A 115,343-nucleotide genomic window follows, 5' to 3' on the forward strand; every position below is an offset into this window, starting at 1 on the left:
GGCCCCTAGTCCAAACAGTGCTCTACCTCCATCATTCTCAATTCCGAGGCTAGCCCTAAAGCTATTTCGGAGAGAACCAGCTATCTCCAAGTTCGTTTGGAATTTCTCCGCTACCCACACCTCATCCCCGCACTTTTCAACGTACGTGGGTTCGGTCCTCCAGTGCGTTTTACCGCACCTTCAACCTGGACATGGGTAGATCACATGGTTTCGGGTCTACGACTACATACTCAAACGCCCTATTCAGACTCGCTTTCGCTGCGGCTCCGTCTCTTCAACTTAACCTCGCATGCAATCGTAACTCGCCGGTTCATTCTACAAAAGGCACGCCATCACCCATTAACGGGCTTTGACTTGTTGTAGGCACACGGTTTCAGGTTCTATTTCACTCCCCTTCCGGGGTGCTTTTCACCTTTCCCTCACGGTACTGGTTCACTATCGGTCACTAGGGAGTATTTAGCCTTGGGAGATGGTCCTCCCGGATTCCGACGGAATTCCTCGTGTTCCGCCGTACTCAGGATCCTCCTAGGTGCCTTCCAAATTTCATCTACGGGGCTTTCACCCTCTCTGACTGACTTTTCCAAGTCATTCGACTATCTGAAAGAACTACCATATCGGAGTCCTACAACCCCAATGAGCAAGCTCATTGGTTTGGGCTTTTCCCGTTTCGCTCGCCGCTACTCAGGGAATCGAATTTTCTTTCTCTTCCTGCAGGTACTTAGATGTTTCAGTTCTCTGCGTCTACCTCGTATACGCTATGTATTCACGTATACGTAACATCCTATAAAAGATGCTGGGTTTCCCCATTCGGAAATCTCTGGATCATAGCTTACGTACAGCTCCCCAAAGCATATCGGTGTTAGTCCCGTCCTTCATCGGCTCCTAGTGCCAAGGCATCCACCGTGCGCCCTTATTCACTTAACCTTATCAACCTTGCGGTTGGGTTTTGATCTTTCTTCTAGCGATAGAAGTCCAATCAAGAAAAATAAGCAATTGAACTTATTAAAAAACTCATTCAACGCGGTGTTCTCGGTTTGTATTACTTACATTTTTACTTCAATATCCAGTTTTCAATGAACAAAATTTTGAGAGTAGACCTCTCAAAACTGAACAAAGTATCGACAAACGTGTGTAGTCTCCGTAATATTCCTTAGAAAGGAGGTGATCCAGCCGCACCTTCCGATACGGCTACCTTGTTACGACTTCACCCCAATCATCTATCCCACCTTAGGCGGCTGGCTCCAAAAAGGTTACCTCACCGACTTCGGGTGTTACAAACTCTCGTGGTGTGACGGGCGGTGTGTACAAGGCCCGGGAACGTATTCACCGCGGCGTGCTGATCCGCGATTACTAGCGATTCCGGCTTCATGTAGGCGAGTTGCAGCCTACAATCCGAACTGAGAGAAGCTTTAAGAGATTAGCTTAGCCTCGCGACTTCGCGACTCGTTGTACTTCCCATTGTAGCACGTGTGTAGCCCAGGTCATAAGGGGCATGATGATTTGACGTCATCCCCACCTTCCTCCGGTTTGTCACCGGCAGTCTTGCTAGAGTGCCCAACTAAATGATGGCAACTAACAATAAGGGTTGCGCTCGTTGCGGGACTTAACCCAACATCTCACGACACGAGCTGACGACAACCATGCACCACCTGTCACTTTGCCCCCGAAGGGGAAGCTCTATCTCTAGAGTGGTCAAAGGATGTCAAGACCTGGTAAGGTTCTTCGCGTTGCTTCGAATTAAACCACATGCTCCACCGCTTGTGCGGGCCCCCGTCAATTCCTTTGAGTTTCAACCTTGCGGTCGTACTCCCCAGGCGGAGTGCTTAATGCGTTAGCTGCAGCACTGAAGGGCGGAAACCCTCCAACACTTAGCACTCATCGTTTACGGCGTGGACTACCAGGGTATCTAATCCTGTTTGCTCCCCACGCTTTCGAGCCTCAGCGTCAGTTACAGACCAGAGAGCCGCCTTCGCCACTGGTGTTCCTCCATATATCTACGCATTTCACCGCTACACATGGAATTCCACTCTCCTCTTCTGCACTCAAGTCTCCCAGTTTCCAATGACCCTCCCCGGTTGAGCCGGGGGCTTTCACATCAGACTTAAGAAACCGCCTGCGCTCGCTTTACGCCCAATAAATCCGGACAACGCTTGCCACCTACGTATTACCGCGGCTGCTGGCACGTAGTTAGCCGTGGCTTTCTGGTTAGATACCGTCAAGGGGTGAACAGTTACTCTCACCCTTGTTCTTCTCTAACAACAGAGTTTTACGATCCGAAAACCTTCTTCACTCACGCGGCGTTGCTCGGTCAGACTTTCGTCCATTGCCGAAGATTCCCTACTGCTGCCTCCCGTAGGAGTTTGGGCCGTGTCTCAGTCCCAATGTGGCCGATCACCCTCTCAGGTCGGCTATGCATCGTGGCCTTGGTGAGCCGTTACCTCACCAACTAGCTAATGCACCGCGGGTCCATCCATCAGCGGCACCGTAAAGCGCCTTTCAAAACGAAACCATGCGGTTTCGATTGTTATACGGTATTAGCACCTGTTTCCAAGTGTTATCCCCTTCTGATGGGCAGGTTACCCACGTGTTACTCACCCGTTCGCCACTCCTCTTTTCCCGGTGGAGCAAGCTCCGGTGGGAAAAGAAGCGTTCGACTTGCATGTATTAGGCACGCCGCCAGCGTTCGTCCTGAGCCAGGATCAAACTCTCATAATAAAAGTTAGAACAATCTTTCGATTGTTAAGCTCAATTGTTTGCTAGCATATTGCTTGCTTGTTAAAAATGTTTGTTGTCTTGAATTGAATCAAGACGCCCTACACATTTGGTTTGTCTTACTTTGTTCAGTTTTCAAAGGTCTACGTGATAAATGAAACACAACTGTCTCAACTTATCGTTTGTGATTGCCGTAGCAACTTTCATATCTTAGCAAACTCTCGAATGATTGTCAACTATTTTTTAAAAGTTTTTTTGAACTCTTTTTTCATGAGGTCGTTTTAGCAACTCACTTATCATAACTTATCGTTTGTTATTTGTCAACAGTTAATTTTGTTTTTTTCTTTGCGAAATCAACGTTTATCTGTTGTCGTTCACAAGTGACTTGGTTATCTTATCATGTGTTGTCCCACACGTCAAGAACTTTTTTATGATCATTCAGAAGTTATGAAACTTAACTTTTGAACAAATAATAATATACCAACTAAAATCTTATTGGTCAACGAATTTTTTTGTGTTTTTTCAAGTTTTTTAGTTATACGATTAATATACTAAAAAACGATTTAAACGTTCGCGTTTCGCATGGCATAAAGATGTTGAAAACCTTTATCTACATAAATCATTCGCCATTGCAATTACGCTGAAACTTCTATAAAGTAGACTCATTTCTAATGGTTCCGTTTTCTTTTTTTATATCTATCTTATCCCTTTCCATAACTTTCTCTGAAATGGTTCATTGATACGCATTTACTTAAAAATTAGTTTCAATAAAGTCTTAAATATAGAACAAGATTTCAAGCAAAGTTATCTCATTTTTTCTCTAAAAAATAAACCGACAGCAGCTAGAAATAAAAAACATTTCTGGCTATTGTCGGTTTGGTTCCCTGAACTGGTTGTTTCTATTTATGTCTCAGATTTAACGCATGGTTGGGAATAGTAATACGTCACGGATCGATTGAGCATCGGTCAATAGCATGACTAGACGGTCGATTCCGATACCTAGTCCGCCAGTTGGTGGCATACCATATTCTAATGCTTCTAAGAAGTCTTCGTCTAAACCATGTGCTTCATCGTTTCCAAGCTCGCGTTCTTTTTCTTGCGCTTCAAAACGTTCTCTTTGATCGATTGGATCATTCAGCTCAGTAAAGGCATTCGCAAATTCTTTACCTGTGATGAACAATTCGAAACGGTCAGTAAAACGTGGGTCTTCAGGATTTTTCTTCGCCAATGGAGAAACTTCTACTGGATGTCCATAGACAAATGTTGGTTGTACTAATGTTTCTTCCACGAATGCTTCAAAGAATTCATTGATGACGTGACCAACACCCATCGCTTCTGTCACTTCAACTTGGTGTTCTTTTGCAATTGCTAGTGCTTCTTCTAAGGTCATTTCTTTCCAGAAATCAACACCAGTGTGCTCTTTGATTGCGTCAACCATGTGTACACGTTTGAAATCACTTTCTAAGTCTACTGCTTGTCCTGCATAAGTGATTTTAGCTGTTCCTAATACTTTTTCAGCTGCATTACGGATGATACCTTCTGTCAAGTTCATCACATCTTGGAAATCAGTGTATGCAGTGTATGCTTCAAGCATCGTGAACTCAGGGTTGTGGGTCGTATCGATTCCTTCGTTACGGAATACACGGCCGATCTCATAAACTTTTTCCATACCACCAACGATCAAACGTTTCAAATGAAGTTCTAACGCGATACGTAGATATAGATCCATATCTAACGCATTGTGATGTGTGATAAACGGACGTGCTGCTGCCCCACCGGCTTCATTATGCAAGACTGGTGTTTCAACTTCGATATAGCCGTTCCCATCTAAATAGCGACGGATCTCACTAATGATTTGACTGCGTTTCATGAAGCGGTCAAAACTATCTCTATTACTTACTAAATCAAGGTAACGCTGTCTGTATCGTTGTTCGATATTCGTTAATCCATGATATTTATCTGGTAATGGACGAAGTGCTTTTGATAAGATGACGATTTCAGAGGCTTTGATCGATACCTCACCTGTATCAGTTTTCATGATTTCTCCAGTTACACCAAAGAAATCTCCTAAGTCAGCATGTTTGAATACTTCATAAGCTTCTTCACCTACTCGGTCTTTGCGTACGTAGATTTGGATTTGGCCTTCTCTGTCTTGCAGATGGGCAAATCCAGCTTTTCCTTTTCCACGGCGTGTCATCATACGGCCAGCAACACTCGCTGTCAATGCCATCTCCGCCAATTCTTCTTTTGTACGTGGATCAAATAATTCGTGCAATTCTTGGGAATTATGTGTACGCTCAAATCGCTTACCAAATGGATCGATCCCATTTTCTCTCAATTGCTCCATTTTTTCACGACGAACAATCATTTGATCGTTTAAATCTTCTAATTGATTTTGTTGTTCCTCAGTCACAAAAGTTCCTCCATTCTCATCTTATTCTCTTCCTTATAATGCCAATGAAACGCAAAAAAAGCAAGCCGAACTTAGTGTTTCGGCTTGAATTTCGCAAAAAACTTAGAATAACTTCCTAAGATTGAAGTGATAATTTTTCATTTTTTTCAACCAATTGGTCAAGCAGTTCATTGATTTCATGCTGTTTCTCAGTCTTATTGATTGCTAATTTGATCTTGGCTGCACGTGAGATACCTTTTAGATAGTAGGAAGCGTGTGTCCGAAACTCACGACAGGCGATGGTTTCTCCTTTTAAATCAACTAAACGTTCTAGATGTAATTTTGCAGTAGCGATTTTTTCGCGTGCGGTTGGTTCCGGAATCAGCTCTCCAGTTTCTAAATAATGTTGTGTCCGATGGATTATCCAAGGATTCCCTAAAGCAGCGCGGCCGATCATGACGCCATCGGCACCCACGTATTCCAACATGCGTTTTGCATCTTCTGGCGTTTTGACGTCCCCGTTCCCCATAAAAGGGATCGTTAGATGTTTTTTGACTTCCTTTAACACTTCCCAATTGGCTTTTCCTTCATACATTTGCACACGTGTTCGTCCGTGCATGGCTACTGCACCGGCTCCAGCTGCTTGAGCTGCTAATGCGTTTTCGACAGCAAAAACATGTTCTTCGTCCCAACCAATACGCATTTTCACAGTAACTGGCACATCAACTGCCGATGCAACTGCATGAACCATTTCATAGACTTTATCAGGATCTAATAACCATTTTGCACCTGCTTCAGCTTTGATGATTTTATTGACTGGGCATCCCATATTGATATCAATGATATCTGCTGTAGTATGTTTCTCAACAAACTGTGCTGCTTCTACTAGTGTGTCTTTGTTCCCACCAAATATTTGCAAGCTTAATGGATGCTCCGTTTCGTCGATATGCAGCATTTCCAATGTTTTTTTGTTGCGGAAATGAATACCTTGGTCACTGATCATCTCGCAAACGACCATTCCTGCACCAAATTCTTTGACGGTTACACGAAATGCGGCGTTCGTGATCCCTGCCATTGGTGCTACAACAACGCGATTCGGTATTTCAACGTTCCCGATTTTCCATGTGTGATCCACTTATAATCCTCCCAAGGCTTCTGTCTTCAATGCTGCTAGGTCATCTTCTGTGTAGGTATACTTACTATTGCAAAATGAGCAAACTGCTTCTGCGCCATGGTCTTCATCGATCATTGCTTGGATTTCTGCTGCGCCTAAAGCAATGATTGCTTCGCCAAACTTTTCTTTCGAACAATCACATTTAAACTGCACAGGCATTTTTTCTAGTACTTGCAATTCGTCTGTTCCTAACAATCCTTGCAAGATTTCTTCAGGTGTCAACCCTTCATCTAAGAGTGTAGAAATACGTGGTGTTGTTTTCAGTTGCTCTTCGATTTTCGCAATCGTTTCTTCGTCTGCCCCTGGCATGATCTGGATCATAAAACCACCCGCTGTTTTGATGGTATCATCCGTATTGACTAAGACGCTTAGCCCTACAGCTGAAGGGATTTGTTCTGAAATCGCTAAATAGTACGTGAAATCTTCAGCTAGTTCACCAGATACAATCGGTGTTTGTCCTGAAAAAGGTTCTTTTAACCCTAGATCTTTTGTCACACTGAACATCCCTTGTGTCCCTACTGCTCCACGTACATCGATTTTTCCTTCTGCGTTCAGCGGTAAACTCAGGTGTGGATTTTTGATGTACCCTTTGACATTACCTTTACCATTCGCATCAACAACGATCCCACCTGCAGGGCCATCGCCTTGGATGCGTACTGTTAATTTATCTTCCCCTTTAACTGTCGCACCTAGCAGCAGACTGCCAACTAATGCACGGCCTAATGCTGCTGATGATGTATGCCAAGTATCATGGCGTTGCTGCGCTTCTGCAACAGTATTGGTTGCACGAACAGCATATGCTCGAACAAACCCGTCATTGGCTAATGCCTTCACTAAATAATCTTCCATTTGTATGTACCTCATTTCCCGATTTTAAAACTCATAGTGAATCATACTAGTAACTTCCAAATTTTTCAACTTTTGAATTTGTAAATTCTACGTTTCTTTTTTAATTGTCAGACACAAAAAAAGAGCTGCGACTTTCGTCACAGCTGCTTTCTTTATCTATTTTGATCATCTGAATGATTTTGTTCATCCGTTGAAGTCGATTGATTGTCATCATTCAACTCTTTTTTCGCTTCATCAAACTCATGTTTTTCTTCTGCTTGTTTTTCCGCATCTTTTTCTTCTAGTGCACGTTTTGCTTCTTCAAACGTTTGCGCTTCTTTTTCACTAGGGAAGTCTGCCGATTCTGCTCCTTCAGGCATTACACCTTTTTCAAAGAGAGATTTGATTGCTTTGGCATCCAATGTTTCAAATTCAAGCAGTTTTTCTGCGATCAGTTTGTGTTGCGCACGGTGTGCTTCGATGATTTCATGTGCTTTTTGATGTGCTTCCATCAAGATCTTGCGTACTTCTTGGTCGATTTCAAAAGCAACTTGTTCTGAGTATGCTTTCGTTTGACCATAGTCACGGCCTACGAATACTTGGTGGTTTCCTTCATATTGGACAGGACCTAAGCGATCACTCATCCCATACTCTGTAACCATACTTCTTGCTAGTGCTGTTGCTTGTTCAAAGTCATTTGATGCACCAGTAGATTGAACGTTGAAGATGATTTCTTCTGCGGTACGTCCACCTAGTAATCCAACGATTTGTTCAAACATATCTTCTTTTGTCATTAAGAATTGATCTTCTTTTGGTAAAGCGATCATATATCCACCAGCACGTCCACGTGGGATGATCGTTACTTTGTGAACGACACGGGCACGACTCAAGACAAGCCCAACGATCGTATGACCTGCTTCATGGTAAGCGACCATTTCGCGTTCGCGTTTGCTGATGACACGGTCTTTCTTCGCTGGTCCAGCAATCACGCGGTCTTCTGCTTCATCGATATCAGAAGCATCGATTTTTTTCTTGTTTCGACGAGCAGCTACTAACGCTGCTTCGTTTAAGACATTTTCTAAATCCGCACCAGCAAAACCTGGTGTTTGTTGTGCCACGACTTTTAAATCAACATCGTCAGCAATTGGTTTGTTTCTTGCGTGAACTCGTAAAATCGCTTCACGGCCTTTGACATCTGGACGACCAACTAAAATTTGACGGTCAAAACGTCCTGGACGAAGTAAGGCTGGATCTAATACGTCTGAACGGTTTGTCGCTGCAATCACGATCACGCCTTCGTTGCCATCAAATCCATCCATTTCAACAAGCAATTGGTTCAGTGTTTGTTCACGTTCATCGTGTCCACCACCCATACCAGCGCCACGTTGACGACCGACAGCATCGATTTCATCAATAAAGATGATTGCTGGAGCATTCTTTTTCGCAGTTTCAAATAAGTCACGAACTCGGCTTGCACCGACCCCAACAAACATTTCAACAAAGTCTGAACCCGAAATAGAGTAGAATGGTACGCCAGCTTCACCAGCAACTGCTTTGGCAAGCAACGTTTTACCTGTTCCTGGAGGTCCTTCTAGGAGAACTCCGGCTGGGATACGTGCGCCTAATTCAATGAAGCGTCTTGGATCTTTTAGGAACTCAACGACTTCGACAAGTTCTTGTTTTTCTTCTTCCGCACCCGCTACATCAGAGAAACGAACGCGATTTGCTTTTTTGTCGGCTTCTTTTGCTTTGGATTTCCCAAAGTTCATCACACGGCCTCCGCCGCCTCCGCCGCCTCCTTGTTGTCCCATCATCATATAGAAGAAGAAGACGATGATCACGATTGGCAAGAAGCTTAATAGGAGTGATACCCATACGCCGCTACTTGATTCTTCTCTGATCGTAGTTGCTACGTTGTTGTCTTTTGCCAACTCTGTGACTTGGCTCAATGTTGTATCGTTTGGCAAAATAATCGTAGTGAAGTGCGTAGTTGATGTCTCGGTAGTACCTAGAATCGATAGACCGCCACTATTTGCAACTGTCTGTTGTTCTTTGTATTCACCTGAGATCTTATACACACCATTAGCAGGTTGCACCTCAAAGTTTTTGATTTTGCCTTCTTGTAATTGTTCAGTGAATTTTGAGTACTCGATATCTGACGACCGTTGGCCATTGTTACCAAAAATAAAGTAGACGACCATTACCATCGCTAAGATTACGAGGACATAATACAAGGCATTTTTCATCATGCCATTGTTTTTTTTGTTCATAGTTGTCCTCCCTATGCGTTATTTTTACTTGATAAATCTTTTATCAATCCTGACCATACTATTGTAACATAATTTATAAGAGATAGATGATTAATTTGATTGATAAACGCTCGGTTTTAGTACACCGATGTATGGAAGATTTCGATAGGCTTCTGCATAATCTAATCCATAACCTACCACAAACTCGTTTGGCACATTGAAACCAATGTAATCCGCTTCGATATCTACGACTCTGCCTTCGGGCTTATCAAGGAGTGTCACGATTTTGACTGAGTTTGCTTTACGGTATTTGAATAGATCGACTAAATAAGCAAGTGTTCTTCCGCTATCAATGATGTCTTCGACGATCAATAAATCACGGCCTTCCACATTCGTATCCAAGTCTTTTACGATTTTTACTTCACCTGATGAAACAGTTGCGTTACCGTAACTTGAAACATCCATAAAATCCAATTCTAGGTAAGCATCGATCGAACGGATAATGTCTGCCATGAATGGGACAGCACCTTTCAATACACCAACAACCAACGGATTTTTATCTTGATAATTTTCAGTTAACTCTTTTCCTAGTTCTTTACAACGAACTTGTATCTCTTCTTGCGTGATCAATACTCTCTCGATATCTTTTTCTAACATCAGGTTCTCCTTCCAATTGCTTCTTTTTGATATTTGTAAAGAAGTATGTAGTGTATTTTATCAGTTTCTACACCAATACTCAAATAAGAATGGACAAAAGGGACTAGACTCCATAGATTTCTCCCTTCATCTATAATAACCCATGAATTTTTTCGTTGTGCAACAGATATTTTTTTATCGATAAAATATCTTGACACTCTTTTGTTCAACGTCTCCGTCAATTGGATACGATCTCCCGGTTTTCGCCGATCGACCCAAAGCGATTGTTCGGCGGATAACCAGAGATCATGAGTGAAGATTTCACCTGTTTCATCCAATTTCCAATCTGGAAGTTGGTCGGGTGTGTAGATCCCTAACCATTCCGACTCTCCTAACTGAATGGCTTGATTCGGTATGATTTTTAACGGAGTATTTTGGTGGTTGGTTGATCGTTCCTTTTTTCTTTCATAAAGATAAAGTACTTCATAGGAACGTTCAATCACCCAGCGTTTGCCCAGATCAATCTGCCATTGTCCTGCGGCTTGTTCACATTGTTGTAACAACGTGTCAATCTGTTTTTCTTTGATCGTCACTTTCGTAACTGGAAAAACGTAATCAAAGAACGTGTAAAAGAAGAAGTAACGTTCAAAAGATTCCAAACTTTCGATCACCTTCCACGGAATAGATAAGCGCTCTTCTCCATACGTAAGATGTTCCGTGATCATCTGATGAGTATTTTTTCGGATGAATTGTTCTGCCCATTGGATTTGTTGTGAGAATTTTTGGAAATGAGCCATCGCTTGGGTATTTTCTTTTTTCAATTGTGGTACGACTAAATGACGAAGTCGATTACGTTGGACAGTTAGTTCCTGATTGGTATGGTCCTCAAAAAAAGGTAAATCTTCTGCTTCCGCATACGCATACAATTGTTCTTTACTAAATGACAACAACGGTCGAATCAGTCGCCCACCAGCAAAAGGTTGCGTTTCCTTGATTCCCGCATAGGTACCTAGCTGCCCACCACGAATGATTTTCATCAAAATCGTTTCCATTTGATCATCCCCATGATGCGCTGTCATCAATGTATCATAATGATCATGTCGTACGATCTCATCAAATTTCTCATACCGAAAAGCTCGAGCAGCCGTTTCAATTCCTTGTTCCGCTGGATTCTCCCATACTTTCAAGTGGAAAGTAAGATTGTTTTTATCGCAAAAGTCAGCAAGATAGGCTGCTTCATCCGCAGAAACGCTCCGTAAGCGATGATCGATATGGACAACCCCTAACCGAAAGCCAATTTGTTTTTGGGCGGTCATTAAGCAATCGAGTAAAACCATCGAGTCTACACCACCGGAAACAGCAACTAGTATTTTCGCATGTTCAGACAGATAGCCACGGCGTAAGCCTCTTTTTATAAATGCTTGTTTAAAATGACTTGCTCTTCTATCCATTGGTGTCACATCCTTTTACAAAATAAAAAGAGCGGACAAAAGTCTGTGACAATTGCCTGCCCTTCAATTTCGCTTAGCTTAGCTACGGCGACCGCCACGGCCTCCGCGTTTTCCTTCTGTGTTGCGTTTTAAGGAAGTCAATCGATCATCGCTATCTTTTAAAAATGAGCTCATCAATGAATCGAAGTCTTCTTTTGTATTGGAAGGTTGGCTGCGAGAAAAAGATTTTTTCTGCGGTGCGCGTCCTCGATTATCTCGAGTTTCTTTTTGTGGATATCTCTTTTGACGATTTTCATCATTAGTTTCTACTGGTTGCTCTTGTGCTTTGCGGATAGATAAACCGATTTTCCCATCATCATTGACTGTAATGACTTTGACTGTTACCTCATCACCAACGCTCAATACATCATGAATATCCTTGATATAACCGTTTGATACTTCACTGATATGAACTAACCCTGTTTTGCCAGCTCCTAAATCAATAAACGCGCCAAAATTTGTGATTCCTGAAACTTTTCCTTGCAGTTTTGCTCCTACCTCGATTGACATAAAAAAAATGTTCCTCCTAATTATTTCCCTTTTTTTATATTACTGCTTATTGGGCAGTTGTTGAACTCGTTGTTTGTTCATCGGTGTCTGCTGAATTATCTGTCGTAGATTCAAGTATCGGGTAGACTTGCTCCCCTTCTTTTGAATAGAAAAATTTGCTTCTAGCAAGTTTTGCTACATAATCTTCATCTTTAAGCAATTTCACGTCTTCTGTGAGTTGGTCTACATCTTTATTGATTTGTTGTAACTCTGTATCTGCTTCGACTTTTAATTCATTTAAATGATTCATTCGTTGCATATCATTAAAAATTTGGAAACCTATTACAGCGAAAATGACCAAAGCACCTAAAAAGATGGCTGCTAACCTGCGTCTACGAAAAATCAATTGGCGTTGTTGTTGTTGAAATTCGACATATTTTTTCTTTGCATACTCTGTGTCTAGTGCAGCGATTTTATTGCTTTTGTTTGCCACCTGTATTCGCTCCAATCTTTTTTGATTGTCATTCTTTATTATACCAACATCCTGAATGCTTGTCTAATCTATTTCGCTTGTGTTTTGTACTCGTGTTTCTGACAAGACTTCATACATTTTTTGTGCATCTTCTTTTTTTGTTGACTCATGCAACTCTGCTACCTTGATTTCCATCGTCTTGTTGCCAAATTGGATGTCCAATTGGTCTCCAACCTTGACATCACTGGAAGATTTCGCGAGTTTGCCATTGATTTTGATTCGTCCTTTATCCGCCACTTCTTTAGCGACAGATCGGCGCTTGATGATTCGCGAGATTTTTAAAAATTTATCTAATCGCATCTCATGTCCTCACTTTTCTTTTTTTATTTTTTTCAAACGTAAGATTTTCTTACCAAATGGCAGTAACAGCCATTCACGGATCGTAAATAATTTTGTCCAGATCACTGCATATACAAATGTGACTACGCCTATAATGACACCGCCTAGGCTGGCAAAAAGAGCAGTCGAGCGATGGCTCACTGGACCAAACAATAAGTTTAAGAAGCCATAATACACAAACAACGCTAAGACCATACAACCTAAACATTGGATTAATTTCTTACCAAATTTTCGTTCGTGCCAAAAACTATTGATTGCTGGAGTTTCAGTACGGACAAAATACCATAAAGTCACTGATAGTCCAAGTAATGTCGATAAACTAGCACCGACTGTTCCTAAATAACTCGTGAGAAGGGGGGTAGCTAAAGCTTTAGCAAGCAAGCCCCAACCAGCACCCTTTAATGAGGGGCGAAAAGAGTTTTTACTTTGAGCAATGCTTTGGTACGCTTGAATAATTGCAGTTAGTCCAATGGAAAAAACAAACAGAACTAGTGTCATATTCCCAGCATAATCTTTAAACAATGCGTAATTGATATAAGGCAACAATACAGCTAATCCTACTGAAGCTGCCAACGCCAATGCAGTCGTCAGACGCAAGTAAATTTTTGCTGTGGAATAAAATTGTCCTTTGACTGCACTCGTTAGGTAGCGTGTCAACGCGGGTAAGAACGTAGCACTTAAAGCTGTAGCAATAACTAATCCTAATTGAACTAACGGTTGCCCACGATCATATACTCCTTTAGCTATTTTAGATGCTTGCTCGGATAAACCATAGATTTGTAACGCATTCTTAACAAAAAAAGAATCAATCAATTGGAAGAAGATCAATAGACCACTATAAATGGAGACTAATCCCCCTTCAATCAAGAAACGGCGCACGAGTGATTTCGCTGGCCTTCTTAAAATCGGAAAGTGGCGGAAGCTCAATGCACCACCATGGATTTTTTGTTCATAATAGTACAGTACACCATATGCACATACGCCACCAAATACTGCGCCACTCATTGCCGCTGTGCCTGTTTGATAGACTGTCCAGCCTAATCGCTTAAAGGCAATCGCGCTAAAAACAATGATTGCTACACGAACAATTTGTTCCACGACTTGCGAAACCGCTGTGGGTTCCATTAAAAATCGTCCTTGAAAATTCCCACGATAATAAGATAGTCCTGGCATCAACAAAAACGTGAAGGAGACGATCCGAATCAACGGCATCAGTTGTTGATCACCCATCATTAGAGCGATCCAGTGACTAAATGAAAATACGAAGAGCCAGAGTAAAAAGCCTGACCAAAAAACAAGGGGATAAAGATTTTTCAATGCTTGTCTTTGTTCGAAAGGGTCTTTTTTTTCTGCTACATATTTAGAGATAAACTGGGGTAGCCCCGACAAAGCGAGTGTCATCGCAATACCATAAATAGGATAAACTTGTTGATAAACATAAAAACCTTCATCGCCCACTAAGTTTTGCAATGGAATCCGATAGAGTGCGCTGAGGACTTTTGCTATAAAGGAGGCAAGCGTCAACACAAAGGCACCATGCATCACTTGACGCATTTCTTTATGATCCAAAGGTTCAGCCCCTTCCTATGCAGTCGCATATTTCTGTTCGCGCAATGCTTTGACAAATTGTTGGATTTCTTGCAACCAAACAGCAGTCGTTGTTTGAGGTGGCAAGGTCAAACGAATCATCATTTGTTCTTTTTCCACACCAAGTCCTGCTTTTAATTTTGTGGCAGTCAGCGCTTCAAATAATTGTTCAACCGTGTAGCGTTTTGTTCCCACTTTGCTCAACTTGAACACGATGGTTTGTTGTTGCTTACGAATCATCTCTAGCAATGCACGATCGCCATCCATTTTGATTTGTCCAATCGTCAACAAATGCGCGACTTCTTCAGGATATTCACCAAAACGATCCAGTAGATCTGCTTCTAATTCTTCCAACATCTCTTGTGAATCCAATTCGCGAATCCGTTTATAGATTTCGATTTTTTGGCGTTGATCTGACACATAACTTTCTGGTAGATAGGCATCGACGCCTAGATCGATCTCCACAGAAGTTTTTTCTGTTTGCTGATTTTTACCTTGTTTACGAGCGACTGCCTCACTCAACATTTGAGAGTACATATCAAAACCAACAGCATCGATAAATCCATGTTGTTGCGCCCCTAGCAAGTTACCAGCACCACGGATCGATAAATCTCGCATCGCGATTTTAAATCCTGAACCCAATTCCGTAAAGTCTTTGATTGCTTGAAGACGCTTTTCGCTGACTTCATTAAGGATTTTTTGCTGTTCGTACATAAAATAAGCATAAGCGACACGATTGCTTCGTCCAACACGTCCTCGTAATTGGTAAAGCGTAGAGAGTCCCATATAATCGGCATTTTCTACGAAGAGTGTGTTTGCATTTGGAATATCCACACCAGTTTCGATGATCGTCGTCGTCACTAAGACATCATACTGTCCCTCGATAAAGTCGAATAATGTGTTTTCTAGTTGGACTTCCGTCATCTGTCCATGCGCATAGGCGATTCTCGCTTCGGGAACTAATGCTTGGATTTCTTCTACTTTACGTTCAATCGTTTCTACACGATTATATAAGTAGAAAACTTGTCCGCCTCGTCCCATTTCCCGTTGGATCGCTTCACGAATCGCCCCGGGATTTTTCTCCATCACATATGTTTGGATCGGATACCGATTCGCCGGTGGCGTTTCAATCACCGATAGATCCCGTACGCCTAGCATCGACATATGCAGCGTTCGCGGAATAGGTGTCGCTGTCAAAGTCAGCACATCCACTTGCGCACGCAATTGTTTCAAACGTTCTTTGTGTTTTACACCGAAACGTTGTTCTTCATCAACGATCAATAGTCCTAAATCACTAAATTCAATATCTTTTGACAATACACGATGAGTACCCACAACAATATCTAGTTGTCCTGTGCGTAATTCTTCGATCGTTTCTTTTTGTTGTTTCTTTGTTCGGAAACGACTCAGCAAACCAACATTCACTGGGAATCCCTCAAAACGTTCCAACATCGTTTCGTAATGTTGTTGCGCCAAGATTGTTGTCGGCACAAGAAATGCCACTTGTTTACTTTCTTTGACTGCTTTAAAAGCGGCACGTAGCGCAACTTCGGTTTTCCCATAGCCGACGTCCCCCACAAGTAAACGATCCATTGGTTTTTCTTTTTCCATATCTCGTTTGATTTCCGCCGCACTTCGGAGTTGGTCATCTGTTTCCGAATATGGAAAAGCATTCTCAAATTCTTTTTGATAAGAGTCATCCGGACCAAATGCGTATCCTTTTTCTGCTTCTCTGACCGCATACAATTGGATCAAGTCATCCGCAATATCTTCGATTTTTGAGGAGATCTTACGTTTCGTTTTCGTCCATTCACTACCACCGAGTTTGTTGATTCGTGGTGTTTTGGATTCCGAAGCTACATATTTTTGGATCAAATTCAACTGCGTGACAGGAATAAATAGCTTATCATCATTTTGATAAATGATCGTCATATAATCTTGGTGGACACCGTCGACCTCTAAGGTTTCCATACCGATATATTTCCCGATCCCATGATTCGCATGGACAACGTAATCTCCAGCTTTTAATTCGTTGTAGCTTTTTAGTCGTTCTGCATTCGTTACCGTTTGACGACGTGTCTGTTTTTTTGTTGTCTTTTGAAAAATCTCTTTTTCCGTGATCGTTACGATTTTTTCTTGCGGCAACTCAAAACCTGTCATCAATGCGCCTTCGACTAATTGGACTTGTCCTTTGATCAGTTGGTCTGCTTCTGTTTCTACCACTAATATGTCTTCGTCACGCAACATTTGTTCCGCCTTACGGATACGTTCTTTCGTTGGAATGAAGATGACGACTGTCTGCTCTTGTTTGCGCCAACGATCCATTTCCGTTTTCAGCAATGGCATTTGTCCAAAGAACTGTTGCATCGTGCGATACTGGAACTGGTAAAGTGCTTGGAACCTGAGATTTCCCATTCCTTTTTGGAATAAAGAGAAAAAAGTGGTCGCAAATTTTTCTTTTTGGATGATCCCATGTACATCTGCCACAAATTGTTGTTCAGAGAATACGCGTAACTCACTAATTTTTTGTGTATGCCATTCCGCTGCTTCTCTCTCCATTTCGCGATTCGTTTCCATGATTCGTTGGTAATCGTCCACGATCAGCAAGCTATCTTGGGGGAAATAATCCAAAATCGATAAATGTTCAGGATACAAAAGATCCGCATAGAACTTCGCTTGGTCTGTCGGGATATTACGTTGCCATTCCGAGATCAACTGACCGAAATAGTCATGCAAAAATTGTCGTTCAGTAGGTTCTGCGGTCGTTGCTAATTTCTTTTCTAAGAGGTTTTCTATTTTGTTGATACCGTCAAGTAGATTCTCTTGAGAATAAATTTGTTCACTTGTTGGTGGTAACCACACTTCTTCGATCTTTTCAATCGATCGTTGCGTATCAGCTTCGAAGTATCTCATGGAATCAATTTCGACATCAAATAATTCCACACGAACAGGGTATTCAAATGTCAACGGATAGATATCGACAATACTCCCTCGCATACTAAATTCTCCAGGTTTTGCGACCATCTCTGTCCGCTCATAGCCCATCAAGACGAGTTGTTGCGGTAATGAGTCCACGGCGATCTCGTCGCCAATCTGCCAATGTAATTGGGCATTGCTCCATGTTTCTTTATCAGGAAGACGTTTGTGCAATGCTGCCACTGGAAGAAGATAGATTCCTGGCTCATCTTGTTGCAAACGATTCAACGTCGCTACACGTTCCGCCCGAGCTTCAGGAGAAGAAAAAGCCATTTCTGCGGAAAGCACTTCATCTACTGGAAATAAGTGGATACTTTCAGCCGGCAGAACGTGTTGCAGATCCTCTGCCAATTGGTTGACGTAATATAAATTCGGCATCAGGATAATCAGATTTTTATCCAGTTTTTTAAACGCATGTGCAAACAACAACGTCTTAGCAGATCCAGCTAAACCTGTAATCAACTGTCTAGACATCCGTTGTTCAAGATTCATGGACCATTCAGCCACTTGAGCATCTTTGCCAATCAATTGGATCATATCCATCGTTTCATTCTCCTTTCTTAATTAAATTGATTCATTGTATCTATAAAGGAATGGCCATCCAATAGAAATTCAACAGCAGCGACAGATTGATCGATGCTTTGTTCGATCAAGGGTTGCGTCTCTTTACTAAAGGGACTGAGAACATGTTGGACGACTGTTTTTTTACCTTCTGGTCGACCAATACCAACTTTTATTCGATCAAAGATCGTACTATCCAAATGAGAGATAATACTCTTGATCCCATTATGTCCGCCTGCACTTCCTTTTTGTCGTAAACGGATTTTACCGATTGCTAAATCTAGGTCATCATAAACAACTACCAACTCTTCTGGATAAATCCCAAAGTAAGTCATCAATGGACCAACCGCTCGGCCAGATTCATTCATAAATGTTTGGGGTTTGACTAATAAAATTTTCTCACCTTTGTGGAAAAATTCAGCTACTTCTGCTTCAAATGTGTTTTTCTTAAAGGTCGCTTGGTGTTTTTCAGCCAAACGATCCACCACCATAAATCCAACGTTATGCTTTGTATGTTCATATTTCGTTCCTGGGTTTCCAAGCCCTACGATCATTTTCATTTCTGCGCTCATCCAATCTTATAAACAGCACAAAAGGCTGGACTGCTCATAGGCGGTCCAGTCTTTGACTCGATTTTTTTATTATTTTAGCTCCTATTAGTATAACACACAATCCTTTGTTACAGCTAAAAAGAGAAACTTAATAAATGAAAAAATGATTAAAATTATAATTCAAAACTAATGAAATCATTGGTTTTGCTAAATAGTGAAATAACGCACATGTAAGCTTTTACATATGGTACAACCTTGTTATCTGTTATATTTTGTAACCAAATAGCGTGACAGCAAGCTTTTTCCATGTTAGCATAGGCATGGGAAAAACAAATCAATGGAAGGATTGATATAAATGACTGCAAACGCAGAAAAAAAAGATCATCAAAAAGTAATACTTGTTGGAGACGGTGCTGTAGGTTCTAGCTATGCCTTCGCTTTAGTTACACAAAATATCGCTCAAGAAGTTGGTATCATCGATATCAATACAGCAAAAACTGAAGGAGATGCGATCGACTTATCACACGCTCTAGCATTTACTTCACCTAAAAAAATCTACTCAGCTTCTTATGCAGATGCACATGATGCAGACTTAGTCGTTATCACAGCTGGCGCACCACAAAAACCAGGTGAAACACGTTTAGATCTAGTAAATAAAAACTTAAAAATCAACCGCGAAGTTGTTACACAAATCGTTGACTCAGGTTTCAATGGTATTTTCTTAGTTGCTGCTAACCCAGTTGATATTTTAACTTACTCTACTTGGAAATTCTCAGGTTTCCCTAAAGAGCGCGTAATCGGTTCAGGAACTTCACTTGACTCTGCTCGTTTCCGTCAAGCACTTGCTGAATTAGTTGACGTTGATGCACGTAACGTCCATGCGTATATTTTAGGTGAACATGGAGATTCTGAGTTCCCAGTTTGGTCACATGCCAATGTTGCTGGTTTACAAATCTATGAATGGGTCAAAAATAATCCAGACGTGGATGAAGAAGCAATGGTTAACTTATTCTTCGGTGTACGTGATGCTGCTTATACGATCATCGAGAAAAAAGGCGCAACATTCTACGGTATCGCTGTAGCTTTAGCACGTATCACTCGCGCGATCTTAGACGATGAAAATGCAGTTCTTCCATTATCTGTTTATATGAATGGTGAATATGGACTAAACGATATCTATATCGGTGCACCTGCTGTCATCAACCGTCAAGGTATCCAAAAAGTCATTGAAATTCCATTAAGCGACAGCGAACAAGATCGTATGGCCGCTTCAGCAAAACAATTAAAAGATATCTTAGATGAAGCTTTTGCTAAATTGGATGCTGAATAATTAATTACTTGAGACGCTATCGTTCTCACTAAAAAAGAATACACGTTGTTCCAGAAGTAATGTCTTCGAAAACAACCTCATCTTCACAGGAAATCCTGAAAATCGACCTTCCATTTTCTAGGATTTCCTGTTTTTTTATACACTTCTGCATATAAAAATATTGTCTAACTATCGTTATTTTTCTATGCAGTATGTTAATTTTTATATAAAGAGGAACATCATTTCGTCTTTTACTGTAAATTATGCTATGATAGAGTCGTTACACCCTATAACTATTATTATTAAGGAGTTGCAGATATGACAAGATCTTCTCATCGAAAAAAATCAATGCGTATTGGTTTGCTTTCTGTTCTCGGTGTGATTCTAGTATTAATCGGCTTTTACACCTACCGTAGTACATATTACACGAATCGTTTTCTTCCTAAAACGGAAGTCAATTCGATCAATGTAAGTAACCTGACTATCGACCAAGCAAATGACAAGCTAAAAGAAGCTTATTCCAATAAGACGATTTCAATCAAAGAAAACGGAACGGTTTGGAAAGAGATTGCAAAGTCCGATCTTGGTTATAAAAAGGATTTTTCAACTGATCTAGCTTCCATCTTGAAAAACCAAAATGCTTGGACTTGGGGAATGAACTATGTAGCTGCGGCCGAAAAACAAGAAATCGATCCATTAAGTGCGGAACGGGAACAACTGGATCAAACGATCGAGACATTGTCTACGGAATTGACTGAATTGAATAAAGATCGTACACCTACTGCCGATGCAACGATTGAAAAGTCTGGTGACTCATTTAAAATCAAGCCTGAAGTGAAAGGGAACACGGTCGATGTCGAGGCCGTTACGAAGGAATTGACGACTGTCGTAAATGATGGAAAAGATACGATTGATCTGACTGAGTTCCAAAAAGAACCTGCCGTCACATCTACAGATAAAAAGTTGACTGAGCAGTTAACGACAATGAATAATATCGCTAAAGTAAAAGGAACTTACAGTATCAATGGTGAAACAGTGACGATCCCTTCTTCACTCATCGTTGAATGGTTAACCTATGAAGATGGAAAACCAGCACTTGATTCAGAAAAAGTTCGTCAATATGTTAGTGAACTTGGCGAAAAATACAATACAAGTACGAATGATACTAAATTCAAAAGTACCAAACGTGGCGAAGTAACTGTTCCTGCTGGCACGTTCAGTTGGACGATCCAAACAGATAGCGAAGTAACAGCTTTAACAGAAGCAATTTTAGCAGGACAAGATTTCACACGTTCACCCATTGTTCAAGGTAGTACAACTGCCGACCACCCATTGATTGAGGATACGTATATCGAAGTCGATTTAGAGAATCAACATATGTGGTTCTACAAAGATGGGAAAGTAGCACTTGAAACAGATATCGTTTCAGGAAAACCTTCTACCCCTACTCCTCCTGGTGTCTTTTATGTCTGGAATAAAGAAGAAAATGCTGTATTAAGAGGAACGAACGATGATGGTACACCATATGAAAGTCCAGTGAACTATTGGATGCCAGTCGATTGGACAGGTATCGGTATCCACGATTCGGATTGGCAACCAGAATATGGCGGCGACTTATGGCGAACTCGTGGTTCTCATGGTTGTGTCAATACGCCACCAGGTGTCATGAAAGAATTATTTGGAATGGTTGAAAAAGGTACGCCTGTTTTGATTTTTTAATCGTAACTACTAGAGCACAGTTGCAGACACGCAACTGTGCTCTCTTTTTTACTTTCTCTTCTTTATAAAAGTAAATAAAATACATATAATAACTGCAGTCAATGCCCCCATCGAATCAAGCATGACATCTTGGAACATTGGTGAACGATCACCTGTCAACATTTGATGGAACTCATCTAGACCGGCGTATCCTGTCGCAGATAACCAAGCAAGAACCCCCGTTAACCACCAGATTTTCATTTTCGGGAATACACCTAGATACAGACTACCTCCTAATAGAAAATAGGTGCCAAAATGGGCGCCTTTTCTTAAAAAGAATTCAATGAATTTGCTGTATCCAGAATGGTCGATACTGATAACACTTTCTCCATAAGTAAACTGGATACCTGATAATGCTTCTTTAAAGGGTTGGTTTGGGAACCAGGCATCAATTCTTGAAAGTTGCGATTGTTGTCCATAGGTTTGCGAGGAGCTATAAAATAAAATAGCCATGATCATTAATGCAAACACTAAATAGAAATTTCCATTTTTTCTTTGTTTTTTTAAAAACTCCATAAGTCACCTCTTCTTTCTATGATAGCTTTTTTTTCATAAAACGACAATAATTTCTCCAAGACTTATTCCTTCTTTAAATGCTATACTAGAGATAGTACCATAAATATGAGAGGGGTTTTTTGATGACTTATTCGCTTAACTGGGATTTAGATTCTATCTTTCCTGGAGGAAGTGCTTCAACTGAATTAAATGAACGTTTGGCTCAATTAGAACGACAAATAGAAACATATTACGAACAAATCAATCAATGGTCATTTTCATCCGAAGATATCGATTCTCTTGTGACGATTTTGGCACTTCAAGAAAAAGTAACCAATGGCTTCAGCCAATGTAATAGTTATATTACTGCTTTATTATCTGCTAATGTCAAAGATTCCGATGCAAAGATTTTGTCTGGTAAACTCTATGCTTCGTTACCACGTTGGCAAGCAGCAGATACGATCTTATCGAAAAAATTTGCAGAAATATCTGACAATGAATGGACAAACTTGATTGCCCAAGATCAATTAGCTCCGATTGCTTTTCGTATGAACGAAATTCGTCGCGATGGCGCACGCTTGTTATCTGAAAACGAGGAGCACATTATCAATACATTATCTTTGGATGGTTTGAATGCCTGGAGTAGTCATTATGATACGATTGTCGCTAGCGTGACTGTACCATTTGAACAAGAGGGAGAAATCATTGAATTATCTGCTGGTCAAGCATTCAATAAAATGATGGGTGATCCTGATCCAGAAGTCCGCAAACAATTATTTACAGCTTGGGAAACTGCTTGGCAAGAAAAAGCACCTTTATTTACAGACACCTTGAATCATTTAGATGGGTTCCGTCTATCTACCTATAAACTACACGGTACAACAGATTTCTTACAAAAGCCTTTAGAATATAATCGCTTGAAAAAAGAAACATTAGATGTAATGTGGGAGACGATCCAAAAAAATAAACAACCCCTTGTCGATTACTTAACAAGAAAAGCCAATCTTTTTGGTAAAGAAAAAATGGAATGGCAAGATCAAGATGCACCGATCATTCTAGGTGATATGAAAGAAAAAACCTTTACCTTTGATGAAGCAGCAGCATTTATCATTGAGAATTTCAATAAATTCAGTCCTAAAATGGCTGAATTTGCTCAAGACGCTTTTAACAAAAGTTGGATTGAAGCAGAGGATCGTCCTGGCAAACGACCTGGTGGTTACTGCACGGAATTGCCTGAAACACAAGAATCCAGAATCTTCATGACTTATAGCAATTCAGTCAACGAAGTCGCTACTTTAGCCCATGAGTTAGGTCATGCTTTCCATAGTAGTACGATGTGGGATCTTCCAGCGTTGAATCGTGAATACGCAATGAATGTTGCTGAAACAGCAAGTACCTTTGCAGAATTGATCGTAGCTGATGCAACACTTAAAGCGGCATCAACAAAAGAAGAAAAAATCAATTTATTGGATACGAAATTACAAAATGCTCTGGCTATGTTCATGAATATCCACTCCCGTTTTATCTTCGAAAATCAATTCTATACTGCTCGTCAAAAAGGACTAGTGGCAGAACAAGAGATCACTGATATGATGATCGAAGCGCAAAAAGAAGGATATGCAAATGCATTATCTACTTATCATCCTTATTTCTGGGCAGCAAAACTACATTTCTTTATTGATGATGTACCGTTTTATAATTTCCCTTATACTTTTGGTTACTTGTTCAGTTTAGGTATTTACGCCTATGCTAACGAGCAAGGTTCAAGTTTTGAACAAGAGTATATCGACTTACTACGCGATACTGCTTCAATGACAACGGAAGAATTGGCTCAAAAACACTTAGGTGTAGACTTAACGAAACCAGATTTTTGGCAAGCAGGCATCAACATGGTCTTAGAAGATATCCAAAACTTCATGGAATTGACGGAAGAATTTATTTGATCATGCTTTCTAAGCAAGAAAATTTTAAAGGATCGAACAGACAGTTATCAAAACTGTTTGTTCGATCCTTTTTAGTTTCGTAAAAAAAGAACTAACTCACTTAAGAGTTAGTTCTTCATAAATTACATACTTACAGCGAAGTCAGGTGCATACCATTGAACTGAGCCAATTTTAACACTTTCGCCCGGTTGTGGTGCATGGATGTATTGTCCGCCACCTAAAGAAATTGCTACGTGGTAAGTGCCACCAGCTGCTCCCCAGAATAATAAGTCTCCAGCTTTTGCTTGAGAAACTGAGATTCTAGCTCCTGCTGATTCTTGAGGTACAGTCCAACCACCGATGTCACGGCCAGTTACTTGTAGGTACACATAGCGTGTAAATCCAGAACAGTCAAATCCACTTGGATCTTTTCCACCCCATACATAAGGAGTCCCAATGTATTTCATCGCTTCAGCTACAATCGCTGCTCCATTAGTAGATGGAGTCGTTGGCGCTGGAATTGATGGTGCCGGCGTTGATGGTTCAGGTGTTGGAGCTGGTGTTGCAGGTGTTGATGGCTCCGGTGTTGATGGTGTTGTTGGCTCCGGCGTTGATGGTGTTGTTGTTTCTGGAACAGATGGTGTAGTAGTAGATTCTTCTGTTGAAGATTCTGGTACACTACTTTCAGTTGTTGAATCTTCTGTTGATGTAGATGATTCAGGAACTGAAGATTGTTCTGTTGAAGATTCAGCACTTGATGATGATTCTGAAGTAGCTGATTCAGAAACTTCTGTTGATTCTTGTACTGATGAAGAAGCTTGTTCTTGTTCTTGCTCTTGTGCTGCTGCAGCGGCAACTGCTGCTGCTTGTTCACGTGCTTCTCTTTCAGCTTGTTCTTGTGCTGCTTGTTGACGCGCTTGCTCTGCTAAACGAGCTTGTTCACGAATACGTGCTTGCTCTGCTTCAGCTTCTGCTTTTTGGCGGTTCAAGTCTTCTTTTTTATCTTCTGCTGTTGCTTGTTCAGCCGCTAAAGTAGTTTTTAGAACATTTAAATCAGCTTGTTTTGATAGTAAGTCGCCTTTTTGTGATTCTAAAGCCGCTTGATTTTCTGCTAACTCTTTTAGCTTCGCTTCATTTTCAGCTTTTTTATCTTCAACTGCCTGTTTGTCTTCTTTTTGTTGTTTCACTAAGTCTTGGTTCGCACGTACAATCGATGACATTGCTTGAACGCGTCCGATTGCATCTGAGAATGACTCAGCATTCAATACTGCATCGATGTAGTTAGAGCTTTTGCTGCTAACTTGTGTTTCACGTGCTTGCTCTTGGATTGTTGCTTCACGTTTTTCGATACGTTCTTGTAGATCTGCAATTTCTTGTGTCAATTGAGAAGACTCTTGACGTAATGTTGCTTGATTAGCTAATAAAGTTTCAGCTTTTGTATTGATGTCAGCGACTTGACCTTCTAATGCCTCGATTTGAGATTGGGCACTTGCTTGTTGGTTTTGTAATTCCGCAATTTTTTGATCTTGTTGTTGTATTTGAGAATCAAAATCTTCCGCCGCGGCTGCGATCGGTGATGCTACGGCAGTCAAGGCCATTGAACTTACCATTACTGCTGATATTAAACTCTTTTTCACTCTTCATTCCTCCGACTGGCTTAATTTAATAAATATCTAAAAATATTTAAGTCTTTCTTAACGATAACAAAATTGTACCATAGCTGTATGTCAATGAGATAATAGTTATGTTACAAAAACATTTCAAAACAACTGATTATAATGACAGAAATGTAAGATGACATGGTTATTTTCATAATACATTTTTCAATAATTAAATAATGCCCGTTTTAAATTAAATAAAAAAAGGCTGAAACATTCGTCCTTTCGCACCATCTAAAACCGAATAAACGGTGGGAACAGAAGTAATCTCTTCGGAAAATAAGGCGCCATCCACAAAAATGGCTCTATAATTTATGGGACTGATGAATCAAAATTGATTCTTTAGTCTCATTTTCATTTTAGGTATTAAAAAACATATCGTTCTCTAGTATGATTAAATCACCACAAAATAAACAACTGAGAGGACGATATGCTATATGAATGATTCTATCAAAAAAATGCTGAGATTAATAGATAAAGATTTGATGATTACTAAGATCTCTTACGAGATCTTTCATAAGGAAAAGACATTGGTCATTAATGCCATTCTCTCACCTACTCCTCGTGCCTGTAGAAGTTGTGGTTCTACTGTGGTAGATGGAAACGGGAAAGCAACTGTGGTGAAAAATGGGAAGAAGGAAATCATTGTCCGCTTTGAACAATACAATCATATGCCAATGGTTATGCGCTTAAAAAAGCAACGCTATACCTGTAAAAACTGTCGATCCCATTGGACTGCTCAAAGCTATTTTGTCCGCCCAAGACATTCAATTGCGGATCATGTCAGATATAAAATTGCTTCTTTACTGACTGAAAAAGTCTCTTTATCTTTTATTGCGAAAAGCTGTCAGGTATCTTTGACCACTGTTATTCGTACATTGAAAGAGTTTAAAAGCTATTTACCAAAGCCCACTAAGAGGATTCTCCCCAAAGTATTGATGGTTGATGAATTTCGTTCGCACACTTCCATAGAAGATAAAATGAGCTTTATTTGCGCAGATGGAGAAACAGGTAATTTAATTGATATCTTACCTACGCGTAAATTACCTCGATTAACAAACTATTTCTTGGGCTGCATCAATCCAGAAGAAGTAAAATTCTTAGTCACAGACATGAACGCCGCCTACTTCCAGCTTACCAAACGCGTTCTGCCAAATGCGAAAGTAGTGATTGATCGGTTTCATATTGTCAAACACATGAATCAAGCTTTCAATGAGTTGCGTATCCGTGAAATGAATGAACTGCGTAAAGCAGGACAGAAAAGCCATGCAGAAAAACTGAAAAAGAACTGGCGCTTTCTGCTAAAAAATCGTGCAAACATTAACCACTATGAGTATAAAACATGGAAAAGTTTCCGAGCACCTAAATACCCATTTCTTACTGAAGCAATGATGATTGATCGATTGCTTAGCTTTTCTACGCCCCTAAAGGAGGCGTATCCCTTTTTCCATGAATTAGTTGAAGCTTTTCGAGACAAAGACCCTGACTTGTTTTTCTCCTTATTGGCAGAACTTCCCGAAACGTTAGATGACGGCTTTCGTGAGAAACTTCAAAACCTTCTGACCTACGAAGAAGGCATCGCCAATGCGATGATTTATCCTTACTCCAATGGAAAAATAGAAGCAAAGAATACCCACATAAAAACGATGAAACGAGTATCCTACGGTTTTAGATCATTTGAGAACATGAAAATTAGAATCTTTTTGACCAATCAATTAATCAATGTTAGATAACAAAAAATCTGAGCCAGAATGAGGTTCATTCTGACCCAGATTTAATTTTTCGCAACTCATCAGTCCTTATTGACAAAGAGCCACAAAAATTTGAAAAACAATTTTCGTGGATGGCGCCTTATTCTGCGAGGCTAGACACTTCTGTCCCGACCTTCTTTAAATAGCTTCTTTAATGGGAATACAAGTAGAGCGAACAATACCATATTCAATAATAATGTTGGACCTAAATATTTAGTGATAAAGTACGTACTATCTACACTCGCAAGTTTGAATACCATTTGTACGATCAATGTAAACAACTCATAGCCTGTGATGAAAATGATGAGGCTAAAAAACTCAGTAAAAATATTTACATGGATGACCGATTTCATCCCATACATGATAAATACTAATAAAGGTAAAGCAACTGCATAAATGCCAATCACACCAATATAGTAAGAATCAAAGATAATACCTAAAACTAATGTCGTGATCAGTAAGTAGCGTTTGGAGAAACTCAAACTGCAAAATAGTAAAACCAATATCAAAAGATGCGCACTTGCCATGTAGTCACCGCTCGACCACCTGATCATCATTCGGGTAAAGTGCCCATCGATCAACATGAGTAAGAACAAGAGGATCGGCAAATAAATGGTCATTTTCTCTTTTTTCAGCATGGACTACTCCTCCACAAGACGTTTGATGATCGTTACTACTGGGAGATCATACATATCCGCATAAGGTTTGACATAGACTTCGCGATCTAGCCCATAACTATCTGGTTTTGTTTTGATGACTGTACCGATTTGCAGATCTGCTGGCGAGTTGCCTCCAAGACCTGATGTTTGTACTACGTCGCCCTCTTTGATTTCACTGTCACCTGTTAGCTGTGTCACAACTAGCGCTTGTAACTTTTCGTCATAATTCTTGAGTAAACCGAAAGATTCTCCGTTTCCAGAAGATACGCGGACAGGGAAATGGTTGGAACTTACGTTTGACGAAGTCAGCAATTCTACTTTAGAAGAAGTGGCATTGACTTCAATGACACGTCCGACTAAACCTTTTTGCGCCATGACTGCCATATTGACTTCGATTCCATCATTTGATCCTTTGTCGACGACTAATAGATCTTGCCATGAGTCAGGTGAACGAGTGATCACATTTGCTGTGACTCTTTCATAACTCGTCAACGTTTGGCTTAAATCGAGTTCGCTTTTTAGTGCATCGATTTCTTTTTGCATGTTCTTGTTTTTTTGAGCTATCTCATCATAGCTGTCGATTTTTTCTTTTAACCGTTCATTTTCTGAATAGGTGGTGAAAAGATGATGTACTGAATCCACGCCATTTTGGACCCATTTGACCGGAGCAGAAATCGTCCGATCGACAAAAGAGACACTGTCGTTCACAATAGATTGGAAGAAATTGGGCTTTCCTTCATTCGCTCGCTGGGCAGCTGTCACACTTAGGACCGTTACTACAATAATAACGATGACTAAGGTAATAATGATATTTTTATTAGGATTGAACTTCTTCACAAAGACACCTCGAATTAAATTAGACTCTTACCTGTAATTTTATCATTAAATAAGGGGAAACAAAAGGCTCGACCCTTCTTTTAAGCTTTTTTTAGCAAATAATTTAAACTGTCATTTTTCCGCTTCATTTCTTTTGCTACTTTGTCCTGAACCGATCCATCAATCTTTACTTTGGATGACTGAAATGATTCCTTCAGAGAAGCTGAAGGATGCTTTGTCAGTGACAAATTCATTGCTTGCATAAGAAGTTGGACGAGATACTTCCTCGTTTGATAGTTGATATTTGCTGTCAGATAATGTCAATTGACTAACAGGTGTCAAACAACAGTAAGCTAAATACTTCATTTCAGGAATTTTTTTTATCTCGTAAGCTCCTGGTAGATAGTAAGTGATTACGTTTTGTTTGTCTTGTATTTGGATCTGTCGTATAAAAGGTTGAAACCGTGGTTCTAATGCTAACCATAGATTAGCTAATAAATGATCTAATCTTCCACCAGTTGCACCGATCAGTGTCACGCTTGCTTCTGGAAAGTGTTCGAATGTCTTTGCTAAACCTAGCTGAGTGTCCGTATCGTCTTTCTCTGCTGGCGCTTGGTGTACTTCGACAGCTTTATCGGATACTCGTTGATATTCTGAGGAAGACAATGAATCAAAATCACCGATTGCTAGATCTAACGAATAGCCTTTTTCAAGCAAATAGAGTGCCCCACGGTCGATGCCCACGTATCGATCAAATGATTGCTGTGACAAGTCTGGCCAATTTTCTGGTGATCCGCCTGCAACAAGTAATACTTCCATTAGCCTAATGCCTTTTTCAATTGATCGATTTGAGCTGCTGGATCTTCTGCACTATAGACAAAGGAGCCTGCCACAAATACGTCTGCACCTGCTTCATGACAAATTTTTGCAGTTTCTGGAACGATTCCACCATCCACTTCGATTTGATAGGTCCAATCGTTCACCTTGCGTAATTCCGCTAACTCTGCGATTTTATCCACTGTTTCTGTAATAAAGCTTTGTCCGCCAAAGCCTGGATTGACTGTCATCACTAACACTTGATCAACTAAAGGCAAAACATGCTTGATCATTTCGATCGGTGTACCAGGATTGATAACGACCCCTGCTTTGACATCTAAATCTTTGATCATCTGGATCGCACGATGGATATGTGGTGTCGATTCCACATGGACCGTAATGATATCTGAACCTGCTTTTGCAAAATCAGCAATATAATTTTCAGGATTGATGATCATCAAATGAACGTCTAACGGTAGTTTTGTGACCGGACGAATTGCTTGCACTACATTCGATCCGAATGTAATGTTGGGAACGAATTGGCCGTCCATTACGTCCACATGGATATAGTCTGCTCCACCTTTTTCTACTCGTTCAATGTCTGTTTGGAGATTGGCGAAATCTGCGCTTAAAATCGATGGTGCTATTTTCATAAAAATACCCTCCTACTTTCTTCTAGTTTCTTTTTTGTTGTACATCGGTTTACGGTTTTCAACTTCTTGCAAAAATTGCAAGTAATTGTCATAGCGAGTCTGTGCAATTTCTTTTGCCGCTACTCTTCGTTTGACTTCACAATCTGGCTCTTTTACGTGCATACACTCTCTAAAGCGACAGTCTACAGAAGCATCGACAAATTCAGGGAATTGTTTGGATAACTCGACAGGTTCGATGACTAAGAAATCAATAGAACTGAAACCTGGTGTATCGGCAACCAATCCATCATAAAGTGGTAATAACTCGACATGTCTTGTCGTGTGACGTCCCCGTCCCAAAGAATCAGATATTTCACCTGTTTCTAACTCAAGCTCTGGTGAGATTTGGTTGAGCAACGTCGATTTACCTGCACCTGACTGTCCCATGAAAACAGTCAGTCTTTCTGGAAAATAGCGAACTAATTCATCCGTATCACCCTGTGTGCGAGGGACGATCACTGGATAGCCAATTTTTTCGTAAGTCTCTTTAATTTCTTTTATTTGTGTAGAATCGACAGCTAAATCCGTTTTCGTCAAATAGATCACTGGCTCGATCGATTCATATTCCAACATGACTAAAAAACGGTCGAGTAGATTATAAGAGAATGTTGGTTCGATCAAACTCGTCACAACAACTCCTAAATCAACATTTGCTACTGGTGGTCGTACTAATTGATTTTTACGTGGTAAAACTTCTAGTAGATAGCCATCGGTCTTGTTTTCACTTTCAAATATGACTTGATCGCCAACAAGGGGCGTGATCTTTCGATTACGAAAATTCCCTCGACCTCGTGTCTGATAGGTCTCTCCATCTTTATATACGTAATAAAATCCACTTATTGCTTTTCTGATTTGCCCTTTAATGAAACCCACCTCCATTTTTAGTATATTTTACCATAGGACAGCAGAAGTTAGGAGAAATCACCAAAAAATAGACCTAAGAATTTCCTCAAATGCCGACGACATTTTGAATTCTCAGATCTATTTTTTATCATTGTCGTTTTAGTTCGTTTAATTCTGTCTACTAGTCACTATCCGTCGAGGACGTTGTAGTGGTACTACTACTAGTTGTTTCGGAACTTGAACTACTGCTTGAACTGCTAGAAGAACTGCTGGAAGAATCTTTTTCAGAACTTGATGATGCTTTCGCTGGGTCTGGTCCTTTTGAGTAAATCACATTGACGATCGTTCCTGATGTGATCGATGCACCTACTCCTGGATCTGTACGGATCACTTTGTCTTTTTCTACTGTATCTGAAAACTCATACGTTTCATGACCAATGTAGTCGGCACCGATACCAGATAAGTAACTTTGCGCATCACTTTTCGTATAACCAGAAATGTCATTCAGTGTCTTCGCATCTGGTCCTTTACTCACCACGAAACTAATAAATGTCGCATCCGTCAATGGTTCCCCAAAACTTGGTGACTGACTGATGATTGCACCGGCTGGGACCGTATCACTATAATCATTCGTTGCACTGATATTCGTATAGCCATTCGTTCTCAAAATACTAAGAACTGTTTCATAGTTTTGTCCGGTGTAATCGCTCATCGTCGGCTGACTTCCTTTACTAACAGTAAAAGTAATCGTATCTGATGTGGGATCGACTTCTGTTCCTTCATCTTCTGATTGTGAGATGATATTTCCACTAGTGACCTCATCACTAAATTCTTCTTCTTTTTTGATTCTACTTGAAGAGAAACCTAAATCCAGTAGCTGCTTGCGCGCTTCATCGTAAGACATACCCGTAAAATCATCGAGTTGGATTTTCTTCTTACCTGTACTGATATAAAGCGTGACTTCACGATTTTGTTTCACTGTTGTTCCTGAGGCTGGATCTGTTTTGACCACATTTCCTTTCTCAATCGTATCGTCAGCAATTTCTTCAGTGTTCGTTGCTACCTTTAATTTTGCTTGTGTCAAAGCTTCTCTTGCTGAAGCTTCGGATTGACCCGAAACATCGGGAACCGTTACTTCTCCTCGTCCACCTGAAGCAAATAAAATCGCTGTCCCAATTCCTAACAAAGCAAGCAAGACCAGCAAAATGATCCACCATTTTTTTCTTTTTTTAGTCTTTACATCTGGCATTGTTTCTTCGGGATCTGGTAATTCTTCCGCTGGTTTCTCTTCGGGAAGAGGCATTGACTTAAAGGAATCTGGCATCGGTGTTTCTGCCGTCAGTGGTGTCAATACTCTTGTTTCGTTGTCCATCGCCTGGGGTTGCCATTTTTCTTCGTTTGCTCGTTCTAACGACAACACCGTTACTAGGTCATCTGCCATTTCTTCTGCCGTTTTATACCGGTCGACAGGTTCTTTGGCTGTTGCTTTCAAGACCACATTCTCCAATGACTGAGGTGCCCCTGGATCTAACTCTTTGATTGAAGGCAAGTCATCCTGAAAATGTTTCAGTGCAATGGTGACAGCTGATTCCCCATCAAAAGGAACGCTCCCTGTCAGCATTTCATATAAAATGATCCCTAACGCATAGATATCTGATTGTTTTGTCGCCATACTACCTCTTGCTTGTTCTGGTGAAAGGTAGTGAACCGAACCAAGCATCGTATTCGTTTGGGTGATCGATGTTTCCGATAAAGCAATCGCAATACCAAAATCGGTGATTTTCACAACACCTTCATTATCGATCAAGACATTTTGTGGTTTTAGATCTCGGTGGATGATTTGATGGCTATGTGCTAAAGAAATCGCAGACAAGATTTGTTGCATGATGTTTACTGCTGTTTCATAAGGAATCGGATAGTGCGTTTGGATATACCGTTTTAAATCCATTCCTTTTACATATTCCATAACTAAGTACTGCATGTTATCTTCTTCACCGACATCATAAACACTGACGATATTTGGATGAACTAGTTCGGTTGCCGCTAATGCTTCTCGTTGAAAACGACGGATCGCCGTTTGGTCATTTTGGAAATCAAAGCGTAGGACTTTGATTGCAACATCTCGATCTAAAATCAAGTCATGGGCTAAAAAGACATTTGCCATACCGCCACTACCGATGTTACCGGTAATTTGGTAACGACCATTTAATTTTCTTCCTGGCTCAATCATGCAACATCCTCCTTGTATTCAATAAGAAGAACGCTGATATTATCTGCTCCGCCGGCTTCATTTGCTTGATCCACTAATTGCGTTACTTTTTCTGATAATGATCCTTCTTGATTGATGATCGTACCGATCGTTTCTTCTGACAGCATATTCGTCAAACCATCCGAACATAGAAGTAAACGATCTTGGAGTTGCCAAAGATACGTTGCAACATCGACTTCTAATGATCCTGGCATGCCGACAGATCGAGTCAAGATGTTCTTACGTGGATGATTGACGGCCATTTCTTCGCTGATTTCACCAGATTTGACTAATTCATTTACTAAAGAATGGTCTTCCGTCAAGCGAATGATCCGATTGTCGCGAAGCAAATACGCACGACTATCCCCAACATTGGCAATCGTGAAACGTTCCTCTGATAGGGCAGCTGCTACGATCGTTGTTCCCATTCCGTTATATTCAAGCTGTTCTTGTCCTAATTGATGAATCGCGCGGTTTTCTTCTTGGATCGCTTGGATAAACCACTGCGCGATTTTTTCGTCATCAAGTAACGCTTGCTCTTCCCAGGCTTTCCCTAAGTTTGTGACGGCCATTTGACTAGCAATATCGCCTGCGCGGTGCCCACCCATGCCATCTGCTAAAACCGCCAGCGTGAGACCGACTTGGTTTTCAAATACACTGACATAATCTTGATTCGTATTACGTCTTCTTCCTACATCTGATTGATATTCAATCTGCATACTTTCACCTCATTACTTTTTGCGCAAACAACAAATGAAAAAGCCATCTGTATAAGATTGATGTGGATACAACGTCAACATCTTCTCCTTGATTGATGATTGTAGCACAGGATCAACTAAAACATCAATCTTCTCAAAATCAGGATGTCGTTGTAAAAACGCTGAAACAACTTCTTGATTCTCTTCTTTCAAAATCGTACAAGTACTGTAGGTCAATATTCCTGAAGGTTTAAGAGCCGTAGCTACACTTTCCAAAATAGCTAGTTGGATAGCCGGTAAATTGGCTAATTCTTTTTCATTATTTTTATAACGAATATCTGGTTTTCGGCGTAACAAGCCAAAACCGGAACATGGAGCATCTACTAAAATACGGTCAAATTGTTCTGCTTCAAACTGTTCTTTGACTTCACGTGCATCCATTTTTTGTGCGAACACTGCGTTGGCAACTCCTAAACGGCGAGCGTTCTCTTCCACTAGTTTTACTTTGTGGTCATGGACATCTAGAGCCACGACTTCTCCTCCACAAGTTGGATCAAGGAACGTGGCGATATGGGCCGTTTTGCCACCAGGGGCAGCGCAGGCATCTAGTACATGATGTTCTGGCTCAATCTGCATCGCTGGTGCAACAAGCATCGAGCTTTCATCTTGGATCGTCATCAAGCCATCGTGAAAAAGTGTCGTAGAGGCGAGTCTGCCCTTTTCAGCAATCACACCATATGGGCTTATTGGACTTGCTTTTACATCTAGTCCTTCTTCTTTCAATTGATCCAGTGCTTGTTCACGCGAAAGTTTACGGGTATCAATACGGCCACTCACATGACTTGGTTGATACAATGAAAGACCTAACTTTTCTGTTTCCTCGTAGCCGATTTGGTTAATCAAGCGCTGTGTCAGCCAATTCGGCAGACTTAATTTAACGGCTAAACGTTCGACTTCATCTGTGATAGTTTCCAGATCAGGTTTTCCTTGACGTAAATAATTTCTTAATACGCCATTCACAAATTTCCCTGTGCCGGGGTTGCCTTTGATTTTTGCAATTTCTACTGCTTCATTCAAAATTGCATGATCAGGTACTTTATCTAAAAATTCGAGTTGATAGACAGACAAATACAGCAAAGTTTTGACCCAGTCATCCACTTTTTTTGCATTTGCAATCAATGGCGCAACATAAAATGCAATCAAACGATGGCGACTGATCGTTCCATACACTAGTTCTGTAAACAGACCGATATCTTTTTGGTTAAGGTCGCCTTGGTTGATCATCTCATTCAATAATAGATTGGAGTATGCTCCACCTTTGTTGACACGCTCTAATGTCATCAACGCCATAAAGCGAACCGAACGTTTCATTTTTTTGGGTATTTTCGCCATTATTTCACCTGCTGTCCTACAGCGACTTGTTGTCCACTGCCATTTAGGAATTCTTGTATTAGTTGTTTTGCTTTACCGGCAGGTTGTAGTTCTTTGATCGATAATACCGTCTGTTCCCCACAAGCTACCCATAATTGTTTTTTATCTTTATGGATGATAGTTCCTGGTGTTTCAGATGTCGTCTCATCTGCCAACACATCTACTGCCCAAAGCTTCCAGCGTGTTCCTTCATAGGTTGTAAAAGCAATGGGCCATGGACGCATGCCACGAACTTGGCAGTCGATTTCTTCTGCTGTTTTTTCCCAATTGATTGCTTCTTGTTCACGTGTGATATTCGGTGAAAACGTTGCTTGGTCCTCATTTTGAGGCGTAGGCGTCAATTCGCCAGAAATGATTTTCGGTAGTGTTTCTAGCAATAACTCTTTGCCTAATAGACTAAGTTTTTCAAACATCGTACCGACATCATCTTGTTTAGTGATTGGTAGGCTTGCTTGTGAGAAAATACCACCCGCATCCATTTTTTTGATCATCTCCATGATCGTTACACCTGTCTCTTTTTCCCCGTTGATAATGGAATAATGGACTGGTGCACCACCACGATATTTTGGCAACAAAGAGGCATGAACATTGATTGCTCCATGTGTTGGAACTTGCAATAGTTTCTCCGGCAAGAATTGACCAAACGCAGCTGTTACCAGCACATCTGGTTGCAAATCAATGATTGTTTGCATTTCTGGAGAACCCGTGATTTTTTCTGGCTGTAGCACAAGAAGATCGTGCTTCAAAGCCGCCACTTTCACAGGTGTTGGGGTAATGATTTTTTTTCTTCCCACTGGTCGATCAGGTTGTGTCACGACAGCGACGATCTCATACCCTTGGTCGATCAGCCCTTCTAGTACAGGAACTGAAAATGCTGGGGTTCCCATAAATACGATTTTAGTCATCTAAATGTTCCTCCATGTATTCTTCGAGTTTTTCTTCGGGGATTTGTTCGATCATTTTATCGATAAATAAAATCCCATCTAAGTGATCGATCTCATGTTGAAAGGCGCGTGCAAGATAACCAAACGCAGTGACTTCGATTTCCTCTCCGTCACGATCATAATATCGAACCGTTACTTCATCTGCACGTTTGACTGTACCGTAGACATGCGGAATACTTAAGCAACCTTCCACATCGATACTTTCTCCTTTTGCCTCGATAATCTCAGGATTGATGAGTTCAAACTTATCCCCTTCATCGACTTCAACAATAGCGATCCGCTGATTTTTGCCGACTTGCGGCGCGGCGATGCCGACTCCGTCATTTGCCACCATTGTTTCATACAAGTTATCTAACAAGACGATTGTCTCATCAGTGATCATATCGATTGGTTGGGCTTTTCGATTCAATTTTTTATTTGGGTGGATCATTATTGGATAACTCATAGTGTTTCCTTTCTTAAATAAAATGTAGCGGCTCATTGTCGATCGCAACAAATAGATTTTGTCGCTGTTCTTTTTGACTTTGATCCAAAATTTCTTTCAGGACGTTAGGCAGTTCTGGTTCATGTTTATATTTGATGATCAGCTGATAGTAATAGCGATTTTTCACACGTAAAACGGTGCTAGGTACCGGACCTAACAGAAGGCTGTTCGTTCCTAATACTTGCTTTAATTGACTGGCGATCTGAAAGATTTTTTTGGCTGCGACTTGTTCTTCTGGATGACTCGTCGTGATTTTCACAGTGAAGTAATAAGGCGGATAGCCTCCACGATGGCGTACATTCATTTCTTGTTGATAAAAGCGTTCATAATTTTGTTCCTTTGCTAAAGTTACCGCATAGTGATTCGGATTAAATGTTTGGATCACAACTTCCCCAGCTTTTTCGGCTCTTCCTGCCCTTCCGGAGACTTGTGTCAATAGTTGGAAGGTATGTTCACTAGAACGAAAATCTGGCAGGTTCAACGATGTGTCTGCATTCAGAACGCCGACTAAGGTCACATCAGGAAAATCTAACCCTTTTGCGATCATCTGCGTTCCTAATAGAATATCCGCTTGTTTGTCCCCAAATTTTTGTAAGATTCGTTCATGCGCGCCTTTTTTTCTTGTGGTATCCACATCCATCCGCAAGATTCTTGCTTGAGGATAAAGTACTTTTAGCTCTTCTTCCACTTTTTGTGTTCCCGTTCCATAATACCGGATTTTGTTTTCTCCACAATTTGGACAACGATGCGGGATCGCTTCTTCATGCCCACAATAATGGCAACGCATCGAGCGAGAATCCATATGGAGAGTCAAAGAGATATCGCAATTTGGGCAAGGCAAGACAAAGCCGCAATCTCGGCACATCACAAAGGAAGAATACCCTCGTCGATTCAATAGAAGAACTGTTTGTTCTTTTTTTTCTAATCGATCTTGGATTTTTTCTTGTAATAATTGAGAGAACGTCGATGCTTGATTCTTTTCGAATTCTTCACGCATATCGACGACTTCGATCTCAGGTAATTGCGCACTCATTTTCGCACGCTGACTCAAGTGCAACATGCGATAGACCCCTTTTTGTGCACGGGCTCTTGATTCGAGGGAAGGTGTCGCACTCCCCAAAACGATCGGGCAATGATGGTAATTCCCACGCCATATAGCTAAATCTCTGGCATGGTAACGCGGGGTTTCATCTTGCTTATAGCTTGATTCATGCTCTTCATCAATGATGATCAAACCAATGTTGTCTAGTGGGGCAAAGATCGCTGAACGTGCACCGACGACGACTTGCGCTTCATTGCGCTCGATTTTACGCCATTCATCATATTTCTCACCTTGAGACAAGCCACTATGTAAAACTGCGACGGATTCTCCAAAGCGCCCTTTAAATCGTTCGACCATCTGAGGGGTCAATGCAATTTCAGGGACCAACATGATCGCTGTCTTCTTCTCTGCCAAGACATCCGCAATGGCTTGAAGGTAGACTTCCGTTTTCCCACTACCAGTAATTCCTTCAAGTAAAAAGGTGTCATTCTTTTCCTGATGACAGGCTTCAATGATCTGCTGAACCGCCGATTGTTGCTCTTCATTCAATTGTAAGGCAGTCGTTCGTTCAAATATCCGATCTTTATAAGGGTCGCGATAACTTTCGACTTCTTCGATACGCAACCAACCTTTATCTCTACCTTGATTCAATACGGCAGAACTGACTCCTTTTTCTTTGAAATAAGCAATAGGCATCGGGTTTTCCATTTCTGACAAATAAAGAAGTAATTCTTTTTGTTTTTTCGCATTTTGTCTCAAGGTGCCCCAAGCTTCATCGAGTTGTGCTTTTGACAAAAGAGAGTGAACGACACGGATCGTTTTCACTTTGTTTTTTGTATGGACTTCGTAACGGATATCAACTAGCTTGTTTTTACGCCAACGGATCAATTGCGGTAAGATCCCAGTTTCTTCCGCTTCCTTCCAAGAAATCTCTTGTCTACCTGCGAAAAATGCAACGACTTCTGGTTCATCGGTCACTGGGTAAATGAGCTTATCGTATTCTGCTTTCATGACACTTGGGAGCATCGTTTGTAAACAGGTGATCTTAAAAGCATAAGTAATGGTTTTCATATAGTCTGCTAACCTCATCAACTCTTGATTGACAACAGGTGCCAAGTCAAGTAATTGAAGGATCGGCTTTAATTCTTTTTTAAGAGGTTGCTCGTTGGCTGTCAACGCCATCACAAAGCCTTGGACTTGGCGATTGCCGTTTCCAAATGGTATCGCTACACGCATACCGACTTGGATAGCCGCTTCCATTTCAGAAGGAACCAAGTAGGTGAATGCTTGATCGGTTTGCATAGTTGGTACATCGACAATCACATCCGCAATAACAGTCATGGACTCCTTCTCCTTTCTTCATCTTGGTTTTAAACACAAAATGGCTCTTGCCTATTTTACTAGAGATTCCTTGTTTTGTCTTACTTTCTGCCAAATCCTAACAAAAAATTAACGCAGGAAAAAAAAGAGCCTAGGAACATTTCCCAAGCTCAAATCTTTCGCTATCCATAAGCTGAATAGTGAGTTGATCTTATAGTTTTTGCTCGTCACGAATACGCGACTCTAATTCTTGTTGTGCACGGTCTTTTTGCGCACGACGTTCTTCGTCTTCCATACGTAGACGTTCACGTTTTAATTCAGGATGTGGATCACTGATCACATTTCCTGCTTCGATTTCTTCTAAAGCTTGTCCAACACTTTTGACAGAATCAAATGAATCCATTGTTGGTTGTGCTTTTGCGTCTAATTCATGTGCACGTTTACTTGCTAAGATCACTAGAGAATATTTTGAATTCACGCGATCTAATAATGAGTCGATTGAAGGCTTTAACATCATAAGACTACATCTCCTTTAACATTTTGATATATTTTCCGATGACACGATCGACACGGAAATGTTCACTTGCAATAATATCTTTGATTCGGTTGACCGCTAATGGAACTTCATCATTAACAACAGCATAGTCATACAGTGCCATCATCTCGATTTCTTCCTTAGCGACTTTCATTCGTTCTTCGATTACTTCATCTGCATCTGTCCCACGCCCAACGATTCGTGATTTCAATTCAGCTAAATCTGGGGGCGTCAGGAAAATAAATACGCCGTCAGGTACTTTTTCTTTTACTTGTTGTGCACCTTGGACTTCAATTTCAAGAAAAACGTCTTTTCCTTCGTCTAAGGTTTTGTTGACATACGATAGTGGTGTACCATAATAATTCCCGACATATTCTGCATATTCCAACATTTCGCCTTCAGCGATCATTTGTTCAAATTCTTCGCGGCTTCGGAAATAGTAGTCGACTCCTTCAACTTCTCCTTCACGCATCTTGCGTGTCGTCATCGAAATCGAATATTGGAAATCATTATCCTCACTCTCAAAAATTGCTTTTCGCACTGTGCCTTTTCCCACACCCGATGGACCAGACAACACGATTAATAATCCACGCTCTGACATGACGACGTCCTTTCAACTAGTCTTTTTTATACTATTGCTTATTTTGCACTTTTTTCTTGCAACTTTCAAGGCTATTTTTTTATTATAGCTAGAAAACCTAGAAAAAGCTAGTCTACTTCCCACTAAAGAGTCCGAGACAAAAGTAAAATTTACTTTTGTTGTATACCTAAAAAACGAATAAATGGCGGGAACAGAAGTAACCTCTTTGGAAATAAGACGGAATCCTGCCTAACGGACAGGTCATCGATCAGACAGGCTGGACACTTATTCAATATTTTGGATTTGCTCACGGATTTTTTCTAAAATCGTTTTAGACTGAACAACATGGTTTTTGATTTCGATCGCGCTTGATTTTGAGCCGATCGTATTGATTTCGCGATTCATCTCTTGTAAAAGGAAATCTAGTTCTCTACCGATGGGATAATCTGCTTCAAGTAGCTCTTCCAATTTCTGCGTATGGATGATTAAACGGTCGATTTCTTCATGGATATCGCCACGCTCTAAAAGAATCGCTATTTCGGTCAATAAACGATCTCGCTCAACTTCTGTACCAAGAAAAGCTTCTAATTTTTCTTGGTATCTCGTCTGAAATTCTTGCTCGTAAATCTCGACAAAGCTAGCTAATCCAGCAATATTTTGTTTTAATTCTGCGGTTTGTTGAAGTAAAACGTTCGCCAAAGCTTGGCCTTCTATACTCCGACTTTCTTCGATTGAACGAAGTGCCGTTTGCATCGTTTCTTTCGCTAATTGTGCAAGTAATTCTTGATCCTCTTCCGTTGCTTCAGCAATTGTCACAAACTCTTCGTTTAGTGCAAAACGTTCGATCAGTTTACCGATCGACAATGCGTTCGCTTCGCCATACCTTTCTTTAATACCGGTAGTCATCTGTGTATAGAGCGTATCGATCAGTTGCCAATTGATCGTCACTTTTTTATCTTGTTCACCTAAATATGTTAGGTTGATAAAGACATCGACACGCCCTCGACTTAACTTCGTTTTGATCAATTGTCTCAGTTCATTCTCAACAAAGCCTAATACTTTAGGGCTACGTATCTGGATATCTAAAAACCGTTGATTGACGCTTTTGATCTCGATTTCAAGTTGATAGTTCTTTTTTTCGCGGATGGCATTGCCAAAGCCAGTCATGCTCTTCATGCGACAGAGTCCTTTCTTTTACATATTTTTAATTGCTTTTTGTAACTCTTCAAACTCTTCGTTCGTTAATGTTAGTCCCTTACCCATTTTTTCATGGTCCGGTGCCCAATCCCGCAAGTCAAATTTCGGTGGTCTACCATTCCAACTCACTAAGTTCAATTCTTTGCGCCATCCTTTATTGTTTTCAGATAATACTGCAATTTCTTCTACGATCTCATATGAGAATTCTTGTGCCATTTTTGTTCCTCCTTTAGATGATAAAGATAGAGATACATCAGAGTTTCTACTGTATCTGCATTGAGTTCTCGTTGTAAGCGATCACGCTTTTTTTCTTTCACGTATTGGTAGATCGCGTGTTCCTTCATTACGTGTATTTTAGCATTTCGCTCCAGTTTTCGAAACTTCAACCATTCGCTGGCGTTTAATTGACCGACCTTTTTTAAAAAAGCTTCATCGATTTTACTTTCTTGGCAAATGATTGGTAACATTTCTTCGACGGTATACACTTTATTCGGTAAGATCAATTTTTGTTTCGCTAGTAGCTCAAGCATCGCCAATCCGCATGTTTCACTTGTGACCCTGTCTTTATATACATTACGCAAGTCCCGCCAGAATTTTTCTTTGTAAAAAAAGGATACGTCTAAATCAAGTGTTTCGACTAAGAAACGTAAGAAACGTCGCCAATAACGTTCAGCTGGCTTTGCGGTTTCAAACGTATACCAGTTTCCTTGATAGATCCCTAAACATTTTTTAGCTTCTAAATAACCTAATTGGATATTCAATTGGTTTCTTTGTCGCTCAAAAACTAAGAAACCACCTAAAGACCAGTTTGAACAACATTTCCAGGTCACCAAAGCATCAGGTTCCTTGTATTTTTTGGCTACACCAGGTCCTTGGACATCGACAATCAAGACTTCGGTTGCACCTTGTTGGATAGCAACATCTACTGGCACGTTATTTCGATAGCCACCATCAACATATTTTGATCCATCGATCTGGCGATAAGCCATGGCAGGATAAAAAGAAGCAGAGGCGAGGATCCAATCGGCGATCTCTGTTGGTTCTAATGCTTGCATCTTTGTAACTGTTTCTTGAAATTCTGGGATTTTAGTTGCGATTGTATAGAGTTGCGGTTTTTCTGTACATTTGATTTTTTCTGCATCTAGGTATTGCTCTAGTAACGCTTCCAACGGTGCAATCGAGGTTCCTCCTTCGACTACTGCACGACGTGTCATCAAGCTGGCTTCTTGGATATAACGTTGCCTCAAATCTTCTGATAAGGCAACCTCTGGTAAAGCCAATACTTGATTGGTTGATAGTTCCTGCCATAACTCAATGGCTTGTGCTAGTTGATCCTGAACGACTAAAGCCCCATTTAGCGCACCTACAGAAGTGCCAGTAACGAGTGAAATCTCTAGATTTTCTTCTTTCAATGCTTTCCAAACACCTATTTGATAAGCTCCATGCGCCCCGCCCCCACCTAAGACAAGCCCTGTATGATAGGAAAGTTCCTTCTCAAACGATTGCGTTCCCGAATAACCACTTCGGTGGAAAAGGTCGACCATGTTGGGTGAGATCGAATGATCAAAGCGGACGAGTCCGTATTTTTTGAAAAAATAACGACCCGTACTTTCTAACAATAGGAAAATATCGGACCACTGCCAATATTCTTCTTCAATCAACACGTTGGTATAGATCATTTTTTCATTCGTTATTTCTGCAGTAAAGTAAATGTTCAGCCTTTTCGATACGATCTTCCATGCCTGTTGTTTTTTTGCCTGTTGCCAAAAATGTTGCCGGCTTTCTTGATGTGTAGTAAAAAAACTAAAAACTTGTTTTGCTTGCTGCACTCGATTCTGCTGATAACGTTCCGACCAATAGACTTTTTGAACTTTCATAGACACCTCGTATTCTCTTTTTCTTTTATTATATCAGTAATCAGAAAAAAAGGGCGGGGTGAATAGTTATCCGATACCAGTGTTATATATATATAAATTTTTACTCTATGTTCATCTTTTATTCATAAAAAAAAGTTGCTTTGTAATCGAATTTTAAAATAAAAGAAACAAGCTTTTTTTCAGTAAATGTTGTAAAATGAAAGGGATGAGATACAGGGGAGGAGGAGCATGATGAGTGATTCAGTATATGTACATATCGATACAACTAGTAACGCCGTTTTGACCAAAGGGCTGACTATCAATGATTTTTCAAATAGCATCGTGCATTTTCCTCAAAATCTACTTTTGTTGGACCCTTCCGCATCTGCTGGAGAATATGAATCACACACAGGCTTGAAGGTCATTCGTGGAACTGAGAATATCCAAAGATTTTTCCAAACCGTTCGTAGCCGTAACAATAATACGGATCTTAAATGGATCGATTTTACTGATTTGACGATGTTAAAAGAATTAAGTCCTTTAGAAATCTCAGAGTTGCTTTATTTTGGTCATATGAAAACACATCTCCATTCACCTTTTTTCTATAAATTACAAAATAACTTTGTTTATTTTGATTTGAGCGACCATCTAGGTAGAACCTATTATCGTTATTTAGATGAATTTTATCGGATTTTTGCCAACAAATTAAGCACGATCTTGGCGGGGAAAATCAACGAAAAAAAATCATTCTTTCGAAAAGAGATCCCCGTTGAAAAAATCAGTGTGGAGATACTGAAAAAGATGCGTAATTTGATGCAAGAAGGAATCATTTTTTCGTTTGATCAAGCAGGTTTGGTCGATGACAAGTATGAGATCCCGATTTATGTCATTGAAGATTACGTTTGGAAATTAAAAGGGACACGTTACTTGGAAGAAAAACCGGTAGCTGTTCTCGTCTATCATGCCACTCAACAACGTTGGCAACTAGACGGCAACGTTTCTGATTTTGTCTACAACACATTTGTATAATGAAATTCAACTCCACTAAAAAAGCGTAAAGGTAGCTACCTTTACGCCTTTTTTTAATTTTTGCTTTTACGTACTTGCAATCCTTCTCCTTCAAATAAAGAAGGAACGGTCTGTTCAATACCTAGTAGGACAATAGTTGTTACAATCCCAGTAGCTAACCCACTAGCGCCATTCATGACTAAGGAGAACAACCATGGATTCATCCCCCATAGTGCGAAACTTCCCCAAAAAGCAACCCCAGCGACAAAATGCCAGAAATATCTGGCAGTCACACCAACGAATGTCGCTAAAATGATCGTTGAGGCCATTTTCTTACGATTGCCTTGCAGATAACTCTGCTGCATTCTTTGCGAAAAAATCCCTGCAACGCCAGCAAACGTGAACGCGATCGGATACTCGATCAATACTTGGATGACACTCAAATAATAGACAGTTCCCATGGGAAAATGAAGGATTCCCCACAGAAAGGCCGATCCCATACCAGCTTTCCAACCCCTTCTCAAGGCAAATAAAGTTAAAGGGATTTGTCCGAGCGAGATTGCAAAACTACTACCGATTTGTAGAGGAATCATTGACAACACTAAAGATAATGCTGCGACGATCGTTCCCTCGATCCAGACACGATGATTCTTATTCATAAAAAAGCTTCCTCCTTTATAATTGGACATCACAAAGGAGGAAGCAAGTTTGTTTTTTTACAAACAGCTTCGTGCTTTCACACTAGCTATTCATTCACAATTCCTACGCTCGCATAACCGAAACAGGTACGAAGGGTTTAGAATATATTCAGTCTCAGCCCAAAATGGACTCCCCTTTGTGATTGTAATTATTTAGTTTTTGTTTTCCTTTATCTTTTTGTTTCAAATAAAGGACTAACTGGTTTGTTTTCATGGATACGTTTGATTGCGTCACCCATCAAACCACCAACGCTTACTTCGTCAATCTTATCAATTTTGCGATCTTCTGGCAAATAGATTGAATCCGTTACAACTAAGCGCTCGATTGCAGAGTCTTCGATTCTTTGTAAAGCAGGTCCTGACAGTACAGGATGTGTACATGAAGCATAAACGCTCACTGCTCCAGCTTCTTTCAACGCATTGGCAGCCAATGTGATCGTTCCAGCTGTATCGATCATGTCATCGATCAAGACACACGTTTTGCCTTCTACTTGACCAATGATATTCATCACTTCTGCCACGTTTGCTTTTGGACGGCGTTTATCAATGATTGCAATTGGTGCTTTTAAAAATTCAGCCAATTTGCGTGCACGAGTAACACCACCATGGTCAGGTGAAACAACGACAACATCATCGCCTTGAATCCCTTTTTCTAAGAAGTAATTCGCAATCAGTGGTGCGCCCATCAAATGGTCGACCGGAATATCAAAGAAACCTTGGATTTGGACTGCGTGCAAGTCAAGTGTCAACATTCTTGTTGCTCCAGCTTTTTGGATCATATTTGCCACTAATTTTGCAGTGATTGGTTCACGCGCGCGCGCTTTACGGTCTTGACGTGCGTAGCCGTAATACGGCATTACAACGTTGATCGTTTTGGCACTTGCACGCTTCAATGCATCGATCATGATCAACAGTTCCATCAGGTTATCATTTACCGGACTACTTGTTGATTGAATAACATATACGTGTGAACCACGGATACTTTCTTCGATATTGACTTGGATCTCACCATCACTAAATTGAGTGACGGATGATTTTCCTAATTCAACCCCAACAGCTGCAGCAATTTTTTCTGCCAATGGACGATTTGAGTTTAATGCAAATATTTTTAATCTTGGATCAAAGTAATGTTTGGACATGAGGACCTCCGCTTTCTTTTTCACAACTCTACTACCTAATAAATACTAGTCATATTTGCCGAATAAATCAAGTGATTTTGCAAAAAGTATCAATTTGAATATGGGAGTTTCTTCGCGTATCCTTCTTTATTGACTTGTCTAGCGCGTGCGATTGCCATCGCATGTTCAGGAACATCGTTAGTGATCGTCGAACCAGCAGCGATACATGTATTCTCTGCCACTTCCACTGGCGCCACAAGATTCGCATTTGACCCAATAAAACTATGGTCACCGACTGTTGTATGATGTTTTGCTTTTCCGTCATAATTGACAAAGACGACACCACACCCCACATTGATTTCTTCACCTAGTGTGGCATCCCCGACATACGTCAAGTGACCAACTTTTGTGTTTTTGCCTATTTTCGCATTTTTCACTTCTACAAAGTTGCCGATATGGACGCCTTCTGCAATTTCTGCTTTTGGACGCAAATGGGCATACGGTCCTACATCTGCTTTACTTTTGACCACACTGTGTTCGATCACTGAGTTTTCAATGACTACTTGGTCACCGATCTTGCTGTCAACAATACGTGAATGTGCACCGATAAAACAATCTTCGCCAATTTCTGTTTCTCCTTGGATCTGAACGCCCGCTTCGATCACTGTATCTGAACCAATCACAACATCTGCATCAATATACGTAGTTGCAGGATCAACAAAGCTAACGCCATTGACCATATGTTTTTTGTTGATTCTTTGGCGCATCAACTCGTTTGCTTTTGCTAGTGCCATACGATCATTGACACCCATACACTCATCGAAATCTTCCGTCTGATACGCAGCAACTGGATTTCCAGCATCTTTCAGGATCTCAACGATGTCTGTTAAATAATACTCGCCTTGTGCATTGTCGGTTCCTACTTTATCCAATGCTTCAAATAACGCTTTGTTATCGAAACAGTAAGTTCCTGTATTGATTTCTTGAACTAACGCTTCTTCTGGAGAAGCATCTTTTTGCTCAACGATTTTTTCAACGATTCCTACATGGTCACGAATGATTCTGCCATAACCTGTCGGATCTTCTGCTTGTGCAGTCAAAATCGTGGCACTTGCATTTTTCCCTTGATGGTATTCAAACAAGTTGTTCAACGTCTCAGTTGTCAACAAAGGGGTGTCACCACTAATGACTAACGTCGTGCCTTCCTTGCCTGCTAAAAATGAGGCTGCTTGTAGTACCGCATGACCCGTCCCAAGTTGTTCAGCTTGTAACGCATACTCGCTGCGCTCGCCTAACTGAGCTTTGACTTTCTCTGCACCGTGACCAACGATCGTCACGATTTGATCAGGGTTTGTCTCACTTACACGGTTGATGATATGTTCGACCATCGGTTTTCCAGAAACAGGGTGTAGGACCTTGTATAGTTTTGATTTCATGCGAGTACCTTTACCCGCGGCTAATATGATTGCATAACGTGCATCCAAATATGTCACTCCTAAATTACGATTTATTATTTTTAGTTTAGCCCAGTCGCTCTTTTTTTTCAACTAAACGTTCATTTTAGCAACCAGGACGCAAAAAAAAGAAGAGACATCATCCATCGCCTCTTCTTTTTCCATAGCACCGCTATGTTCGTTGTTTTATTCTTCGAAATAGTTACCTGGTACTACAGTGATATTTTTCGTTTTTGTATCCACATCTTTGACGTAAAGTAGTGACGTGTAGTCATTGATTGCGCGATGTCCGTTGAATTTTGATTCCGCAAACACAGTGATACCGACAAGCTCAGATTCAAATTCTTCAATCAAGCTCTTCATTCCGTTCACTGTTCCGCCGCCTTTCATAAAGTCATCGACGACAAGCACGCGAGAACCACGTTTCAAACTTCTTTTTGATAGTTCCATTTTTTCGATCCGTTCCGATGAACCTGAAACATAGTTCACACTCACTGTAGAACCTTCTGTGATCTTAGAGTCACGACGAACGATGACAAACGGTGCGTTCAAGTAATAGGAAACGGCTTGAGCGATTGGCACCCCTTTTGTGGCTACAGTCATTACAGCATCGATTTTTTCTCCTAAATATTTTGAGGCAATGATTTTCCCTACTTGACGTAATAGCTCAGGTTCTCCTAATAGATCAGATAAGTAAACATAGCCTCCAGGGAGTAAACGGTCTTGTTCAGACAAGCGCTCAGCTAGCGATTCAACATATTTCTTTGCTTCTTCGTAGGAAATCTCCGGAATGAATAGAACACCTCCGGCTGCACCAGGGATTGTTTCAAGCGTTCCGTAACCTCTTTCTTTAAATGTTTTTTTGATGATCCCCAAATCTTCACTGATCGAAGATTTAGCAGATTCATAACGTTCGGCAAAGCTTGTTAATGAAATCAATTCATGCGGATGATCTAATAAATACTGTGTCATATCGACAAGACGCTCACTGCGACGTACTTTCAAAAATTCCAGCTCCTTTTTCCAACAAATTTTATCGTGTTTCATTATATAAGTTTTTTCGGGAAAATTCGAGCATTTTATCCAAAATTAAGAAAATAGTTCGGTATTTATAAAAAAACAGGTAGCTATTTAAGACATTTGTTTGTCCCAAATAACTACCTGTTTTTCAAATAGTAATCTATTTTTTCCTTCTAATTCCTAATAAAATACGTTTACTCAAGTTGACTAATAAGAATAAAAAGATAAATACTAACGTGATAGTTGCCCCTGGAGGTGTATCCAAGTAAAACGAACTAGTCAACCCAGAAAGCATACCAATAAAACCAACGATGATACTAATCAATATGACAATATTGAAGCTTTTCCCTAAACGCATCCCGATTGCTGCTGGTAAAACCATAATAGCAGAAATCAGCAACGCGCCTGCTATCGGGATCATAACAGCGATTGCTACCCCAGTAATGATATTGAACATCATTGACATCCAACGAACCGGCAGTCCATCGACATGAGCGGTGTCTTCATCAAAGGTCAACACGTACATCGGACGTTTGAATAAGAAAAACAAAAGACCGATCACTGCAAACAAAATACCTAGGAATAGAACTTGTGGCCAAGTGATCGTCACAATCGATCCAAATAAATAAGATTGGATGCTCGTGGCAGAATTACCCCCACTCAAATTCATCAAAACTAATGCAAGCGCAAGTCCTCCTGCCATTAAGATCGCAATGGAAATCTCTGAATACGTACGATACATCGAACGTAGGTATTCTAAAATGATTGCAGCGATAACGACTACCACCATTGTGGTCATCGTTGGATTGAGATTGAGGAAAAATCCTAAGGCTACCCCTGCTAAAGAAACATGAGACAGTGTATCTGCCATCAACGATTGCCGACGTATCACTAAGAATACTCCTAACATCGGTGCGATTCCTGCAATAAAGATCGCAGCAAGAAATGCCCGCCTCATGAATTCATATGAAAGCAACGCCATTGAGAATCCTCCTTTCTCACTAAACGGATTTGTCGATCCGCATATTGTTTGATGTCTTCGTGATCATGAGTGATCATCAATACAGCTTTACCATGGTCGTGTGCGCTATGGCGCAACAAACGATAAAATTCATTTCGTGATTCTTCATCCATTCCAGTAGTTGGTTCATCAAGTACAAATAAATCTGGATCAGTCGCAAAAATACGTGCTAAACTGATTCGTTGCTTTTGACCACCAGACAGCTCACCGATCCGACGATGACGCATATCCCACATACCAACAGATTCTAAGGCACGCTTGACATGCTCATGGTCTTTTTCGCTTAACCGTTTGAACCAACGACCTCTCGGATATCTGCCAGAACGTACTAATTCTAAGACTGTACTAGGAAAACCCGCATTAAAGGAAGAAACTTGTTGTGGAATGTACCCGATACTTAATTTGTCTCCTTCTTGATTTTTTCCTGCAATTTTTATGGTCCCTTTAGAGGGTTTCAATAGCCCCAAAGAAGCTTTGATCAATGTAGATTTTGCCGCTCCGTTTTCACCAGTTAAAATCACAAATTCACCGGCATCTACATGATAAGAAACTCCTTCTAACACAGGTTCTTCATCATAATAGAAAGTAAGATCGGCTATTTCGATATAACGCACATAGAGGACTCCCTTCCTTTACTTTATGCTTTCTTTTAATGCCTCTAGGTTTTTCTCCATGGTAGAAATGTAGGTTTCACCCGCTTGGATTTGTTCATTCGTCAAACTCTCAAGGGGGTTGAGTACTTCAAGTTTTACACCTGTTTCCTTCGATAATGTCTCTGCTACTTTAGATGACGCATTTTCTTCAAAATAGATGACTTCGATTTTATTTTGATCGACAAAATCTTTCAATTCAGCTAATCGACTAGGTGTAGGCTCTTGATCCGGTGAGACTCCTGAGATGGCTACTTGTTTTAGGTCGTAGCGATTTGCTAAATAAGCAAAGGCAGCATGTTGCGTCACAAACGTTCGGTTTGTTGCACCTTTTAATGCTTCTGTATAGGCCTGATCCAATGCTTCTAATTTTTTGATATAAGCTGCGGCATTTTGGTCAAATGTGTCTTTCTTCTCTGGATATTTCTTGCCGAGCTCTGTAGCAATCGTCTGTACTTCTTGGATCGCTAATGTTGGATCTAACCAAACATGAGGGTCATAGGCATGGTCATGCTGATGTCCTTCTGATTCTTCGTGTTCTTCTTCATGCTCTTCTTGTGACTCTAGACGTTCAATTCCCTTAGCAGCTTCGATCATCAACGTTCGATCGGTATCGACCGTGTCTTTCAATGAGTCAACAAAAAATTCCATGTCTGAACTGTTATAAACAAAAACATCTGCATCCGCAATGGTTGCACTTTGCTTTGCACTTGGTTCAAAATCATGGGGTTCCGTTCCTGCGGGAATCAATAATTCGACCTTCCCAGTATCACCAACGACTTCTTTCGTAAATTCATACATCGGGTAAAACGTTGCGACAACGTTCAACTCATCTTGTGCCGATTCTTGGGTTGTCTGTCCACACGCTGTAAATAGGAAAGCTCCTATTGCTAAAGATGCGGCTAATAAATATTTCTTCATATATGCTCCTTTCAAAACAAATCGTAATATTACGATTTATCAACGAGGATTAATGTACCAAATTAAAAAAAAACAGTCAATAGTTTAACCTGATTTTCTGATTTAAATGCAAACTTATCCTGTAAATCGGAAAACAAATGAATTGCCCGTCATATCAACAACGAACGTAATCGTTTTCTTTCAACTTTGGTTAAAAAGTGTCTGTTCCACACTATTATTTTTTGTTCCGATAACACTGAACGATTGGTTGAGATTGATAACAAAAAAGAAGGTAACGATCCTTCATCTTCTAAAACGAAATCAGCGGGAAAGATGTCTGGGATATTAGTCCTCTTATATCTCCTAAAACTGAATAAACGGCAGAAACAGAAGTAACCTCTTCGAAAATAAGGCGCCATCCACAAAAATTTGAAAAACAATTTTCGTGGATGGCGCCTTATTTCTCGAGGCTAAACACTTCTGTTCCGATCTCTTTTACCGCTTATTTCTCGAAGCTGACTACTTCCGTCATGACATCGTGTCTCTTTCATGCGTTTATAGCGTTCTGACAAGATAAACTTCCTCACAAAAACCTTTTAATCCGTTGTAGACACGTTGGGCTCTGGAATAGTGTTGACAAAGGGCAAAAACAGTTGGACCACTACCACTCATCAGGGCCGCATCTGCGCCATATTTGATCATTCGCTCTTTGATTTGATAAATGACCGGATGGCGTTTTCCTGTCACATCTTCAAGACTGTTCCCCATTTTCGTCAACATTTTTTGATAATCTTGTTGTCGAAGCGCATCAGCCAAACCAGGAATATCTTGATGTTGGATTTTTTGCGTATCGATTTCTCGAAAAACAGTTCGTGTCGAAACACTCATTTTAGGTTTTACCAAGATGATCCAGCAAGAGGGCATCGCTGGCAACAATTGGACGATTTCTCCCTTTCCGCCTACGTAAGCTGTTTGTCCGTAAACACAGTAAGGTACATCTGTCCCCACTTCCAAACCAATCTCAGCTAGTTCTTCTAAGCTACAGCCTAAATCCCATAACCGGTTGATCCCTCTTAATGCTGCAGCACAATCTGTACTTCCACCACCTAGTCCAGCGGCAACAGGGATATTTTTCTTCACAGCGATTTTTACGCCTTTTTTTATCTGGTATTTCTTTTTCAGCAACAAAGCTGCTTGATACACATTGTTACGCTGATCTACCGGTAAAAATGCTTTATTCGTCTCAACAATGATCCGATCTTCCGATAGCTCTTCAAAGAACAAGTGATCAGCTAAATCTACACTTGACATCACCATTTCCAACTCATGATACCCATCTGGTCTTTTATATAACACATCCAACCCTAAGTTTATCTTCGCTGGTGCTTTTTCAATCAATTCCATCCTCTCACCCATTCGAAAAGTCTAAGTCGAAAGTATTCTATCATAGGGGAAAATAAAAGTATAGCTTCCACCAACATGCGTAAACACTTTCCTCACAGCTTTACAATCATTTTTACAATTCTGTCAGAACTTCTTCTGCTAGACTTGTTCCTTTTTCTTTCCCTTTACCAATCAATAAGAAAAGCTGCCATGTGGCTAAAGTAAAACTACTTCCTTTCATATACGCAAAATAACGGCCTTCCCAATGAGTAACATACCGTTGTTTTTCTTCGTAAGTTAATTGGAATGAGTAAAAGAAATTCCCGTAATTGAAGATGATCCTCATCACTTTTTCTTGCAAGAACGAGAAATCAGTTTCTCCGACATTTGCAAGGGGAGCCAGCCCTAGATTCGCTTCTGCATACCCATTTTTGCGATAGACATCCAGTAGATTTGCAAGTAAGTAATCACCTAGACTATTCGGCTGGTTCGGTAGATACCGCAATAAATCATACCCCGCTTGGCGGTCATTGATTGGTTGAGATGTAATGAACCCAACGATTTTCTGCTCTTTCCTAACAATACCAATACCACTCATCAAGAGATAATCTTTCTCAAAATAACCAACAGAGAAATGCTTCTCACGAGAACCATCCAACCATTTTTGAGAAACTTCCTGAATCGGTTCGAGCAACTCTTCAGGTAATTGGTCATACCAAGTAAAATGGTATCCCTCATTCGTCAAACGTTGCAATTCGATCTGCTTTGTACGCCAGTGAAGCGCGTCTGAAGAAAGATTAGTAATCGCTGCTTCTCCAACTTTTGCAAAGTGAAAACCCGCTTCGTGAAGCATGACGACATAACTTTCGGATACTTTATAAAAAGCTAATTCATAGCCAAAACAATCGGCTTTTTTCAAAAACTCATGCGTAGCTGTACGTATCTTCGTTGGATCACCAATCGGATCACCAAGAACAAAACATTTATTTCCTTTGATTTGGTAACCAAACACTACTTTATCTTGACCATTTTCCTGATAATAAAAATAAGTATATCCAGGTAAGTGCAGATAATGACTAGCCGCGGTTCCACCATAGGCCGTCAAGAGGCGATTTAAACGCATTTGATCCAGAGGTTCACCAAACCCTGTTTCTGAAGCTAAATATTGGTACAATGCAACTAACGCAAGTAATGAGATTCCTAAACCAATCAGTCCTGAAAACCAAACATCCTCAGATGGAAAGAGAATAAAGCGATTCGCAGTTAAATCTCCTACCCAAAAACTTCCACGGTGATAGCCTGCGATTGCATAAACAATAAATAAAAAGCCAAACAAACACGCATCAAATATGATTGCTCCCCATGAATAGACGAACTTTTCACGATAAAACTCTTTTCGGGATAACCACACCGCTAATAAAATCAAAAGGTATACAACAATCAGTTCCCATGATAAGGTGCGCATTACAGTATTGATGATTCCAAAAGCGAGTAAAGCAATAGTAGGAATAAACGCTTTTTTGACTTTCATCGCTAAAGCTCTAGCTAGCCCTAACAATAAGAACCCAACCAGCAGGTTCAATGACTGATCTAAAAAATCAAACGAAAAGGGTAAGAGTATTTGAAACAACCGACTGACAGTCGAAAGATTCGTGATCGTTGAAAGTAAGACCATCATGATTCCCGCAAAATAAACGGCACATACTAACACTAAATGAGCAATTTTTTGAAAAAATAGTCGGGGAATATTATCTAAAAATCGATTGATTTTGACGCCTGTGTGTGTCAAAAATAAAACGATCCCTGAAAGAAATGGTAGAACATAGTAGAACAAACGATAATAAAGCAACCAAACAAGTGCAACATCTTGCCGCACGCCAAGTTGACTCATTCCTAAGATCATCAGCACATCAAACGTGCCAACCCCACCTGGTACCATTGTCAACATCCCAATCAATGTGGCAATGATAAACATAGGGTACAAGGACCATACAGAAATATCTACAGCCATCAAGCGCCCAATCAACAAGAAAACCACTAAGGCACCGGTCCATTGTCCAAAGGAAGCCAGTAACAAGCCCAGTAAACCTTTAGGATAAAATTCTGCAAATAGCGTTTTACGTTTCAAATAGGCAAACAAAAAGATAAGCGGTGCTAGAAAGCTACCACCAAATAACCAAATCCAATAACTACGAAACACACTATCTGTTTGAAGAAAGAAGACATTGATGAACGTCACTAATGACCAAATAGAAAGACCCGTCAATAGAAACAAAGCAACCTTAGAGACTGTTGCCAACACCATTTTTCGATTCGTGTGCTTGCCATAAAAACTGGCGCGCAAGCTTGCTCCGACAATCCCTCCGAATCCTGCCAAGTTATTGATCGTATTCGTGATCCATGCAGATAACAAAAAGTCTTTACGACTCATTTTGGGCTTGCCTTGTTTTTCCAATACTCGAATCGTTACCCAATCATAAAGTAACATCGGCATCACACCAATCAAACCTGCTAATATCATCCATGCTAACGTGACATGACTTTGTTGTTCCATCGTGTGCCAGACATCTTGCCAACTCATCCCATGGGCAATGTTTGCGACTTGATTCGCCACAAAAACAAGGATCGATCCAAAGAAAATCAGCTTCAAAATCAACTGATGTGCTTTCACCCACTGGATCATGATCTGTAATTTATTTTTCACCGGCACCCTTCCTCACCTGTAGACTTTCTAAACATATACATTCATGTTATCTTATTTACATTGATTTTTCCACTTTGGGCATTAGGTTGTGAAAGAAGCGCTTTGACCTGAGCAATAAGCTGGAAAATCGGAAAATAGCTTCTCATATTTTTTGATTTTTCAGCTTAGTGTTGAAGGTCAGCTTCTTGAACACCGTTTATCGAGGTCGTGAAAAAGCCGTTAAGCTCCAAGTAGTAAGGCAGAACGTGGGAAAATAGCTCCTCATATTTTTTCACGTTTTGACTTACTATTGAAGGAGCTGGCTTTTGAACACCGTTTATCAAGGTTGTGAAAGAAGCACTTTGACCTGAGCAGTAAGCTGGAAAAACAGTTCGTCTCTCGACTTGCAGATTATGAGAAAGAAAGCTATGCTAAAAATCAAAGGAGAGGATTACATGAAAATCGGATTTATCGGTACAGGAAACATGGCACAAGCAATTATTCATGGTATCTTAGCAAATAATCTAGTGGCTAAAGAAGATATTTTTGTTTCAAGCGGTCATTATGAAAATGCTCAACGCTTTGCTGGTAAAGTTGGGATCAATGCTTGTCAAACCAATCAAGAGATTGCTGAAAAAGCAGAAATCGTTGTTTTGGCAGTAAAACCAAAAATCATCGAACAGGTGTTAAATGAATTACGCGACTATCGTAAACAACAGTTGTTTATCTCAATTGCTTCAGGAAAATCGCTTGCAACACTAGAACAAGCACTTGATCCAGAAGCTGCTATCGTTCGTGTGATGCCCAATGTCAACGTGAGTGTGGGCGCGGGTGTTTCTGCAATCTGCAAAAACCAAGCAGCAACAAATGAACAGTTGACACAAGCGACACAAATCTTTGAAGCGATTGGCAGTGTTTATCCTTTAGCAGAAGATGATTTCAGTACATTTATTGGATTAGCTGGAAGCTCCCCTGCTTTTATTTATATGTTGATCGATGCAATGGGACGTGCAGGTGTTTTACATGGACTACCTAAAAAAACAGCAACGGAAATTGCAGCCAAAGCGATTTTAGGTTCCTGTCAAAAGTTCCTAGCAAGCGATGAAAATCCTTGGGAATTAGTTGACCAAGTATCTTCTCCAGGCGGAACGACAGTTGCTGGTGTCGTCGCATTAGAAGAAGCTGGGTTTATCCCCGCGATCATCACAGGGATTACCAAAACGATCGAAAAAGACAAAGAAATGTTGTAAACGAAGAAGCGATACAAGGATAGACTGAAAAAAATAAAATCTAATATGGTTAAAACAAAACAAGCCGAAGAATCCGAAAACACCTGTGCCTACTTCCGGATTCTTCGGCTTGTTTATAGTGAACATTTGCTATTATTTATTTCTTGTTTTTATGCGAAGTAAAAGTTACTCCACATAAAATTAGTATTCCTACAAGCATTAATCTAGCGTACAAAAAACGTGTAATCTCAAATCTTTCAACTTCAAATGAGCTTACTATTTTAGGTGGTAAGTAAAAACACAAGAATAGAAGAACCGCATATTGGATTTTTCTTATCCTAGTTTCATTCTTAAACGGTTTAACGGATAAAAATGGAACGCCAAAAACATAGCCTAAACCACTGGTTGATATTAGTATAGATTTATTTCCTTTCAATAAAAACTCAACCAAGCCGATAAAGGCTAATACAAGTGAAAATATAACTAGTAATTGAACGATGTATTTCTTCATACGATTAGTCATCTCGTTCTGTGATGCTTTCCATGATGTACCCTCCATGAGTCATCCCATACTTCTCGAACATATCATCCAGTCATATCACCAGTAGCTAAAGAGAATGCACTTGCTTCTCCACTAGATAACATACTCATTGTGACAGACAAGGTAAAAATTTCAGATTTAATCATTTATACTCCTCCTTTAACATTTAGTGAGAGTGCTCGCTAAACATTAAACCACTCATTTAGAGTACTGTATTCAATAATTTGTTTTTTTTATTGTTACTATTCGACATACGATAACCTATTGTTAATACGTCCTTTATCCGTTGATTTTCAAATTAAATAATAACAATAATACATAAAAATCCTTGTAAATTCACTTTTTTCTGTCACCTTAGAACTGAATAAACGCCGAGAACATCCGTAACCTCTTCGAAAATAAGACTGCACATTTTTATGCTTACTGTCTTAGTGATCGAAGAGTTTGTTCTTCATATTTTAGCTGATACTTACAGTAGTAAAATTATACCTTATCTCTGTGCTATCTTTTTTTGGCTAGTGTCCTTTACTGTTCGTTTTACAGACTGACCTGTTTTCCCTTCACGATAGACTGCTGGTAAGTGATTGTCGCGTTGGTCTCTTTACTAACCTTTTTGCCATGACTTATGATCTTTGCAAAATCTACCGCTCCATCTCTTGTTTGAGCAGATACTTCTGTCGACATTTTTGGTACTACTTGTTTCTTTTCTAAACGTTTATCTTGTTCTATCACTAAAAAATCACCTGTTTTCATTGTCTTTGCAACAGGAAACAGCTTACCATCTCCCGATTCTTCTTTTGTCTCTCTTTTGACGCGGGGGTGATCGTGGGACTCATTTTTATCCTCATCCCCTCTCATGATCCTTGCAAAATCTGCCGCTTTATCTCTTTTTTGAGCAGATGCTTCTGTCGGCATTTTTGGTACTACTTGTTTCCTTTCTACATTTTTATCTGGTGGTATAACTGAAAAATCATCGTTAGACTTCTGGTAAGTTGCTGTCGCATTGGTCTCTTTATTAATCTTTTTACCATGACTTATGATCCTTGCAAAATCCGCTACTTCATCCCTTATTTGAGTAGATCCTGTCGGCATCATTTCAGACAAGTCATGCTTCTTTTCTAAATCTTTAGTTTGCTCTAACACAAAGAAATTACCTGTTTGCATCATTGCTAACACAGTGAATAGCTTGCCATCTCCCAATCCCTCTTCCTTTGTTTCTCTTTTGACACGCGGTTGGTTATAGAACTCATTTTGATTGGCGAAATCTCTCATAATCGTTGCGAGTAATTGAGCATCCGTCAGTTTAAAGTTAGTAAATAACATAGCATCTGTTTGAAATGCTTTGACGACCGTTTTTTTAGATAAACGAGGGGCATTTTGTTGTTTTGCTACCCCTGTAACAAATTGATCAAAATTCGGATGTTCAAAAAAACCCGAGTATCTTGTAAGAAAATCATCTTTCACATTTTGTCCACTCGGCAAAAATCCAGTAAGCGTTAGCCCATATTTAACAACATCATATGTTCCTGAAACAATATGTGTGGTTTCATGCGTGATCGTTATCTCTGGAGGCGCTGCTATTTGAATTCCTGGTAAAATTTCTGGTCTTTTATGGAAAGCATCAGCTACAATAATGATGCGACACTCGGCATCTTCTTTCAATACAAAGGCATAGGCTTTCGGATTATCATTACTAACAGAGTAATAGGCATGTGTCTTCTCATCTAGAACAAAATCAGTCGAAACGATCCAAATATTTTCAAATCCCCAGTCTGCTGATTGTCTCAGAAATTGTTCACCCTTGGTTGCGATTGAAAGGAGTCTCTTTACCGATTCCTTTAAAATCTTCTCTTGCTGAACAGAAGGTGGCACGTCAAGGAAATTTATTAAGTATTGACCTTCGGCTGTTTCTGCGATTTTATCTACTTTTAACAATTCTAAACACACATCTTTGACGATTCTGAAATTTTCTATGGCATTCTTGAATTCTTGAGGAAGTTTCTCTATAAACGGTCTAAGTGATTCCGGCACCATACTTATGTCTAAACCAGAAAAAACACGAAACTGGTCATCTGGTTTCAAAGACAATACTTTGGCAATCTCATCAGAAATCGATTTTTGTGCTTTCTCCTCGTCGATATAGACAATTCTTTGTGGCTCTGGGACAAAATGATCCAATGGTTTGATCGGAACTAATTCATCTTCCAACCTTGAAATGCCTTGCATTGGCGAATACTCGATTGCATTAAGCATACCGTACCATCCCCACCATCTATTTGGGGATTCTGGAAGGGTATTATACGGCGGATACAATGAATTCTCATTCCTCTGCGCAACTGTCTTTCCCTGAGCTGACCCTACATCCTCTTTTTTTGACATACCTTCTTGCGGAGAATTAGGGCTATTATATTGGACAGTCCCTGGATATTTTTCATTGGCTTTCTCTAAAGGCGTTTCAAACCGAAAAGCACCATTATTCGTGTCCAATCGTAATACGGTCATCGGTGCAAGAATATTTTTTTTCACCAAATGGTAACGATTCGTTTCCTTGTCCAACAAAACTAATGGAAGGTATTGCTCTTGGATTCTGATATAAGATCGCCCAGCAGAATTCCACATCAACCCATTTTCATCCGGTGGGGATAGCGTAGTCGGAGTCAGTAATGACTCATACTGACTTAATTCCTTTCCTACCTTCTCACGTACTGCTAGCGAAACTGTTGGGCTAGTTTCTGCTTCAAAATACCACTCTATCCCGTTAAAGTTTACCGGATATATCGCTCCTCTATCATGTATATCATAGCGGACACCATGATTCTCAATTGTACTGATTCTGACAGGCACTAATTTCTTATTCATTTCAATGAACGTTTGCCGAAAATCTCCTTCTCCAGTAACAGTTAATGTAGTTGCCTCCCCATAAGCTTTAGGATTTAAATTTAGTTCTTTTACAGCTACATCTCTATTAGGAATCTTCCTTGAAATTCGGTTAACCAAATATTTGTGTCTGCGAAAAAAAACTGCCGGTCCCTCAAACAGCCTTAGCTTTGTTCCACGCAATGTAAAATGATTTCCATAAACAGTCCCTTTTTTAAAATCTGATACTGGGACGTACAAATGATTTTGCACACGTTTCACGCGTATTTCTGGACCATTATTTGGTAAAGTAGCTTGCGTATAACTTTTCACCCAATCGTGGGTTTCTATTCCAAATTTTTCAAGTTTTGCCACTACTTCCTTGAGTTCTTTTCTAATAAATGCTTGGTTTTTTAAACGTATCAACCCCTTAAATAGGGCTTGTGAACTATCATTTAGAAATTCTATTCCTGGATCAGCGTAACGTATAGCACTAACAACAATTGATCGGAGTTCTGATGTTCTTGGGAGGAAGCGCGTACTATGACGTACTATACCTGCTGCACCTTGTTTCATGATCGTTCTTGCCATACCAAATACAAATCTCGTATTGAGGGCTGTGACTTGACCCAATACAGGAATCAAGGACACTGCATCGAGCATACAACTGGGAACTGCCTCACCAATATCTTTATTCATACTACCGACCACGCAATCGTAAAAAGGAATGAGATGCTTGAAAACATCCCAAATTTTTGTAACCATTGTTGTCTCTCTTCCTGAATCATAGAGTTGTCGATAGACTTTATCCCTGTGTTTACTGCTGATATGGTTGATAAACGCCTCCTGTGCATTTCCTTTCAATAAAAGTTTGTTCTGATTCGATTCTAGTTTAAAAATATAAGGCTTATCTCTGATCAGAACTTTATCACCATATTTTCGAAATTCATTTTTCCAAAGATCTTGTCGATTAAAAAGTCCATATCGGAGATATGACATAGGATCTTTATCAACGCGATAAAGCTTGTATCCTCCATCTTTTTCAAGCCTTTTCAACGCATAGCATCTTTCTTCTCCACCAAGAATAACTACAAATAAATCTGTCTCATCTAAGGTAAGAAGCGTCTCTACTTCCACTTCTTTTGCCAAAAAGACTGGTGGAAAACCTGACGTTCCTGGTCCACTTGCCGAATGCCTTGCTTTATGACTCAGCACTGCCTGTGCCTCATATATACGACTTTCCGATGAAAATATAAAATTCAAATCATCTTTGTGAAATGAATCCACCGCAAGTCGTATCAGAAACTGATCCAATGAATAAAATGATTCAGATACAGCTTTCGTTAACCGCATATACCATTCATTGATATCTGGTGGAATCCATGGACCAGGACAGGGATTTCCGCCAGCGAGATAAACTTGCCCACCCGCAAGACTAACCGTGATACCGAGTTTTTTGCACTCTTCCAGTACTTCATCCACAAGCGCTGATTGTTGGCGCCAGTTTATTACTGCTGTTTGATAAGATAAGACAAGGTCATTGACCATTTCTTGCTTTTTTATTAGTTCAAAATAGCCACGTTGCAAATAATTGACAAAGGTGCTTAACGCGACTTGTTGATAGTCCCCTTTTGCTATTGGACCTCTGAGAATATCTGGGTCCAACTGAGCGATAGCCAATGTCGCTGGAACTAAAAGATGAGAAATTTCTTCGACAGTATCAATCCCTTTATCTCTAAAGCTCTCAAAAAAAAGTTCACCTACTGATTTGATTTCTGTCTGATTGAATTTCTCAAGATACCCTAAATCCTTTAATATTCTAGAGCCAGTCATCTGCATTAAAGAATCATAATCAGCGATCAATACATCGTCACCAACCTCACTTGATTTAAGAAAATAATTAGGTAGTGCTCGATTCATGAACATAATCCATAGTTTAGTGATATTATTTTGTCTTCCTGTTTTTTGATCGACTTGTTGAGTGGCAGATTTCGGTGGGATGTTGATTAGATCTGCTTTTATCAATTCTTCTACGGAAAATGACTTCCTAAGCTGGCCGATCGTAAATGTAGATGGGTCAGATGAATCAATGATTTTTTTTGCTGCATACCCTTCTATTGTGGTACCCAGGACATTTTCAACTGTCCATTTCATTACGGTCAATTCAGCGTCCCTATCTGAGATCATTTCCTCTGGCTTTCCACCATATAATTTTAACTCTTTCAGGATAACTTTTGCTATCGCTTGGACTTTCTCAGATGAGACTCTGCCATCCATCCCTGTTTGTCCAAACCATTCCCCCATAGCGGACAAAACATCTTCTTTGCTTACTTGGGTAGTAGACAACATGCCTTTTTGACGAAAAAATGTCTCAACTTGTGTCATGATTTTCTTATCCAACCACTTATTGATTGTTACTGCTGGTATAGATTCTGCTTTTTCATCTACAGTCGCAGAGGGAGTGGTGGTAGGCAAAACTAAATGATTGCTTTCGATCATGTCCCACAACCAATTCGTGAACGTGATTTCTGCGCCTTTATTTGAAATGACGCCATCTACTTCCTCACCAAGGATGACTTGAGCAATTTGTTTCATTTTTACCATGTCTATAACCTCTTGATTTGCTCCTTCCAGCAGTACCCAACTTGAGACTATTTTCGCAAAAGCATCAGCATCCGTAGTTTCACAATCTACGCCTTTTTCAGTTAAAAATTTAGCTACTCTTTGTTTTTCTTTCTCTAACTTTATACGATCTACGGTAGTATGTAACACTTCTTTTGGCTGGCTATTCGTTTGTGTCGTAGGCTTAAAATCATTTTCTGAAAAAAAACGTTCAATCTTTTTCTTAACTTCTTCTTCATGCTCCTGTTCTTGATTCTTTTTGATTTCTTCAATATCGATACCCAAACGATTGTCTTGCCCCTTCTTATACGTATAGCCAATCTGTGCGTTATTGTTTTCCCACTGCAACACAATCGCTCGTGACTCAGCATCCGTCAAGGGAACAGCTGCCCCACCATAAGCCCTCACAATCATATTCGCTGCTATGTTCTGTCTTTTGCAGATTTCTTCGTACTGTAAACCTGCAAAGATCCATTTTTGTAACAACAAAACCAGTTGACGTGGTGTTGCCGTTGTAAAATACATTTGTTCTTTATATAGGAACTTGCCGACTTCGCCATTCGCTTTTTGGGTATTCTCTCGCATATCAAAAATCTGTTTATGATAATAAATTGGTACGATTAGTGTTTGCTTAGGAATACTATCTGGTCGATCAAGGATAAAGTCTTCATAAATCTGATTGTTTTCTTTTAAATGTTTTTTAACTTGAAGCATCGAGACGGTCTCCGCTGGTGATAAATCATATTGAATGGTTTGTTTCGTCTTCTCTTTATAACGATACCCCACTAGCAACGTGTTCGTTTTCCATTGTTTATAAATTGCTTGTAATTGTATATCGGATAAGAAATCTCCTAGTCTACTATTTTCAATCCCGTACCCTTTGTGGATGAGATAAGCTAAATACTGTGCCCGCTCTGACTGTAAGGTTTGGTCATTTTTCCAATTCCTACCTGCCCAATTTTGAACAACCTTAATCAACTCCAAGTCGGTATCTATCTGGCTCACAACTCCTGTACCGATGAAAAAAGATTTAAGCAGATGATTCACATCAGTTGTCTGATTTTTCTGCTGAAAAAGCGGTTCATCAAAATGAAAAACTGGTAATAATTCTGACTGATCAAAGGGTTGTATATCTTGAGAGATGGCTTCGGTGATTTGAAGGACCTTACTATAGTCAGAAGCACTAACAGGAATGAATAAATTATTGGTTAGATCATTTTCTGTGATTGTTTCATTATGTTTTTGTATCGGATTGATCTCAATATTCTTAATTTCAGTAAAAGTATATGGTTTAAACACGTTATTTGTTTCCCATTGAAAGAAAATATTGATTGCTCTAATAGCAGTTAACTGCCCAACTGAAAGACCATAAGCACTAAGAATAATCTTAGCGAGCTGTTGTCGCTTCTCAAGAAGTTCATGATTTGATGCACCTCTGTTTGCCCAGCTTTGAAGAGCAAGGAAAAAATCATGGAATGGTTTCTCTTTCATGTCACATAATTCACTATGCTGTTCACAAACAGCCTGCCTGATTTTTTCATTTGCTTTGTCTGTTTCATTACGCTGAACAAAGACTTCTTGATCATACCAGAACGGGGTAAATGGTTCAGCGACTGGTACGGGTGACGGTTTATTTTCCATATAAGCTAACATGACTTTGTTGATTTTCTCAAGTGTTTCCTCAGAAACTGCTTCTGACGATTTCAGACCAACAAGCGTTGGGGTTGTTGGTTCCATTACAGGTGGCTCATTCATCGATTGCGTAGGAATGGTTGCTGCTTCCGCGACAATCCTTGTTTTTAAGAAATCATACCGTTTAACAAAACGGTCAATCATTTCTGAAAAATCTTCGGCTAAAGCCACAAGTTTTGCGGAAATGCTCACGTCTGTTTCATGAGATGCTCGGCTTTTCGAATCATCTGCCCGGAGCTGCTGACTTAAAATAGGTTGCTGATCATATTTCCTATTGTCTTTGCCTAACGGATCAGAAGATTTCTCTTGTGTTCCAGGATCGCTAGAGAAAGTTTGGATTAATAACTCTGTAAAATGTCCTAAAATATTGTATTTTCCATCTGTGTGATTCCTCGAATCAAGGATTTGCTCTTGCTGATGAAAGAAAGAGCTGAATACTTCATTTAGACCATTCCAAAAAGAATGAACACTAAGAGTCACATTGTCTGGTATTGGAACGTCTGTTGTCGTTTCATTCTTCTGATACTTTTCCTCAAAAGTCTTTTGAAAAAATTTTTTCAGCTTTTCAGCCGCATTGCTTGCATTAAATTGCTGTGGATTATTTGCATTCGTGCTTTTTTTGAAGGAAAACTGCTGTATGGAATGCGTTGTATGACTTCGTGCTTCATTCAATGTATGTGATTCAGCGATAGCATTTTGGCATACTGTCTTAAAATGGATTTGTGTATGATTTTTATTTTCCCACAAACCGTATTCTCTTTTATGGGACACTTGCTCGCTAGTCGTACAATCAATAAGTGTTGAGATACCATGAGCAAATTTGTGCATATCTATACTAAATTGGTGAGCAGCGTCTGCTAAATCCGAAAGTGGCGAGACAACTTCTGGTTTGTATTGTTTGATTTGGGTGGTATTCGTTGGTAAAGGAGGAGTCATTCTTTTGGGGTTAAACGTCGATCTAGACTTGAGCGCAGGCATCCGCACTTGATTTCCAATCTGTTGAATTTCAACATGCGTATCTACTTCTAAAACAGCACCTGCATCTTGGACCGCTCGTTGCTGATCAGGGCGTTCCTCTGGCATCCGTAGACCAGCTAGAACGCTCCACATAAAGAGGAATCCTGTAGGGGTTAGGAGGTCTCTCGGGGTTTGACCTGACTTACTTGCAATCTCATACATCGTATTTTGTCGTTCTTTGGGGTCATCCTTCTTATTAAATTCGTTGTAGAACTCACCGATTTTTCGATTAAAATCTTCTCCTGGCATTTCTTCTCACTCCTTCATTAAAAGATGAAAATCAACTGAATAAGGTGGTAAAAATCACTAGTTTTATTTGTTTTTCTACAAATCTATTCTCCCCTTCACTTTCATCATACAAGGGTGGTAAAAATTTATGTGCCTTTTATTCAGTTATTTCAGAAAAAAATGGTCAAATAAATTAGATTGAACGTTCCAAGATGAAATGCCTGATTTTCAACTTATTACTCAAGAAGATGTGCATTTTTTGGCTAGGTAAAAAGGAATTCATTTAAGTGTTTTTTTACACCTAAAACGACTGAAATGAACACTTCCTGTCATTTCAGCCGTTTTTTATGAATGTATGTAAACATATCTTTTCTTATTGTCTTGTTTTAATTTCCTCTTTTTTTTGATTTGAGTTTAACGATCGACAATTCTATGACATAGTAAAACATCAGACTATAAATGCCTCTCGGCAGGAAATCACGATTCACGATATATTCAATCGTGATCCCAAAAGCACTTCCAACCAATCCAGAATAAATGACGATTAGATAGGGATGTTCGTCAGCAAATTTCATTATTTTTATCAGCAATATGCTTCGCCTCCTTATACTATAGTTATTTCAAGTATTACTATACCGTTAAAAAACTATGGATATCTTATCTGTCATAAAAGATCATTTTAAAGTCATAAGCGTTGTCACGATCTGTTATGCCCTAGAATCAAAAAAAATGACCCAACAGACTAATCTAATCTGTTGGGTCATCCTATATTTTAACTATTTTTTATTTCGCATAATCGGTTGCACGAGTCTCTCGGATCACGATTACTTTGATGTGTCCTGGGTAATCCAGATCATCTTCGATACGTTTACGGATATCGCGTACTAAGCGTACCGCATCTAAATCAGAGATTTCTTCTGGTTTGACCATGACGCGTACTTCACGTCCGGCTTGGACAGCAAAACTTGATTCAACACCGGCAAAGCTGTTTGAGATTGTTTCTAGGCTTCTCAAACGACGGATATAGTTTTCCAATGATTCACTTCTTGCACCTGGGCGAGCTGCTGATAATGCGTCTGCAGCGGCTACTAGGACGGAAATAACAGAAGTCGCTTCGACATCGCCATGGTGAGAGGCAATCGCGTTGATCACAACTGGATTCTCTTTGTATTTCGTTGCTAGTTCTGCACCGATCTCAACGTGAGATCCTTCGATTTCATGGTCTAACGCTTTTCCAATATCATGAAGCAAGCCCGCACGTTTTGCCAATTGGATATCTTCGCCTAACTCCGCTGCTAAGATTCCTGATAATTTCGCTACTTCGACCGAATGTTTCAACACGTTTTGGCCATAACTTGTTCGGAAATGTAGACGACCCATGATCTTGATCAAATCTGGATGAAGCGTATGTGCGCCGACTTCAAAGGCTGCTTCTTCTCCATATTCACGAATCCGTTCGTCCATTTCTTTACGTGATTTTTCAACCATTTCTTCGATACGCGCTGGATGGATCCGTCCATCTTGAATCAGTTTTTCTAATGTCATTCGTGCGATTTCTCGACGAATTGGATCAAATCCTGAAAGAACGACTGCTTCTGGTGTATCATCAATGATCAAATCGATTCCTGTAAGTGTTTCAAGGGTTCGAATATTTCGTCCTTCACGTCCGATGATACGACCTTTCATTTCGTCATTTGGTAATGTCACGACGGACACTGTCGTTTCAGAAACTTGATCTGCTGCACAACGTTGGATAGCCAATGAGAGCAAGTTCTTCGCTTTGCGATCTGCTTCTTCTTTTGCACGTTGTTCTGATTCTTTTACCATCAAGGTCAGTTCATGATTCAACTCTTCTTCGGTTGATTTCATGATTACTTCTCTTGCATCTTCTTTCGATAAACCAGCAATTTTTTCTAATTCTTTTTGTTGATCTTCAATCAATCTTTCAACGTCTTTTTCTCGCTCTTCAATTAATTGCTGTTTTGAACTAAGTGCCTCTTCTTTACTTTCAAGTGAGTTTTCTCGTTTTTCTAACGAGTCATCTTTACGATCTAACGTTTGTTCACGTTGGATCAATCGATTTTCTTGAGATTTTAGCTCTAATTTACTTTCTCTCAGCTCACTTTCAACTTCAGAACGATATTTCTGATTTTCTTCCTTAGCTTCCAACAATGCTTCTTTTTTTAGAGTTTCTGCTTCTTTTTTTGCACCTTCAAGAATACTTGCAGCTGATGTTTTTGCACCAGCAATTTCTTTCTCATGACGTGACTTCGCAACCATAAACCCTAAACCAAGACCGACAATTAAACCGATGATAGCGAGGAGAATGTTGAGTCCCATTAAATCCACCTCCATACTATCTTTTCCATTTTTATCATCTACCAATTTCTATGATAAATTATTCTAAACTATAAATATGCTGTTGCATATGTGCATAAAAACCTGCACAAGTTTATTCTAATGTTTGTTTCCAGTAGTGTCAACTTTAAATACGAAAAGAAACGGCTTCCTCGATTTTCAAAAAAGGGAGGTTTTGAGCGAGTGATGACTTATTTTTTGGTTCTTATTCTAGTGAAAAATAAAAAAACATCCGGTAGTTATTAGACTGAAGTGCCCCCTGTCAAGTAGACAGTAAAAAAACAAAAATGGTATGAAAACAGGGATCGAGTCACTCGATTCCTGTTTTCATGCAGCTTGCTTTCTAAACTCATTCGGCGAAAGCTCATTCAAGGCTTCCGAATAGCGGTAGTTATTATAATACCGCATATATTCACCTACAGATTTCTTTAAGTCCTCAAAATTCTGGTAGCTTTCTTGATAAAATTTTTCTTCTTTAAAGGTTCCCCAAAAATGTTCAATCGGTTGATTATCTAGACAACGCCCCACTCGGGACATACTTTTGGTGAACTTATATGTTGTTTCAAGTTTCTTATAGTCATAAGACGTGTATTGAAACCCACGATCACTATGAAGTAATGGTCTTACTCCAGAGTTCTTATCCATTGCTTTTTTTATCGTATTCATGACAAGTAAATTATTGTTTGAATGACCTAGCTCCCAAGAGACAATCGAATGATCATAGAGATCGATGATTGCACTTAAATAGGCTTTTCTACCATTTCCATAGCGCAATTCAGTCACGTCTGTACACCATTTCTGATTGGGCTTTTTAGCGACAAATTTACGGTTTAATACATTTTCTGCAACATGTGCTTCCATCGATTTTATATAAGTGGGACGCTTTTTTTTGATGACTGCTTTGATACCAATGGCTTTCATTAATCGATAATAACGATTTCGAGAATACTGTTTCTTTAGTTTTCTGTTAATCTGCATTCGAATTTGCCGATAACCAATTGCTCCTTTTTTGCTGTCATATTTCTTCTTAATCTCTTTCGCCAACTTTCGGTTGGCCATTTCCTTTTTGGAAGGTTGCCATTTCACCCATTTATAGTAGGAAGAGCGGGCAATCCCTGCTAACTGACAGAGCTGAGTGATTGAATAGTTCTTCTCTTCATGAAGAGAAGAAATCGTTTGGTAGAGTTCAACGTTCCTCACTAACGTGAGGGATGGTTTCGCCGCCGAACTTCCTGTAACTTTTTTACGAAATCATTCTCCATTTCTAAATGCTTGTTTCGAGCTTCTAACTCTTTTACTCGTAATTTCAGCCGTTCTTCTTCGGTTAAGAACTCGCTTGATCTGTTTCGACCACGATTGTCTTTTAACGCTTCTTCTCCGTATTGTTGGTATTTTTTTACCCAAGAATACACTTGTTGATAGGAAATATCGTATTTTTCAATCGACTGAGCGTAATTCAGCTCATTAGCGATGGTGTATTGAGCGATCTCGATACGCTCTTGATAAGTGGTTTTACGTCCTTTTGTCATGGTTTTGGGTACACTGCCTTTACTTGTAAATTTTAGTGTTTCCCCCTTAGTATAACTTGAAATCCATTTTCTTAAAACGGAGTGTGAAGATATTTGAAATAATAGCGTTGCCTGACGAAGAGACATCTCTTTATTGAGGACAGCTAGAATGGCTTTCTGTTTTTGTTCACGATCATACCGCTTCCAGGTTTTCGCCTCTTTTAACCCCTCGAGCCCCTCCTCGTTATATTTATGAATCCAACTTTCTATCGTCCCATTGGAAAGAGAATATTTCTTCGTTATACTGTTTACGCTACAACGACCACCCATCACCTCTGAAATGATCTGATATTTTTCTTTTGGAGAATATGGACTTCTCTTAGACATACAAAAAACTCCTTATAAAGTAGATTTGGAATTTTGTTTTTTTCCTTGTCTACTTTATAGGGAGCATATCAGACTACCGGATACCCGCTTATTTCTTTATTCATCTAGTGGTAATTCTTCTTGTGCTTCTTCTGGTACATCAACTGGTTCACCGATGCCATAAGCTGCACGCACTAATGTAGATACTTCAGCCATCATCTCTGGATGATTTGACATATAGATTTTCGCGTTTTCACGACCTTGACCGATGCGATCTTCTTTGTAAGAATACCATGCACCACTCTTATCAACGATATCTTTTTCAACTGCCATATCCAATAGCTCGCCTTCTTGAGAGATACCTAAGCCATACATCACATCGACTTCAGCGATTTTGAATGGTGGTGCTACTTTATTTTTTACGACTTTGATCTTTGTACGGTTACCGACAATGTCCGTTCCTTGTTTCAATTGTTCCGCACGACGTACTTCCAAACGGATCGTTGCGTAGAACTTCAACGCACGTCCTCCTGGTGTAATTTCTGGATTACCGAACATCACGCCAACTTTTTCACGAATTTGGTTGATGAAAATCGCGATCGTTTTTGTTTTGTTGATCGATCCTGAGAGTTTACGTAAGGCTTGAGACATCAAACGAGCTTGTAACCCTACGTGTGAGTCACCCATCTCCCCGTCGATCTCTGCACGTGGTACTAAAGCTGCTACTGAGTCGATAACGACAATATCTACTGCACCACTTGATACTAAAGCATCAGCGATTTCTAATCCTTGTTCTCCGGTATCTGGTTGAGAAAGGAGTAATTCATCGATATTTACCCCTAATTTTTGGGCATATTGTGGATCTAAGGCATGTTCCGCATCAATAAAGGCGGCAGTTCCACCATTTTTTTGGACTTCTGCGATTGCATGGAGTGCAACCGTTGTTTTACCTGAACTTTCTGGACCATAGACTTCAATGATCCGTCCACGAGGATAGCCACCTATCCCTAAAGCAACATCTAGTGCAAGAGAACCACTTGGAATTGTCGAGATTTGTTGGTCGATTTTTTCGCCCAATTTCATGATCGAACCTTTCCCATAGTTCTTTTCAATTTTTTTCAATGCAGCATCTAAGGCTGCTTTACGATCATCTGCCAATACGATAATCCTCCTTATTTTTACGACTCAAAGTAACATTTCATTACGTTTATAATATCTTTTTTATTTATAAAAAGCAAGCAAAAACCGAACAAATATTCGCATTTATTTTTTTCTTAATAGTTGCTTTCTTAGCAGATCAAATCCTTGCATAATCGCGCTATTTCTGATTGCCGAACGGTCTCTCGTAAAGTGACATTCTTTTGTTTCTACGCCTTCTTTTGATGCAACGGCAAGCCAAACTGTACCCGCAGGATGTCCTTCTAATGTGTCGGGTCCCGCCACACCGGTAAACGCTACGGCATAATCTGTACCAACGAGTTGGCGTGCTCGAATCGCCATTTGTTCGGCACATTCTTTACTGACTGTGCCAAACTGCTCTAATAGTTCTGGATCGATGCCTAAGAGCTTTGCTTTGGTCTCTGCTGAATAAGTCACAAAGCCCCCAGAAAAGACTTGAGAGACGCCAGGAATTGCTCCTAACGCGGATTGAAAGCCTCCCGCTGTCAAACTTTCAGCTGCTGTGACTGTCTTCCCTTGTTCTTTTAGCAGATCCACGACGGCTTGTGGCAACGAATAGTCATCCCCATAGCCATAAAAATATGCACCGACACGGGCTTGGATTTTTTCTTCTAGTGCGTGCAACGCTTGATTCCCTGCATGGATATCTGACGTTTTGACTGTCAATCTCAGTGTGACTTCATTTGGTTTGGCATAAGGAGCAATCGTGGGATTGATTTGGGTAGCAATCAAGTCTTTTAGATCGGTTACTAATTGTGATTCACCGATGCCATAGAAGCGCAACACTTTTGAAATCAGTTTTTCTTCTGAAGGGAATTGTTGTTCTAACAGTGGTCGCACTTGTTCTACAAACATCGGCTTCAACTCACTTGGTGGCCCAGGAAGTAAAAGATAAGCATTGCTTTTCGTTTGATAAAACGTGCCTAACGCTAAGCCAGTTCGATTAGGTAATGGTGTGCCCCCTTCAATGATCTGAGATTGTTGTAAATTGTTCTCCGTCATTTTTCTTTTTGTCGTTTCGAAAAATGCCAGCAGTTTCTTGTACCCTTCTGTGTTTTGGATCAGCTCTTTGCCGAGGTGTTGAGCGACAACTTCTTTTGTTAAGTCATCTTCTGTTGGTCCTAGTCCACCACATAAAATGATTAGTTCACTTCTCGATTCAGCTAACTGGAGTAACTCCTCCAAACGAGTCGGATTATCCCCGACAACTGTGTGATAATAGACATCGATTCCTAGATCTGCTAACTGTTCTGATAAAAATGTCGCATTCGTATTCACGACTTGTCCAAGTAATAATTCTGTTCCTACTGCTATGATTTCAGATTTCATATTTGATCGCTTCCTTTAGTTGAGGTTGCTTTTGCAACATCTCTATTTATCTGTAAATCAGTCTTTGTTCGACTAATTGTCTCTACCAAATAGTATACGCTATTTGCTGATAGAATCATTTCTCCTTGCTCAATTTGTTCTTGTGATTGCGTCTATGTCAAAAAAATAAAAATCAGACCGGGAATGACCGATCTGATTGCAAGGGTAACTAAGTGACTCTATGATTTTACATGGATCCTTTGAATACGCCACGATTCTTGATAAAGTAATCGACACCTGAATAGATGGTAAAAATCAGACAAGCGTATAACATGATTTGATCGAGGGGTACATTGATCAAGTTGAATGGGATATTATTGATAAATAATAAAATAATCGCAATCATTTGCGTAGCTGTTTTTACTTTTCCAGGCCAAGCAGCTGCCATGACTTCCCCATCCTCGACAAGCAATAATCGTAACCCTGTTACAGCCAACTCACGACAAACGATGATCGCAATCACCCATGCTGGCGCTTTTCCTTGACCTACCAACATGATAAAAGCTGTCATAACTAACATTTTGTCTGCTAATGGATCAGCAAATTTTCCGAAGTTCGTCACTAATCCTCTGGACCGAGCAATTTTCCCATCTAGCCAATCCGTCACACTTGCTAAAGCAAAAATGATGGCTCCTACTAGTTGCGTGATCGCTAATGACGTTGTTCCTACCGTTAATTGTCCCCAATCTAACGGGAGACCGACTACTAAAATAAACACCGGAATCATACAGATTCTAAATACAGTTAATTGATTTGGTAAATTCACAAGAACGACTCCTTTCTTTCCTATTTTACGTCAGTCCAGCAAAAGTTTCCACCAATAGTCTCTCAATTGCTCAACAAATCTTTCACTACTTTATAACCTACTATCCAAACAAGAAAAGAGAGCCCAAGACGAGATTCCGGCTCTCTTTTACACGGTTGTTTTTTAAACAAATTATTCTGCATACTGCAAGGAAAGCGAAATATTCTTCAGGCTTGTATTGTTTGGTCCTGCGTTGATAGGCAGTTCTTCGCCATTTAATTTGACCGTTGCATTACTCGCTGCTCCAAGTGTGATCATCGCATTTGTCGTATTTTCTGGAAGCTCTGTTGTTTTTGTATCATTGGCAACCAAGGTTTCTTGATAATGATAGTCAAACGTATTGTTCAATTGGACACCGATCCAGACACGTTCACTTGCTGTGAATTCCAATGTGATCGGTTTTTTCGCATCTTTCACCTCGATCAAAAGCGCACTTCCTGTGTCTTGCCCCGGTGTGATGGTCATTTTTTTCTCTTCTTCTGTTGATTTTGTTGTCGATTCCACGGTCGATTCAACCGTCGATTCACTTGTCTCCGGTTCTTCTTCCGTGATCGAACCATCGACAGATACCGTTGAAGCTGTTCCACCAATGATCGGCTCAGATTGACGGTCTTGCCATGACATATATGCCACTACTGTGATGATTGCTACAGCGACTAATCCTAATAAAATCACTGGCAGACTTGTCCAGAATTTTGTTAGATTCTTTTCTTCTTCGTGCATAGCTTTTCTTGAACCACTCACTGTTTCTGGTTCTGGTCGTTTTTTGATGGTTTCATCTGCGAAAGATTTTTTTCCATCAAAAACATCCACTAAATAATCACCATCTTCACCAACAGCTTCTGCATATTGACGAATAAATGCACGAACATAAAATTTACCTGGCAATTGATCAAATTCGTTTTGATCGATCGATTCCAAGTAACGTTTTTGGATCTTCGTCATTTGTTGTAATTCATCTAATGATATTTTTTTGTTTAAACGGGCTTGCCGTAATTTTTCCCCGATGGTTTCAAAAGCCACTCGTTCATCTTCTCCAGTCTGTGTATTCTAGTCAGAAGGTGTTTTCTCTACTGAGGATCGACCATTTATCCTGACTGCTTCTCATTGAATTTTTGCTTTATTCATGCTCAATGTATAGTGTTTCCTCTATATTGATCAATCTTGCACTCAATCTACTTAAGAATACCACAAAGCGAACTTACTTTGGATAACATTTCATCTGTTTTAAACTGAAATTTAAGACTTTCTTTTATTCTTACAAAAAGTATGACGAATCAGCGAGTATGTCCAAAAAAATCAGAATTTTTTACTGTTTCATTTTTTTGGCTGCATATAAAATTCACTAAACACGTCAGCATTGATAAAAGAGCGTCCTACTTGAAGAAGATCCGTCATCTGGATTGATTCAATGATTTCTGGCAGATCAAATAATGTTTGGTCACCAAATAGACTTTGTGTAAATTGATTGGCGATGTATTCGATGGAGTTCAATGATTGGAAATACTGCCCTAACATTTTCTTTTTCAATAAGTTCAAGTTTTCTTCTGTGATTCCTTCGTCATGTTCAAAGTTCAAAAGAATCTCTTTTATTTTTTGTACTGCTAGTTTTGGTTGGTCCGAATCGCCACTGAAGTCAGCAAAATGAAATTCACGATCTAAACTAAACTCAAAGCCAAAACTATCATCAATAATTCCTTCGTTGTAAAGGGCTAAATAGTTTTGTGCAGTTGGGCCTAAAAGTAATTGTAGTAACAAACGAATCGCTGTTTTATATCTGAGTAATTCTCTCCCATTTTCAGGTAACACATCGATTCCTTTGATCCCTAATACAAATTTTTCTCGTGTGATCGCTGCTTCTAAGGTGCTTATCGGCAGAACATCCGCTTGATTTTCGGGAAAGAATCGTTCGATTTTTTGAGCGGGTGGAAATTCTTTGGTAGCTTGATTGTGGCGAATTTGCTCCATCAACTGTTCTGGTTCCAAATTGCCAACTACAAATAACACCATATTGCTTGGTTGATAAAAAGTGCGATAGCAAGTATATAGATCCTCTGCTGTGATGTCAGCAATACTTTCCACCGTTCCTGCAATATCGATGTGTAATGGATGATTGGGATATAGATTGTTTAAGATACCAAAGAATAAGCGCCAATTCGGATCATCTTCATACATCTGGATTTCTTGGCCAATGATTCCTTTTTCTTTATTTACTGTTTCTTCAGTAAAATAAGGTGCTTGAACAAAATCAAGAAGCGTCAAAAGATTTTTTTCTACTTGATCTGTCGTTGAAAACAAATAGCTGGTTTTTGTAAAGCTCGTGAACGCATTCGCTGATGCTCCTTGTTGACCGAACAACTGGAAAACATCGCCTTCTTCTTTTTCAAATAACTTGTGCTCCAAGAAATGTGCGATACCGTCAGGAACTTTCACTTTTTCCGTTGCACCATAGGGAATAAATTCATTGTCGATCGACCCATAGTTCGTACTGAATAAACCGTATGTTTTGTGATAATCGTTTTTTGGTAACAGATAGACCGTCAAACCATTCGGTAAGACTTCGTGATACAGTGTTTCGTTGATTTGACTATACTCTGCTTTATTCATTTTCTTCACCCCCAGCTAAAAAGAAAATTGCTTGTAATTCGATTTGGTTTGCTACTTCTTGAATATCTTCGATCGTTACACGTTCCATGCGAGCTAACCATTCCTCGTCCGATAGTTCAGTATCAGGAAGCCAGTGTGCTAAATAAGCGGATTCGATGGCAGCTTGTGGTGAATCCAAAGACAACAAATAGTGATTACGTAACATTGCCTTGGTTTGTTCGAGCTCCAATTCAGTGACTTCGCCATTTTGTAAACTTGCCAGTTGTTGATGGATCAAGTGCAAGACTTGATTACGATTTTTTGTCTCAATACCTGTTTGTACAGTCAATAACCCACGAAAAGTATCAACGTTACTAGACGCATAATAAGCTAAGCTTTCTTTTTCACGTACATTCATGAAAAGTTTGGAGTGAGGGAAGCCTCCGAATAAGCCATTAAAGACCATCAATGAAAAACGTTCTGGCTGATCGTAATAAATATTGGTTTGATAGGCTAGGTTCAGTTTGGCTTGCACCACTGGTTCTTGGATTTGTCGTTCCTTGATCACGTTGTTTTGTGTTTGTTGATAAAAGATTTCTGGTCGTACCACTTTTCGCTCAGTGAAAGGAAGCTCTTTTAACGCTTCGATTGCCATTGTTTCTTTGATATCACCCACTACAAAAATATCCACTTGGTCTTCTTTGATCATACGTGCATAATATTCGGCTAAGGCACTTGATGTGATATTTTCTAGTTCTTCAACGGACCCCATACTTGGGATTTTTTGTGCATCTGACTGTTCAAAATATAATTCTTGTAATGCTAATGAAGCCATTGTTTGCTTATCTTCATTTAAGCTTTCCAAATATTGCTTTAAGTTATTTTTCTCTAAATCAAATGTTGCTTGATCAAATGTTTGATTTTTGATGTTAGGAAAGAATAATACCTCTTTTAAAAAGGAAACGGCATTCGTCAAAATCGTGCTGTCATTGACATACGCACCATTGACGAAACTGATTCCTGCATTCATCCAATGTAGATTACCTTTTTTCCGGACAGAAAAACCAAAACCAGCTCCATACAAATCAGCTAATTTTGCACTTAATTGTGTCTGATCCGGATAGTTCAAGCTATTCGTCTCTAATAAACTACTCAGTAGTGAACGTTTGGTGACGATGTCTTTTTCTAAGGCTGTGGTGAACCGTACAAAAATACGGATCGTTTTAAATTGTTTGGTTGGTAGCACATGAAGGTTGACACCTTCTGTCAATTGATAAGCCATAAATAACTACTCCTTTTTGTCATGATCCTTGGAACTCTTAGCGATGATCGTTGTTGTTTCAACGACATTAAAGTTCTCTTTTTTTGTCCAATTTTTTTAAAAGTCACTTTCTAGTATAGCATACAAGTGATTGAACGAACGTGTGGGGATATTATTAAGCGTGTTGTTTTTACATTTTTTTATTCTTCGATATACTAGGATTAACAAGAAAGGAGAAAAACAATGATCAAAGAATTTAAAGAATTTATCATGCGAGGCGATGTGCTAGATCTAGCTGTCGGTGTAGTGATCGGTAGTGCTTTTACGGGCATTGTGAATCAAATCGTTCAAGGCCTGATTACTCCCTTAATTGGTTGGGTCGTTGCAATGATCACAGGTACCTCTGATTTGGATGGTGCATTGTCTGTTCTTGATTGGTCACCTGCGAAAGGGGTCACCTTTTCTTTTGGGAATGTTATTAGCGCAATTATTACATTTGTCATTACTGGTTTTGTTCTATTCCTAGTGGTCAAAGCAGCCAATCATGCGAAAAACTTACGACCAAAAGAAGAAGAAGTGGTGGAAGACAAACCCACTGCGGAAGATTATCTTAGTGATATCCGCGATCTATTGGCACAACAAACAGCTGAAAATAATGCACGCCCAACTGCCCAAGCAACTTCTGAGAGCACGGATACTAAAGCGTGAGATAAAAAAAACAGAAGGAAATTCTTCTGTTTTTTTTATGCTTGTTTTCTCATGTCTAAGTGTGGGATTCCGTCTTCTAAATATACTTCTGAGATTGCCTGAAAACCAAAGGATTCATAAAATGATTGTAGATACTCTTGTGCCCCGATCACGATCGGACGTCCAGGTGCATTGGCTTCGATCGCCGCTAATGTTTGTGCCACGATTTTTTGTCCTAAACCTGATTTGCGATGCGCCTGATTGACCAAGACCCGTCCAAAATGAACCGTGTCTTCTTCTGCATAAATACGTGTATATGCCAAAATCGTACCATCTTCATCTTTAAAATAAGTATGCCATGCGATTTCATCGATCTCATCGACTTCTTGGTAAGGACAATTTTGTTCAACAACAAATACGGCGATTCGCTCTTTCACGATTGCATAAAATTCTGCTGTTGTTAGTTCTGCAAATTTTTTTACATAATGCTTCATCATCAGGACCTCCGTTCTTTCTTGCTAATAGCATAACGAGTTAGATACAAAAAAGCAAACGAACCTCATATATAATCTAGGTCCGCTTGCTTTTTAAACTGCTTCAGTTAAAAATTCGATCTCAACTGTTCGAGTAAGTACATCTGAATAACTGTAAGACACTCGTTCAAATGAATTTTCTTCAGGATCTAAGTCTACGACAAATACTGAAGGATAGGTTTCTGTTAAAACGCCTCGGCGTTCCGTTTGACGCTTTCTTCCGGTCTGTGCAACCAACATGATTTGGCTGCCGATACGACCTTCTAAATCTTTTTTGATTGTAGCTAAAGTTAGTGGCATACAATTCACCTCAATTACTATCATACCATATATAGTAAAATTTTTCAAGTTTACCATATCAAAAAAAGAAATGCAATAGAAATAAGTAAGAAAAACATTAGTAATGCTATAAAAAATCACTCATTATAATCTTTCAGATGTTTTTTTATCTTATATTTCACTCGACCGTAAGCGCTTTTTATTTGCTTCAGATCCATTGATAATTCTCTCTCCATCTCGCTAAAATCATTGCCTTGCATGTAATGTTGAAAGATTTTTGCCTCTTTTGTTGAGAATTTGATATCGCAGTCCTCGAAAGCTTCTTTTAATAGTAATTGTTGCATCGCAACAGGTTCTTGGATGGTGATCTCGGCTAAAAAATCTGGTCCTTCTGTAGCTATTTTTTGTTCAATAGAAATTTCATTTTTTTGGTCTCGACGTTTTAGCGCGTTTTGCTTACGCAATAAAGAGTAGATTTGGTTACTGATAATACTTTTGTAATAACTCCCAAAACTGACACCTTTATTATTTTCGTACGTTTTAAGTGCTTGATATAGAGCAATCCTTGCTTCTTGTTCCCAATCTTCACTTACATAATTCCTTAGATAATAAATATTTTTCAACCGTAATAATAACGGGAAATATTTTTGATACAGCATAGAAAATGCTTCTTCATCTCCATTACGGGCGGCGCACAATAACTCCTCGGACATAAAATAATTCCTCCATAACTTTCGATTATGGAGGAATCTTACCATCAATTCATTGAATAACTAATCATATCTGGCTGTTATTTTTCTTTTCTCATTAAATCGTCCAATTTTTGGGACAATTTTTCTAATTGTTCTTCATTCCACGGAGAATTTCGTCGAAAATCAATAAAACGCATATTTATATTATCTTGGGTAATATTTTTTTCTGTTTTTTTGATTGTTTTATATAATTCGTACGCGGAAGTTCGTAAGGCACCTTGTGAAAAAATCACCCATTGTTCTGCTAAGTCACTCGTTGCGACAGTCACTTGCGTCAAGCGAGTATTCAACTCTCCCGCGATGCGCTCGATATACGTATCTGCCGTTTCATCCTCTTTTGTGAAAACAACTTCTAATTGGTATTTTCGATAATTTTGTTGGATACCCGGCACTAATTGCGCATCAAAGACAACGATTACTTCTAGGCCTTCATATTTTGCATAATTCGATAAACGATGCAACAAGGCTTCTCTGGCATCCGCCATTTTATCTTGCTTTTTCAGTGCCACTAACTCTGGCCAAGAACCGATCATATTATAGCCATCGACGATCAACAGCTGCTTCTTCATGCCTTATCCCCCCTGACGCTGAGAAAAAGCCTGATACATCAGTAGTCCAGCCGCAACACTTGCATTCAAGCTTTGAACATGACCGACCATAGGGATCGTTAACAACTCATCCATTTCTTTCTTCAAGCCTGCACTCATGCCACGACCTTCATTACCGATCACTAACGCTATCGAGCCTTTTGCATTCCATGATTGGAAATTCGTTCCTTCCATATCTGTTCCGAATACCCAAAATTGCTGCTCTTTTAGCTGCTGGACAGTTTGAACTAAGTTTGTCACACGAGCCACTGGCACGTATTCAACGGCGCCTGTCGATGTTTTCGTCACGATTGGTGTGATTCCGACTGCACGATGTTTAGGAATGATGACACCATCTACCCCACTGGCATCTGCCGTTCGTAAAATCGAGCCAAAATTGTGAGGATCTTCGATACTGTCCAAGATCAAGAAAAAGGGTGTTTCCGTTTTGCTCTTCGCCTGTTCCAATAGTTGATCCAACGTCAGATATTCATAAGGCGTGATGGCCAATACTACCCCTTGATGAACGCCACGATCACTGAGTAGGTCTAATTTCTGCTTAGGGACCCACTTGACTGGCACCGATTGTTCTCGAGCAATATTTTTCAACTCTTCAACCTTGTCTCCCCGTGAATCTTCTTGAAGGAACAATTTATTTCCACGACCTTGTTGCAAAGCTTCGACTGTCGCATGATGACCAAATACAAAATTGTCTTCACTTGTTGTGTCCTCTTGACCAACATAAACTGTTTCCTTCTTTGCACTACGTTTCTCATTGCCTTTTGTAAAACGTTGAGAATCTTTTTTGTTTCGTTTTTGATAGTTACGTTCTTTATTTTCTTTCCTCATGGGTTTCACCTACTTTCTCAATACACCAATTAATCAATTCTTCCATACGTTCGGTTTGTTTTGTTAGATGTAAGTAGCCCATCAAGGCTTCAAACCCTGTTGCAACACGATAAGTTGTAATATCCGCATTTTTTGCACTCGTATGACTTTTGGCATTTCTACCCCTGCGATAGTAAAGCTCTTCATTTTCTGTTAAGAGGTTTTCTTGCAACATTTGTTGGATCAAAAAAGCTTGTGCCTTTGCCGAAACATAGTGTGTCGCTGCTCGGTGCAGTTTATTCGGCTTTGTTTCACCTTTTTCAATCAAGTAATCTCGAATATAGATTTCGTAGATAGCATCTCCAACATAAGCAAGCGCTAAACCATTTAATTGTGTATGATCTCTCATGCTTCTCTTCTCCAACGAGTACCTTGTGGGGTGTCATCTAACAAGATACCTTTTTCTTTTAATTGGTCCCGAATTTCATCACTACGGGCGAAATCTCGGTTTTTTCTGGCTTGTGTTCGTTCTTCGATCAGTTGCTCGATTTCTTCATCCAACATTTCTGCTGTCGTAAATAAGATACCAAAGATCGACAACCATTGGGTAAATAGTGCCTCACTTTTGGATAGGATCGTTTTGGAGACAGTCGGTTGTTCCAAATACGTATTGATCCATTTTGCTAGTTCATAGACAACTGTGATGCCGTTAGCCGCATTGAAATCATCGTCCATTTCTTTGATGAATCGTGTTTCTAATTGTTCCAGTTCTGTTACCTGTCTCTCATCTTCCGACTGGGCTTCTACCGCATTTTCAAAACGGAAGTTTAGATTATCAAACGTATTTTTCAAGCGTTGTAAATTTGTCGCTGCTTCTTTCATCGTTGCTTCACTATAGCGGATCGGTCGACGATATTGTGTGGTTGCCATAAAGAAGCGTAACACTTGTGGGTCTACCTCTTGGATCATTTCGTGGACAGTGATAAAGTTCCCTAAAGATTTACTCATTTTTTGATCGTCTTCACCAATCGTCACATAGCCATTGTGCATCCAATAGTTCGCAAATTTTTTGCCTGTTTTCGCTTCACTTTGGGCAATCTCGTTCTCATGATGAGGAAACTCCAAATCTTGGCCACCGCCGTGGATATCAATAGTCTCACCTAAATGTTTCGTTGCCATCACGGAACATTCGATATGCCACCCTGGACGTCCTTCTCCCCATGGCGATTCCCATGAAATCTCTCCTGGTTTTGCTTTTTTCCACAAGGCAAAGTCTAAAGGATCTTCTTTTTGTTGCTGTTCTGCGCCAGTACGTTGACTTGCACCAATCTCTAACTCGTCGATCGATTGATCACTCAATTGACCATAATCAGTAAATTTTCGCGTACGATAATAAACATCGCCATTCGATTCATAAGCAAAACCTTTGTTGATCAATGTTTGGATGAATACGCGAATATCTTCCATATGGTCCATTACTCTGGGATGGCTCGTTGCTGGCTGCACATTCAATGCTTTCGTATCTTCTTCAAAAGCTTTGATAAAACGATCAGCAACTTCAGGCGCTGTGATCCCAAGCTCATTGGCAGCCTTGATGATTTTATCGTCCACATCTGTAAAGTTCGATACGTAGTTCACTTGGTATCCACGGTATTCCAAATAACGTCGAATCGTGTCAAACGCAATCGTACTTCGTGCATTGCCAATGTGGATATAATTATAAACAGTTGGTCCGCAAACATACATTGAAACTTGTCCTTCTTTTAAAGGAATAAAAGTCTCTTTTTCTCTTGATAGCGTATTATAGATTTTTATCATTCTCATCCCCTACTTTCTCTCCATTGATTCGGACAACTTTTGCTGGTATCCCTACTGCTGTTGCCCCATCAGGTATATCTTTTAAGACGACTGCGCCTGCGCCGATTTTCGCATCTTTTCCTATGGTGATCGGTCCTAGGATTTGGGCATTGGCGGACAACATTGCACCTTTTTTGACGGTTGGATGTCTTTTCCCCGTTTCTTTTCCCGTACCACCTAAAGTGACACCATGAAACAAGACCACATCATCTTCGATTTCTGCTGTTTCTCCAATGACGATCCCCATACCATGATCGATAAACACACCCGTTCCGATCGTCGCTCCTGGATGTATCTCTATTCCCGTAATGAATCGCCAAAATTGGGCATTCATTTTGGCAATCAAATAGAGACGATGGCGATATAAATAATGGGAGAAACGATGCCAAAATAACGCATGTAGCCCAGGATAGGTCAAAATGACCTCTGCTGTAGTACGCGCTGCTGGATCATTTTTCTTTACGGCAATGACAGCTCGTTTGAACCATTCCATCAACTTCCTCTCCTTTCTTTTTTCGACTGTATGTATGAACAACGAAAGACAACTAAAAAACGTCTTTTAATAAGTTTCCTTATTAAAAGACGCTATGAGGCGTGGTTCCACTTTTTTTCATAATCAAATGATTATCTCTAACAGGTAACGTCTGCTACTCGTTCTTCGCTACTTTCAAGGATTGATATTGATCAACCCCTCTTCGCAAAGACCACTCCCAGAGGCATTTCAAAAAAGAACAATTGACAACTTACACCACCCGTTGACTCTCTTGAAACCATTCTTTTTTTACTTCTTTCTGTTCATCGTGTTTAGTTCAATACTTGATTTAAATGTGCTAAAGATTTTTCTTTCCCTAACAATTCGATTGTTTCTGGTAACTCAGGTCCATGCATTTGTCCTGAAACAGCGACACGGATCGGCATAAATAGGTTCTTTCCTTTTACCCCTGTTTCTTTTTGTACTGCTTTGATTGCTGCTTTGACTGTGGGTGCATCTACAACTTCCATTTGAGTAAGTTGTTCTTTGAAAGCTTTCAACACAGTCGGAACCGTTTCACCCGCTAATACTTCTTTGGCTGCTTCATCTAATACAGGATGTTCGTTAAAGAATAATGTTGATACCTCAACGATTTCCGCTGCATAACTCATTTGTGGTTGATACAGACGAACGATTTTTTTCACCCATTCGATTGTTTGTGCATCTGGATTTTCTTGCACACGACCATCAGCGATCAAATAAGGTAAACACATTTCTGTCAATGCATCTAGATCCATTTCTTTGATGTAGTGGTTGTTCACCCATTGTAATTTTTTCGCGTCAAATGCAGCTGGTGATTTGCTCAAGCGCTGTGGATCAAACATTTTGATCAATTCTTCTTGACTGAACAATTCATCTTCACCGACAGGAGACCAGCCTAGTAAAGCAATAAAATTGAACATCGCTTCTGGTAGGTAGCCTAATTCACGGTATTGTTCGATAAATTGTAAAATCGATTCATCACGTTTACTTAATTTTTTGCCCGTTTCAGAATTGATGATCAAGGTCATATGCCCAAATGTTGGCGCAGTCCAACCAAACGCTTCATAGATCATTAATTGTTTTGGCGTATTCGCAATATGGTCATCTCCACGTAACACGTGAGTGATCTTCATTAAATGATCGTCAACAGCTACCGCAAAGTTATAGGTTGGCATACCATCACGTTTTTGGATGACATAATCCCCACCGATATTGTCTGATTCAAAGGTGATGTCTCCTTTGACCATGTCGGTAAACGCATATTCTGTATTGCGAGGCACACGGAAACGAATCACCGGTACAATGCCTTCTGCTTCTTTTTTCGCTTGTTCTTCAGGTGACAAGTTCGCACAAGTCCCAGCGTAGTGAGGCATTTCGCCACGGGCACGTTGCGCTTCACGTTCTGCTTCTAATTCTTCTTCTGAACAATAGCATTTGTAAGCACGATTACTTGCTAATAACTGATCGATCCATGGTTGGTAGATTTCTTTTCTTTCAGATTGACGGTAAGGACCGTATTCACCTGGATTTTCAGGTGATTCATCCCATTCCATCCCTAACCATGCAAGATTCTCTAATTGGCTTTTTTCGCCATCTTCAATGTTTCGTTTTTGGTCAGTGTCCTCAATGCGGATAATGAAATCTCCATCATTGTGACGGGCAAATAAATAATTGAATAATGCAGTTCGTGCATTCCCAATATGCAAATGCCCTGTTGGACTTGGTGCATAACGTACGCGTACTTTCGTCATTTTCTTCCTCTTCTTTCAAACTAGACTTTGAGACGCCCAAAACAACTGACAATACAACATCTGATCAGATTGTTTTGGGTTGGATCTCCTTTAGCGATAAATGTTGAAATTTAAAGCTACTCAGCACAAATTTTACCTTTTATACGTTAAATAGTAAAGAGATTATGAAAAAGTCATTCAAATCTACGTAAGAAGGCGGGAATCGAAAAAATAGTTTGCCCTACTTTTCAATCCTCGCCTGCTCTAGCTAAACTGAGGAAGCAAAAACCATCTCTCAAAAAAATCTTATGATGTCTAACTGCCTCATATTTACCATATTACGTTTTTATTTCGCTTTTTTCTCATTTTCACGCTTGTTATCGATTCCTCTACCCGCATGAGCAGGTTTTGCAAAGATCATTCGGCCGGCAGCTGTTTGTAGTGCACTCGTTACTACAACTTCGATCCGTTCATTCATGTAATGTTGTCCATCTTCAACAACCACCATTGTGCCGTCATCTAGATAAGCAACCCCTTGTTGACGTTCTGTACCTGCTTTGACCACTAGTACATTCATATTCTCACCGGGGATAACGACTGGCTTCACTGCGTTAGCAAGTGCATTGATGTTGAGAACTGGTACATTTTGAAATTCAGAAACTTTGTTAAGATTATAATCATTGGTCACGATGACACCATCTAATAGTTTTGCCAATTTGATCAGCTTACTATCTACTTCACTGATGTCTTCAAAATCGCCATCATACATCTCAACTGAAATACCTTCTTCTTTTTGTAACGCGTTCAAAATATCTAGTCCGCGACGCCCACGTACCCGTTTCAAGCTATCGCCAGAATCAGCGATATATTGTAATTCATATAGAACGAAATTTGGGATCATCAACGTTCCTTCTAGAAATCCTGTTTTTGTGATGTCGTAAATACGTCCATCAATAATGACGCTTGTATCTAAAATTTTATATTTATGAAAATGATCATCTAGTTTGCGTTCTAATAACTGGCTTTCCACCTGACTAGGTGTTTCTTGTTCGACCTTTTTACTTCTTGGTCCAAATATTTTCTTCCATTCTTCGATGCGGGTCGTTCCCATTCGCAAGCCCAAATAGCCAAGGATCACCATCAATAAGATGGGTAAAACACTGTTTACAAAAGGTATTTCAATATTGTAAAGCGGTGTTGAAATCACAACACCTAGCGTTAGGCCAATAATTGCTCCGATTGCGCCAAATAAGAGATACGTCAAGCTGACCTCACTTAATTTTTCTTCAATTTGCTTGATGACTGCTGTTATATGTTTTGCCAATAGCAAAGATAATAGAAAGAAAATAAGTGCACCTAACAAGCTATTGGTAAAGGTGTTATTCAGCCATCCATTCGTCTGTTGACCGATCGCCTGCCAAGCTGTAGGTAAAAAAGAAATCCCTAAGCTGGCACCAACGATGATCATCAGTAAGGTGATGACACGTTTTTGCATCCTGTTTCCTCCATTTCATTTTGATTTTAACGAAATACTCGTCTAAGAGTTTCATCAAGTGTAGCAACACCTACGACTTCGATACCCTCTGGAATATTCCAACCACCTAAATTATTTTTAGGTAAATATACTTTTGTAAAACCTAATTTTTGTACTTCTTTTACTCGTTGTTCAATTTGGTTGACTCTTCTGATTTCACCAGTCAGACCGATTTCTCCAATAAAACACTCCGTTGGTTGTGTTCCTTTTTCTTTGTAACTAGACGCAATACTGACTGCAATTGCTAAATCAATCGCAGGTTCATTTAATTTTACCCCACCAGCTGCTTTTAAGTAAGCATCTTGATTTTGCAACAATAATCCTGCCCGTTTTTCTAAGACTGCCATGATCAATGACACCCGATTAAAGTCTAAACCAGTCGTTGTTCGTTTGGCATTTCCGAACATCGTGGGTGTGACTAAAGCTTGGATCTCTACTAAGATCGGGCGTGTTCCTTCCATGGCGACAACGATCGCTGAACCTGTCGCTCCATCCAATCGTTCTTCTAAGAAAATCTGTGAAGGATTCGCTACTTCTTCAAGCCCATGGGCGTGCATCTCAAAAATACCGATCTCATTGGTGGAACCAAACCGATTTTTGACGGCACGTAAAATACGAAAACTATGATGTTGCTCACCTTCAAAATACAAGACCGTATCAACCATGTGCTCTAACATGCGCGGACCTGCAATCGAGCCTTCTTTCGTGACATGACCTACTATAAATATGGCAATACCGTTTGTTTTTGCGATTTTCAATAGCTCAGCTGTGGTTTCTCGCACTTGACTAACACTACCAGCGACACTCGTAATATCAGGTTGAGTCATTGTTTGGATCGAATCGATAATGACATAATCAGGTGAAATTTGTTCGATGGCTCGACTGATTTCATTCATATCTGTCTCTGCATACAAGTAAAACTCTGTGTCGATCGAACCTAATCGTTCTGCACGCAACTTGATTTGGTCCGCACTCTCTTCTCCCGATACGTAAAGGACTTTTCCACCAATAGCAGCCAGTTGCTGTGATACTTGCAAGAGTAGGGTGGATTTTCCGATACCAGGATCGCCACCGATCAAAACCATCGAGCCAGGAACCACACCACCGCCTAAAACACGGTTCAATTCTTCTAGCTTCGTCTTTACTCGTGGTTCTTTCTTAGGAACCACCTCAGCGATTTTTGTTGGCTTGGCTTTTTCTCCGGTCAAACTCGTTCGTACTCTGCGGTCCGTTGTATCTTGTTCGATTTCTTCAACCATGGTATTCCATTTGCCACAATTTGGGCAACGTCCTAAAAATTTAGGCGACACATAGCCACAATTTTGACAAACAAATTGAACTTTTGCTTTTTTGGCCATTTCGGTGTACCACCTGTCTTTCATTTTACTTTTCTTGAGTTAAAGATAACTTAAATCTACTTTGCTTATTGGTTGGATGAACCAAATCCACCTTGACGAGCATTAGCGGTTTGATCTTGGTCCGCTTTTAAGAACGGTAGGAAGATTCCTTGCCCAATTCTTTCCCCTTTTTTGATCACTACATCTTTGAAACCAAAATTCGTGAATTGGAACATGATATGCCCTTCATTTGCTTCGTTATTATAATAGTCACTGTCGATCACGCCGACACCATTAGTCAAAATCAAAAAACGTTTTAATGGATTGCTTGAACGATTGGCTAATTGTAAGAATTCATCCTCACCCATATACGCTTTGATTCCTGTAGGCACTAAAACGGGTTTGATTTTCTTTTCCTCTGCTGACATTTCAGAGATAAGCGCATCTGATACAGCTGTTAGTCCTTGCTTGAACCCGGCTTTCCAAACACTTGGAATCACCACATCTTCTGCTGCTTCAAAATCATAACCGGCAGCGTGATGAGTCGCTCTTTGCGGCAATTGGATCTGTTGATCCTGATAACGTGTAATTACTTCAAAACCTCTTTTATTCACCGAATCCCTCCCAGAGTAAACTAGTTCTATTTTAACATACCAAGCGACTGAATACCCAAAGTTAACGAATTCTTCATGAAATTCCTTTCTCTATTTAAGAAACAAATTTATTGATTTTTTGAAAAAAAGTTTATTAAAACATGACTTTATGATTGAAAACAAGTAGAATAGAGCAAAATCATTTCTGTGTAAAAAAGATTAGTTGAGGTGCTCCATGCGAAAAGAAATAATAGAAGCAAAACGAATCATTATAAAAGTAGGAACAAGTACGTTGATCTATCCAAATGGCAACATCAATTTGGGCGCAATCGATCAACTCGCTTTTGTTCTCTCTGACCTTCGTAATCAAGGCAAAGAAATCGTCTTAGTCTCTTCCGGTGCAGTAGGTGTTGGGATGCACAAGATGAATTTAGCAAAGCGTCCTAATACGATCCCAGAACAACAGGCGATTGCAGCAATTGGACAAGCTGAATTGATGAATATCTATAATCAACGGTTCAGTGCGTATGGTCAACAAACTGCCCAAATCTTAGTGACGCGAGATGTTATCGATTACCCTGAAAGCCGAAAAAATGTTGTCAATACGTTAGAACAGCTACTAGCAATGGGAACCATTCCGATCGTCAATGAAAATGACACCGTCGCAGTTGATGAATTAGATCACTCCACCAAATTTGGCGACAACGATCAGTTATCTGCGATCGTTACCAAACTGATTGCCGCTGATCTACTCATCATTCTTTCAGATATCGACGGTTTTTATTCGGATAATCCAACCATCAATCCTGACGCTGAAATGTATCAAACAGTTACCGCAATCGATGATGAACTGATGGCCCAAGCAGGTGGTGCTGGTAGCACCTACGGAACTGGTGGGATGGCAAGCAAACTAAAAGCAGCTTTAAGGATCTTTGAAGCAAATCGCCCAATGATCTTAGCAAATGGAAAAAATCCAGCAATCATTTTTGATATTTTGGCTGGAAAAGAAATCGGAACATTATTTAAGGAGGTTTTATAATGACTGATCTTATCCAACTTGGGAAACAAGCAAAAAAAGGCGCACGCGAACTTGCTTTGATGCCGACTAAACAAAAAAATGACTTATTGTTGCAAATGGCACAAACAATCAAGAGAAATCAACTAGCCATTCTTGAAGCCAATCAAAAAGACTTAGATCAAGCGACAGAAAATAATATTAGCGAAACAATGCAAGATCGTTTACGGCTAACACCAGAACGTATCCATACAATGGCGGAAGAAATCATTAAAGTGGCGCAACTAGACGATCCAATCGGAAAAGTCGATCACATGTGGCAAAACGAAGACGGTTTATTGATTGGCAAGAAGCGTGTCCCTCTAGGGGTCATCGGCATGATCTACGAATCACGTCCGAATGTGACAACTGATGCGGCCAGTCTCGCATTTAAATCAGGAAATGCAGTGATTTTACGTGGTGGAAAAGAAGCCTTCCACTCCAATCAATTGTTGGTTGAATTACTTCAAGAAACATTGGAAAATGCTGAAGTATCGCCTTATACAATCCAATTCGTGGATGATACCTCTCATGAGACCGCTGCGGAATTGATGCGTTTAACAGATTATTTAGACGTATTGATCCCTCGAGGTGGTGCTTCGTTGATCAAACGTGTGAAAGAGCAAGCCACTGTCCCAATCATTGAAACAGGCACCGGCAACAACCATATCTATATCGATAAAGAAGCACAATTAGCCATGGCAGTGGATATCATTGTGAACGCCAAAACATCTCGCCCTTCTGTCTGTAACGCTGCCGAGACTTTGCTGATCCATTCAGAGATCGCGCCTTTCTTCTTGCCATCTATTGAGCAAGCACTGGTTGAACATGGTGTCTCTCTACATGCAGATGCTCGTGCGTTGGATTATTTAGAGACCGCAACCTTAGCAGACGAAACCGATTGGGATACAGAATATTTGGATTATATTTTAGCGGTTAAGATCGTTGATTCTTTGGACGAAGCAATCGAACATATCAACCGTCACAATACACAACATTCCGAAGCTATCGTGACGGACAGTTACACAGCAAGCCAACGCTTTTTAAATGAAGTTGATGCAGCTGCTGTTTACGTCAATGCTTCCACTCGCTTCACGGATGGTTCAGTATTTGGCTTCGGTGCAGAAATCGGTATTTCTACACAAAAACTCCACGCTAGAGGTCCAATGGGGTTGAATGAGTTAACAACGACGAAATACATCATCTATGGAGATGGACAAATCCGCAAATAATGTTTCCCGTGAAACATTTGAGGTTTGAGGTGTCTTTCATAATAAAGTTACGTAAAAACCAGAATATTCTTTATTAAAAAATAAGACGACATTCACAAAAATTTGAAAACAAATTTCGTGGATGTCGTCTTATTGCTAAATAGTGAACACTACTAGCACATTCTCCCTTGATAGACTATTCTTCCGGTAATTGATCAAATAAAGAAAAGCCATCAAACGTTTCTCCATCATAATAGCGCAATAATTGTTCACTCGTCAGATTCGTGGTAGTTTCTTTTTCCTCTTCTGATTCAAGAAGAAGTTGTTCACGATAGATTCGGTAGGTCTCTGCTAATTGTTGCTGCATTTTTGCCCTTGAATTAGCCTCCGCATTGATCGTCGGAAGCTCCTTGATCAACCCTCGATAAATCAACTGTTCATCTACCCATTCAACAGGTAGTTCGACCATCGTCAAGCCTACCTCTTTAAAATATTCTTCGATCATCATCTAAGCCTCACATTTATGTCTTGCTTGCATTTTAGCTTATCTCCCAGAAAGTTGCTAGCGACAACATAGAGACTTCTTTATTTATTTTTGGATCGTCGCCAAAACTGCACGTGAAACTGGACCGACAAATAATAATTGTAACGGCAACGCCATGATCACATTCATTTTCCAAGCTGTAAGATAGGCAGAAAGAAATTGTTCTGGAATCCCTTGTTCAATAACAATACCGAATAATGACATACATGTCACCATACCTAAAACCATGAGGCATGAAATCGTGAGGATCATTTGCATTTTATTTTGTTTATTTATAGGTAATTTGAAAGCAATCTTTTTCGCGATTACTCCTATGATAAAAACATCTAAGATAAATGCCACGATAAATCCTGGTATAAGGCCTACGAATAAGTTTGATACATGCAACGCATTATGTAACCAGAGATTATAGATACTCATCCCTAAAACCATCAGAAAACACATCATCGTTGTAAAAATAATTCCTTCTTTTTTGTTTGTTGGCACTTCAATCACTCCTTTTCATGAAAAACAGCATAGCATAAATGAAAATTTTTCGTAAGTTTTTTTCATAACTTGCGTTAAGTTTTTTTATTCAAAAAAAATATCGCTCCCGGTTTAAGAACAAACCTAGGAGCAATATTTATCATCTCAATCAATTTTTCTTAATTGGAATCAACTATAAAACTGCAGCATCTTGTTTTAATACGCATAGAACCCGATACCTTCATATCTCCAACCCAATGGTGTCAATGAGTCTCGTTCCGCTGAACTTAACGTATAATGGTGCGTTCCTATTGTTTCATTTGGATTAAACAAACGATAAATTGGTTTGGATCCACCTGAAAAGAAACTTAACCCTTCATATCTCCAACCAAGAGGTGTCAAAAAGTTGATTTCTGACTGAGCCATCGTGTAATGATGATCCCCGTTATTTGGATTGTATAGACGATACACCGGTTGCCCACTGTTTGGTGCTTGCCACGCAATTCCTTCATAGATCCAACCAACTGTAGATAGGTGGTTTCTCTCACCTACATTTAGTGTATACAAATGCTGTCCAGTACTACGATTATATAAACGATACATTGGTGAAGTATCGACATTCGGTGTGTCATACTGAGTAAGATTGTATGTTTCAATCACGTTGTTTAGAATAGAACCATAATTAGGAGCTGTAGCATAGCGGCCCGTCAACCATGCTGTGGCATCTCGATAAGAAGAAGTATTACTTCTCCATGCACCTGAATAGAAGAAGACTCCTGGTTGGAAAGAAGTAGTCTTCAATACCGTCACATTATCTTGTAATGACTCTGCATAAGATGGATATTTACGAAAAGCTGCATTTACAGTAATCCATTGCCCATTGATAAACTCTGAAGTTGGCATCGTAACAGATTGTCCATTATAGCTACCTTTGATACCAAATAAATTATAATTTGGAGCAGCAGATAGCGTACTTCTGCCCCAGCCACTTTCCACAATCGCTTGTGCAATCATAACTGAAGCATATAGATCATTTGCGTTAGCTAATGTTTGGGCACTTGCTGCAATACTATCTATAAATGCTTGTTGTGCATTAACAGAAGAACGTGCAGAAAAAGCTGATACCTCTGGACTTTCAAATTGTGATAAATCTGCTTGATGCGTATGCGTTAATTCATCTCCATTAGTTAGAGGATTCGTAATTACTTCTGTTTTTTCTACAGGTTCGCTAGTCTGTTCTGATCCGTCTGATTCAGTGGTTGCCGTTACTCCCTCGATTTGGGTTGAAACTGTTGTTTCAGTAGAACTCGATGTTATTGATTCTTCTGCAAGTACTACAAGGTTCGTAGATACTAAACTGCTTAGAACGATTGCACTAAATAAAATATTTTTTGCTTTCATTTCATTCTCCTTTTTCTCAATAATTTTATAACAGCATGTGCAATTATGAGAGATCAGATATATGTATCATCAAATCTTCAAAAAATTAATTTTATTACTCCATAAAAACCACACATTTTTAATTATACACAACTATATACCTCTTTTCAGCCACAAAATTATTAAGATTTACAAGTGGTAGAAATATTTAAATCAGGAAAACGTTTATGTCAAACCTTATAAAATAAATTAAAACAAAACAATAAATAGCTGAGATAACGCAAGCATGAAATTCCTTTAAACTAAAAAACTAACTAAACAGCACCATCAAAAAATAAGTCGAGAAACTAAAAATCAACAACTGACTCTTAGCTACTCGACCTATGTTTGATTTGAATTTTAAAAGAAAAACAACACAAATAATGAGTAAGAAAATGTTTTCTACAAACTCTACTTTTTACGTAAATTTGCTAGATACCTAACTCCCTTAACCCATCTTCTATCGAAGTCAATTTGCGACCTAATACTTTTTCAAAATCATCAGAAGTTACATCTAACTGATTGTTGCGAATATCATTTTGGATTGCAGTCGTCATTTCTGCACCACCTTGAGAAAATCCCGACGCTGTTAGTTTAGCTGTGAATTCATCTGCATCCAACGAAAGGATTTCTAAAGATTTCCCGCTTACTCTAGCAACCTGTTCTGCCAAGGCTTGATAGGTGATTGGTTTTCCAGATAATTCTAAGACCTCAGGATAATCCATTCCTGCTAATACTTTTGCAGCTACTTCTGCATACTCTCTCTTTAACGCCCAACCGGTCTTGCCTTCGCCAGCTGCATAAACAAACTGACCAGTTTTCAATGCTACTTCAATCAATGGCATCTCATTTTCTAGGTACCAGTTATTTCTTAAAAAGGTATGTTTGATACCAGATTCTTTGATGATTTTTTCTGTAAATTGATGGTCTGGAGCCAAGATACTGGTCGAATGATCTGCATCCGCAAAACTAGTATAGGCAATGAAAGAAACCCCTGTTTGTTTTGCTGCTTCTACAACATGTTGATGTTCAGCTTGTCGGTTTCCCGGTACACCTGATACAAATAATAGACGATCGATGCCTTGTAGCGCCTGTACCATTGTCTCGCGATCTGCATAATCACCGATGCGAACTTGAAGACCTGCTTCAATTAATTTCTGGGCTTTTTCTTCATTACGAGCAAGGACATAGATTTCCTTCAAAGGAACCAGTTTCTTTAATTCTTCTAAAGCGTAGTGTCCAAATCCTCCAGTTGCTCCTGTTACTAAATAAGTCATATTCCCACTCCCTATTGATTAATTATTTTTGTTCATATAGCTGTACATTTTTAAAATACACCATTATCATAAAGAGTATGCTAAGATAAGTCAAGAAATCAAGTTGAAAGGATGGATTTTAATGAAATATTCTCTACAATTAAGCGATGCAATTCATATCTTAGCTTATATCCACATATTTCAAGGAACTGATTTACTTTCAAGTGACATGATTGCAAGTAGCATTGAAACGAATCCAACGAATGTTCGAAAAATCATGAGTCAATTAAAAAAAGCAGACCTTATCCATACAACAAGTGGAAAACCAACACCCGTACTTGCGAAAGCTCCCGAAAATATCAATTTATTGGAAATTTATCGAAGTATTGAAGGTAACACGAATTTGATCCAAGTAGACCCAAAAACAAATCCGAATTGCGTGGTAGGCGCTAATATCCAAGAAGTCTTAGCTGCAACTTATTCTCGATTACAAAAAAAAGTGGAAGAAGAAATGGCAGTAATCACTTTAGATGGACTCATTAAACAGATTGTATTATCAGAAAAAGAGAAACGTCCAGAAAATCAGCCACTCGTGGAAAAATTCCTTTAGTTTTTAAGTAAATCGGAGTTACTTTTAGTTATCTAAAAATTAAAATAACAGTTTTATATTATTATTACTTTTATAATAGATTAAATAATCTTCGTACTGGAAAAAAATTGCTGTTTTCTTTTTATTTATTCGGTAAAATTAAACTATGAAGATAACTAAAGGAGGAAATATTATGAAAGATTGGAAAAACGGTTTTTGGGAATCTGATTTAGATCATGGCTATGAATTGTTTATTGAAAAACGTGTTCATGGATATTTGTTTACAAAAGAAAAAATCATCGCAAAAGTCACAGAAGAAAACAACAAGGAGTATGACGTACTTGTCCAGTTAACAGATGACGACCAATTCTATGGTCTGTCTTGCAGTTGCTCCCACGAAGACACAGGTCATTGTCCTCATGTCGTAGCTATCTTGTTCAAATATGAACAAGAAAAAGAGCAGGAAAAAGCAAATGAACTGGTCAAGTTGATCTCTTATGCAAATGAACAAGATATTCAAGACTTTCTATTAAATGTTTTAAAAGAGAATCAAGAACTAACTCAACGATTCCAAGAACATACTGCAATCAAAAATATTGACGATTACGATAAAATGATTGTTATTTTAGAAAAACATACACATTATTCTGGGAGCAACATTCATGATCGTACACTTCAAAACATCAATAAAGAACTGTCTGAATTTTTAAACAGTCTTATTGATACATCAATCGAAAAAAAGCAAATCCTTCATGCATTCGAATTAATGAACAGAATAGTGGAACACTTTGATTTATCAAAAGTACATAATGTAGAAAATGATATCAGTCTTATCATGCATCACTGTTATTCTCTATGGAAAAAGTTACTGAGACATGCATCCGAGCCAGAAAAACAACGAATATATTCTAAACTTTCGACCAAAATAATTAGTGCAGGCCAATCTAGCTTTTATATCCAACAAATTTTACATGAAGAATTCCCCGAACAGTACTTTGATCAGGATCAGCAAAAACTTGATCAAACATCTGAAAATGGCGGACACTTCAACTATAAAAACAAACGACTTCTATCCATTCGCCAAATGGAAAATTTGAATTATACAGACAACCAAATTCATCAACGTGCACGTGAAAGCTGGCAATCTCCAACTATACGTTCACAATATATTGACTATCTGATGCAAAAGAGAGCTTATGAAGAAGCAATTACTGTTTTGAATGAAAGTATTGTATTAGATCAACACTCTTCTGATATGGTCACCTTGCATCGCTATGCATTAAAAAACCTCTATCATAAGTTAGGAAAAAAAGAGCTTTATGCGGAACAAATTTTACATCTCCTATTAGAAGGAGAGACCGTCGATATGAATTTGATTCATCAATTGAAAAAAACATATTCGATTGATCAGTGGGAAGAAGTACGAGAAAACTTATTTGAAAAATTAAAGTATCGTACAGACGTTGGATTGTTCTATTCGAAAGAAAGACGATACGATCTATTGTTGGATTATGTTCTCAAGTCACCTGGACTGGAAGAAGCCAGCCGCTATTTTTCTTTCTTAAGAAAGCAGTTCCCAGAAGCACTCCTTCAAAAATATGAATATGAATTACGCCGGATGGCTGCTGAGACGACTACACGTTTACGGTATCATAAAATGGCTTTGCTGATCGCCGAAATGGCCACCCTCCCTAGTAGCACGATCTCTGTTCAATTACTGATCAAAGAACTAAAAGAAAAGTACCCGCGCAGAAAAGCAATGCTAGAAGAACTAAAAAAGTTAGAAAAAACATATAAATAATCTAGCGATAGCGACCCTATTCACAGTCATTATTTCGAAAAGCCGAATCAATAGCATTGCTTGTTGATTCGGCTTTTTGTATAGACGCTTATAAATAAATTCGTTGATTTCCTATATTTTCCTAAAAAAGAAAAAGCATTTCAACCACTTTTAAATAACATGCCGGTTCATCTGTCAATCAAATCCAACCGGAATTGATTGGGCTGGTTTACTGGTTGCTTGCTTCACGTCAGTCTCCCACTTGCTATAGATATCTAAAAATCTCACTTCTTCTTCATCACTATATCCTTCAAAAACAACTTTATCGATATTTCCATGATCAAAAAAAATCGTTGTTTCAGGATTTAATCCTGAGGGGTAAAGCACTGCCATATAGTCTGCAAACGTATCTTTTTTCGACTGTTGATCTGTATATACAGCACCTCTTCCAACGATGACTAATTTTTGTAACCCTTCCTCAAGCAACACGACACTTCCTAATGGTAATAACTTTTTCCCCTCATTCATTATATATTTCCTCCTTGTCAGTTCCTTTGATATGTTTGTTAAAATATTTCTCTCCGTACCATTCTAATTGTGTTTTCCCTTCAAAATTGCGGTATTCTTCTGAGTATTTGTGTTTATAATAACCGTGTAATAGATACGGGAAGAATAGATAGGCTTCGGCGATCATAAATCCTATATCAAACGCTAACCACATCACTAAAATATTTATAAAACCTACCATATCTGTTCGAGGTGTATCTCCATCTGGAAAAATAAAATTCCAAATTATAACTATTATGACCACTATCCAGCCGTAATTCAGTACCATTTGAATGATTTTTTCTATAAAATCATCGACTTTATTTTTTTCTTTATCTTTTATATTAAGCATTTTTATATTTAAGGAATTACATTTACTTCTAATAACGATATAACCTACTATGGTTAATAAAATCAAAACGATTATCATCCCAATAGAAGTTAATAGTTTCAGAAACATAGTAATAAAAAATAAATTTACTGTCAGTATTAACCAAATAAGGTAATTGTTACAGGTGTTCATTGTAATAAAAATTCTTGTACTACTATTATTCTTATTTTTATATCTTGTATATAACCAGATAAATAAATACATAAAAAGAAATATCCAAAAAAAACTTTCTGTCAAAAAATTTATATCTGGTTCAGGAACAAGGCTATTTCTATCAGGATCTTTCATCCCTAATTCAGTAAATTTAACAAAACCATATTGTGCCATTATTAAAATTATTGATATAGATATTAATAAAAAACGCTTTTTCCCATTATATAATCCTCTTTTTTCAGTGTCTTTTATCATATAATCGACTAAACGATCATCCAACAAGTTTAAGCTTTGTTCAAACGTCGCATTGAATAATTTTTTCATATTCTTCACCAATTAGAGTTAATCTCTTCTAATTTTTAAATATCTACTCCTTGTGTTTTTGTTGTTTCTTCTCTATCAGTTCCTTTGATGTGCTTATTAAAATGCTTCTCTCCGTACCATTCTAGCTGACTCTTCTTTTCCCAATTGCGGTATTGTTCTGTGTATTTTTGCTTATAATACCCCTGTAATAGATAGGGGAAATATAGATAGGCTTCTGCAAAAATTATTGCAATATCCATAGCTATCCACATACCTAACATACCTATGAATCCAACAAAATCTGTTCGTACTTCATCACTATTTGGAAATATGAACTTCCATATCATGACGATAATCACAACCATCCAGCCATATTTCATTGCTAATTTCATTACGTTATCTACCAGTATATCTACCCTGTCTTTTTTTCTCTCAACTTCATATAACACATATTCAATCGTACGTTTTTTACTCCTAAACACGACATAGCCTACTAGCCCGATTGAGCCTAGCACGAACAACATACCTAAAATGGTAAGGGGGTTAAAAAATACAGTTATGAATAAAAGATTCATCTCTATCACTAACCAAATGATATATAAGTTTAAGTTGAATTGACCTCTTATTCTTGTAAGGTAATACTCCCCTTTATCCCTAAAAATGAAAACTAAAATTAGCCAGATACAAAATAATAAATAAAACGACCACATTGGTAAAAAATTGATCTCTGGTGTAGGAACTGTACTGGGTCCTAGTTCTCCTTTACTAATTTTCGTGGATATTACGGCGATCAAATAATTGATTCCGATTAAAAAGACAAGCAATAGTACTCCTATCACTCTAGCAACTACCTTACCGCCTGTTGGATCCGGCAATTGATTAACATCTTTATTCATAAAAGTAACAAATGTATCATCACATAAATTTAAACTTTCCTCGAATGTTGCATTGAATAGCTGCTTCATTATTTTTATCCATTAACGCTAACCCCTAATAGTTTTACTGAAGATAGCACCTTTCCTATTGATTTTCCCACTACCTGAATATTACTGAACACACGTTTTACTGTGCTTATATTTTGTGTCACTGATTTCCCCATCTTTTTTGTGACATCACTTATAGCTTCAGACGCCTTATCGTGCAAACTATAAGCTCCATCTTTTGCACTATCATAGATATCTGGTTTAACAAATTGCACTAACTTGTTTATTCCACCTATAGCTCCACCAATTAGTGCACCTCCTACAGCTCCCGAAACTGTTCCCAAAAACGGAATAGGAATTGCGGTACCAATAGCCCCTCCTATTGCACTACCAATCGTCATTCCCTCTAACGGTCCAATACTCTTCACCATCTCTATTCCACCACCTATTATTCCTTTACCAACACTTCCTGTTTTTCCATATTCATTCACCGCATTGGCGGCGAAAGTGACGCCTAATTGCGCGTAAGTAGCTACTTGTCCTGCCGTTCCTAATCCTTTGGCAACACCCCAATTTTTAGCTCCTTGCACAAATTGAGATTTCTTCAAGGCTTCGCTGACGTAGGTTTTTACAGGGGACGTAAATTTAGTGAAATGTAGATATGCCTTGCCTATCGTATCGATTTTAGGAATCCATTTTCCTTGAGCAACAGCTTTACCGAACATTTCATATTTTGCAAGACCGCTAAATAATTTATTTTTCATACCTGATGGTAGATGATTAGCAAGTATCAAAAATTCATCGTTGGATGCCAACTTGTTTACCAATGCATCAGGATAATTGCTGAGCAACATTTCAAGTCGTCTGATTGTATCGGTTTTCCCATCTTTCAGGGGTTGGACCAATTTTTCGATCTCCGCATACAGTTCTAAGTAAGCATTGTTTGAAGATTCTTCTAACAATGCTTGTCCGTTTGGTTTGTACTTCTCAAACCAACTCCCATCCACTCCTTTCGGCAATACATAACTACCGTCTGTCTTGATGGTTGTTTGATTCAAGACTAATACGCTTTGCATGGCGAGTTTCAATTCCAGCAGACTGTTATTGAACAGTCCACTGGTTTGGGTGTTAAAGGCATGCAGTTTTTGTTGTTTGCGTTGCAACTTGTAGATATCTTCTTGCAGGCTGTCCGCCATTCGCATCAAGTTTCGATGAAAATCACTGAGCATTTCTGTAATACCTGGTAATATGCTTGTATTAGCGATCTGCCTAATCGTCTGCGCGTGGTTATCGATCGATTGTTTAGCGAATGTTTTGGCACGAATCTGTCCGCTTAAATTCTCTTCGTCCAAGTATCCTTCACTGGCAATCATTTGATGTGCGGAAGAGTAAAGATTCAAGTCTGACTGAATCCCTTGTACCGCAGTGTTTACCCGATTGATCGTAGGTATGATCAACTCAGAAAACAGTCCTTTACCGGCTTGATAAGCCGCTCCGGAGAGTTTTTTGCCATCAACCGCTTGAACAACTTGTTGACTACCTGTTCGTAGTTGGGTGATCGTTGTACGAGTAAGCGATAAATTAGTGGTCAGATTGCTCATTAAATTAGAAGACTCTGTGGCTGAATAGATTAGTCCCATCGTTTATTCCTTTCTTTCTGAAGTTCCGTACGTTCTTCTTCAAGTTTTATCAAACCTTTTAAGTATTCTTGATCTAGTTGATGCTGTTGGGTTTCTACCAACTGCGTGAAGTAAGTTGATTTCCCTTCATTCTCATTTTGCTCCCAACGAGCAACTTGGCTTCCTTGAGATACTAATTCTTCTGTGAATTGTTGGATTTCTCGAAAGCTTTTTCGCATATCCATCTCTAAATAATGCATACATTGTTTTAACTGCTGTTTTTCTTTACTCAGACGCTCCAATCGTTGTTCATTGTTGCTGATTTTACGATCATATTCAGCGATCAACTCTTCCTTTTCCATACTGACTCCTTACTTGAATCTTGATTGACTGTCTCTGACTGCGATTGCTTGAGCAAGCTGGGGAAATTTGTTTGCCTGTTCATTGACACAAGTAACTAGATTTGAAATATCGGTGAGTAGGTTGTTACTGACCTCTACGCCTGTTTTCATACTGCTGATCGTGCTCTTGCTTAAAGAACTTGTTTTGCTACTACTAACAGAAACATTTTTTATTCCTGATGCGGCTGCTGTTGCAGTTGATTCCTGAGAAGCGATTTTCGTCATCTATTTTCTCCTTATCTGAATTGATAGAATGGGTCTTCTTTTAATCTCTCTTCTTCATTAATTTTTATGGTTTCTACAATCGGTACAGGTTGCTCCTCTTGCACGAGTAGTGGTCTAGTTGGCGCATCCTTAACTTGTCTTAACAAATCGTCTAAAAATTCTTCATCAGCTTGGTTTTGGAAGCCTTCGAATAACACTTCTGTGATTTGATCCGCATGGATAGAAAAGACTTCTTGGCTTGGCACATCGCCAAACGGATGGGGGGCTACTCGATATCTCGATATCACTTTTTCTTCTTCATTTTTGGCGATGGCACGAGCAACAACAAAATAGAGCAGTTGGTCATCCTCTGTCCCTACCAGTCTTAAGATACTGCCTAGTGGCAAAAACGGTGTGATCATTTCTTCTCTCATGCTTCTTCCTCCGTAGGAAACACCAAAGCTTCCAATTGTTCATCCTTGAAACTGTGTAGGACGTTTTTAGCAACTATTGCGTTTTTTTCTTGATAAGAAAGATTTTCAATAAATAATTGATTTTGTAAGCTTCCACCAAATAAAATATGGTCGATATTTTCTTTTACGAACATAGTGATTCCGCCAAAGGTATTGCCCACTTTCGTCATATGATCGAGAAAAACAAATTGTAAATGGTCGTTTCCGCCACTTAGCAGAGCGGTAACTTCCTCAGGGTTCAATGTTAATTTATCGATCAAGTCTGCAATACCATTGATAATGATGATCCTCTTGCCAGTTTCATTTGTTAAGAGAGCTTCTAGAGCCGTTTTTAGAGCTGTTGGTTCTTCCGTGAGGCATGAACGGTCCAAGTATAGTGAAACTTTCGGCTTTGCTGGTTCGAGTGTTCCATTTGCATCGATCAACACCACTTCTTCTTGTCTTTCTTGACAAATTTGTTGAAGTAGCCAAGGCATCATCGCACGAAGTTGCTTATTGGATTTGAAAAAGATCCCTAATCTCATTAGCTGGAACAAGTCGAATGATTCTACTGAAGAAGTGGCTTTGTTTAATCCCAAATACAGTGTGTGGTCGTCTTGTTCAAGGTAAGAAGCAAAACTTTTTTGCGTTAGGTTTTCTGGTACCATTGGAATTTTATCTGGGCGTTCGCCTGTCCAAGCTTGATTGATTTCTATAATTTCTTCTTCCAGATTTTGGAGTAATTCAGCATCATTTTTCCCATTAATCGGCAGATAAACCTGAATGGTAGTTGGCGTAGAAAGTAAGACTTGTCCGCGCCCATTGATTGCTTCAGGTGACAAAGCATTTCTGCCCATGACCATGTTTATTTCATTTTCATCGTTTAAATATAGCGTGATCTTAGTGGCAATATTGCTCATCATGTTCGTCCGAATACTTCCTGCACGATTCGCGGTCATCACAAGAAAGACACCCAAACTGGCTCCATCTCTTAGTAATTGAAGAAGCACTTCATCGATTCTATCTTTGCGCTTATCTTCCAAGCTCAGGCCATCATAACTATCGAGAATGATTCCTAAGATCGGTAATTTCTCTCTTGTTCTTGTTTCGTATTGCGTTAGATTCGCGACACCAGCTTGCTTGAACAAATTTTTGCGCTCTGCCAATAATTTTTCGATGCGATCAAGCATTTTTTGCAGTTTTTCATCTTCTTCCAAAGTCGCTATATCCGCAATATGGGGTAATTCCTTGAGTACTAATAAGCCATTATTCCCAAAATCGATTAAATGAAACTGAATCGTTGCAGGAGTATTTTGACGGGCAAGGTTCATTACAAGTGTTTGCAACACTGTTGACTTCCCATAGCCTGGACTAGCTACGATCAATGTGTGACTCGCTTCTTCGAGATTGAAGGTATAATTCATTTGTTTTTGTTCAGAAGGAATATCTAAACAACCAAATGGGATAGCTAGATTACGAACTTCTGACTGTTTTATTTTTGGCGTCATAATCTGCTTATCTAAGTTCGGTAGCCACGGCTTATCCGGCAATTTGTAGGTAGAATCGGCAAAGGTTGTCTTGATCTTATCAATCACTGCTTCTAATTGTGTTGGCAAATCTCGTGTATCTTTTCCTTGAATGATTTCGATATCTGGATCATAAAGCAATTCTAACTGGCCCAATTCATTGATTTTGAATACCCGTTCATCGATCACTTCTTCGATCAATTGTTCTGGATCATATGGAACCCCCGCATAACCACTTTGAAATAATTCATACACCTCATTTTCGCCAACTTTCAAATAGCCTCGTCCAGGATTCGTGATTTGTGCGGCATCTGGCGTTTTGAGTAACTCATTCGAGTCTTGGACACTCGCCATTTTCAAGGCAATTTTACTCGTACTATTGGCTTCGATCTGATCATTGACTACCCCAGAAGGTTTTTGGGTGGCTAAAATCAAATGGACACCTAATGAACGTCCGATTCGGGCAACAGAAGTGAGCTCATCTAAGAATTCTGGAACATTGGCTTTAAGCTCCGCAAATTCATCCGAAACTAAAATCAAATGGGGCAAAGGTTTTTGTGGATAAACAACGTCTGGTTTTGGGGTCTTTCTTTGTTTATACAAGGTCATGTAGCCGTTGATATTATTTACACCATATTTGGCAAACTCTCTTTGACGTTTCGCTAGCTCTGCTTTGATGCTTGCTAAGGCTCGCGCAGTTCCAGCACCATCCAAATTAGTGATTGCACCCATAAAATGGGGCAAATGATCTAAGGTATTGGCTATTCCGCCACCTTTCCAGTCAATAATCAACATGCCGATATCTTCGGGCGAAAAATTGATTGCTAAGCCGATCAAATAAGTCGTTAAAAATTCAGATTTCCCTGAACCAGTCGTACCACCAACTAAGGCGTGTGGTCCATGGACTCGTTCATGTAGATCCCAATAAACCAAATCTTTTTTTCCACGCCAACCGATTAATGAGCGAATCGATTTATTAGGTTCAGCAGTAGCCCAGCGATTTGAAATCGCTAGTTCTTCAACTGTCTTGACCTCATATTGTTCCAATAGACTCAAGCTGTCAGGTACGGCATTTTTCTCTACTTCCACATGATGGAGATTCGCCAAACGCCGAATGGCTTTTTCGATTGGATAGGTTGTCGGCAAATGATTGGGAATAAAACGCTGGTTCACATATTCATTGTTCTGATTGATCAACGTTGCTGCCTCATTGCTTTGATATTCAATTAAAGTAGTCGTTGTTTCGGGCAACATATTCAACGTTTCTTTTCCCCAAATGACCGTAATGCCATAGTCTCCTAAGTTTTCGGCTAAAAACTCGTTCAATCCATGACCTGCCAACCAACTTTCATCCAAAATCGAAAATACATACTGTGGCTGAAAGTGTACCTTTTCATTACCCGCTTCACGTGCTTGTTGTTTTCTTTTTGCCACTATTTGATAAAAAGAATTCAAGATCATGTCTCGACTTTGGGGGGTATGCACCATTCCTCTTAGATTTAAAGAACGGATTTTATTATGAGGTAACCAACGCCATTCTCGCCAATGTTGTTCGTACTCTTCCGACGGGATCAGTGTAATGAATTCGACGTCTCGATAAGAATGCAACACACATAACTGAAATAATAGGAGTTGTAATGCTGTTCGCAAAATACTAGGTGTTCCTGCTAAGCCAACCGTCTGTTCCAAAAGTGAAACGATGATCGGGGCATCTCCAAGTTGTTTGTAGGGGCTATTAAGATGCTCAAACGCTTCATTACTCAGTTCATCCTCTTCTACCGGCTGGAAGTTTGTTTGAAAACTAGCATTGATTTCGCCGATTCCTAAGCGGACAGTCAAAAAATCTTCGTTCACTGTCATGCGTTCATAAATCCTCGCATGATAATCTTTAGCCATCAATGCTAATTCATTCAGTGCGGGATTCATATATTCTAATGCTGTTTTTTGTGTTTGCTGTAAGACAGTAAGCTCTGACTTTTTTTTGATCATATACTGACGGAAATGCTCTTCTCTCATGTGATTTTTTCTGTTGATTTCTTTTTTGTTTGTAAAATAACTCGATACAGAAAAACCGGTTGTAAGTAAACTAGCGCCTCCCATACTGATCAACATAACTGGATTGCCTCCGCTCAAAAAACTTGTAGCTCCGCTCAAAACAACCATACCTAACGGTGGAACGATGGTTTTCAACCACTCATTCTTTCCTTCATTAGATTTCTGCTTAGGTGATTGGATCTCTATTTTTTCTTTTGGCTCTTTTAAATGGATTCTTGGACTACGCCTAAATGCTGGAAAATTTTCTGGATACTCGGGAATGTAGGGTTCTTCGAGCAACTGCCAAGGGTCCAACTGTAGCTGATTTTTTAAATCTGAGATCTTTAATTGTTTCTCGCGCATCTCAATCATGAGATAATCAATGATCAATTGATCGCCTACAGAAAATGGAAATACACCTTTTTCTACACGTTGGTGATTGTAATAAATCTTGGCCTTACTAGGATAGATTTTTATTTGATAGTCATCAGTACTATTACGATTAATAAAAATCAAGGCATCCGACTCAATACGGATTGCCGAATCTTGTGCATTTGATAGATAGACGCTTTCCCTTGGCTTATTGACGATCACCGTTTTCAAATTTTCATGATGAACGAGGAGAAACTTTTCATCCTTGACTACTTCTCCTCCACAAAAAAGCTGTCCGTCTTCACAGTAAAGCGTTTGATTGTCCAGTATTACTTGATTGTTTTTTTCTGTTATTTGTTTATGAATAAACGTCGAACCAAAGTAAAAAAGGTCATAAAGAACTGAAACGGAATGTTGGATTTGATCAGTTATTGAAATTGGCTTAGTTTGCTTCATTACTATCCGTCTCGCTTTCTAAGATTTCTAAGTACTTATTGATTTCTTCCTCATAACTCGTTAATAACTCTTGCTTCTTCTGACCACTCATTTTGTTGTTTGCTCGCGTCGCGTCGTATAGTTTGGTATAGGCATGTAAAATGTATTGATGATCGCCGAGGTTTTGTGCGATATCTAGTGATCGATCAAAATTTCCCCGTCCGATATAGATCCAGTAAAGCAACGTATTCTCATTTGATTTTTGGGAAATATTATTTAAGATCGCTGTCTTTTGCTCATTCGACAAATTATCCAGCTGTACAGCGCTGACTGCAGCAACATATTGAGCGCCAGAAGGGAGATCTTCGGGTTTATCATCTTTTAATGTGGTTAAAACACCAGCGTAATTATTAGCAATATATTGCGTTTCAGCAGAACTGATCCGTTCTTGTGCGGGAAGTTTATCAAACGCATAGATGCCTGTCGTAAGCGCTAAACCTATTGTTGAAATGCTTAATAAAAGCGTGCCCCACTTAAACATAAAATAGCTTTTTTTGTTCACCATTTGAATTTCTGATGCACGTTTCGTTTTCTGCTGTACGACTTGTTCGCCAATCATGCGGTCGATTTCTGCGACACTGTTTGCTCTTTGGATTCGTTTAGAAAACTCGTCCTTCAATGTGCCATTTCCTTCAATCAGTTGCTCATAATCGAACTTAGGATGTAAAATTGTCAGGATCAATGCACGATATTGCTTCAAAAATTCTTCTTCGGTTATTTCATAAGGAATAATTGAATGCGCAAAACCTCTATGTGCTATGATTATTTCTTCTCCAAATAGAAATAGATTGGCTGGATGGATGAAAGGCTGGATTGAGCTACTCAAAAACTCGGATAAGAAATTGATTTTTTGTGCAAGTAATAATCGTTGAAAAAGTTCTGTTCGTTTAAGGTACTCTTGCAAAGAATAGATTTGTTTACTTTTCTGGTATTGAATGACGAGTTTTTCCTCTGAAGATTCTACGATCTGTCCAGAGAGTAAGTGCTTTTTCTGTGTTAAGAATAGTTGATACTGTTCTAAACGATCGAGTTGGTATTGCTTAGCATTCAGTGTCACTTTGACAGCATCAGTTGATGTCTCAATCATGATCGTTTCAGAAATATCTTTTATGTGGGTCACGTTCGTTCCTCCGATTTTTGTTGAGATTCATGGATCAGTAAATGATCGCCTTCACTTAATGGATAATCTGCCACATATGCCTCTTCCTTTAAGCGGATCGGTTTATTTAATACCACTAAGTCGAACGCATCTGGCAAGGACGAACCATTTTGTATGAAAGATTCCTTTAATAATTCTTTTAATCGTGTAATCGTTACATGGATCGGGATCTGTAAGTCAATGATTTCTTCTTTGACTTGTAAACTTATCCCAATTGCTTGATTTTTTTCCAACTACAACAGTCCTTTAATCATATTTGTATTTCTGCTGTGAAAACTTTTTACCAAGATAATTGCCTCCAAAAGTCAGTAAAATACTTCCTAGTAGAAGTAAGATCCACAAAACAATCCTTCCCTGGATAGCTGTGTGATTGGGGTTAGCTGACGACTGATGTCCTACAGACATTTGCCCTTCTTTGAATAATTGGGGTGTAATTGTTTGTTCAAAGACCTGTGGCTGTGAAGTTGCTTCCGACACAAAGACGAGGTTCTGAGCAGTGGAAATCTGTTGTCTTTGTTGTTGGACACGTTCTTGGTCTAATTTTGTTTTATCTTCTAAAAATAAATCGTGTACTATAAATGTTGTTTCATGATCTTCGATGCCTTCCCTTTCTTGGTAGATCACATGGTTATTGATAGTGAGTGTACTTGCCAAAACTGTGACATTCGGGTGACTTAAAAATAGTGAAACTACCAACAAAAAGAAAAGCCCCCCTATTTTTTTCTGAACCATTTTATACCTCCGTTTATTCATTTGACCGTTCTTTCTTCTCTTCTGGCCGGACAATAAAATTCAATATCACTCCAAATATCAGGAATAGAACGAGCAATAGATAACTTCCCCAACCGATGACACCCTCATTCATCAACACAGTAAAACCGTTTTGAATATTCTGTAAAGGTGATAGACGATAGAGCCATTCTGTCAACGAGCCATTTTTGATTGCTACGCCCAACAAAGGAGTCAACATGAAGAACAAGCCAAAAATCCCACCACATAAATACAACGTGATTTTTTTGAATTGGCGCATGAACCCTAAAAGAATCAATTGACCACTAGCAAAGACTAAAAATGCATAAACGAACCAAACAAAAGAATGGGCGGCTCCTGATACTGTGGTCGTTAAAACGCTGTAAATAAGTGACAGAACTAACGTTACGCTGAGTACCGCCACCATATTAGGCACGTTTTTCCATATACGGTTCGGTGTGACTAACAAATCGACAGAAGTCACTACACGTTTTTTCATCACGCTAGATAATTGAAAGGATACTAACAGAATCATAAAGCCTCCAATCAATGTCACGTAGTAAGGAGTCAGTGAGCTTTGTCTTGTTTGACCAAAGCTTCCTTGTCCTAAAATCGGACTTGCTAGAAAATTAAAGACCTGGGGATTATCTGCCCCTCCATTCCTTGTATTCGAAAGGACTTCACTAAATGATTCGGCATATGTTTGATTTTCAGAAACAGTCTGTGCCGATTCATCAAGAGAGGTACTTAGATTACTTAAAATAGTGGTAGCATTCTCTTGTACTTCGATGGTCGATTCTTTTAGCTGATCGATCGTAGGTGTGATATCAGCTACTTCTGCCGCAGATTGACCGGTAACTTCAGCTGCTGCTTTTGAACTTGCCATCAATCCTTGCATCGTTTGGATCAGACTGGCTGTTTGAGCTTCAATCAGGGCGTATTCATTTTCTTTGGGATGTGGATTTTCTTCTGAGATGACGGATTCCGCTTCTGTTTGTGCCGTTTGCTGCCAACTGTCGTATACTGCATGGATTTGTTGATTCGCAGAGGCGAACCAGTGGTTTAATTTGTCCGCTTCTTCCATAAATGTTTGTGGCAATGTCATTAGTTGCAAGGTACCGTACAAGGTTGGTTTTAGTTTTTCAGGTTCTCTAGTCCCTGGAGAACCAATGACTGCTTGTAATGCAATGATTTGATTCTCGGTATCGCTATACAACTGATCCCCTGTTTTTTTGTATTCCTGATACAGTTGTTCGCTGATCATCGAAGGTTTGTCACTTTCCTGAAGATTGTTATATAGCCAGTAGATTGAACGAGAATCAGCTAATTCAATAAGGGATCTCCCCGTATTTTCTGGTTGATCGATCATCTGTCGGTATGCGGGTATCGTTATAGAATGGTGCGGTGCACCAAATAGCGTGACAATTTGTTGCGCAGTCGTACTTAATAGTTGAAACTGTTCCAAGATTTGTGGCACATCGTCGATCAATGGCTGATCCATCGGAAGATAGACTGAGAATTCCCTCGTTTGTTGTACGTGTCCATTGATTATCCATGTGTAAAACACTTGATTGTATGAAGTAGTCTGTTGTTCTGGAGTCAACTGCCACTTTAAAGGAATGCTTACTTCAAAGTTCAATTTATCTGGTAGCGAAGGATATTCTATACGCTGGTGCTCTTCTTCCGTTTCTTCTTCCGTTTCTTCTTCCGTTTCCTCCTCCGGTTCAATCGTCCAAGGTTGTACGATTGTTAATGAATAATCTGTATCTACTCGGATCGCTGTTTCATAGTTGTAGGGTGCCAGTAACTGATTCAATTGATTTTCCATTTCTGTAACATCATATGTTGGATCAAAAAAGAGCATCCCTTGCTGCTCTTCTTCTGTTTGTATCGAGAGGACCGTGTCTTGTTTTAACTCAATTGACATCTGTTGATTGGTGGTGGGTAAAGAAATCGTTGCATCATGTTGCGCTTTCGGTTCAAGATAAGCAAAAGAAGCTTCACTTCCTATTGGTCGGTCAAAATCGTGGGCATAACGTGTAACAATCGCTAGCTCATCATTGAAAATAGCGGCCTGATCCTGACTGATCACTGCTTGATTTTGTAATTCAGTTAATAATTGAGCTAAACTATCCACCGAGATCTGGGGCAAAGTCTCCTCGATAACTGATTGATATGCCCCATCTAATTTGGGTCCATTACTTTGATTTGTCATCAATTTGATAATCGCATTTTTAACTTGATCTTCTGTCGCAGTTACAGGTGTACTTGTCGGATCATTATAATACGCATTGGCAATTTGACCTTTTAAGCGTTCTAGCTGTGCTACCTGACTCTCCAACTCAGTAATTTGTTGTTGGATCTCTTCAATGCGTGTTTGTTGATTGGTTTGAAACGCCGTTGCCTGGGTTAAGAAATCCCAATAGATACCGAAACTATTTTGTTCATTTTGAGTATAAAAATTGCTAAACTGAGCTGAAATTGCATCATTGAACAAGTCGTATTGATTTCTATAGTCAACTGTTGCGTTCTCCCACTGAGTGGTTAATTGATTTTTTTGTAAGGTGACTTGTTGATTGAATTGATTGATTGCTTCAGTGATTTTTTCATTCGCTTCTTTTGTATAATCAACAATTGTCTCCTGAACATTTTCTGTCTCTTTGTGAGTCTCTTCTAAACTTGAATTATTGCGCTCCAAAAGAGATTGTACCGAATCGACAAAGGCTTGTTGCTGTGCCTTGAATGCACTATTTGTTGTATCTAAAATACTAGTTGAGTCTAATACACTCGCATAGTTGTCTGGAATATTTTGGAATGGCTGATAGATACTATTTTCTAGATTTTGCTGATAATTGCTATGTGTATTCGTCATTTTATTCACGTTTTGCTGCGCTTCAGAGAGATTTCCTACAATACTGGAAAAATACATTTGCACAACACGCTGATTGAAGTTTGTTAAAATCTGATTCACTTGTTCTTCGATCATTTGGTTGGTTATTTCATTTTGTCCATCCCGCACTTGATATTCGATGACCGCTTTTTCTGGATTGATGCTTTGTAAAGATAATAGTTTTTCCGAAAAATCTTGGGGAATAATGATTTTTGCATCGAATTGGCCGTTCTCTAGTCCTGCTGTTGCAATATTACGCGTAGTCGTTTCCCAACGATTGGTGGAATCTTTATTGATCAGTGTCACAAAATCGGTTCCTAACAAGTACTGCTGACCTTCAAAATCTGCTCCTCGATCCTCATTCACCAAAACATATTGCATTTTTGTCGTCGGGCTGGCGGTGCTCGTGATGATACTCTTTTCTTTAAAGCCGATATACGCAAAGAAAAGAAGCAAAGATAAACTTGCGATGACCGCAAGGATAAATGGCTGCTTTTGCTTCAAATGGTTTTTCAAGTTGTTCTCCTCCTTCTAAAAGAGCATGGGGTCAGAAGTGACTTTCCTGTATTTCTACCTTTAAAAATAAGCGTCAAAATCCAAAAATAGCTAGCTGATTTCGGATTTTGACGCTTATATCATGGCGATGTGCACTTCTGTCATATCCTCTTTTTAGGCTATAGCTGAGATGCTCTGTTGCACATTGTGTGTTGTTGCACATGTGATTCGTTTAAGAGAACCTAACTGACTTCTGTTTGAAATCAAGTTAAAATCCAAACGAACCTGCATCTTGACGATCGCGTTCTGCAACCGTATCAGCATACTTGTTCAACTGCTGATTGATGCTCTCAAGAAGTTCTTCCATTTGACGGACATTACCTTCTAACTGGTTGTATTGTTCCAAATAAGCTTGAAATGCTTGTCCTTTCCACTGTTGACTGATTTGTTGGTTCATTGAGTTTACTTTACGGATCGCCTCTTGGATCTGAGAGGCTGCTTGTGAATAAACCTGTGCTTGTGACTTCAGTTGTTCGGGTGTGACTGCAATTACTCCTGCCATTTTTGTACCTCCTAAAATTTTTTTGACTAGTTTATCATACTTGATTTTCAACTGGTCAAAATAAAATACGCCGAATAAGGTTGATCTTCGTCGTATACGCACAATTCTTTTCGTATAAGATCAGTTATTTTAAGACAGCATTCAATTACTAGTGGGGGGAAAACTCATTCTTGAGTTCAAAATCAACTTGGTACGCCTGCTCCACGAAGCGTAATAGTTCGTATTTCTTTTGATATTGTTGCTTTGAATCTAAGTAGCAACTGACTGCTAATGCGTTTTTCACGTGAGACTTTCCTTTTTCATTTCCTTTGATCATATACCAGACGCCTTGTAAAAACAGTTGCAAGTTCCGCTCATAGTATAGTTCTTCTTCAAGGAAATACTCCTCTAACTTCGCCCCATATTTCCAAACCAGGCGGAGATCCTGATTTTTAATAAATAGAATGAGACCATTCGCCAACATGCGAAACGTTTCACTTTGTCCACTACGGTTTTCTTCATAGACCGCCAAACTAAGAAACGACTTTTCTAAAATCAAATCAATAAATTTAGGATGGAACGCATACATACAGTTAGTAAACAAAAAAATTTCGTAGCGAGTCCATGTTTGCGCCTTCATTAAATACTGATAAACCTCTGAAGATAGGACATCGATTTTTTCCTCTTTTAATTGAGCGATCATCAAGCGACAAAGACTGATAAGATGGCGTTCTCTTTGGGTACTAGGTTCTTCTGTTTCATACAACATGATAATACTATGTAACTCTAAACTATCTTTTTTTTCAAAAGCGACTACCGCTTCTTGCATCAATCGATTAACCTCAGATAAATCATTTGGAAAATTAAATAACTGCAATTCATCGTAGTCCAAATTTAGTTTTTTTAAAAAATAAGTTAACTTACTGACTGTCGTATCTGCTTTATTTTGAATAAAACGTTTATAAACCGAACGACTGGCTTCCTCTCCGCAAAGTTCTGCGATCGTTATTCCTTTTTGCTTTCTGACAAATTCAACGATTTCCCATACTTCCATTTTTTCACTCCTGACCTCTTTCACTGAAATTTGAACTCAATGATTCTTAGAAAGAGCTTCTATGATTGAAATTTGATAAAGCTAAAAATCCCCGTTTATTATAATCTTACCATCATTCTTGTTTGAATATTACATTTATTTATAATAACTACCGTTTTTAAAATATAAAGACTTTAATAACAAATAAAAAAAATATAACAAAAAAATATTGATGTTATTTATAAATGTGATAATAAGGGAATAAACAATATATTTTCCGTTCAACATGTCATATTATAAAAAAGAATGAGCGCTCGCAACGGTACTTTCTGCGAGTGCTCATTTCTTTTTATGATGCATCAGATTATCAATGCTATCATACCAATTATAATGTTGATTGTTGTGGGCTATTAATTAGGGTTTCTACATATTTTTTTGCTTTTCTTAGTAGCTGGATTTTTCTTATCTGACTGACATAGTTTTTTCGGTCTAACATGAAATATTTATTTTCTCTGATTACGCTTAATTGCTCTTTATAGATCATAGCGGCAGCAGTTAATGCGAGTTGACAATTCCGATCAATAAACGGCAGCATCGTAAAAGAAGTTTCATATTTTTTCTCTGCTTCATTGGCTACCGCTTCCCATAGATCAATCAACGGCTTCGCAGGTTCATCTGCTTGTAACATGGCTTCAGTCACACCATGGGCACGCATCATTTCCTTTGGTAAATAAATCCGTCCCATTTTATTATCTTCACCGATATCTCGTAAAATGTTTGTGAGTTGCATCGCTTCACCCAGTCGTTTTGCCTGTGACTGGATTTTTTCTGCTTGGTCAGATAATAAAGGTAACAACATCAAGCCAACACTACCTGCGACATAGTAACAATAGTCTTCTAAGTCAGCAAATGTTTTTGGCTGTGTAAAGACTAAATCTTGCTTTTGACCTGCGATCATGTCGTAGAACGGAGACAAGGTCATGGGATAAACGGAAAAAACAACCGACAAGGCACGCCAAATAGGTTGATCAGGAATTTTACCCATGGAGAAAGCATCTAGTTGGTGTTTTAATGCCAACAATTCTTCCTCACTATGCGCTAAGTCAACGGTATCATCTGCCAAGCGACAAAAAGCATAAATGGCATAGACACTTTTTGCTTTTTCTTCAGGAAGTTGAGAAAACGCTGCGTAAAACGATTTTGAATATTTTTTTATCACAGTTTCACAATAGGCAAAATCGTCTGCGTGTTTTTCAAACAGTTCCTGATTAGTTTTTGTCATCTTTAACCAACTCCTCTACCGCAAGCTTAGCACTTTGCATCACGATTGGTACACCAGCTCCGGGATGTGTACTGCTACCACAGAAATAAAGATTCTCAGCAGAAGCAAATTTATTGTGAGGTCGATAATAGTTACTTTGTTTTAAGGTTGGTTTCAACCCAAATGTTGCACCATTATAGGCATTGAAGTTTTTTTCAAAGTCTTTTGGTGTATAAAAACTTTCTGAAACGATATGCTCTTCAATATCAGTAAAGTCCGTCTTTTCTTTTAATAACGTCAATACTTTTTGACGGTATTCTTGGACTTTCGCCTCTGACCAATCTTCATATTTTGAAAGTTCTGGAACTGGTACTAATACATATAAGCCTTCATGGTTTTCTGGGGCTAATGATTCATCCATGATCGTAGGTCGGTATAAATAAAAGGATGGATCTTCCGGTAAACGACCATCTTCAAATAAATCATCCACATTTCGTTTGAAGTCATCTGCGAAGTAGATGCTGTGGAGATAGTCCCCCGGATATTTTTTATCTAGACCTAAGTATAGTAAGAAACAAGAACAAGAGTATTCCATCTTATCGATTTTCTTATCCGTATATTTCCCACGATTCTTTTCATCAGGAATCAACTCTTTCATTGCATAAGGGAAATCAGCACCACAAACGACCGCATCTGCTTCTATTCGTTCCTGTCCGATTCGAACACCTTTTGCCACTTTATCTTCAATGATCAATTCATCAACGGGTGTATTGTAATGGATCGTTCCACCTAATTCTTCTAATAAGTTAGCTAGTGAGGTTGCTAAAGTATACATACCTCCCTTAATAAAATGAACTCCGTAGAAGAGTTCGATCATGGGGATGATCGTATATAACGACGGACCTTGGTATGGGGAAACACCGATGTATAAGGTTTGGAACGCCAATGATTTTCGCAACCGTTCATCTTTGACAAATTTAGCAATCGATGAATACGCATCACTAAAGGTTCTTAGACGAATCCCTGCCCATAGTGATTTAGGGTTATAGAAATCCCAAAAACCACGAAAGGATTTAGTAATAAATGCTTCTTTGGCTATGTTATAACGCTTGTAGATATCCGCTA

The 115,343-nt window shown here is 39.3% G+C and carries 94 protein-coding genes, 2 rRNA genes, 1 riboswitch and 1 other annotated feature (2 of these 98 only partly in view); of the genes, 11 read left to right on the forward strand and 85 right to left on the reverse strand.

Features of this window, described 5'->3' with window-relative positions; all coding sequences use genetic code 11:
• From IGK77_RS13790 to pth, 14 genes are all read right to left on the reverse strand, one after another.
• Positions 1-924, reverse strand: a 23S ribosomal RNA gene (locus tag IGK77_RS13790); it reaches 1,991 nt to the left of the window's first position.
• Positions 925-1,154: 230 nt separating this feature from the next.
• Positions 1,155-2,715 (reverse strand): 16S ribosomal RNA (locus tag IGK77_RS13795).
• The 16S and 23S rRNA genes sit together here, the layout of an rRNA operon.
• A gap of 913 nt (positions 2,716-3,628) precedes the next feature.
• Positions 3,629-5,125: a lysine--tRNA ligase gene (gene lysS, locus IGK77_RS13800; protein ID WP_010734126.1), complete on the reverse strand. Its 1,497-nt coding sequence runs from the start codon at positions 5,123-5,125 to the stop codon at positions 3,629-3,631.
• A gap of 115 nt (positions 5,126-5,240) precedes the next feature.
• On the reverse strand, positions 5,241-6,239 hold the full coding sequence (gene dusB, locus IGK77_RS13805) for a tRNA dihydrouridine synthase DusB (RefSeq protein WP_074801885.1): 999 nt from the start codon (positions 6,237-6,239) through the stop codon (positions 5,241-5,243).
• Positions 6,240-7,127, reverse strand: coding sequence for an Hsp33 family molecular chaperone HslO (gene hslO / locus IGK77_RS13810; RefSeq protein WP_074801888.1), 888 nt, complete (start codon positions 7,125-7,127; stop codon positions 6,240-6,242).
• Between the two features lie 152 nt (positions 7,128-7,279).
• On the reverse strand, positions 7,280-9,376 hold the full coding sequence (ftsH, locus tag IGK77_RS13815; protein WP_019722333.1) for an ATP-dependent zinc metalloprotease FtsH: 2,097 nt from the start codon (positions 9,374-9,376) through the stop codon (positions 7,280-7,282).
• Positions 9,377-9,466: 90 nt separating this feature from the next.
• A complete protein-coding gene (hpt, locus tag IGK77_RS13820) occupies positions 9,467-10,012 on the reverse strand; it encodes a hypoxanthine phosphoribosyltransferase (RefSeq protein ID WP_010734122.1) in 546 nt (181 codons plus the stop codon).
• On the reverse strand, positions 10,012-11,442 hold the full coding sequence (gene tilS / locus IGK77_RS13825; RefSeq protein ID WP_074801891.1) for a tRNA lysidine(34) synthetase TilS: 1,431 nt from the start codon (positions 11,440-11,442) through the stop codon (positions 10,012-10,014). Before tilS ends, hpt begins: the two co-directional genes overlap by 1 nt.
• A 78-nt stretch (positions 11,443-11,520) precedes the next feature.
• A complete protein-coding gene (locus IGK77_RS13830; RefSeq protein ID WP_010734120.1) occupies positions 11,521-11,991 on the reverse strand; it encodes a S1 domain-containing RNA-binding protein in 471 nt (156 codons plus the stop codon).
• Positions 11,992-12,037: 46 nt separating this feature from the next.
• Positions 12,038-12,463, reverse strand: a complete 426-nt coding sequence (locus IGK77_RS13835; protein WP_010734119.1) for an FtsB family cell division protein — start codon at positions 12,461-12,463, stop codon at positions 12,038-12,040.
• A 63-nt stretch (positions 12,464-12,526) separates the two neighbouring features.
• Complete coding sequence (locus tag IGK77_RS13840) at positions 12,527-12,802, reverse strand: RNA-binding S4 domain-containing protein (RefSeq protein ID WP_019722335.1); 276 nt, start codon at positions 12,800-12,802, stop codon at positions 12,527-12,529.
• Between the two features lie 9 nt (positions 12,803-12,811).
• Positions 12,812-14,410 (reverse strand): putative polysaccharide biosynthesis protein, encoded by a 1,599-nt coding sequence (locus tag IGK77_RS13845; RefSeq protein ID WP_071866557.1) that lies wholly within the window; start codon positions 14,408-14,410, stop codon positions 12,812-12,814.
• Positions 14,411-14,425: 15 nt separating this feature from the next.
• Positions 14,426-17,947: a transcription-repair coupling factor gene (mfd, locus tag IGK77_RS13850; RefSeq protein ID WP_074801894.1), complete on the reverse strand. Its 3,522-nt coding sequence runs from the start codon at positions 17,945-17,947 to the stop codon at positions 14,426-14,428.
• Between the two features lie 17 nt (positions 17,948-17,964).
• On the reverse strand, positions 17,965-18,525 hold the full coding sequence (pth, locus tag IGK77_RS13855) for an aminoacyl-tRNA hydrolase (protein WP_010734115.1): 561 nt from the start codon (positions 18,523-18,525) through the stop codon (positions 17,965-17,967).
• Positions 18,526-18,871: 346 nt separating this feature from the next.
• Between pth and IGK77_RS13860 the strand changes: the two genes are divergently transcribed.
• Both IGK77_RS13860 and IGK77_RS13865 read left to right on the forward strand, forming a co-directional pair.
• On the forward strand, positions 18,872-19,846 hold the full coding sequence (locus tag IGK77_RS13860; protein WP_019722338.1) for an L-lactate dehydrogenase: 975 nt from the start codon (positions 18,872-18,874) through the stop codon (positions 19,844-19,846).
• Positions 19,847-20,143: 297 nt separating this feature from the next.
• Complete coding sequence (locus IGK77_RS13865; protein WP_071866554.1) at positions 20,144-21,544, forward strand: L,D-transpeptidase family protein; 1,401 nt, start codon at positions 20,144-20,146, stop codon at positions 21,542-21,544.
• Between the two features lie 48 nt (positions 21,545-21,592).
• On the opposite strand, the gene IGK77_RS13870 is transcribed toward IGK77_RS13865, so the two are convergent.
• Positions 21,593-22,099, reverse strand: coding sequence for a VanZ family protein (locus IGK77_RS13870; protein ID WP_071866553.1), 507 nt, complete (start codon positions 22,097-22,099; stop codon positions 21,593-21,595).
• A 122-nt stretch (positions 22,100-22,221) separates the two neighbouring features.
• On the opposite strand from IGK77_RS13870, the gene IGK77_RS13875 reads away from it, so the two are divergent.
• On the forward strand, positions 22,222-24,021 hold the full coding sequence (locus IGK77_RS13875) for a M3 family oligoendopeptidase (RefSeq protein ID WP_071866552.1): 1,800 nt from the start codon (positions 22,222-22,224) through the stop codon (positions 24,019-24,021).
• A gap of 122 nt (positions 24,022-24,143) precedes the next feature.
• Here IGK77_RS13875 and IGK77_RS13880 read toward each other — a convergent pair whose 3' ends face one another.
• Positions 24,144-25,637, reverse strand: a complete 1,494-nt coding sequence (locus IGK77_RS13880) for a C40 family peptidase (RefSeq protein WP_071866551.1) — start codon at positions 25,635-25,637, stop codon at positions 24,144-24,146.
• 458 nt (positions 25,638-26,095) lie between these two features.
• On the opposite strand from IGK77_RS13880, the gene IGK77_RS13885 reads away from it, so the two are divergent.
• Complete coding sequence (locus IGK77_RS13885; protein WP_438713035.1) at positions 26,096-27,391, forward strand: ISL3 family transposase; 1,296 nt, start codon at positions 26,096-26,098, stop codon at positions 27,389-27,391.
• 131 nt (positions 27,392-27,522) lie between these two features.
• On the opposite strand, the gene mreD is transcribed toward IGK77_RS13885, so the two are convergent.
• The 16 genes from mreD to IGK77_RS13965 form a co-directional block, all read right to left on the reverse strand.
• Positions 27,523-28,047 (reverse strand): rod shape-determining protein MreD, encoded by a 525-nt coding sequence (gene mreD / locus IGK77_RS13890; protein ID WP_065096081.1) that lies wholly within the window; start codon positions 28,045-28,047, stop codon positions 27,523-27,525.
• Positions 28,048-28,050: 3 nt separating this feature from the next.
• Positions 28,051-28,905 carry a rod shape-determining protein MreC gene (gene mreC, locus IGK77_RS13895; protein ID WP_010734107.1) on the reverse strand — a complete coding sequence of 285 codons (855 nt, stop codon included), beginning with the start codon at positions 28,903-28,905 and terminating at the stop codon, positions 28,051-28,053.
• Between the two features lie 159 nt (positions 28,906-29,064).
• Positions 29,065-29,703, reverse strand: coding sequence for a thiamine diphosphokinase (locus IGK77_RS13900; protein ID WP_065096082.1), 639 nt, complete (start codon positions 29,701-29,703; stop codon positions 29,065-29,067).
• The gene (rpe, locus tag IGK77_RS13905) at positions 29,703-30,353 is read right to left on the reverse strand and encodes a ribulose-phosphate 3-epimerase (RefSeq protein WP_074801789.1); all 651 of its coding nucleotides are present in this window, start codon (positions 30,351-30,353) and stop codon (positions 29,703-29,705) included. Before rpe ends, IGK77_RS13900 begins: the two co-directional genes overlap by 1 nt.
• Before the next feature lie 12 nt (positions 30,354-30,365).
• Positions 30,366-31,265, reverse strand: coding sequence for a ribosome small subunit-dependent GTPase A (gene rsgA, locus IGK77_RS13910; RefSeq protein ID WP_029593934.1), 900 nt, complete (start codon positions 31,263-31,265; stop codon positions 30,366-30,368).
• 151 nt (positions 31,266-31,416) lie between these two features.
• Entirely contained in the window at positions 31,417-33,465 is a 2,049-nt protein-coding gene (pknB, locus tag IGK77_RS13915) for a Stk1 family PASTA domain-containing Ser/Thr kinase (protein WP_074801787.1), read from the reverse strand.
• Positions 33,462-34,202 (reverse strand): Stp1/IreP family PP2C-type Ser/Thr phosphatase, encoded by a 741-nt coding sequence (locus IGK77_RS13920; RefSeq protein WP_010734102.1) that lies wholly within the window; start codon positions 34,200-34,202, stop codon positions 33,462-33,464. The genes pknB and IGK77_RS13920 overlap by 4 nt, the downstream gene beginning before the upstream one ends.
• Positions 34,203-34,214: 12 nt before the next feature.
• A complete protein-coding gene (rsmB, locus tag IGK77_RS13925; protein WP_074801785.1) occupies positions 34,215-35,573 on the reverse strand; it encodes a 16S rRNA (cytosine(967)-C(5))-methyltransferase RsmB in 1,359 nt (452 codons plus the stop codon).
• Positions 35,573-36,517, reverse strand: coding sequence for a methionyl-tRNA formyltransferase (gene fmt, locus IGK77_RS13930; RefSeq protein WP_010734100.1), 945 nt, complete (start codon positions 36,515-36,517; stop codon positions 35,573-35,575). The genes rsmB and fmt overlap by 1 nt, the downstream gene beginning before the upstream one ends.
• Positions 36,510-37,001, reverse strand: coding sequence for a peptide deformylase (gene def / locus IGK77_RS13935; protein WP_071866546.1), 492 nt, complete (start codon positions 36,999-37,001; stop codon positions 36,510-36,512). The genes fmt and def overlap by 8 nt, the downstream gene beginning before the upstream one ends.
• Positions 37,002-37,014: 13 nt before the next feature.
• Positions 37,015-39,423 carry a primosomal protein N' gene (gene priA, locus IGK77_RS13940; RefSeq protein WP_074801783.1) on the reverse strand — a complete coding sequence of 803 codons (2,409 nt, stop codon included), beginning with the start codon at positions 39,421-39,423 and terminating at the stop codon, positions 37,015-37,017.
• Between the two features lie 190 nt (positions 39,424-39,613).
• A complete protein-coding gene (rpoZ, locus tag IGK77_RS13945) occupies positions 39,614-39,919 on the reverse strand; it encodes a DNA-directed RNA polymerase subunit omega (RefSeq protein ID WP_010734097.1) in 306 nt (101 codons plus the stop codon).
• Positions 39,920-39,923: 4 nt separating this feature from the next.
• The gene (gene gmk, locus IGK77_RS13950; protein WP_034688579.1) at positions 39,924-40,538 is read right to left on the reverse strand and encodes a guanylate kinase; all 615 of its coding nucleotides are present in this window, start codon (positions 40,536-40,538) and stop codon (positions 39,924-39,926) included.
• Positions 40,539-40,802: 264 nt separating this feature from the next.
• Positions 40,803-41,693, reverse strand: coding sequence for a YicC/YloC family endoribonuclease (locus IGK77_RS13955; protein ID WP_074801781.1), 891 nt, complete (start codon positions 41,691-41,693; stop codon positions 40,803-40,805).
• 18 nt (positions 41,694-41,711) lie between these two features.
• On the reverse strand, positions 41,712-41,930 hold the full coding sequence (locus IGK77_RS13960) for a YdbC family protein (protein WP_019722353.1): 219 nt from the start codon (positions 41,928-41,930) through the stop codon (positions 41,712-41,714).
• Entirely contained in the window at positions 41,900-43,591 is a 1,692-nt protein-coding gene (locus IGK77_RS13965) for a patatin-like phospholipase family protein (protein ID WP_438713223.1), read from the reverse strand. Before IGK77_RS13965 ends, IGK77_RS13960 begins: the two co-directional genes overlap by 31 nt.
• Before the next feature lie 231 nt (positions 43,592-43,822).
• Here IGK77_RS13965 and IGK77_RS13970 point away from each other — a divergent pair, with 231 nt between their 5' ends.
• A complete protein-coding gene (locus IGK77_RS13970; protein ID WP_071866542.1) occupies positions 43,823-44,599 on the forward strand; it encodes a hypothetical protein in 777 nt (258 codons plus the stop codon).
• A gap of 53 nt (positions 44,600-44,652) precedes the next feature.
• Here IGK77_RS13970 and thiT read toward each other — a convergent pair whose 3' ends face one another.
• The 9 genes from thiT to mprF form a co-directional block, all read right to left on the reverse strand.
• Positions 44,653-45,237: an energy-coupled thiamine transporter ThiT gene (thiT, locus tag IGK77_RS13975; RefSeq protein WP_071866541.1), complete on the reverse strand. Its 585-nt coding sequence runs from the start codon at positions 45,235-45,237 to the stop codon at positions 44,653-44,655.
• An 83-nt stretch (positions 45,238-45,320) separates the two neighbouring features.
• A riboswitch (TPP riboswitch) is annotated at positions 45,321-45,423 on the reverse strand.
• Between the two features lie 23 nt (positions 45,424-45,446).
• Complete coding sequence (locus IGK77_RS13980; protein WP_019722356.1) at positions 45,447-46,415, reverse strand: ribose-phosphate diphosphokinase; 969 nt, start codon at positions 46,413-46,415, stop codon at positions 45,447-45,449.
• Between the two features lie 89 nt (positions 46,416-46,504).
• Complete coding sequence (glmU, locus tag IGK77_RS13985) at positions 46,505-47,878, reverse strand: bifunctional UDP-N-acetylglucosamine diphosphorylase/glucosamine-1-phosphate N-acetyltransferase GlmU (protein WP_074801778.1); 1,374 nt, start codon at positions 47,876-47,878, stop codon at positions 46,505-46,507.
• Positions 47,879-48,034: 156 nt separating this feature from the next.
• Positions 48,035-48,853: a pur operon repressor gene (gene purR, locus IGK77_RS13990; protein WP_010734088.1), complete on the reverse strand. Its 819-nt coding sequence runs from the start codon at positions 48,851-48,853 to the stop codon at positions 48,035-48,037.
• Positions 48,854-49,028: 175 nt separating this feature from the next.
• On the reverse strand, positions 49,029-49,850 hold the full coding sequence (locus tag IGK77_RS13995) for a metal ABC transporter permease (protein ID WP_019722358.1): 822 nt from the start codon (positions 49,848-49,850) through the stop codon (positions 49,029-49,031).
• Entirely contained in the window at positions 49,823-50,503 is a 681-nt protein-coding gene (locus IGK77_RS14000) for a metal ABC transporter ATP-binding protein (RefSeq protein WP_074801775.1), read from the reverse strand. The genes IGK77_RS13995 and IGK77_RS14000 overlap by 28 nt, the downstream gene beginning before the upstream one ends.
• An 18-nt stretch (positions 50,504-50,521) precedes the next feature.
• Positions 50,522-51,460 carry a metal ABC transporter substrate-binding protein gene (locus tag IGK77_RS14005; protein ID WP_074801772.1) on the reverse strand — a complete coding sequence of 313 codons (939 nt, stop codon included), beginning with the start codon at positions 51,458-51,460 and terminating at the stop codon, positions 50,522-50,524.
• A gap of 534 nt (positions 51,461-51,994) precedes the next feature.
• Positions 51,995-52,843: a 4-(cytidine 5'-diphospho)-2-C-methyl-D-erythritol kinase gene (gene ispE, locus IGK77_RS14010; protein ID WP_071866538.1), complete on the reverse strand. Its 849-nt coding sequence runs from the start codon at positions 52,841-52,843 to the stop codon at positions 51,995-51,997.
• Between the two features lie 112 nt (positions 52,844-52,955).
• Positions 52,956-55,526 carry a bifunctional lysylphosphatidylglycerol flippase/synthetase MprF gene (gene mprF, locus IGK77_RS14015; RefSeq protein WP_071866537.1) on the reverse strand — a complete coding sequence of 857 codons (2,571 nt, stop codon included), beginning with the start codon at positions 55,524-55,526 and terminating at the stop codon, positions 52,956-52,958.
• Between the two features lie 434 nt (positions 55,527-55,960).
• Here mprF and proC point away from each other — a divergent pair, with 434 nt between their 5' ends.
• Positions 55,961-56,755, forward strand: coding sequence for a pyrroline-5-carboxylate reductase (gene proC, locus IGK77_RS14020; protein WP_074801768.1), 795 nt, complete (start codon positions 55,961-55,963; stop codon positions 56,753-56,755).
• 136 nt (positions 56,756-56,891) lie between these two features.
• On the opposite strand, the gene IGK77_RS14025 is transcribed toward proC, so the two are convergent.
• The 12 genes from IGK77_RS14025 to yfmF form a co-directional block, all read right to left on the reverse strand.
• Complete coding sequence (locus IGK77_RS14025; protein ID WP_142433064.1) at positions 56,892-57,245, reverse strand: hypothetical protein; 354 nt, start codon at positions 57,243-57,245, stop codon at positions 56,892-56,894.
• Positions 57,246-57,812: 567 nt separating this feature from the next.
• Positions 57,813-65,711 carry a QWxxN domain gene (locus tag IGK77_RS14030; protein WP_438713224.1) on the reverse strand — a complete coding sequence of 2,633 codons (7,899 nt, stop codon included), beginning with the start codon at positions 65,709-65,711 and terminating at the stop codon, positions 57,813-57,815.
• Positions 65,712-66,076: 365 nt separating this feature from the next.
• Positions 66,077-66,280, reverse strand: coding sequence for a hypothetical protein (locus IGK77_RS14035; RefSeq protein ID WP_143073261.1), 204 nt, complete (start codon positions 66,278-66,280; stop codon positions 66,077-66,079).
• Between the two features lie 193 nt (positions 66,281-66,473).
• On the reverse strand, positions 66,474-68,030 hold the full coding sequence (gene rny / locus IGK77_RS14040; RefSeq protein WP_071866532.1) for a ribonuclease Y: 1,557 nt from the start codon (positions 68,028-68,030) through the stop codon (positions 66,474-66,476).
• Positions 68,031-68,375: 345 nt separating this feature from the next.
• On the reverse strand, positions 68,376-69,248 hold the full coding sequence (locus IGK77_RS14045; protein WP_115357195.1) for an IS3 family transposase: 873 nt from the start codon (positions 69,246-69,248) through the stop codon (positions 68,376-68,378).
• Entirely contained in the window at positions 69,248-69,943 is a 696-nt protein-coding gene (locus IGK77_RS14050; RefSeq protein ID WP_115357196.1) for a helix-turn-helix domain-containing protein, read from the reverse strand. Before IGK77_RS14050 ends, IGK77_RS14045 begins: the two co-directional genes overlap by 1 nt.
• A gap of 96 nt (positions 69,944-70,039) precedes the next feature.
• Positions 70,040-71,080 (reverse strand): recombinase RecA, encoded by a 1,041-nt coding sequence (gene recA, locus IGK77_RS14055; RefSeq protein ID WP_010734076.1) that lies wholly within the window; start codon positions 71,078-71,080, stop codon positions 70,040-70,042.
• A 105-nt stretch (positions 71,081-71,185) separates the two neighbouring features.
• On the reverse strand, positions 71,186-72,430 hold the full coding sequence (locus IGK77_RS14060; RefSeq protein WP_071866531.1) for a competence/damage-inducible protein A: 1,245 nt from the start codon (positions 72,428-72,430) through the stop codon (positions 71,186-71,188).
• A gap of 226 nt (positions 72,431-72,656) precedes the next feature.
• On the reverse strand, positions 72,657-73,235 hold the full coding sequence (pgsA, locus tag IGK77_RS14065) for a CDP-diacylglycerol--glycerol-3-phosphate 3-phosphatidyltransferase (protein WP_074801416.1): 579 nt from the start codon (positions 73,233-73,235) through the stop codon (positions 72,657-72,659).
• Positions 73,236-73,406: 171 nt separating this feature from the next.
• Entirely contained in the window at positions 73,407-74,297 is an 891-nt protein-coding gene (locus tag IGK77_RS14070) for a helix-turn-helix domain-containing protein (RefSeq protein ID WP_074801420.1), read from the reverse strand.
• Positions 74,298-74,591: 294 nt separating this feature from the next.
• On the reverse strand, positions 74,592-75,881 hold the full coding sequence (yfmH, locus tag IGK77_RS14075; protein ID WP_071866529.1) for an EF-P 5-aminopentanol modification-associated protein YfmH: 1,290 nt from the start codon (positions 75,879-75,881) through the stop codon (positions 74,592-74,594).
• Positions 75,874-77,142, reverse strand: coding sequence for an EF-P 5-aminopentanol modification-associated protein YfmF (gene yfmF / locus IGK77_RS14080; RefSeq protein WP_074801424.1), 1,269 nt, complete (start codon positions 77,140-77,142; stop codon positions 75,874-75,876). Before yfmF ends, yfmH begins: the two co-directional genes overlap by 8 nt.
• 222 nt (positions 77,143-77,364) lie before the next feature.
• Between yfmF and mscL the strand changes: the two genes are divergently transcribed.
• Positions 77,365-77,829 carry a large conductance mechanosensitive channel protein MscL gene (gene mscL / locus IGK77_RS14085; protein WP_074801427.1) on the forward strand — a complete coding sequence of 155 codons (465 nt, stop codon included), beginning with the start codon at positions 77,365-77,367 and terminating at the stop codon, positions 77,827-77,829.
• Positions 77,830-77,864: 35 nt separating this feature from the next.
• On the opposite strand, the gene IGK77_RS14090 is transcribed toward mscL, so the two are convergent.
• The 12 genes from IGK77_RS14090 to IGK77_RS14145 all read right to left on the reverse strand — a co-directional run bounded on the left by IGK77_RS14090 (position 77,865) and on the right by IGK77_RS14145 (position 88,373).
• On the reverse strand, positions 77,865-78,302 hold the full coding sequence (locus IGK77_RS14090) for a GNAT family N-acetyltransferase (protein WP_023520523.1): 438 nt from the start codon (positions 78,300-78,302) through the stop codon (positions 77,865-77,867).
• Positions 78,303-78,395: 93 nt separating this feature from the next.
• Positions 78,396-78,641, reverse strand: coding sequence for a Veg family protein (locus IGK77_RS14095; RefSeq protein ID WP_010734068.1), 246 nt, complete (start codon positions 78,639-78,641; stop codon positions 78,396-78,398).
• 116 nt (positions 78,642-78,757) lie between these two features.
• Positions 78,758-79,333 (reverse strand): sigma-70 family RNA polymerase sigma factor, encoded by a 576-nt coding sequence (locus IGK77_RS14100; protein WP_074801430.1) that lies wholly within the window; start codon positions 79,331-79,333, stop codon positions 78,758-78,760.
• A gap of 77 nt (positions 79,334-79,410) precedes the next feature.
• A complete protein-coding gene (locus IGK77_RS14105) occupies positions 79,411-79,941 on the reverse strand; it encodes an NYN domain-containing protein (RefSeq protein ID WP_010734066.1) in 531 nt (176 codons plus the stop codon).
• A 3-nt stretch (positions 79,942-79,944) separates the two neighbouring features.
• Positions 79,945-80,808 (reverse strand): 23S rRNA (guanosine(2251)-2'-O)-methyltransferase RlmB, encoded by an 864-nt coding sequence (rlmB, locus tag IGK77_RS14110; protein ID WP_023520524.1) that lies wholly within the window; start codon positions 80,806-80,808, stop codon positions 79,945-79,947.
• Positions 80,792-81,196 carry a Mini-ribonuclease 3 gene (locus tag IGK77_RS14115; protein WP_010734064.1) on the reverse strand — a complete coding sequence of 135 codons (405 nt, stop codon included), beginning with the start codon at positions 81,194-81,196 and terminating at the stop codon, positions 80,792-80,794. Before IGK77_RS14115 ends, rlmB begins: the two co-directional genes overlap by 17 nt.
• A complete protein-coding gene (gene cysS, locus IGK77_RS14120; protein ID WP_074801431.1) occupies positions 81,193-82,605 on the reverse strand; it encodes a cysteine--tRNA ligase in 1,413 nt (470 codons plus the stop codon). The genes IGK77_RS14115 and cysS overlap by 4 nt, the downstream gene beginning before the upstream one ends.
• The gene (gene epsC, locus IGK77_RS14125; RefSeq protein WP_010734062.1) at positions 82,589-83,137 is read right to left on the reverse strand and encodes a serine O-acetyltransferase EpsC; all 549 of its coding nucleotides are present in this window, start codon (positions 83,135-83,137) and stop codon (positions 82,589-82,591) included. The genes cysS and epsC overlap by 17 nt, the downstream gene beginning before the upstream one ends.
• Positions 83,138-83,219: 82 nt before the next feature.
• Positions 83,220-83,452: a binding site (T-box leader), on the reverse strand.
• Complete coding sequence (gene gltX, locus IGK77_RS14130; RefSeq protein ID WP_010734061.1) at positions 83,449-84,909, reverse strand: glutamate--tRNA ligase; 1,461 nt, start codon at positions 84,907-84,909, stop codon at positions 83,449-83,451. Its footprint overlaps the feature before it by 4 nt.
• A gap of 325 nt (positions 84,910-85,234) precedes the next feature.
• Positions 85,235-86,383, reverse strand: a complete 1,149-nt coding sequence (locus IGK77_RS14135; RefSeq protein WP_019723035.1) for a PIN/TRAM domain-containing protein — start codon at positions 86,381-86,383, stop codon at positions 85,235-85,237.
• 26 nt (positions 86,384-86,409) lie between these two features.
• Complete coding sequence (radA, locus tag IGK77_RS14140) at positions 86,410-87,780, reverse strand: DNA repair protein RadA (RefSeq protein ID WP_019723034.1); 1,371 nt, start codon at positions 87,778-87,780, stop codon at positions 86,410-86,412.
• A gap of 65 nt (positions 87,781-87,845) precedes the next feature.
• Positions 87,846-88,373, reverse strand: a complete 528-nt coding sequence (locus tag IGK77_RS14145; RefSeq protein WP_010734058.1) for a dUTP diphosphatase — start codon at positions 88,371-88,373, stop codon at positions 87,846-87,848.
• Positions 88,374-88,587: 214 nt separating this feature from the next.
• Between IGK77_RS14145 and proB the strand changes: the two genes are divergently transcribed.
• Entirely contained in the window at positions 88,588-89,391 is an 804-nt protein-coding gene (gene proB, locus IGK77_RS14150; RefSeq protein WP_074801434.1) for a glutamate 5-kinase, read from the forward strand.
• The gene (locus IGK77_RS14155; protein WP_071866523.1) at positions 89,391-90,638 is read left to right on the forward strand and encodes a glutamate-5-semialdehyde dehydrogenase; all 1,248 of its coding nucleotides are present in this window, start codon (positions 89,391-89,393) and stop codon (positions 90,636-90,638) included. Before proB ends, IGK77_RS14155 begins: the two co-directional genes overlap by 1 nt.
• Before the next feature lie 175 nt (positions 90,639-90,813).
• Here IGK77_RS14155 and IGK77_RS14160 read toward each other — a convergent pair whose 3' ends face one another.
• The 4 genes from IGK77_RS14160 to IGK77_RS14175 form a co-directional block, all read right to left on the reverse strand.
• Positions 90,814-91,122, reverse strand: coding sequence for a hypothetical protein (locus tag IGK77_RS14160; RefSeq protein WP_071866561.1), 309 nt, complete (start codon positions 91,120-91,122; stop codon positions 90,814-90,816).
• Between the two features lie 84 nt (positions 91,123-91,206).
• Complete coding sequence (locus IGK77_RS14165) at positions 91,207-91,647, reverse strand: DUF2798 domain-containing protein (RefSeq protein ID WP_071866522.1); 441 nt, start codon at positions 91,645-91,647, stop codon at positions 91,207-91,209.
• Positions 91,648-91,842: 195 nt separating this feature from the next.
• Positions 91,843-93,027 (reverse strand): glycoside hydrolase family 73 protein, encoded by a 1,185-nt coding sequence (locus tag IGK77_RS14170; RefSeq protein ID WP_071866521.1) that lies wholly within the window; start codon positions 93,025-93,027, stop codon positions 91,843-91,845.
• 449 nt (positions 93,028-93,476) lie between these two features.
• The gene (locus tag IGK77_RS14175; RefSeq protein WP_074801439.1) at positions 93,477-94,322 is read right to left on the reverse strand and encodes an SDR family oxidoreductase; all 846 of its coding nucleotides are present in this window, start codon (positions 94,320-94,322) and stop codon (positions 93,477-93,479) included.
• A gap of 121 nt (positions 94,323-94,443) precedes the next feature.
• On the opposite strand from IGK77_RS14175, the gene IGK77_RS14180 reads away from it, so the two are divergent.
• Together IGK77_RS14180 and IGK77_RS14185 are read left to right on the forward strand one after the other, a co-directional pair.
• Positions 94,444-94,911, forward strand: a complete 468-nt coding sequence (locus IGK77_RS14180; RefSeq protein ID WP_066025859.1) for an Rrf2 family transcriptional regulator — start codon at positions 94,444-94,446, stop codon at positions 94,909-94,911.
• 172 nt (positions 94,912-95,083) lie between these two features.
• The gene (locus tag IGK77_RS14185) at positions 95,084-96,691 is read left to right on the forward strand and encodes an SWIM zinc finger family protein (protein WP_074801442.1); all 1,608 of its coding nucleotides are present in this window, start codon (positions 95,084-95,086) and stop codon (positions 96,689-96,691) included.
• Positions 96,692-96,865: 174 nt separating this feature from the next.
• Here IGK77_RS14185 and IGK77_RS14190 read toward each other — a convergent pair whose 3' ends face one another.
• The 16 genes from IGK77_RS14190 to IGK77_RS14265 form a co-directional block, all read right to left on the reverse strand.
• Entirely contained in the window at positions 96,866-97,198 is a 333-nt protein-coding gene (locus IGK77_RS14190; RefSeq protein ID WP_071866518.1) for a DUF4176 domain-containing protein, read from the reverse strand.
• Entirely contained in the window at positions 97,191-98,084 is an 894-nt protein-coding gene (locus IGK77_RS14195) for a hypothetical protein (RefSeq protein ID WP_074801445.1), read from the reverse strand. The genes IGK77_RS14190 and IGK77_RS14195 overlap by 8 nt, the downstream gene beginning before the upstream one ends.
• Before the next feature lie 35 nt (positions 98,085-98,119).
• Positions 98,120-99,028 (reverse strand): hypothetical protein, encoded by a 909-nt coding sequence (locus tag IGK77_RS14200; RefSeq protein ID WP_071866516.1) that lies wholly within the window; start codon positions 99,026-99,028, stop codon positions 98,120-98,122.
• Between the two features lie 5 nt (positions 99,029-99,033).
• On the reverse strand, positions 99,034-100,626 hold the full coding sequence (locus tag IGK77_RS14205) for a hypothetical protein (protein ID WP_438713227.1): 1,593 nt from the start codon (positions 100,624-100,626) through the stop codon (positions 99,034-99,036).
• Positions 100,617-100,967, reverse strand: a complete 351-nt coding sequence (locus IGK77_RS14210) for a hypothetical protein (protein WP_074801451.1) — start codon at positions 100,965-100,967, stop codon at positions 100,617-100,619. The genes IGK77_RS14205 and IGK77_RS14210 overlap by 10 nt, the downstream gene beginning before the upstream one ends.
• A 9-nt stretch (positions 100,968-100,976) precedes the next feature.
• Positions 100,977-101,231 (reverse strand): hypothetical protein, encoded by a 255-nt coding sequence (locus IGK77_RS14215; RefSeq protein WP_074801453.1) that lies wholly within the window; start codon positions 101,229-101,231, stop codon positions 100,977-100,979.
• 11 nt (positions 101,232-101,242) lie between these two features.
• A complete protein-coding gene (locus tag IGK77_RS14220) occupies positions 101,243-101,644 on the reverse strand; it encodes a DUF4176 domain-containing protein (RefSeq protein WP_074801458.1) in 402 nt (133 codons plus the stop codon).
• Complete coding sequence (essC, locus tag IGK77_RS14225; RefSeq protein ID WP_074801462.1) at positions 101,641-106,050, reverse strand: type VII secretion protein EssC; 4,410 nt, start codon at positions 106,048-106,050, stop codon at positions 101,641-101,643. Before essC ends, IGK77_RS14220 begins: the two co-directional genes overlap by 4 nt.
• Positions 106,037-107,209, reverse strand: coding sequence for a type VII secretion protein EssB (gene essB / locus IGK77_RS14230; protein ID WP_074801465.1), 1,173 nt, complete (start codon positions 107,207-107,209; stop codon positions 106,037-106,039). Before essB ends, essC begins: the two co-directional genes overlap by 14 nt.
• Positions 107,206-107,481 (reverse strand): type VII secretion protein, YukD family, encoded by a 276-nt coding sequence (locus IGK77_RS14235; RefSeq protein WP_071866509.1) that lies wholly within the window; start codon positions 107,479-107,481, stop codon positions 107,206-107,208. Before IGK77_RS14235 ends, essB begins: the two co-directional genes overlap by 4 nt.
• Before the next feature lie 13 nt (positions 107,482-107,494).
• On the reverse strand, positions 107,495-107,980 hold the full coding sequence (locus tag IGK77_RS14240) for a hypothetical protein (protein WP_071866508.1): 486 nt from the start codon (positions 107,978-107,980) through the stop codon (positions 107,495-107,497).
• Positions 107,981-107,993: 13 nt separating this feature from the next.
• The gene (esaA, locus tag IGK77_RS14245; protein WP_074801467.1) at positions 107,994-111,404 is read right to left on the reverse strand and encodes a type VII secretion protein EsaA; all 3,411 of its coding nucleotides are present in this window, start codon (positions 111,402-111,404) and stop codon (positions 107,994-107,996) included.
• A gap of 247 nt (positions 111,405-111,651) precedes the next feature.
• Positions 111,652-111,945 (reverse strand): WXG100 family type VII secretion target, encoded by a 294-nt coding sequence (locus tag IGK77_RS14250; protein WP_019722716.1) that lies wholly within the window; start codon positions 111,943-111,945, stop codon positions 111,652-111,654.
• A 148-nt stretch (positions 111,946-112,093) separates the two neighbouring features.
• Entirely contained in the window at positions 112,094-112,978 is an 885-nt protein-coding gene (locus IGK77_RS14255; protein ID WP_074801470.1) for an Rgg/GadR/MutR family transcriptional regulator, read from the reverse strand.
• A gap of 364 nt (positions 112,979-113,342) precedes the next feature.
• Positions 113,343-114,239, reverse strand: a complete 897-nt coding sequence (locus tag IGK77_RS14260) for a phytoene/squalene synthase family protein (protein ID WP_074801473.1) — start codon at positions 114,237-114,239, stop codon at positions 113,343-113,345.
• On the reverse strand, positions 114,226-115,343 hold the 3' portion of the coding sequence (locus tag IGK77_RS14265; protein WP_074801476.1) for a phytoene desaturase family protein. It continues 373 nt past the right edge of the window; only the last 1,118 of its 1,491 coding nucleotides appear in the window; its start codon lies off the right edge, out of view; it ends in the stop codon at positions 114,226-114,228. The genes IGK77_RS14260 and IGK77_RS14265 overlap by 14 nt, the downstream gene beginning before the upstream one ends.

This window comes from Enterococcus sp. DIV0806c, assembly GCF_051710905.1.
Lineage (GTDB): Bacteria > Bacillota > Bacilli > Lactobacillales > Enterococcaceae > Enterococcus_B > Enterococcus_B mundtii.

What these genes read in the sequence shown, in the direction of transcription:
- hslO (WP_074801888.1), bottom strand. Translation starts at nt 7,127, where the DNA reads ATGGAAGATTATTTAGTGAAGGCATTAGCCAATGACGGGTTTGTTCGA.
- ftsH (WP_019722333.1), bottom strand. Translation starts at nt 9,376, where the DNA reads ATGAACAAAAAAAACAATGGCATGATGAAAAATGCCTTGTATTATGTC.
- hpt (WP_010734122.1), bottom strand. Translation starts at nt 10,012, where the DNA reads ATGTTAGAAAAAGATATCGAGAGAGTATTGATCACGCAAGAAGAGATA.
- tilS (WP_074801891.1), bottom strand. Translation starts at nt 11,442, where the DNA reads ATGGATAGAAGAGCAAGTCATTTTAAACAAGCATTTATAAAAAGAGGC.
- IGK77_RS13830 (WP_010734120.1), bottom strand. Translation starts at nt 11,991, where the DNA reads ATGTCAATCGAGGTAGGAGCAAAACTGCAAGGAAAAGTTTCAGGAATC.
- IGK77_RS13840 (WP_019722335.1), bottom strand. Translation starts at nt 12,802, where the DNA reads ATGCGATTAGATAAATTTTTAAAAATCTCGCGAATCATCAAGCGCCGA.
- mfd (WP_074801894.1), bottom strand. Translation starts at nt 17,947, where the DNA reads ATGGATATGATCCAATTGATTGGCAAAGATGCTCAAGTGGCTGAATGG.
- pth (WP_010734115.1), bottom strand. Translation starts at nt 18,525, where the DNA reads ATGAAAATGATCGTAGGGCTTGGAAACCCAGGAACGAAATATGAACAT.
- IGK77_RS13860 (WP_019722338.1), top strand. Translation starts at nt 18,872, where the DNA reads ATGACTGCAAACGCAGAAAAAAAAGATCATCAAAAAGTAATACTTGTT.
- IGK77_RS13865 (WP_071866554.1), top strand. Translation starts at nt 20,144, where the DNA reads ATGACAAGATCTTCTCATCGAAAAAAATCAATGCGTATTGGTTTGCTT.
- IGK77_RS13870 (WP_071866553.1), bottom strand. Translation starts at nt 22,099, where the DNA reads ATGGAGTTTTTAAAAAAACAAAGAAAAAATGGAAATTTCTATTTAGTG.
- IGK77_RS13875 (WP_071866552.1), top strand. Translation starts at nt 22,222, where the DNA reads ATGACTTATTCGCTTAACTGGGATTTAGATTCTATCTTTCCTGGAGGA.
- IGK77_RS13885 (WP_438713035.1), top strand. Translation starts at nt 26,096, where the DNA reads ATGAATGATTCTATCAAAAAAATGCTGAGATTAATAGATAAAGATTTG.
- mreD (WP_065096081.1), bottom strand. Translation starts at nt 28,047, where the DNA reads ATGCTGAAAAAAGAGAAAATGACCATTTATTTGCCGATCCTCTTGTTC.
- IGK77_RS13900 (WP_065096082.1), bottom strand. Translation starts at nt 29,703, where the DNA reads ATGGAAGTATTACTTGTTGCAGGCGGATCACCAGAAAATTGGCCAGAC.
- rpe (WP_074801789.1), bottom strand. Translation starts at nt 30,353, where the DNA reads ATGAAAATAGCACCATCGATTTTAAGCGCAGATTTCGCCAATCTCCAA.
- pknB (WP_074801787.1), bottom strand. Translation starts at nt 33,465, where the DNA reads ATGATTGAGCCAGGAAGAAAATTAAATGGTCGTTACCAAATTACCGGT.
- IGK77_RS13920 (WP_010734102.1), bottom strand. Translation starts at nt 34,202, where the DNA reads ATGCAGATTGAATATCAATCAGATGTAGGAAGAAGACGTAATACGAAT.
- rsmB (WP_074801785.1), bottom strand. Translation starts at nt 35,573, where the DNA reads ATGGCGAAAATACCCAAAAAAATGAAACGTTCGGTTCGCTTTATGGCG.
- fmt (WP_010734100.1), bottom strand. Translation starts at nt 36,517, where the DNA reads ATGACTAAAATCGTATTTATGGGAACCCCAGCATTTTCAGTTCCTGTA.
- def (WP_071866546.1), bottom strand. Translation starts at nt 37,001, where the DNA reads ATGAGTTATCCAATAATGATCCACCCAAATAAAAAATTGAATCGAAAA.
- priA (WP_074801783.1), bottom strand. Translation starts at nt 39,423, where the DNA reads ATGACTGTTATTGCGGATGTGATTGTCGATGTACCAACTATGCAAACC.
- rpoZ (WP_010734097.1), bottom strand. Translation starts at nt 39,919, where the DNA reads ATGATGTTAAAGCCTTCAATCGACTCATTATTAGATCGCGTGAATTCA.
- gmk (WP_034688579.1), bottom strand. Translation starts at nt 40,538, where the DNA reads ATGTCAGAGCGTGGATTATTAATCGTGTTGTCTGGTCCATCGGGTGTG.
- IGK77_RS13955 (WP_074801781.1), bottom strand. Translation starts at nt 41,693, where the DNA reads ATGAAGAGCATGACTGGCTTTGGCAATGCCATCCGCGAAAAAAAGAAC.
- IGK77_RS13960 (WP_019722353.1), bottom strand. Translation starts at nt 41,930, where the DNA reads ATGGCACAAGAATTCTCATATGAGATCGTAGAAGAAATTGCAGTATTA.
- IGK77_RS13965 (WP_438713223.1), bottom strand. Translation starts at nt 43,591, where the DNA reads ATGAAAGTTCAAAAAGTCTATTGGTCGGAACGTTATCAGCAGAATCGA.
- IGK77_RS13970 (WP_071866542.1), top strand. Translation starts at nt 43,823, where the DNA reads ATGAGTGATTCAGTATATGTACATATCGATACAACTAGTAACGCCGTT.
- thiT (WP_071866541.1), bottom strand. Translation starts at nt 45,237, where the DNA reads ATGAATAAGAATCATCGTGTCTGGATCGAGGGAACGATCGTCGCAGCA.
- IGK77_RS13980 (WP_019722356.1), bottom strand. Translation starts at nt 46,415, where the DNA reads ATGTCCAAACATTACTTTGATCCAAGATTAAAAATATTTGCATTAAAC.
- IGK77_RS13995 (WP_019722358.1), bottom strand. Translation starts at nt 49,850, where the DNA reads ATGGCGTTGCTTTCATATGAATTCATGAGGCGGGCATTTCTTGCTGCG.
- IGK77_RS14005 (WP_074801772.1), bottom strand. Translation starts at nt 51,460, where the DNA reads ATGAAGAAATATTTATTAGCCGCATCTTTAGCAATAGGAGCTTTCCTA.
- ispE (WP_071866538.1), bottom strand. Translation starts at nt 52,843, where the DNA reads ATGGAATTGATTGAAAAAGCACCAGCGAAGATAAACTTAGGGTTGGAT.
- proC (WP_074801768.1), top strand. Translation starts at nt 55,961, where the DNA reads ATGAAAATCGGATTTATCGGTACAGGAAACATGGCACAAGCAATTATT.
- IGK77_RS14025 (WP_142433064.1), bottom strand. Translation starts at nt 57,245, where the DNA reads ATGAAGAAATACATCGTTCAATTACTAGTTATATTTTCACTTGTATTA.
- IGK77_RS14030 (WP_438713224.1), bottom strand. Translation starts at nt 65,711, where the DNA reads ATGCCAGGAGAAGATTTTAATCGAAAAATCGGTGAGTTCTACAACGAA.
- rny (WP_071866532.1), bottom strand. Translation starts at nt 68,030, where the DNA reads ATGGGACTCAACATTCTCCTCGCTATCATCGGTTTAATTGTCGGTCTT.
- IGK77_RS14050 (WP_115357196.1), bottom strand. Translation starts at nt 69,943, where the DNA reads ATGTCTAAGAGAAGTCCATATTCTCCAAAAGAAAAATATCAGATCATT.
- IGK77_RS14060 (WP_071866531.1), bottom strand. Translation starts at nt 72,430, where the DNA reads ATGAAATCTGAAATCATAGCAGTAGGAACAGAATTATTACTTGGACAA.
- yfmH (WP_071866529.1), bottom strand. Translation starts at nt 75,881, where the DNA reads ATGAATAAAGCAGAGTATAGTCAAATCAACGAAACACTGTATCACGAA.
- yfmF (WP_074801424.1), bottom strand. Translation starts at nt 77,142, where the DNA reads ATGGCTTATCAATTGACAGAAGGTGTCAACCTTCATGTGCTACCAACC.
- mscL (WP_074801427.1), top strand. Translation starts at nt 77,365, where the DNA reads ATGATCAAAGAATTTAAAGAATTTATCATGCGAGGCGATGTGCTAGAT.
- IGK77_RS14090 (WP_023520523.1), bottom strand. Translation starts at nt 78,302, where the DNA reads ATGAAGCATTATGTAAAAAAATTTGCAGAACTAACAACAGCAGAATTT.
- IGK77_RS14095 (WP_010734068.1), bottom strand. Translation starts at nt 78,641, where the DNA reads ATGCCACTAACTTTAGCTACAATCAAAAAAGATTTAGAAGGTCGTATC.
- IGK77_RS14100 (WP_074801430.1), bottom strand. Translation starts at nt 79,333, where the DNA reads ATGTCCGAGGAGTTATTGTGCGCCGCCCGTAATGGAGATGAAGAAGCA.
- IGK77_RS14105 (WP_010734066.1), bottom strand. Translation starts at nt 79,941, where the DNA reads ATGAAGAAGCAGCTGTTGATCGTCGATGGCTATAATATGATCGGTTCT.
- rlmB (WP_023520524.1), bottom strand. Translation starts at nt 80,808, where the DNA reads ATGAGGAAAGAAAATAAAGAACGTAACTATCAAAAACGAAACAAAAAA.
- IGK77_RS14115 (WP_010734064.1), bottom strand. Translation starts at nt 81,196, where the DNA reads ATGAGAGATCATACACAATTAAATGGTTTAGCGCTTGCTTATGTTGGA.
- cysS (WP_074801431.1), bottom strand. Translation starts at nt 82,605, where the DNA reads ATGATAAAAATCTATAATACGCTATCAAGAGAAAAAGAGACTTTTATT.
- epsC (WP_010734062.1), bottom strand. Translation starts at nt 83,137, where the DNA reads ATGGAATGGTTCAAACGAGCTGTCATTGCCGTAAAGAAAAATGATCCA.
- gltX (WP_010734061.1), bottom strand. Translation starts at nt 84,909, where the DNA reads ATGACGAAAGTACGCGTACGTTATGCACCAAGTCCAACAGGGCATTTG.
- IGK77_RS14135 (WP_019723035.1), bottom strand. Translation starts at nt 86,383, where the DNA reads ATGCAAAAACGTGTCATCACCTTACTGATGATCATCGTTGGTGCCAGC.
- radA (WP_019723034.1), bottom strand. Translation starts at nt 87,780, where the DNA reads ATGGCCAAAAAAGCAAAAGTTCAATTTGTTTGTCAAAATTGTGGCTAT.
- proB (WP_074801434.1), top strand. Translation starts at nt 88,588, where the DNA reads ATGCGAAAAGAAATAATAGAAGCAAAACGAATCATTATAAAAGTAGGA.
- IGK77_RS14155 (WP_071866523.1), top strand. Translation starts at nt 89,391, where the DNA reads ATGACTGATCTTATCCAACTTGGGAAACAAGCAAAAAAAGGCGCACGC.
- IGK77_RS14160 (WP_071866561.1), bottom strand. Translation starts at nt 91,122, where the DNA reads ATGATCGAAGAATATTTTAAAGAGGTAGGCTTGACGATGGTCGAACTA.
- IGK77_RS14170 (WP_071866521.1), bottom strand. Translation starts at nt 93,027, where the DNA reads ATGAAAGCAAAAAATATTTTATTTAGTGCAATCGTTCTAAGCAGTTTA.
- IGK77_RS14175 (WP_074801439.1), bottom strand. Translation starts at nt 94,322, where the DNA reads ATGACTTATTTAGTAACAGGAGCAACTGGAGGATTTGGACACTACGCT.
- IGK77_RS14180 (WP_066025859.1), top strand. Translation starts at nt 94,444, where the DNA reads ATGAAATATTCTCTACAATTAAGCGATGCAATTCATATCTTAGCTTAT.
- IGK77_RS14185 (WP_074801442.1), top strand. Translation starts at nt 95,084, where the DNA reads ATGAAAGATTGGAAAAACGGTTTTTGGGAATCTGATTTAGATCATGGC.
- IGK77_RS14190 (WP_071866518.1), bottom strand. Translation starts at nt 97,198, where the DNA reads ATGAATGAGGGGAAAAAGTTATTACCATTAGGAAGTGTCGTGTTGCTT.
- IGK77_RS14195 (WP_074801445.1), bottom strand. Translation starts at nt 98,084, where the DNA reads ATGAAAAAATTATTCAATGCGACGTTTGAACAAAGCTTAAACTTGTTG.
- IGK77_RS14200 (WP_071866516.1), bottom strand. Translation starts at nt 99,028, where the DNA reads ATGAAGCAGCTATTCAATGCAACATTCGAGGAAAGTTTAAATTTATGT.
- IGK77_RS14205 (WP_438713227.1), bottom strand. Translation starts at nt 100,626, where the DNA reads ATGGGACTAATCTATTCAGCCACAGAGTCTTCTAATTTAATGAGCAAT.
- IGK77_RS14210 (WP_074801451.1), bottom strand. Translation starts at nt 100,967, where the DNA reads ATGGAAAAGGAAGAGTTGATCGCTGAATATGATCGTAAAATCAGCAAC.
- IGK77_RS14215 (WP_074801453.1), bottom strand. Translation starts at nt 101,231, where the DNA reads ATGACGAAAATCGCTTCTCAGGAATCAACTGCAACAGCAGCCGCATCA.
- IGK77_RS14220 (WP_074801458.1), bottom strand. Translation starts at nt 101,644, where the DNA reads ATGAGAGAAGAAATGATCACACCGTTTTTGCCACTAGGCAGTATCTTA.
- essC (WP_074801462.1), bottom strand. Translation starts at nt 106,050, where the DNA reads ATGAAGCAAACTAAGCCAATTTCAATAACTGATCAAATCCAACATTCC.
- IGK77_RS14240 (WP_071866508.1), bottom strand. Translation starts at nt 107,980, where the DNA reads ATGGTTCAGAAAAAAATAGGGGGGCTTTTCTTTTTGTTGGTAGTTTCA.
- IGK77_RS14250 (WP_019722716.1), bottom strand. Translation starts at nt 111,945, where the DNA reads ATGGCAGGAGTAATTGCAGTCACACCCGAACAACTGAAGTCACAAGCA.
- IGK77_RS14255 (WP_074801470.1), bottom strand. Translation starts at nt 112,978, where the DNA reads ATGGAAGTATGGGAAATCGTTGAATTTGTCAGAAAGCAAAAAGGAATA.
- IGK77_RS14260 (WP_074801473.1), bottom strand. Translation starts at nt 114,239, where the DNA reads ATGACAAAAACTAATCAGGAACTGTTTGAAAAACACGCAGACGATTTT.